This window comes from Streptococcus infantis (assembly GCF_047463655.1).
Lineage (GTDB): Bacteria > Bacillota > Bacilli > Lactobacillales > Streptococcaceae > Streptococcus > Streptococcus infantis_Z.
Genome location: NZ_JASHDM010000001.1, coordinates 171,124 through 286,466, shown reverse-complemented (window position 1 = coordinate 286,466; position 115,343 = coordinate 171,124). Strand labels below are relative to the sequence as shown.

Genomic DNA, 115,343 nt, shown 5'->3' with positions numbered 1-115,343 from the left:
AAGCTTCTATTTTAACATCATCCTTTGCAAGCAAGTCACGTAGAGCTTTTTGTTGGAAATATGGGTTGAACTCTACTTGGTTAACAGCTGGAATCGTATTGAAATGTGGAACAAATTGATTCCAAAAGTTTGGCGTGAAGTTTGATACACCGATTGATTTGATTTTACCAGCAGCTTTGGCTTCTTCTAGAGCTTTCCAAGCTTCTTCGACTTTGCCATAAGGTTGGTGAAGCAGGTAGAGGTCAAGGTAATCAAGTCCCATTTTTTCCAAGGTTGCATCAATGGTTGCTTTAGCAGTTTCGTAAGCATAATCTTGAATCCAAAGTTTACTAGTGACAAAGATTTCATCACGTGGAATGCCTGAATCTTTGATAGCTTGTCCGACTTCTTTTTCGTTAAAATAAGCTTGCGCTGTGTCAATATGACGGTAACCAACTTCTAAGGCCTCCTTAACAGCTGTATAGGTCGAACCGTCTGCAGGAATTTGGAAAACACCAAACCCAACTGTTGGAATACGATTGCCATCATTTAAAGTAATTGTTTTCATCTTTAGTTGCCTCCATTTTTTCTCTGTTCAATCAAACGCAAGAACATGTCAACTGTTGAAGCATCTTGGTGATTGAAAAACAGACTTTGTTTTGTATCAAGTTCTGCAATGGCTGTCATATCTTCATCCGTTAAGTTAAAATCAAAAACATCAATATTCTCAGCCATACGCTCTGGTTTTACTGATTTTGTCAAGCAGACGATACCACGCTCCACCTGCCAACGAATCATAATTTGAGCTGTGGACTTACCATATTTTTCCGCAATCGCCACTAGTGTCGGATGAGAAAAGATGCCATTTCTACCTTCTGCAAAAGTAGCCCATGACTCCATCTGAACATTGTTTTTGATCATATTCTCTTGTGCGAAAATCTGTTGATTAAACGGATGGGTTTCAACTTGATTGACCTGTGGTGTGATTTCATTAAAAGCCACCAGATCACTCAGACGATCGGGATAGAAATTGCTGACACCAATGGCACGCAGTTTCCCTTCTTTATACAAGTCCTCCAAGGCACGATATGAACCATAGTAATCTGAAAAGGGCTGATGAAGGAGCATCAAGTCTAGATAATCTAAGCCCATGATCTCCAATGAATGTAGAACAGCTTTTCTCGTTTTCTCATAACCGTAATGCTCTAGCCAGACTTTGCTAGTAATGAAAAATTCTTCCCTTGGCAAACCTGATTCTGCGATAGCTTCACCAACTTCTTTTTCATTGGCATAAGACTGAGCCGTATCAAAATGACGATAGCCAACCTTAATAGCATCAAGTACGGCCTGCTTGGTTTCACTGGCAGGAATTTGGAAAACACCAAAGCCAAGAATTGGCATCTTCACTCCATTGTTCAAATTAACGTTTTTCATAGAATTCATCTCACTTTCTAACCTTATTTTAGTCCTATTTTGTTTAGCTGTACAATAGCAAAGAAAAATAGCAGTATTCATTTTTTTAATACTGATATCTATACTAAACCTAATCCTCCTTCAGTTGCCTTGGAATCACAAGAACTACCAGAGTCAAAAGAACGGAAAGAAGTATGGCTGGCGGAAAAATAGTGGCTGACGAGACAAGACCGACGACTTTCCCAATCGTATCAAAGAATATCCATTTCTTCATGTCTTCAATTCGTTGTTTTAAGAGAAGATTGTTTGGATCATCTTGATAAAGCGAACGATAAAGCCCTCTGTTTGAAACGGTAATGAATAAGACAACCAAGCAATAGACAACTTGTGCTAACGAATCGGTAAAATTAGTTGAAACAATAGCCGTCACATAGTGGAATAACGAGGAGGCAAAGAGAAGAATCATCACCCACCAGATAGTTTTGCTGGATATTTTTTGAACATAGAGCCATTCATTATGAATGATGATCAGCATACTGCCTAACCAGAAAAATGAAATAGTGTCGGCAAAGAAATTATTTCGCAATGCCCAAAGCTGTGTAGGAAAATCATTGGTGCCTCTGTTTCATCCTTTGGAACTTGATAGAGAACGTTGGCATGGTCAAAGTGAGAAGTCTGACCGGCACCGATTTCCTCCCATTGATTAGCTGGGTCAAAAGTTCCTTCATAAGTTGTCACAATCCCACCAGCTGAGAAAATTCCTTGATCCGCGATGCGAAGTACAGTACTATCAGTATTCGCTGAGCTTGCAGTCGAATTGCTAGTCGAATTTGCTTAGCAAGCAGCTAGCAAAATGGTTGCAATCGCTGTTGTTGTAAACAATTTTATTTTTCTTGAGTTCATTTCTATACCTCTAAATCTTTTTTCTTGTCCTTTGGACATGATTTTGTATAAACGATAAAAACTCGTGGGTAAAATAGTGATTTTTGATAATAGTATTCAGAATGTGAATACTAGAATAGATTTAACTCTTCTCCGTCAACTATATTTATTCTGTTCCTGAGAATGTTAAAAATATTTTCAAGCCTCCTCACCGCATTTTCATATTCATTGATTTTACTATTTAACTGATTTTGAATACCTTCAATCTCAGATTCTACCTGCTCAATCGTTAGCTCCTGCGATAAGTTTAGCTTTGAACGCTCATACTTAGCTAGTCGCTTAGTGTCTTGATTCTCACTTTGTAAGTTAACAACGACTTCCGCCATCTTGTTTAGGGTAGCATTTTTTTCTTGTAAGTTTGTTAAATCAATGTCTAGCTGTGCAATTTCTTCAACTAGTTCATCTTTTAATTCAAGAAAGGATTTATTTTGAGTATGCAAGGTCATCAATAAATTGATTTCTTCTATTTTTTGTTGAAGGCTAGACAGACTTATTCGTCTCATATAAGGCAGAGACTTATTGTCAAATGTCAGTTGGCGAATCAAGTCCCTTCCTTTCATATATCGATTCTTTTTTGAGTCCTCTTTATGATAAATGAAATAAGAAGATGTTTCTCGAATAAACACCTGATACTGTTTCTTATTTTCTTGTTCTAAGATATTTAGTTGATGATTTGGAATGAAGATTAGTCCTTCTTGCCCAATCCCCATCCAAACCTTAATGAAAAGTCCATCTGAAACCACCTTTTCAACCTGCTCTTCAGAAATCTTAACTTCAAACTCATGTACAGCATCTCTCTTAGATTTATACGTTTCATAAGCTTCGGTTATTTCTTCTACAGTCAATACGTCTGAATACTGTTGCATTTCAAATTTTTCAAATTCCGTTTTTACGTCACTATTTTGAAGCACTTCAACCACATCAAGTTCCTTGAAGTAGGTCTCAAAATACGTAGTGTCATAAAGATTTTTCTTTCTTAATAACTTATTTGGTATGGAAATACAGCTTTTTCCATCAGTAAGAACAAAATCTATCGTTTTTATCTTGCTCTTCAATTCCATTCCCAGTAACTGAGCTTTCTCAACTAAATCATCAAATGAGTTGGATCTTGGCAACAAAAATTCTAGAATCTGTTCAATCTTTATCTTAGCAAAGTAATGTTGAAAATATTCTTTTGAATAGGGTTCCCTCTTATTCAGCTTATCTCCTCGGATGACTTGCTTCATATTCCTATCTGTCATAAAAAATCGGCTATGTTTCCTTGAGAAATCTACTTTAACATTTAGTTGCTCAGCTTTTTTCATAAAATCATTGAAGTCAATTGAATGTTCCATGAGAAAAGATAACCTCTGCTTCAATTCGTATTTGTGATTAGAACGTCGATAGACCTCATAATCTCTATGAGAATAACGTTTAGGTGGAATGATTTTGGCACCCGCTACTTTAGAAATTCTATCCGAAATCATTTGTAAATTTCTTTCAAGAGCGTAGTCCCACTTCAACTTTTTTTGAGATTGGCAGTCGATTGAGTTGATAATAATATGATTATGACAATGGTCTTGATCAACATGAGTGGCAACAATGAATTTATATTGACCACCTATTAACTCTTTTATCGTTTCATAGCCTATGCGGTTGATTTCCTCTGGGCTTAATTTATCATCAGGTGAGAAAGACTGGATAATATGGTGAGCATGTATTTTCTGTTGCTTTTTCTCTTGTCTATCAAACCGTGAATCGTAGAGTTGGTCATTTGAAAGGAAATTATTTTGATACATCTTTACCAGTTCCACATAATCAAGAAAATCAAGATAATTACTCATCCCAAAATCTGAAATCAACGATAAATTCTTGGTTTTCTTAGGATCAAGAATATACTTAATCAATTGACGGCGGTATTTTTCCCCATGAACAGCATAGTGCTTAGTGATGACCATAAAATTCTCTCAATCGTTGACACTTTATGTCAAAATCTTGTTGTAACTGTTTTTCTAACTCAGCTATACCGAGATGCAATTCTTTGACTTGTTGAAGACTTAGTAGGTGGCTTTGATTTACCGCACGTGCAATCTGGTTTATATTATTTCCAATCCTACGAATTTCAAAAATCAGGTCTTGAAATCCTCTTGTATCGATTGTGATAAAATTCATACCAGGATCGAGTAAGGTTTTTCTGGCATAATGCGAAAAGTTTGGACACTGACTCTGAGCAAGATTTTTGTTGAGGATAATTAATTCTTGATCACTCAAATACACTTTTTTCAAATTGGTTCGATAACGATTTTCCATATTAACTTACCCCATGTACTTGTCTTTGAAGGAATGGCTTAATGGCATACTTATCTCAATTTCCTTCATCAAGTCTTTGACACAAGTCAAAATAATTTCAAGATGTTCCATTGTAACAGATTGAGACAACTTTGCCAGAACAAGTATTTCATGTACATCCCGATAAATCTGTTCTACTTTTTGGTGTTGTAAATATTTTATCCATTCTTCAAGCTGCTGAGATGATTGGTGGTTTATTTTCAATAATTTACCTCTAGCAAAAGGGGAAAATTGTTCATATCCCTCCTGTTCCATCAAATTTTGTATCTGTTGATACTCTTCTATTGTGAAATTGACTTCCTTACGTATCTCTCTAACTAAATTTCCCATCCTGTATCCTCCTCATTCTTTAATATCGGTATATCCCCGCACTCGTATTAGACACGGTACTGCATAATATCTTCCTTTCAGGTCTTCGCGAGCTCAGACATTGTGGTCACAATACCCAAAAAATCATATCGCCAGCCGATCAAAACCTTCCAGTTTTGACAGCTAACGATAAGATAACTTGGTGGCTACGCCCCCAAACCCCAGTGAAAAATCAAGACTTCATTTTCTTAGGAATGGTATTAGGATAATAGAGATGATTTGGAAAAGGTATCACATGTTGAACTAACTAATGCTTTATAGTGAATCCATTTTTAAATGAAATGTATCCCACATTGTAAGAAAAAATATTAAAAAATAAGATAGATTAGGTCTCTATCTTATTTAAGATTTTATTTCACGTCAGAATTATCTGAGTAGATTTGATAGTGCTTCTTATGTTCATTCCAATCATTAGTTAATGAATCGTTCATTCTAGAAAATACTCTTTCTGAAAGTGTTACTTTTGTATCAATGAGTAAATTTTCATAATTATTTATAAATAAAATCATATCATATTCTAGCACTGAGATATTATTATTACACTCTTGATACCTAGAGCAAATAATATTTCCACTTTGGAAAAGTTCTTCCGTTCCTTTTTTTAATTTATAAATGTTTATAATTTTTGTGGCAATATTTCCAGATAAAAATAAATTGAGTAGCGCTGCATTTCCGGAATTTAATCCACCTATCATCAAACTTATGATAAATATATAAGCACTAAATAGCATAATTCCTATCGGTATTAATAGCATCTTTTCGGAAATCTTTGATGTAAAGAAAGTATTCTCATGTACGTTTGCAAAAGCTTTTAATAATCCAGGACTTAATTCTTCATTATCAAAATATGTTTTATTCTTACTAGGAAATCTAATTGTTCCAAACGAGTTATCCATAAAGAAGAGCATTCTCTGTTCTCGACCTATGCCCCAATAATCTTCCCTATAATAACTTATAATAAATCCAAAAAATATTAACATTGAATTAATAATCAAATCAATTTTGAATTCAACAAAGTTAAATTTAGATTGAATTAGTGAATAAGTTATGGCTATAACCGCAAGACAAATTTCTAACTTTTCAAATATTTTTGAAATAAAGAATGGTTTAGCTTGAGGTAATTCATTCTTTTGTTGATTCATTCAATATCATATATGCTTCACTAATAAATAGTGATTTTAGCCTTTCATTTTTTATTATCGGCAAAATATATTTACCGTGACAATCCCTAATTTTTTTCTTGGATGAACAGATACATTCACGATGACCTCGGTATTTATTTTTATAAACTAGAAGGACTAGTTCAATATACTGTTCTTTATTCAAATTCAATGTAGTCTGATAAAAAGAGAGCAAACCTTGACCACCATGTTGTCGTTCACCAAATGGAAAAGTCCCATAATCAACAAACCACCTTAAAGAGAATAAAAATGGATCAATAAATTTTTCAAAGTACTCAATTACTGTTGAACCATTAGCTAAAAATGATATTATTTCACCAATTGTTGCAACACAAGCAGTGCCATCGGGATTTATATGCTCAAAATCATCTGGAACTCCTTCTACAAACAATTCTGGAATTTCATTTGGAAAAACTTTAGGGATTCTAAACTCGATATTCACAATACCTTGATATGTAATATCATTCCAACTTAAGGTATAGGAGTATGGTCCTTCTAATACTATTTGATTTTCAAATTCAGTAAACTCGATTAATGTTTGTACTTCTTGAAAGGACTTTACTTGTTTCAATAGATTATTCTTCAATTGATACTCTCCAAGGCTGCACCGGAGTAACCGATTTGATTCCATCAAAAACATCTACGAATATCCGAGTATCGATAGCCTTATTCAGGGATTGTTTGAATGTTCTTTCATTGTTTTCCAGTATCAGTTCATACATCTTTATGACCCAGTTATGGAATCTTTGCAAATCTGCTGTATTGAACGATTGAATTAGATTTTCGTTTGGATCGACAGGATTGAGAATTTTACTATCTTTTTGAATAGATATTTTTTCTGATAAAAAACTTTGACAAAATACAAGTAGAATTTGCTCAATTGTTAAGTTGTGTGATTCTTTAACCGCATCTGTAATCAATGCAGTCAATAACATTGATGAAGGTTTATCTTTTGAGTATGATCTTTCGTAGTATATATCTCTATGTCGCTTGGCAATTTGAATTGCACGCTGTAAATTTGTTTTAAATTGGTAGTCTGGAATTCGTTCAACTGAACCATATATCTCTAAAAGTTCATTTCTATATCTAAATTTCCGACGTTCCTTTACCTCATTCGTTAAAAAATTTCGATTGTTATCCAAAAACCAATCACTAAATCCTAAAGAATTACTCGTTTTCCAGTCATATTGATCATTGTTTTTCTTTGTAATAGCTATCAATTTATCAGCATACTCAAATGGAACTTCCAAACTTTTATTAAGTAGTATAACTTCAGTAGATTCTTTTGCTGAAGGAACCAAATCAAGATTAAATCCAAAACCAGCTGAATCTTCTGCATATTGTAATGTCCAGCAATGTACATCTTCCTTTGCTAATTTAGAACGATATCTGTCACTAAATTTTAGGACTTGCCCTATTGATTCTTTTACCTGACGTGGAGTTGTTTCGGACTTTAATGTTTTAGTGATGGCTAGAATATCTAAATCGTAATTACCATCTTTCGATTCTTTTCTTGGTCTAATAACTGTTCCCATTTTAAAAGATCCCTGTGGATAGAAATCTAGCAAAAGCCCGTGATTTTCCAAATATTCAGATACTGCTTTATACTTCCTTCTTGCATTTTCTTCCATAGTGGGGGATAAATCAATATTTTTTAATGATTCTAACAATAATTCATCTTTATTCAAGTTAGCTTCTCCTTTGGTGTTGATAATTGGAGTATATCACTAGATTTACAAAAAATCAATACATTAACACCATCTATTGTGTCAAAACCTTTAAGTATGTACTATATATAGATGCTTTATAAACCAATCTATTCTTTCTGCTATTTCATTTGTAATACTTATTTTAAATATATTATCCGTTTTTAGGTTTCTTCGATTGCTTAAACTGCTCTATTCGCTTCTCCAACTGCTCAGTATTCAGTTTATTTTTCGCTTCCTGAATCGACTTATCAAGACTTTGTTCCTCATCGGTTATAACGCTTTGAGATACTTCAACTCTCCTATCAGGCTTGAAATCTGGATCAAAGACCACGTCTATGAGTTTCTCTACTTTAGTTAGTTCAGTATCTGACATCTCTGATAGTCGATGCATCAGTCGTTTAAATCGGTCCTGATTCTGTGTTTTCTTTTGAAAAAATTTCATTAACTTCTCCTTACATTGTAAAAAGGTAGTCCGCATAGGACTACCTGACTTATAAATCATCAATGGCAACTGAAATAGCCTGTAACTTTTTATTTTGGATTTTCTTTTCATCAATCAATTGATGAAGTTCTTCAATTTGCTTCAGACAGGCGGAAATATCCTTGTTGTTTTGTGCAATGGTATCTGCCAAATGTTGTTTATAGTCACTTGTGATATTCACTTTCTTCGGCTGATTTTGTTTAACTTTTAATTCAGGCGTCTGTACATCTTTAGAATCTGACTCCTTTTGTTGCTGTTCAAAAGCAGCCACATAATCTACTTCTTCAATTGACTTTTCATCCTGTTTATGGAAAAGTGCTGCGATTTTAGCTCGTTCCTCATTGGATGATGTCGGTTTCACATCATCTAGTGGCTGATCAAAATTCCATGTTTTACTCATTCTATATCCTCATTTCTGTAATCTGGGTGTAGTGTAGTTTCTTTACCAAAGGCTTGCTCTAGTGCTTCATGAAATGACAACTGACTAGATTGTTGCCGTTTGATAAAGGTACTGTACATAGCAGTTTGTAGTTGGTCACGATAGTTTTCCAATTTCTCAGTCTCACGTGAGACCTTTTCTTCTTGTCTAGCTACTTTTTCAGCTAGACGTTCAATCACACTCATAGGGTGTCCTCCTTGTCACATTCTAGATTATGATATCGGACTTGATTTTGTTATCACAATTCCAATGCATTCTCCCATTTAGGTGGAGGATGTTTCTTATTAACTTGTGCTTGGGCTATTTGGATAATATCACTTAAGGATATTTCCTTCCGTTGTTTCACAATATCATTCCAATCTGACTTTATTTCAATCCCCTGCAATGGTGGTAAATCTTGAGAAATCGGAAGTCCTTTATCTGACAGTTTCTGACAAAATTCTCTTCCTGCTTCATCATTATCAACAGCCATTGTTATGACGTTTGAATGAGTTTGAAAAAAGGTTGTCGTCTCTTGTATTGCCTGAAGATAATGGCTAAGTCTACTTGGTTTTACTGTATCTAGAAATGCCAATTTTCCTTGTTCTTCTGCCGCTAGTCGCAAGGTCTGATAAGCAATCACTGAAAGTTTTAAGCCTTCCATTGAAATCAGACGAACATCTGATAATTGCTTTTGGTGAATCTGATAATAACTCATCATATCGATAACAGATTCACAAAAGATGAGTCGCTTGTGATTCCCAATATCAAAACTAATACCGACATGACCATGAGAGCCTTTCATGATTTTTTTCAAATAACCACGTTTGTATCTTTCTTCATTTTTGACGAGACCTTGAAGGCTTGTTGCCTGTAAGGTCCCATTATGATTATAACTTTTAAACACTAAAACCGAATCCGCTTGATAAGTAGCTTGAGCAAGCAATCCTTGTCTGCCAAAGGTATTGATAGTCCGATCACTTAGGCCACGGATGTCTTTTAAGTAAAAACGTACTTTCTTAAAGGGTTCTTCATGCAAATAATATTGAAACGGTTGATACGTTTCTTCTATCAACTTAGCTTGTTCAAAATCCCCAGTTTTAAGATAGGATACAGCCTCTTTGAAAGTAACACCTGCTACTAATTGAACAAAGTCTATCACATCCCCTTGTATATCTCTTGAAAACCATTTGAAAGTATTGGTATCCGCAAAAATCCGAAAAGAATCATGTTCTGGGTGTTCATAAATATGTCCTGATAATCGTTTAAAAGAATAACCCAGACTTTCAGCCACATCTAAAATAGCCTTTTGTTTTGCTGCTTTAATTCGTGTCATCTTGTCTCCCTATCAAAAAAAGCAGAAGACTGTCTCCTGCTAGTTGTTCTCACTTGTTGTAGTTCCTTGGATCGTTGGTATGCTGGAATTAGCACCATTTGTGGCTTCTTTCATGTCCTCCAGTTTCCCATTCCAAATGGTCAACTGATTAACCAGGAGCTTGTCGGAAACTTTGAAGTAGGATAACATAACCGTCTTGGTTTCTGTTTGAGTGGTTCGCTGTTGCTGCTCACTCAAGTCAGATACATAGGTCACTTGATAGGTAACTTCCGCAAGTGCAACATTGCTTTCTGTATTGACATAGATACTGGCTGATTCAAATCGGTAGTCAAGCATATAATCTTTATAAACTTGGTTGATCGCTTTATTCTGATTTGCTTCCTCTTTTGAAAATGCCGAATCCGTCATGTAAGGCTTGATACGACTGTTATTTTCTCCTAGCTGAACCTTTGTATAATATTGAGTGAGAAATTCTTTGACAAGCTCATCTGATAGAACTGTCGCTCTTTCCTCCTGCTTTTCCTTTGTCACAAGTTTATTGGCCTCTGTTCGTATTTGATTCTCTGTTTGCTTTGAAATGGATTGTGAGCCAATCGTATAGCTAATCATAACCATAAAACTTGCTGCGATTAAACCTCCAACTCCAATCAGAAATCGAGCTTTCACTTTATTCAACATGGCTTACTCCTTTATTAGTGATAACCACATCATATCAAGATTAGCTTGGAGATTTTATCACAGGAAAAAGGACTACCAATTGGTAATCCAATAACTGTTATTAAGAAGCCTCTATTTTATAATGGCAACTATTCAAGATATAAATAATTTTCAAAAATTATTTTTTCTACCTCTCTTTTAATTAATTCTTTTTCACAAATACCAATCATTACGCTATCGTAATTTTTAAGTTCATTATCAATACCATCTAAATACATATCTAGTGTCAATTGATTTCTCTTAAGATGATTAAGTAAAGAAAACTTAAATTCTTTTTTAAAATCTTTATCATTAACAAGTTTTAAATATTTATTCCCTTGGCCTTCTGTCAATTTTAAGGTAAAAAATTTCAAGAGAGAACCATAGAAGCTATATGTATAACCCTTTGATTTATACTCAGCTTCTTCTTTGATGAGATTAACCATAAATTCTTGTTCATCACGCTTTTCCTCCCTTCCCCATTTCCAACGTAAAAGTTGTTCAAGTAACAAAAGTGAACTTAAAGGTAACTGGCTAAATTCATAGGAGGGCAGTAATTCTATATTTTTCATCAAGAATTCACTCATGGTAGAATTCAAAGTCTTATAATCATCGGTATAGCTAGGAAATAATTTAGGGGTTATAGAAAGCCCTCTTATGTATTGTTCAACTAAATCTTGTTTTTCCCATCCGTCTTGCAACTCCACTCTTCTAAAACCATATGTATTGGTAGACAATATACTTTGAACTACTATGAGTTTTAATTTAGGAATCCCTTTGAAATCTTTCAAAAACTCATCATCAAACAGTTCGATATCTCTTGTCTTAAATACCTTTCCAAGAACTTCCGAACCAAGACTCTTACCATATTTAATCTCATTGATTATTGAAACCATATCATTATAGATTTTTTCTCTCTCTTCTTTTCTTGGTGGTAAAACTTCTGATAGAATCTCTATGTAACTTTCAACACTCGAATCCCAATTCGAATTTTCTGGATAAAGCAATTGGTACAAAGCAAATGCTCCACGATAATCAGCAGACATGGTTTTTACCATTTCTAACAAATTCGTAAATTGTGAGTTATTGCTATCGATATATTCAAAGTGATCAGTTAGGTACTTGAAGCAAGTTTTGGAATAACCAATCTTATTATCATAGTCTCGTATGATTACTTCATTACTATCTCCAAAAGAATCTAATATAATTTCAGGTTCTCTTAAATTAGGAAGAAATACATCTGATAGATTATCCGAATCTCTATATTTATCAAAAAGAATATTCCAAACATTTTCTTCATATTCATCATAATAATCTCTAATCTCATTACGTTTAATATAATACTGTCTTCCGTCTTTAAAATGGAATTCAATTTTAAGTATATTTGGATACAAAGAAATATATATATTATTACTATCAGATTCATATTTAATCTCGGGATAGTATGATGAATAAAATACATCTATCTTTTCGATTTCCTCATAATAACTTTTAGAAATTCGGAGATTAGAAGTAGAGATTGTCTTTTCAAAAATAAATGCACCGCCTGAGTTATCCGTTTCCCAATAATTTTCCCTAATATTATTTTGAGAAATCTTTTCCTGAATTAGGTGTACCATCTGAGAAATTGATTGTTTATTTTTAGCCATTTTCGCTATTTTTTTAAACATGTAAATATGTATATTATTAATCTCACTATATTCATACGAATTAAGTGATAATCGTTTGATTTTATGGTTACACTCTACATCTAGAATAGATTTCTTATTAAAAATACCACCCATGGATTCAAAGATACAGTCACTCTCTATCCAGCGTGTATCCTTTTTAATCAATTTATCAAATATTTGAGCATCTAATTTAAATAAAGTAATAGCAAAAGAAATCAATTTGTCATCATTAAAATCAATATTAGATATTAAATCGTATTTCTCTTTTATAAAGTACTTATAATTGACGATATCTCTATCTTCAAATTTGTCAAGAAGTTCAGTATCTATAATTTTTAAGTAAATAACTTTTAAAAATATAATCTTGTCTGTGTTATTGTCAATATTAGACAAATCCATCTTGACTTGTCTAAAATAACTCTCCCTTGCTCCGTAGGAAAATTTTTGTTTGACCAATCTATTAAAATATCTGTTATATCTGTTTTTAATATCCGACTGTATAACGTCTTTCAATCCTCCATCAGTCTCTTTGTTAATAAATATAGTTATTCTAGCCACTTTTAAGCTAAATTTCAAAAGAAAAATAAACAAAATTAATAGGAATCCAACTATAGCTTGCCAAATATATTGATAACGAATATCAACTGATGTGTTAAATTTAACTATAATAGGAATAACAATTGAAAGTAATAAAGAGCCAAAAAATTCCCAACTATTTGTTACATGGTACCAAACATTGCTTTTTGTCAAAAAATCCATTTTTTGATAGCCTAAGTAGGTTCCATTCTCTTTATTATCATACCCAGCCATGAATTGTAGAAAACCTACATAAACTCCAAAACTTGCCCATATTGTCAAGACTAGAGAAAATAGTGATAATAAACCTAAATTGTTATCGCTAGTTTGAAATAATAAAATCTCATATTGATTGCATACCCAATAAATATAACTCACAATTGACCAAAATAATATATGGGAAAAAATTTTGATTTTAACACCTGAAATTAATTCATCCATAAAAATTGAAAATCTAAGCCAAAAAAACTTCATTATATAGGACAGTACAAAAATAATTATTGGGAAATATAGGATTAATTTTTCAAGCAAGCAAAACACCTCTTCTTTTTTCTAATCAATAATGATTATACCAGATATATAGAAGGCACACAATCACTATTACAAGTTCGTTTCAAAAAGAATCTATAGAAAAAGGACTACCTAACTTAGGTAATCCCATTACTCTATGCTATCCAACTTCTAACCACTTTGATCACAAGCCCTAAAACAAGTAAGATATTGAAACCAATATAGAAAGTCGTAAAACTCAACATACCATTGGTTGCTAAATCTTTGACATAGAGGTATCTTTCTGTAAAAAAGAGGTAAATCCCATAGACTTCTGTAAAGGCTAAAAATCCGATTAATCCAATGATAAATAAGCTTCCAAGCATCTTCGTAATCCGATAAAGGACAAGTAAAATCAGTCCGATCGCTGCGATAATCAAAAGACTTTGAATGATTTGTTCTAACATATCTGCACCTCTTGCTATGCTAATTGCTTGCGGTAGTAGTCAGCTTGTCCCTTGTCTAGGTCATCCAGTTGTGCAACCAGATCAAGATACTCTTCTTTGGTGACATCATCTAGGTCTGGAAAATCATTCTCACGAGTGGTAATGATAATGTCTAATTGACCAATGATTTCTCGCTTTGAAAAGCTGTAATCAAGGGTTTCATCTTCGTATTGTTCCTTTAAGGCTTGGTAGTTAGCTCTGTCTTCTGGGCTTGTAAAGCCTTGTGCTAGCCATTCTTCTAGTTGATAACGCATCGCTTCTACTGTTTGGGTCACGAGTTTGTTCTCCTTTGGTGATTTCTTGACTTCATTTTACCGCGTTCACTATTTTTTGTCAGCCTTTTTCTTATATCTCGAGTGCTATTTGTTGCTTCTTTTGGGGTGTTGTATCTTCACTAAACTTGGCCAAAGCCACATCTATCTCTTCAATCTCTGCTTCTTTTTCAACCAAGGGAGCTAAAACATTATACTTAGCCTTTACAAGCTGATAGTCCTCTTCCCTGGGAAAGACTTTCTCAACCTCTACTTTGGCTACTTGTAGCTTATCTTTTAAATCCTTTACCAGCCCTTCTGTCTTTTCTTGGTCATCCATAATATGGTCAATGGCATTACTAATCCGTTGAATGGTTCCCACGTCTGATTTCAAATCAAGAGCGACAGTATATTGGTTATCACCTACAATCATTAAAGAGACAGTCTCTGGCAAGGGCTCACTAGGACCTCGTGTAGTCATTTTTAAGTCAAATCCTCTAAAGCTGGCAAATGTTCTGACTTCCTTGGTTTCTGAGCGGTTATAGGTAATAAGTTTTCGCAGGTAGTCCCCTGCTTCTGCACGATTATCCATTACTTGATTGTCAAATCGCATGACAAAATCTTGCGACTTTGTTGTCAAAGATTGGGCAATATCCTTATCATATTGACTCAACCGTTTTTCCATAATAGGGAGGTGCTTCTCGCAATAGGAAACTGTGTGGCGGTATTCATCTTTTGAGCGATTAAAAGCTCGTTTTTGATTTTCTAAAACTGTCAGTTCATTTTCCAATTCCATTTTGAGCTTGAGGTAGGGGTTTCCAGTGGCTAAAGCCTTAAAGTCTGAGGCGGTCATGGTTTGTTCATCAATATCTTCTGCCGACCGCACAGGATCTTTTGAGGTCATAATCTGGGTGATATACTTGAGTTTATTCTCCTGCGTCTGCCAGAGATAATTGTCGAAGCTCCCTTTAGTAATATAGTGATAAATATCTACCTCCCGGTGCATATTCCCTTGTCGAATGAGCCTACCATTTCGCTGGACAATATCAGAAGGACGCCAGGGAACATCTAAGTGGTGGACAGCTTTCATGCGTGATTGTACGTTTAGACCTGTTCCACCTTTTTCCGTCGAAGCCATGAGAATCCGTACTTCTCCGCTATTGACCTTTCTAGACAGTGAGTTTTTCTTTTCATCAGTATTGGCGTAATGGACAAAGGCAATTTCTTCTTTTGGAATCCCTCGATCCACAAGCAGGTCTTTGAGTTCATTATAAACATCAAAACCTTCTTCTTTATTTCTAGGTGTTCCAATATCGGAGAAAATCATCTGAGTGGCTTTGTCTCCAGCTCCTTCACGGTAAATCCGCTCGACATTATCGACTACTTGAAGGATTTTCTGATTGTCCGATAAAGTATAAGCTGGGTCAATCAAGCGCATATCAATGGCAAGTTTTCTGGCTTCCCCGGTTATCTTTAACATATTATCAACACTAGGGTCAACGCTACCTGATTTGATAGCGTCTGAACGCTCTACCAGCTCTTCTAAATAGTATTTCTGAGCTTGCGTTAACTCGCTTTCCACCGCAATTATCTTAGCTTCTGGTACAGGTAAATCCAACATATCAGAAGTTTGAATATCGGCAGTTTCCTTGTAGATTCGCATAAGTTCAGGAAGATTGACAAATTTCTTAAACCTTTTCTTAGGTTGGTACTTATCACCGGTCGGGGCTAGTTCCATAGAGTTTTCGATATTCCCAAAAGCCCCAACCCAGGAGTCAAAATTGGATACCTGGTATCGCTCTAAAACATCAGGTTGAATGTAATTCATCATGGTGAAAAGTTCACTAATAGAGTTAGAAACTGGTGTTCCTGTCGCAAAAACGACATTTCTATCGCCATGCTCTGCCTGAACCTGTCTCACCTTCATCTCCATGTCTACGTTCTTTTTTGAAGTGGTATTGGTGATCCCCGAGACATTCCCAAGTCCAGTGATTGGACGGATATTCTTGAAGTGATGAGCCTCATCCACAAAGAGAAAATCAATGCCAAGGTTTTCAAATTCAATAAAGGTATCTCGCTCCAGTTTTTGGAGTTCTTCTAGTTGGTGCTCCAATCCCTTAATCGACCGCTCCGCTTCTTTCACGGTATAATCACTGTCACTTCCTAGCTTGATTTCTCTGAGTTGCTCGAGTTTGTCATTGATATAGGTGACCTGCTTCTCTCGACTCATCGGTATTTTCTCAAATTGTGAATCCCCAATGACAATGGCATCATAATCCCCTGTAATAATCCGAGACACAAACTGCTTGCGTTTGGCTTTGGCAAAATCCTTCTTAGTAGTCACATAGACTTTCTTAGTTGGGAAAAATTTCATAATTTCTTGACCAAACTGTGCAGTTAAACTAGAAGGAACCACATAAAGAGGCTTATGCACCATCCCTAATTCTTTCAACTTGAAGCCAGCTCCAAGCATGGTCAAGGTTTTTCCAGACCCGACTTCATGAGCTAGGAGGGCTCGTTTTTCCTCCACAATCCGTTGGATGGCATTCTTTTGGTGAGGACGTAAGGAAATATTCTGAGCAAGTCCATCAATGGTTAAATGGCTACCGTCATAGGACTTTGATACCGTACGATTGTAAAGCCTATTATAGGTGTCTTCAATCACCTGTTGGACTTCTGGATACCTTGCTACAAAAACTTGAAAGAGTTCTTGTAGGTGTGTTTCCTTGGCACGTAGGACCGTTGTTTTCTCCACATCCGTCACATTCTTTTTCTTATCCACTTTGACAACTTGTTTTGTGATGGTTGGTTGATTCGAATTCAGGAGATTTTCAAAGATTTTTCGACCACTATCATAGCGTGAAGCAGGGACACCTAAACTCCTATCCGTTGCGTTGGAGTAGGTGTAGGCAAACTTAGATTGGTAAGTGATAACCCCGTCAATGAGACTGACTTCAAGGACTGTTGCTACTTCTTGGTCTGACAGTTCATAGGCTTTCCCCATAAAGGTTTCTTGGGCAAATTTTCCGTAAACAGACAAAGGAATCCAGCGTGAACCGATTCGATAATCAATGTCTGCCAAAGTAATACGTGCTGGTTTGATAGCTTCTAGAAGTTCTGCATAATGTGACCAGTTAAAGTCCTGATTGTCTTGTTTGACGAATAGATCCACCACTTCTAACTTGGTAACGACATCACCTGACAGGAAGTCTTAGCGCGAAACATAGGACAGCTCCCCATTCAAATACTTCTCAGGATCAGGCATAATGAGGTCTCCTAACTCCTCAATCAAGGTCATCTTCGATTCAACCTGATAGATAGACATCATATAAGCGAAATCAACACCACGTCCGTCAGCCAAGCTGGAATTTAAGGCATCAAGGGCAGTATGTACCTTTTTAACCTCTTTTTCAGGACGCACTAGAGCCTTCTCAAAGGCAAGGGATTTAGTATAGATAACAGACTTTCCACTTGGATCCAGACTTTCATCTTCCAAACTAGCAAGAAGCGAATACTTATCATCACTATCAAAAAGATTGCGGTTCACTGCACTATTTAAATACCCATAGCGTTTGACAAAGCTATCATAGGTACGATTGAGTTTGCCTAACAAGTGGTTAAAGGTCTCCTTATCATAGTCATAATAGCGTTGAATGGCAATGACCTCTTGGTAGGCATTGCGAATATCGACCATTCCTTTGATTCGTGCCACTTCTTTATCAGACAATGGAGCTTCATAGAAAACTGTCTTTTTATAATATCCCTTAAACTGACCACGTTTGGCTGCATCATCGGTCACATAGACATCCAGAGCTGTGCTATCTGTAACTTCTAAGCTATTAAATCTATCAATCTGCTTTTGGGAATGCTTGGTGTCCCATGCCTTAAAGTTGCCCTCTTCATCTACATAGTAGCTGATTTCTTCTGTCTTGGTCCCGACTCGAATGCCTTTGTTGTCTCGATAGTAAACTGTAGAACCCTGATAGCCAAAACTGTACTGACCTAGATTTTCTCTCATTTCAGCTGGAATGGATGTATCAATGACTTGTTTGGTAAACACATTTGTGTTAATGATGATTTCATTTCTATCAATCTCCATGGGGGCTTTTACTTGATGTAGAGCAGTTTGAACACTTGCGATGAGGTTGTCACTAGTCCCCTTAACAGAAAGTGTTCCACCGTTAAAGTTTCTGACTTCATAGGTTCCTAGCACCTGGCTATTGTATTCTCCATCAAAGTAAGGATTGAGCCAAATACGACTATCCTTTTCATAACGAATGGAGCCTGAAAAGGCTAAGTCACCTGAAACATATCCCTTGTCTAAGTGTTTCTGGAAGAATAACATATCCGTTGTGACAGTGGTCCCTGCAATGGCCTTAAAGGCAGAATCAGGCAGTCGAACCCCACCAAGAAATTCAGTTGTCTCACGAATATCTTGTAAAATATTTTCTGTTCGCTTATCCATGGTTCCTGTAGAAGAAATAATGGCTACTTGTCCACCATCATGGACCAAATCAAGCGACTTTTTGACAAAGTAGTCATGAATCATGTAAGGCTTATCGTACCTGTTATCCGCAATCCGAAGATTGGCAAACGGCACATTTGAAATCACCAAATCAAAACTATTATCGTTAAAATCCACCGTCTCAAAACCCTTAATTTCAATATGGCTATTCGGGAGAAGGTGTTTGGCAATAGCTCCTGTAATGGTATCTAACTCTATGCCATATAGCTCACTCTTTTCTCTTAAGTGTTTGGGCATAGCCTCAAAGAAATTCCCTGTTCCCATGGAAGGATCTAGGATTTTGCCACCTGTAAAGCCATCTCTTTCCAACTTATCCCACATCTGACGGATCAGGGCTGGGTCTGTGTAATAGGCTGTCAAGGAGGACTGTTTCATATCCGAATACTCTTTATCAGTGACTAGGCTTTTCAGTTCTTCTCGTTCCTTAGAAAATTTTGGATTATAGTCATCAAAGAAATCATTGGCAAGTCCACCCCAGCCTACATATTTGGCAAGGAGTTCTTGTTCTCTTTTACTTGCCTGACGACATTCCATTTCAAGTGTTTTAACCAAACGAATTGCCGCAATGTTTGTCTCAACCTTATCTCTAGCAGTCTTAGGATAAAAGTCCGTCAAATCTTCTGGAAAATAAAAGTCCGTTACAGGGCTATCTGGAATTGACTTCTCTACCTCTTCAACAGGACCTTGGTTGTTTAATTGGTCAATAACATCATTGTTAGGTTCTTCTATGCCACTTGTTTCCAAAAGACCAACAGTCTGAATAGGGTGCTCAATAATTGATTCTTCTTCCAGAAATGAAAAAAGGTTTAATTCTTGGTCCGCTTCTTCTAACTCTGTTTGTGGTTCTGCCTTTGGCTGATGAAGTGCCTGACTGACTTCTTCCCAGGTCCTCACATAAAGAACTGGATTTTGTTCAATGATATCCGAAAAATCATTGACTAACTCAATCCGAATCAAGCCGTTCAATCGAGCATCGCTGACCGACTTAACCTCAAAATCCTGTCCCTTATAGGAAACCAATGATCCCAGAGGATAAATGTCCAAGACCGTCTGAACAAGTGGATTTTCCGCAAATTCTTCATCAACTACTCCTTTTCTATCTGCTTTCTCTAACTTGTTCTTCCAATCTCTAAATGTTAAATCTGGCTGATTGCCCTTATCTTTTTCAAATTGCTCCGCGTCTTCTCTGCTAAGTTCTTGGTGTAAAAAGGCGTAGGCAATTTGTCGTAGCTCTTCAATGGAAAGTTGACTGCCAAAGAAAAATTCAATTTTTTCATGACTCAATCCCATTTGGAGTAGTTCTGTCGCGAGTGCTAGTTGAGTTACCGAGGCTTTGGGATAGCCACCTAGTAAAGCAAGATCCGCATTTTTCAAACGAAAACGACCTGCCGCATCCAATAAAATACCGACTTGGTCTGGTTCAAACTGATATAAATCAATCCCTAGCTGAGTCAATTTTTCTTGATTTTCTGCCCTAATGGCTTGTCCAATTTTTTCTAATTCCTTTTCTTCGACTGCAGTTAGCGTTCGTTTCAGCTCATAGGGATTTCCATCAGCCTCTAGATAGGTAAGTAACTCCTCGCCATCAAAGACTGGTGTCATTTCCATTTCAGTGTCAAAATCACCTCGTCTAAAACTTGGGGCTTTGGAACGTTCATTTCGAATCTGGTCAAAATAAGTCAGTATCTCAAATTTACGTCGTAAAGATAACTCTTCATAAGCTAGCAGATGACTTGTTTTTCCAGTTCGGATATCCAGTTGAGACAAATCTACATCTAAACTAGCAATAACCAGAGAGCCCTCTTCTCGAAAAGATATTGCTTGATGAACACTTATTTTGTGCTTATCAACAGTTTCTTCTTTTTCTTGAACTGTTTCCTCAACTCTTGTTTCAAGCTCAGGCTCGTAAGTCAAGAGAAACTGTTCAATATCTCGGCTGATCCGATCCGCTAAATTATTAGCCACACGATAAACATTGACCAAATTAGCTCCCCTACTCTTTTGTAAAAGTGAATCCGGCGAGATGGTTTGGTAGTGTCCATTGGAATCCAATAATTGAAAACGAGTGGCCAGATTAAACAAGGCCACTTCTATCACCAAGTCTTTTTCAGACGGCGATAGTTTGTCGAGTTTTTGGAGGCCATTTTGGCCGAATACTTGTGTATAGGTCAATAGATCATGAGCAGTATCATAAGGACTTGCCTGAACAAAAGCTGAAACATCTGTCTCAAAGTGGAGTACCTGAACAGATTTATTAATTTCTTGCCTATTGGTTAAAAACTGACGAATAAGACTATCCCACTCCTCATCAAAATACTCTGCTTGGTAATATAAAAATGCCTCAAGCAAGGCTCTATCACGAGGAATGGTGGCTCTCATCATTTGTAGTAAGACTTCTTGATTCATTTTTCCCTCCCATTTTAAAAAAGGCTGAGAGTGTTTCTCAGCCCTTTGTGTTAATCTAGGACCAAGGCTCGTTGGTCTCTTTCTTGTGGAATACCTTCCATTACAGTTGCCACATAGTGTTGTAAGAAATGACTTTTCTGGTCTAGTAAATCATTTTGCAAGGCAAGGTGAACCAGATCTCCAAAATAATCTTGACTGGAAATGGCCAAGTCCTGTTGAATCATGGCCTGTAAGGTTTCAAGGCTAAGTGATGAATAATCGTCACTATCCAAAACCTCATACTGTTCCAAGGTTTCTGAAAGACGATTTGAGGACATTAGATCCATAATAAAACTAGAGCCTTCACCTGTTCGGTACAGCTTTTCCAGAATATCAGTCATATCAGCTTTTACTTCATCCTGATAACCATCCACTTTAACTCGTAGCTCATCACTTATCAAGGACAGGTCATCTTCATCCATATAATCTTGATAAACTTGATTGAGGATTGTTCTATCAGAAATACTTAATTCCAAAGAGAGAAAGGTCTTGATAAACTCTTGGTAATCGACCCTCTCCATTTCGGATAAAGCCTTTTTCATGGTGTCAAAGTTCCAAGCCATCACACAACTCCTTTTGTGGGACTAGTGGTGAATGTCCAGATTGTAGCTCTTCTAAATCAGCTTGACCATCACTATCTGTGTCAATAGCATATGGATAGGTTCCTAAAGCCAGTTCCTGAGCATCTGTCAAACCATCATGGTCTGAATCCTTTTCATAAATGGTTTTCGGATTCATCTACTTCTCCTCCTTTTTCTTTAGTCCATAAGCTGTACCGAGTAAAATCCCAGCCCCAATCAAGCCCAAAAGGGATTCCTGTTCCCCTGTATTTGGCAAAATGCTTGCTGGAACAGGTGGTTCAATAGTCTCAATTGGGGGTTGAGGTGGTGTGGGTTGATTTGGACTTGGTTCTTCAGGTTTAGGTGTATGTGTTAGAACTGTATTTGAGCTGATGACATAGCCATTCACTGTATGGAGATAGGTATTCTCCACCTGACCAGTCGCAATCCGTTTCATCTGAAGGTAAACATCTGCCTGAAAGGCTGAATCATCAGAGATAGTCTCTAAGAAGGATTTATCAAATGAAATTGACACGAGGTCATTTTCTGTATCTACCTGTTGCAAGGTATATTTCGTGACTTCTGTCCCCTCTTTTAAGACAGAACCGTCTTTGAGGGTAACATCCGTCATCAGATAGCTGCAATAAACACCATTGTACTCATCATGCTTTTCATCATAGTTATCTTCAAAACCATATTCAAATAAATCTGTCGCACGATTGCTTGGAATCATCGCTCCAACTAAGCGGTAGTTAAAGATTTGATGCAAGGCCACTTCTTTCCCATCAAGGCTCTCATCTTTATGAGATAAGTCAATCACCACATCTTTTTTTGGATCTAATTTGTGAACATTATTGACCACTGTGTCCGTGACATAAGCCAAGCCAAAATCAATCTGATAGGCTGTATTTTCATACTGACCACCAGTTTTAGTCAGCTCATTCTTAACCGTCATCGGAAAGGTCACAACCAAGGTTTGACCCGCCTTCACATAGGTATCATAAAAGGTTTTGGGATCATCACTACTAAGGACTTGAATGGCTCCTTTAGGTATAAACTGACGTTTAGCCATGGCATCTTGGACGACTTTCGGAGCTTCTGACAAACTAGCGTATGTGCTGACAGAAATACCAGATACACGATTGCCATCCTTATCCAAAACTTGAATGCCATCAGGATTTAGGGTAAGAGCTTCTTCTGGGTAATCGTCTACCATGTAAAATCCCTTGGCAAGAACATCTTCCGTCACTACCATGTCCTTGTATTGACTGTAGTCCAAGACAATTTTGTAATAATTAACTGTATTCGGAAGGACAGTCTTTCCATCAATTAAAATGCCTTCTTGATTGGTATTAGACTTATGTGGAGTTACTTTAGGGACAAAATTGGTCACCGTATTGGTTTCATATGCTTGTCCAAAGTCCACCTGATAGGCCACGTTTTCATAAGACTTCCCTGAATTAAGCATGGTTTCCAAAACCGTCATCGGAGTGATAATGGTAATGTTCACACCCTTGGCCACATAAGATTCATAAAAGACGTGTGGGTCTTCAGGCATGAAAACTTGGAAAGCTCCTTTAGGCTGAATATTTCGTTTAGAAAGAGCTTCTTGTAGCGTTTTGGGAGCTTCTGATAATTGAGAATAAGACTTCACAGTGATTCCTGAAACTGTTTTGCCATCGGATGTGACAAACTGAATGGCTGTTTCATCTGGCAATAAAGCTTCTTCTGGATAATCATCCACAAAGTAAAATCCTTGTGCAATCTGAGAGTTGTCTGCTTTAATCCCTCGGTATTGGTCCAAATCCCATGAGAGAGTATAGAAATTTTGAGTTCCCACTAGCATGGGCTTCCCATTGATATCCACTTTGTCTTTATTGAGGTTTTGTTTCTTGGGTTCTGGAGAAACAAGGGTGTTGGTCACTTCCTTGGTTTCATAGCCATTTCCGAAATCCACTTGGTAAGCCTTGTTTGTATAGGTCTTAGTTCGACCATAGAGACTATCTTTCACCGTCATTTTGGTCAAAAGAGCCAAGGATGTACCTGTTTTGACATACTGGTCATAAAAGGCTTGGTTGTCATCTGGCATAAAGACTTGAAAGGCACCTGTCGGTGTAATCTTGGCACGAGCTAATTTATCTTGAAGGTCTTTAGGGGCTTCATTTAACGAATCATAGGTTTTAACCGTTATACCTGATACCTTCTGACCATCAAGGGTTGTAATAGCCGTGCCATTTTCCACCACGTCAAGCACTTCCTCTGGGTAATCGTCCACAAAGAAGAAGCCTCGTGCAATTGTCTCTTTAGCAGAACGATCTCCCTTATACTGGTCCAAATCCCAAGTCAATCGGTAGTGGTTGGTTGTACCAAGAGCTACGACCGTATCGTTAATGAGAACACCATCCGCATTTTCATTGTTCTTGTCAGGTGTAATAAGTGTGGTTGTGTCTCCATCACCTGGTGTACGAACCGTCACAATATTTGAAGTGACTGTATAAGCATTGGCTGTGCCCTTGTTCAAAAGGAGTTTGTAGCTATTAGAATAGGTTGCCCCATCATTTTGAACAGTTCCATAAAGTTTGGGAGCGGTTAATTGATAAACCTTGGTTAAATCTCTATTCACCTCCTGCAACAAGTTTTCCTTTGCGATCAAGGTCACAAAATTCTTAGTCTCATCAAAGCTAAGGACATAGTTTCCATTCTCTTTTTGTGTTGTTTCCTTATCAAACAGGTAACCAGCAGGCAAGTAGTCCTCAAAAATGAGACTAGTCGTTTGAGCACGATTGGATGAAAAGGCATCAACTGTTAAGGGGTAAATCACCGTTGAATCTTTAGCAACTGTTTTCTCATGAAGATTAGCTTGGTCACTATTGACCACTTCTTTCATAATCTCTGGAGTTGTCGTCAAACGGTAAGCATGATAATGGACAGTCGGTACTTGTGGTGGTGTTGGAAGTTCTTTTGGAATAGGTTTAACAGGTAAAGTTACCTTGTCCAAAGTTAGACTAGGCTGCACCACTTCTTCCAAAGGCTTTGGCGTGAAGGTTACAGGCTTTTCTGGTGTAAAGGTTTTTGGTATATAGACATCTGGTGTTACCGTAATAGGTTCTGGAACGGGTTCAAGTTCCACCGTTACATGAGGTTTGGGACTATAAGGTGTTACTGTACGTGCAACTGGTAGGGTATTTAAGGCAAACCAGTAAGACAATCCAACATTCTGTGGCATATCGCCTTGGCCAAAGGTGACTGTATAGGTATTGCCTGATGTGACCATTGAGATAATAGCTCCTTTGTAAGCATAACGACTAGAGGTCGTATCCCATTCTTCAGGTAAATTCAAATCACTTGCACGGTTGGAACCCAAAGAACGTGCCAGACCTTCATTAGTCACTTGAACGGTTGAGCCATTAATCGGCACAAATTTCCCAGATGAATCTTTAACATATTCTAGACCAATGTCATTATGATTGAGGGAAGAATGCGTGAAGACACCTGGTTTTTCTTTGGAGAAGGTAACTTGTGAACCGTCTTCCAAAAAATACTTAGCAACTACGCGAAACTCCATCTTGTCCGTTCGCCAGTCACCGTTTCCGTCATTTCGATAGACAATAAAGCCTTCGGTAGGGTCATTTGGTACAACCAATTTCACGGCATCAGTTCCAGCTGGTGATACAAGGTTGGTAATATCGTAAGTCACACGACTAATCTTTTTCCCATTAAATCGTGCATGTTGAAGATTTTGATAGTTAAAACTAAGGGTCTCATCTGTTTTGAAGCTATCATAGACAAAGAATCCTGTTGAATCCAAAATTCTTGAGTAGCCACCCAGCATGGCATCGCCAGTTGAAATGATCTGATCAGGATTTCGGGTAATAGCCCCATGTTGTGCTTGGGGTTCACCATTATTGAGATTGAGGGCTTGAGCAAGGGCTTCAGAAATATAACCTTCTTCACCTTTTGAAATCTCGGCCAAGTCACGTTGATAGCGTTCCATTTCTTTGGCATTGTAGGCATCAATCGCTTCATTCTCTTTTCTGGCTGCGACTTCTTTTTCTTGATTACGTTTGGTAATAGCTTCAATCTCAGCTGCTCGATTTGAAACTAATTGTTGTTTCTCCTGATTAGCCTGATCCACCGCAGCTTGACCTGCACGATTTTCAGCATCTACAGCTGTTTGACCTGCCTGATTACACCTTTCAATGGCTTCGTTATCTGCTTTTGCCTTAGCAAGTCCAGCTTCATTTTCTTTTTGAATGACCTGATTTTTCGCAACAATATCATCTGCCTTGGTTTTCTTTGTTAGATAGTCCGCTAAAGCTTGTTCGTTAGTTGATTGAATGGTTTCAACAGCCTTGCCATAGTTTGTATAGTCAAGTACAGATGTCCCGTTTCCTGATGAAACTACTTGTTCTTTTACTGTCACATCAGCATCTGCATACTGAGATTTTAGGTCATTAACTTTGGTATCAACCCAAGCATTTGTCTCTTTACCAGTTTGGTTGACCCCTTGGTAAGCCTGTATCAGCTCCTTATTTTCCTGTTCGATGCGAGCTTTTTCATCCACATAAGCTGCTTTGTCAGCTTTGTAGGTTTTAGTGACTTCATTAATAGTCTCAACTTGGTTTTGGGCATCTGCTTCTGCTTTTGAAATTTGTTGGTTGGTTTCTGTAGCGGAGTTTGTATTTCCCAAATCCATTGGACTATCTTCAACCGTAGAAACACCTTCAGCCTTGGCCTGTTCTACTGCTTGTGTTACCGTATCATGTGGTACGGTGACAGCAATCGCACCGTTAGATTGACCAGTTGACGCTATACTTCCAGTTTGTTCAGAAACAGGGGTTGGCTGTGCTTCTAGTAAATTCGTGGCTGGATTTTCCGTTCGTTGAATAGTGGTGTCAACTGATGTTGTAACTTCATCAGCATGTGCAACCGTACCACCCCAAGCAACAACAGCGGTCACCATTGTTCCAAGGGCAACCGAACATAGAGTCCGGTATCTTTTACTCTTACGAAAGACGTGTTTCTCGCCTTTTTCCTGATTGACAAGAAAGTGATGATTACATATTTTGGTCATAAATAGTCCTTCTTTTCTTTTATTCTCTAGCAACAAACTGTCACTCTTTCCTCATCATAAAAAAATAGGCTTGATTTTGTTATCACAATCAGTGAGGGTAAAAGTAAAAAGCCACCCATAAAAGTGGGTGACTAAAATAATTGATGTCTAAAGTTTATGGATTTCTTTTTCTAAATTAGCGATAGTTGTTAACACCTCTTCAAATGATGGCACAGAACCATAAAACATTTCTTTCATCTGGTTGTAATCTGATTCAATTTCATTCAATCTGTAATCATCTGGAAGTAATCTGATTCTTTCAATAGTTGCGTCTTCATATTTTGCCCATTTTCGAGGATAAAATTTTTCCTTAAATGAAACAACTTTCTCCAATAACTCTTGATTCATAAAGGCTCTATTCTTATAAATCGAATGAGCAAGACAGTAAATATCGTAATAATGCCGTGCATAGCGTATAGGGATTTTACTATCTGCTGGCCTATTTGCCTCATGATGTAAAATAGTAGCTTTTTCCCAAAAGGTTCTTTCTGGTAATACAGTCCTAACTGAAATACTATCTCCCACAAATAACATCGGGTAAATCTTGAATAAATCAGGAGTAATCTCTACCATTTCAGAGGGTGTCCAGGCAGCTAGAGCACCAATTTCTAAGCGAATGACTTGCTTCACATACTCTGATTGGAAACTTGTCGGATATTCAAAAAGCACTGTTTGTGGGTCATTTACATCTATACTAATTTGAAAATCATCTTCAATCAGTTTCGCAAAATCTAACCTCATCTGTGGAATTAACGCATTCACAAGAAAGTTTTCTGCTTTTAAATTTGATTCCTTATTGAACTTATCCTGTTGCGTATTTGAACGGGATTGCCACGGTTCGTCTTTACCATATCCAATCACCTGCCAATCCAAGATTAAATCAATATCTTCTGAGAATCGCTTAATTAAATCATAGCACTTAGAAAGACTTGTACCCCCTTTAAATGTAAAAGCATCCTTCCATTCACTCTTTGTAAAGAGATAGTTGAGTACGAAACAAACCCAATAGTCTTTCTCAACGATCACTTCATTGATACCAATTCTCTCCGCAGCATTTCTAATAATGGCTTGAAGGTCTTCTTTGGATATTTTTTTAAATTCTAGCATCTTTAGGATTCTCCTATTTTTTTCAAGATTTTATAAATCCATGCACTGGTAGTCTTGCCTTCCTCAAGAAGTTTCTCTTTATCACTTTTAGTTAACCTATTTTTAAGATAAAGAATCTGTTCTTCTGAAATATTATCTTTTCCAATAGCTTTGATGGCTTGAATAACTAGTGCAGTTAATTGTGACATATTTGAAATGGTACTATTTGTTGTTCGCTTGAACACTAGTTTCGTATTTCCAATTAAAAAATTTACATACCGTCCATCAGAAATATAAGTCCATTGAGCTGGAACTTGTGTTGACAACCCTAATAAATTTAGAGCTGTGTTCCCTGAAGGTGCAATTGTCCAATTATATTTTCTAGCAATGGCAATAGCCACTTCATTTATTGAAGGAGACTCAAATTCCCCAATCAACTCAATAAACCTTGGTTTGTAATACACACCGTTTACAATACGCTGAATCGTTCCATCGTTAACAAATCGATTCAAGTTTTTTCTAATAGTCTCATAATCAGCGAGCTCTAAAAAATCATTTGAAATAAAGACTGCGCCGTCTGGTAAATTATCAATCTTACTATTAATTTTAGCCTTTATGTTACTCAATTCCTCACCACCTTGTCCCAAATATTATACAACATTTGGGACAAAATAACAACTATCTTTCTGGAGATTATTTCGTCGTATAAGCAAAACTCAAGCTACTATCCACTCCAGATAATTTTCGGAAGGTGTAGTTGGGATTGCCATTGTAGTTGGTTTCTGAGATAAGAAATGAACCATCTGGGTAGACTTTCTCCACAAAAGCCACATGTCCGTATTCTGCTGGTGTACCATGTCCTCCTCCCGCAAAGGAAAGAATAGCTCCTGCTTGCGGACTTGCCCCTGTCTCCCCACCAAGACTTGCGGCTGTACGCACCCAATCTTGGCCATTGCCCATGGTACTGATAATTGGAATCTTCTCACCATTTTTTCCTTTGAGTTTTAGACCCAGTTGGTTGATACGGGCTGCGACTCCCCAAGTACATTGGCCGTAGGCATACCCCATACCGTCACCACCTCCTGGAATAGAGTTTTCAAAAAGGTCTCCTCGTACAGCTTCTAAAGATTTTGGATCACTTTGAGCTGTTCCACCGTTGGGTTGACTAAAGCCTTTTTCAATTTGGTAATACCACTCACTTGCCCGTGTCTGACGTTCAAGTAGCTTATCACCACTATTTCCTTCCCAGTAAATAAGAAAGAGTTGGGCAAGACTAGCTGGACTACCTGAATTTTTGAAGAAGTCCTTTAACCAGTTGGTGTAATAAGGACTATCCCCATGTAACATGAAATCCAGTTGTAACCCCAAATCATACCAGTTTTGATGTTTTCCTTTGGCATATTCGAGCAATAAGGTGTGTCTGCGTGACCCATCTGCGGTATCCGTCCATTGTCCTAAGCCTAAACCACGTTTGAGAATATTTGGGTAACGTCCATTGTATATAGTTGGACCATTGAGTGAGAGCCAGCCCTCATCATCCCACGAACTGTCTGTCGCACCAACAGGTGGAGATAAATAGTCGCCTTCAGCACGTTTTGGATTAATAGAAGATTCTACCGACCAATTTCCTAAAATGGCTGCGATAGCTTGATTGGTCGCTCCTTTACTTTTGAGATAGTCATAAATCGCCTTGGCTCTCTCGAACTCATCGCCGCCAAACTGACCGATAGTTGGAAGAATGGTGGTCTGAATCTGGATTACTTTTGGAAAGTAGAAAGCTGGATTGACATAGACCAACTTATCCGTGTCACCATCAACTTTTTGATAGGTGACCTTAAGACCCGTTCCGTCCTTGGTTTGACCAATAATATCTCCTGCCAAGACTTGTTGATGTTCACTCACTCGTCCTGAATGAATGCCGAACAAGGTTAGTTTAGTCTTATTCACTCCCTTACCAGATGTCAAAACAACGTTCTCTCCATCAAGAGATACCTTGCCATCCATCGGAGCCACAATGACTTGACCTTCTTTTGCTTCTAAGATGATATGGTGATGAAGCGTTGGTTTTTCATCAATGACCTCATAACCATATCGGTAGGTCATGTTTAAGCTATCCTCATCGGTCTGTCCCTGAAAGGGATTGTCCAATTCTTGAAGAGCTAAATAGTTGCCTTCTTCGGTCAATTCCTTTAGCTCTTCTTGGTCCTCCTCAGACAGCTTGTAAGCAGGTTCTTTATACAAGTCAGACATGGATTTAATAGAGTCATCACCATTTAAATCCGTCCAGACTTGACTGAGAAATTCTTTGTAGGTCGTACCACCCGTTTCCATGAAATCGTCAAGCTTATAGTCTTGGTATTGATGATTCATGTAAACCATGACCACATCAATCTTGGTGTAGTAGGTAATCCCTTTTTCGTTGGTTCTTGTATGCTCCGCATCTTCCCACGTCATGTGGGTATAGGCCTTGGTCAACTCCATCTCATCTTGTTGAATGACACTGCTACCTGAGATACTCATGAAAAAGCTCATCATCAAAAGGAGTATCAAGAGAATGCCTGAGACAATCCAAGTCAAAGGATTTCCCGCAATTGCAGAAAAGAAGGTCAGACTTCCCTTAATGGCTTGGACAAACCCCTTAACTCCTGCTAGACTGTGCTTTCTGGTATGCTTTAAAAAGGTTTGGTAGCGTCTTCTTGGTTTAAGAGGTTTCTGACGTGTGAATCCTTTTCCCTTTTTGAAGTTTTGGAATCGTTCCTTTCCATGAACCACTTTCGTCTTTGGAAAACGCACACCAATCTGTCCACCTTTCACCATCACTTTACCTGCTTGATAGGTAAACCTGCCATAGCGTCTGGCTTTCAAGCTAGTATCCTTTAAGGTTCTTAGACCATCTAAATCATCATCCTGTGCTACCAGGTCAAGCAATTCAGAGACAGCTAAGCCAAATCCAGCTTTGACCTTGGTGGAGTTTTTCTTAGACTTTTGGACTTTCTTGAGTTGTTTGATCTCACGTTTGGCAGAACTCACTTCTTTTTCAACACTTAGTCGATCAAATGATTTTTCTTGGTGAAACTGAAAGCGAGACTTAAAGGAAGGATTTTCTTTTTGGAAAGTAAACTTAGGATTAACTGACTTTTGCTTTTCACCTAGTTTCACTTCTGACAAATGTTTTCTTGCCGTCCACAAACGTTCTTGAGCTTGCGGAAGTCGATAGTTCTTGATTTCCTTTCCCCTTAACAGTCTAGGAGATACATAGGTAATTTCCTTTAGGAACTTCTCTTCTGCTTCCTTTTGGCTACTGAGTAGATTTTCTTTTAACTCTGTTTTCTTTTCCTGAAAAAGAGAATTTTGGGCTGGTTTTCGAAATCTTCCTTTTTTAGGAAAAGTCTGTTTTAAGGCTCTAACTTCTTTCCGATAATGCATACGGGCTGATTTTAAGTTGCTTCGAAAGTTTTTTCTGACCTGTTTGACTACCTTTTTATCCTCTTTCATCTTATGTCCTCATTTTTTCAGGGTCCGTACTCATGATGTCAAAGAGCTTGGTGTGTTGTGAAATCTTATTCTTGAATGGGACAACGGTGGAACCGGCCTTGATAAGTCCAGCCCCTTTTTCAGGATTGACCAAATATTTCTCCAGTTCCTTGGAAAGTCCAAGCATGTGCACCAATTCTTCGCGATCGCTCTTAGCTTGTTTTAAAAGAATCATGAACTCGCTATTGGCAATAATGCGTCTACCATTTGCATCCAAAAGTAGTGTTTCTACATTCTGAGTAATGCCTGTCGGTATCGCCCCATACTTACGGACACGACTCCAGAGTTTAAAGAAGAAATCAGAGGCATACTTGTCCAATAAGAGTAGCTGCATTTCATCAAAGTAAATCCAGGTCTTTTTTCCTAGTTTTTGGTTTTTCACCACCCGATTCCAAATTTGGTCAAAGATAACCATGAGGGCGATTTGTTTTAATTCATCGCCTAACTTTTTGACATTGTAAATCAGGAAATGACTGTCAGTTTTGATATTGGTCCGATGTGAGAAAATATCCAGCGACCCTTCCACATAGAGTTCCATATCCAGTGCCAAGTCCTTAGCTTCCTGTTCAGGTTGTTGAGATAAGACAAAGACCCATTCGACCAAGGACGGCGTCTCAAAATGCTTATAGGTGAGTCGTGTCACACGGTCAATCAAGGACTTCTCACGACCATCCATTTTGCGGTCCAAGAGCTTTCCAATCCAAGATAAGAGAAATTCGGACTTGACCTTGACTGGATCCTCATCCATATTCTCATCTGATAGATCTAAGACATTTAAGAAGGTAGTAGAATCTGGGGCTATATCAATACTCTCTCCACCAAAGGCTTGACCGATAATACTGTACTCATTTTCTGGGTCAACAATAATAATTTCTGTATCGCTATCTACTTCCTTGAGCTTAGTAGAGATGATTTCATGTTTTGTCGCCATCCCTTTGCCCGCTCCAGAAGTCCCTAAAATCAAACCTGACGGAGTATTTAACTTGCCACGGTCAATACTAATAATATTACTTGAAATCTGATTAATGCCATAAAATTTCCCACCCTTGTCCTGAATATCTACGGAAGTCCAAGGTGCATTCACGGCAATGTTTGAAGTCAATAGAGACCGAGAAACACTTTCAAGATAGTTCTTCCCAAATGGCAAGAGACTATTAAAGGCAGCTTCTTGCATATAGGTCAAATTATCGATAATCATATCATTAGACCCCGCCAATTGCTTGATAATATCAAGAGATTGTTTAAGTTGGTCTTCAGTATCCGCCAGTACACCAATTAGAAATACGGTGTCAAACAGTTTATCTCCTGTTTGCGTCATGGTTTGAAGAAGAGCTTCTGCTTCATCGATATTGTTTTCAAGAACATGGCCGACCTTCTCCAAATAGATTCCAGTCCTAGCCATCTTTTGTTGTTCCCCAATTTTTTGTGATTCCATCAAGGTCTTCTTGGTCCGCAGCTTGGTCATGGTTTCAGACTTAGTAGAGCTTTTGGCATGAAGGCTAATCATCACTTCCAAACCTGACTGCATGAGGTCACGAATAAATTTATCCCCTAGCTCCATACCATAGTCACGAACATAAACAATCTGTAATAATCTATCGTCCAATTCAATATGATTTTTGTGTTTAAAAGAAAGGTAGGTTGGGGCAATAAAGTGTTTGGTGGATTGACCTGACAGGGTCAAATCCTTGTAAGAGAACGGTAAATGATTTTCACCTCGCAACATATCCGCAAGGACATTCACTCGCTCCTCTCCACCAAGCAGACCAAGAGATACATCAATCTCTGAAAAGCCACTCTTGAAATATTCCCCAATCTGTGACAGAGAACGAAAGGCTAGTTTTGGTGTTTGGTCGCTCTTGCCAAATGAAAGAAACTTGACAGCTGAAAAGTTGTTCTCACCAGCCTCTAAGTTGGCATCCATCATGCTATTCAATTCATCACGATAGCCATCAAATCCATCTTCCTGTAAAGGATAACGGACACTCTTACGGAATTTTTCCAGATTGACCTTTTGATTGAAAATGGTCAGTTGGAAATTGGTCTTATCATCCAGAGAATTGATTAAATCAGAATATTTCTCCACAATAGCTCCCTTATCGTCTAAGCTAACTGTTTGATAATTGACATCTCCTAAGAGATAGGTTTGTGAAAAATAGCTTGGACTGACTTGCATAAGTCCACTTTGAAAAAGTCCTTGATAGGCTAACGTATTTACGGTAGAAGGTCTGAACTCATGCTTCTGTGTTTTCGTCTTTTGCTTTTTGTCATTAGAAGAGGTCTTTGGTTTCATTGAGTGTTTTAATTTTTTCACGTTGGTCTCCTTTTCTTCCAGAAAATGTGCGGTCTGGCACTGTTAGTTCATAATGAAAACGGTACTTGAGATAGGTTTCAAATGGTAAATCATTTGGGCGATAGACCCCAAATAACATGAGTGGAATGGTAAAGCTAAAAACAAAACCATAGACAAACCAATCCCCAAATTGCCAGTAAAATAGGTTCAAGCCCAATACCAAAATGGTTATGGCGACGGCTGGAAATACAAAAATAACCTGTCTAGTTGTAAATCCCAGCCATGCCCTGTGTTGAACCTTTGAGATGTCCTTAAAGACACGTGTGTTCATAAATAATTGCTCCTTCTTTGATAAAAGGACTAAGATGAAAATCTCAGTCCAGTTTGAATTGCTTCATGACTTTGACGCAGTAGACGTCTGAACTCTCTACGCTAGTTCCTAGCTATGACAGTTCTAGTCGTCCTTGCGGAGGTAGGACGACGTAATCGACTGCAAAGCAGTACCGATTCCTGTCCTACTCTCACATGCCCAAAATACTTCGGGCGGTTCGTTGACTGCCAACTAAGGCAATGATTAACAAGATGGCCTGTACCAAGCCACCAAACATAATGGCGAGTGATTCCATAACTCCAGCTCCATTTGATACGGCAATCTTTCCAGCCGACTCAAACAAGGGAACAAGAGATACAATTAGAAAAATCAAAATACCTTGAACGGCATAGACCATGATGTTCTTAAGGTAGCCAATCCCAACACTTCTCCAGTCATCACTAAGGAAGGTCGGAATGGTAACAGGGGCAAAAGGTATCATCAGATAGAGTTGGATAAAGCGAATGGTAATCAAGATATTGACAACCATGATACTTGCCATTCGTACCAACCAAATGAGAATCGCAAAAAATCCAATAATCATTTTTCCTACAATCCCAGATCCCTTAATGCCTGAGATGGTATCGTAATTAGCACCACCATTCGTGACAAGCCCTGCCACTTGTTCAATAACATAAGAGGCAATGGCAATAATGGCTTCCACAATAACCGTCGTATTGGTAATCACGACCGCGACCATAATGTAGCTGACAATCATAGGTGCCATAGCTTCAAAGGTCATCGCACCACCTGAGTTTGCGATTTTCTTGGCCATTTTTGAAAATTCGAGTACGAGAACAACCGCAAGAATAGCTACTCCCAAGGGCTGCATAATCCCCTTGGTAATGGCTGTCATGTAAGACCACACCGTCGGATTAAAGTCCGCTAGTGACTTAACTAAGTTGGCGGTTGATTCTAAATCGACTTGGAAGCCTTCAAAAAGGCTATCGCTAGATACTTTTTCAGATGCTAGAAATACAAAAGGTGACGTAAAATTCATCATCATGTCATGTTCTGACCTCCTCTAAATGGTAATCTGTGTCACAAACGCACCTGCGGCTCCCACCATGACGCCACCAACAATTTCTAGAATGGCATTTCGGACACCTGGCCCACCATCTTTAATGTTGGTTGAAAGGTTGATAATGCCCATGACAACAAGAAAGGCTCCTACTGCAATTAAGCCTTTTTGTAATAGAGACATGGCTTGAGAGAACATGGAGCTGGCGTCCACTCCGTAAACAAAGCCTGTTAGTTTTTGATTCATATAATTCCTCATTTCTATTAATGTAGTGACGTTTCTGTGCTTAAATCCCTTATTGTATGGCCTGACAAATCTACTTCTTCCTCAGCGGTTAGGGGATCAATGTGATAATGCCACCATCGTTCATCGGTTTCCTTATCCGCAAGCCATTTCCAATTCTTATGTTTGAGTGGAAAATATTTCTTTGATCTAAATACAGGCACTCCTGCAATGCGTACTAGACACTCATCTCGTTTCATATTCCCGACTTCATCAGCCGTCATCAAGTCACGAGCAATTTTCTGGTAAGAGGTAGAACTTGAGCCAGTCTGCCCAAAAGAACGACTGGTACTTCTGACATCAATGGTTTGTTTACCTAATAGACCACTCATGAATTTGAAAGTTTCCTCGTCATTTCCACCCAAATAGAGGAGGCTATCACAGTTCCCCAGAATAGTTTTCCAAGCTTCTTTTTCCTTATAAAGTCCTTGAAGTTGGGCAATATTTTGCAAGATTGGTACTAGACTCATATTCCTAGAGCGAACTGTTGAGGTTTGTTCGGCAAAGTCTGGGATTTCCCCAATATTCGCAAATTCATCCAGATAGCTTCTAACATGAATAGGCAGTTGCCCTTTAAAGTCCACATCAGCCTGTCTGGTTAAAGTGGAGAAAACCGTAGAGAAAAATAAAGCAGATAGGAAACGAAAGGTCGTATCATTATCTGGAATAACAAGATAGACCATGGTCTTTTGAGTGCCCCACGTTTTCAAATCCATAGTGTCTCTTTGCGTCAAATCAATCACTGATTGGATATTAAAAAGGGCAAATTTAGCTGTTGTGACTGCAATCACCGAATCCAACGTCTTATCCTTATAGTTTTGGAAATCCGCCCAATTTCGCATGGTAAAGTTTTCGTGACCGAATTTTTTAGCGTAATCTTCAAACAAGACTTCAAGTACACTTTTGTCCTGATTGTCTCCCTTTGATAAGAGTTTGATGAGCTTCCCAATCTCAGAAAAGGCTGGATAACGGCCACGCTTACGTCTTGCTTCCTGCTCATACTTGGAACTTCCTGGAGGATTGTAAAAATCCACCAAATAAGAGGCAATAGCTCTCACCAATGTCATGGAAGCCTCGTCCCAAAATGGATCACTGCGAGAACCATTTCCCTTGGTATTATTAAAATAGACCGTTAACATGCGGTTCAAATCATTCTCTGTTTCTACATAACGAAAGGGGTTAAAACCATCTGAATTGGTCATATTAACCAGATCTAAAACCTTTACCTGATAACCGTTTTCCAAAAAGAGTTTACCTGTCTTCTCAGCCAAATGGTCTTTAGGATCTACGACAATATTGGAACAGTTAAGTTGGATAAGGTTGGGTTTCACAAAGCGAAAGGTCTTACCTGCACCAGAACCCCCAATGACAATCAAGTTTTTATTACGGTCAAACTGTGGCTTCTTCTTTTCCAACAAGGTCAGACGAACATCACGAGCCAAAATCGTGTCATTGAAATGATTCTTACTGTAAAAGTTACGCTTTTCCTTACTAGTTCCAAATCGTGCAGAACCGTATTCTTCCCCTTCTCGATAGACCTTCTGTCCTGTTGAAACATAAAGATAGACTAACATCATCGTTAGAACCCCTAGGATAAAGGCAAGAAGAGATTTTTGAGTAAAAGTAAAAAGCCATAAAGGATTGAAAACCTGATTTAACCCCTCTCCTAAGAAGTAGGCAAAACGTTCCATAGGTGGTGGGGCATTAGTTAAACTATCATAAAGCAGGGTTAGACGATGGCAGAAATAGCCAAAGGCAAGGCCTAAGAGTCCAAAGACAAATGCTTTTTGCCTAGAATACATTACAAGGTCACCTCCTTGGTTTTGACTTCCGAAGGTTCTGTCATTCTTATTTTCTCTTTGGCCAATTCTATCTCTTGATCTAAGGTTTTATCAAAGGTTAGACCTTCTAACTTTTCTGGGTTAGATATCAATTTCTTCACCAGTTCGTCCAAGTGATGATCGAGCAAGGCCTTGTCCTTGGCATAAAAGTAAAGATAGTCTTTTTGCCAACTAATTGCGATTGGCAGTTTTTCTGACTCCATCAACTCCTTTAATTTCTCCACATCAATTGGCTTATCTAAAATGTCTTTACTAACATCAATCGCTTCAATTGCGTAAGGGCTTTGAAGGAGTTCTTCCAGTTTTTGAACCCCAATCTTATAAGCTGAGTCTTGGGCTAAGGCTTGCCTAGCCGACCATTCTAAGAGCTTTAAGAGGATTCTAACTGTCAATAAACTACTTCTTTCCACGTATTGCATTGCTTGACGCTCTTGTTGTTCAGATGACATGGTGATCTCCTCTTCTTTGGATTCCCTATCAAACATAAGGTGCTTCCATAATACGGAATCACTCTTGATTTTGGTATCACAAGAAAGTTACGACATAAACTAACCAATTCCAAAGCAAATGTAAGGCGATTGCCGTCTTGCAATCTGTTTTCAATCGAACAACAGTCAAGGTCAGCCCAAGACAGCTATACATGAGCCAACTCCCTAACTGATTGGGTCCATGGGCTAGAACAAAGAGAAAACTGGTCACTCCTATTTGTACAAAAGGGAATGCCAATTTTCCCCACAGCAACTGCCTATAAACAATCTCTTCAAGGACACTTGCATTGGCCAGAAACAATAAAAAGATAATTTGAGGAACCTGCTTTCCAACTTCTACCAATATCGCTTGATTCCTAGTCTGAACTGGAAATAGAAAACTGATGAAGGTTGCAACAGTAACCATACACGCAAAACCAAGAAGCAACCATCTTAGGTGATTTTTCAAGGTCATAATTATTTCTTGAACAGTTTTGTGATGAGTAATTTCTAGACAAACCATACCTAGAAGAAGCAATTGTAGCAAGACTATACCCTCTATTGTCAGATACTCTTTCAGGTATAAACTCACAAGAAAACCGTTAAGCTGTATGGCTAGATAAAACAATACTATCCTTATCATTGTCACCTCTTGAATAAATCTTCATAATCAATGTCTAAGACTAGAACAATACGCTCAACCCACCTTGTCTGTGGCATTAGACGATTGGATTTGTAATGCCGTAATTTTTGATAGAGGCGATTAAACTCACTTGGATAAACATATTGACCTTTGAATACTTTGCGAGCTAGTTCTGCCCAAGTGAGATCTCTTTCTGAGAGTATTATTTCTAAATTGTCCCAAAATCGCTCATTCATCTTCACACCTACCCTGTCACTTGTTTCATCAAACTGGCCTGAAACAGTTCTTCTTTTACCTGTCTGGGAAGAAAGGTTCGTACTTCGTCTAGCCCAATAGCTGGATAGACACGATTCTGACAGACAATGAGTGGCAGCCGAAGATTCTGGTCTGGCTTTTGGAGAATAAGTTGAATCATCTCATTCAAACTTATCGTATATTGACGCTTAAAGCGAAGAAATCGTGGCGACAGCAACTCAAAACAATCCGTGGTTTTGGCAAAGAGTGACAGTAAAATTTCACGGTTTACATCACATGCTTTTGTACAACGATAAGTAACACCATAGGTCGTCAAAATGGTTAGTAAGTCCTGATTTGTATTGGTATTATTTCCTAGATATACCTCAAGCATAGGCTCCTCCTTATAGGGTTAGGCTATTTTCAACTGTTGGTTCGGGAGTTGAGAAATAGCAACTCATATCAATGGGCATCCGTCCTTCACCAAAGCACTTGACCGTCACCAGAGTCGTTAAAATGCCATCCTTTCCCCTAGCAGTATAATTTTGACCAAAGGCACGAAAGGCCAGATGATTGTCTTTCGTCAATAGTGTATCTACACCATTTTTAATATCCCTAGTTTCCAAAAAATCCGAAATCCGATGAAGATTGGATTCGTAGAATAGGGGATCATTCATCTCTTTGTGGTAATCATCTTCAAAAGTCACCTCAAAGTCACAATCAAAATTAGGGAGCGACAGTATCTTTTCCAGTAACTGATTGGTTTCAACTTGGTGAATACGTTCTTCTAATTCAGTACAATCTAGGATACTTTTCTTATGTAGTAGGTTCATGTTTTTCTTCCTCTTCTATTCTTCTAAATTCTCTCGCAATGGCTTCAATAACTGTGACAGTCACGCTATTGCCTACCTGTTTGTATAGTTGGCTCTTACTGGAAACACTTTCTGCTCTTTCATAAGCCCAATCAGGAAAGCCTTGAAGTCTGAAACACTCTCTTGGTGTCAGTCGTCTTATTCTCAGGCGATAAAGTTTCCCCTCTAAGACAATGCCTGTGACTTCATACCACTTATCCTGTCGATATTCCTGAGCTGCAACTACCACTCCCATATTGTCTGAAGTCGTCAGAGTATTGGATATTCCCTTTTCCACTCGTCCCCTACGTTTGGTTGAGTCTGGATAAGCCAGATTGACAGAGTCTCCAAGAGTTGCCTTTGCGTACCCTCTTTTTTTGGCTTCCTTGATTTTCAGAAATGGTAGCTCCTCCCTCAGTAGTATCTTTGGCACCTTATCTCCCCCCTGCATGGTGGTCAAGGTCGGTGACAAACCAGAAATGTCGAATACTCTTCCAGTCTGGTCAAAGCTAGTGGGCAGATTTCCTGCGACAAGAACCCCGTGTTTGTCTTGACTGGTCAAAGTAAACATAGGGTCTTGATTGTCCTTAAAGCGACGCCCATGTTGCCGTTTTTCAAGTCTATCTGGTGTTAAGACTGGAATGGCGATTTTGGTCCCCTCTCCTTTACCTCTCATTAGTGTAGGAGAAAGTCCACTCGTCAGATAGACTTCACCATTTAAACCACGTTTAGAGGGATTAATGTTTCCTAGCCTTTCAAGATAAGCTGGGCTGTTTTCTCCTCTGAGAGGAAATAGGAATCTGAAACGGTATCTTCTAGAATGTCCGATAATAAGGACCCGTTCTCTGTTTTGCGGGACTTGGAAGTCCTTACTGTTAAGCACCTGCCATTCGACATCATACCCCAATTCATCCAGCGTGGAGAGGATTGTGGAGAACGTCCGTCCCTTGTCGTGATTGAGTAGGCCTTTGACGTTTTCCAAAAATAGAAAACGTGGTTGGATTTGTTTGGCCGCTCGAGCAATCTCAAAAAAGAGAGTCCCTCGAGTATCTTCAAATCCCAGTCGTCTTCCTGCGAGTGAAAAAGCTTGGCAAGGAAATCCCCCGCAGATGATGTCCACTTGCCCTCTAAATTGTCTAAAGTCATGGTCTGTGACCTCTTTAATGTCATGGTATTCTATTTCCCCTTCTGTGTTAAACATGGCTTTGTAGGATGTTCTTGCAAATTTATCAATTTCACAAAAGCCCAGGCATTTATGACTCTGTGATTCCATCCCTAGCCTAAAACCACCTATCCCAGCAAATAAATCTAAAAATTTCATTTTTCCTCTCTTTCCAAATAAAAAGAGCCTTACACTTGTAAAACTCTTGCCTATATATGATCATGCATTTCTGGTGCACGGATGATTTCAACAATCAAAATGATGATAGAAATCAAATAAATTCCACCTAGTATCCACCAAATCATCTTAATCACCTCCCTTTACTTCTTGTCGTCTCAATTGCTTAGTCCACTCTGACAGCACCCCATTAAACACGTATTCAGCTATCACTTCCGCTGACCGAGCAAATCGCATATGTTCCAAAGCATACTGATAACAGTCACTAAAATAAATCATGGCATAGTCACTAGCCGACTGAGATAGACCTGTCTGTCTTAACTGGTCATGAACCAAACCCCAAATATAGTCTCGATCGTACTTAGTCACATCGTCTACTTTTGGAGTAAAGTTATCTTCTTGTTTGTCATCTACTAGCTGAATCTCCTCCTCGTCCTCAATAAGGAAATCACTCCCTTCAGTTTCACTATATTTAGTCTCACTTCCTTCAGTCTCACTAGGGGCTGAATTTAAGACCGGCCCCGTCTTTTTTTGAGCCCCCCCTAGTGTTTTTTTAACACTAGCCCCGTTTGAATCTAAGACTGGGGTAGGTTCATGTTCTAATTCCCCCAAGTAAATTTTATTTGCCATACGACCTTTTTCACTAGAGGACTGTTGGACTTCATCAATTAAGCCATATTCACGTAAGGTTTTCTTGATAGAGAGTAATTTTGACTTTGAACAACCTAAAAGTGCCATCAGATTTGAATTGGAATAAATCAAATAAATAGCCCCATCCTCATCAATCCAGCCTTTACTCAAAGACAACTCCAACCGATCTTTTAAAACCGCGTAGGCCACTTTAACCTCCAGCTTCATATCCTTATACCGTTCACTCTCAAACAAAACTTTAGGGAGTTTATAATATCGCTCTGATGTCTGGTACTGATTAGCGGTAATACGTTTCATGATTGTCCCTCCATGACTAATATTCCAACATTTCCAAATTCATCAAATCGGATTAAACCTACTTGTTCCATTTCATCAATTAGCTGCGTTGCTTTCTCAATATCAACTCCCAAAATAGTCACGAGATGACACATCACCATTTGACGTGATGATTGTTCTTTCTTTTGCATGAATTCCTCCTGAAAATAAAAAAAGCGAGAACACTTATTAAAATGTTCTCGCTGAACCATCATATTTTATGACGTATCTATTTTTTGTCTACGCAGTCGACATCCAAACAGACGTTCACATCAATGTACTTTTTTTGAACCTTTTTTATGTCAAAATCACTCTTTTCAATAAAGACAAAATGTTTGAAAAAGTGCTTAAAATAAAGGATTTTTACCCTTTGCTTCGTTGTAGCAACACCACGCACTCGACGTGATGCGTCTGTGGAAATAAATCCACCGGCTGGACTTTCTTCAATTCATAGCCCAACACTTGGTAGAGTTTGATATCACGCGCCATAGTAGCCACATTACAAGAGATATAAGCGATGCGATCAGCTCCTGTTTGGGCGCTGGCTTTGATAAAGCTTTCGGTCAACCCCTTGCGTGGTGGGTCGACTAGGATAGCAGTTGGTTGGATGCCTTCCTTGAGCCAATTCTTCATGGCATTTTCAGCTGTATCGCAGACATAGTGGGCATTGGTGATATTGTTTAAGGCAGCATTCTTCTGGCTATTCTCTACTGCTTCTGAGATAACCTCTACGCCATAAACTTCCTTGACATGTTTAGCAACAGATAGTCCAATGGTCCCAATGCCTGAGTAGGCATCAATGACCACATCCTCTGCTCTTAACTCTGCAAAGTCAATAGCCGTTTGATAAAGTTTCTCTGCCATTTCGGTATTGACCTGGTAAAATGCTGGTCCAGAGATTTGGAAATCATTGCCCAACATTTGATCAGTAATGTAATCTTGACCATAAAGCGTACGCCATTCTTTCCCGAAAATGGCATTGGTATTTTGATCATTGATATTCTGCATGACAGACACAATTTCTGGAAATTGCTTGATCAGTTGTTCAATTACCTGTTCAACTCTGAAAACTTTAGGACGAGTTGTCACCAAAATAACCATGATTTGTCCTGAATGGTGACCTCGACGAACGACAAGGTTACGAATCAATCCTGACTGTTCCTTCTCATCATAAGGCTTTAAGTCATAGCGGCGAAGCAAATCTCGTAAAGTTACAATAACCTGGTCAATGACTGGATCCTGAATGTAAAAATCTTCCAATGGCATAAGGTCATGAGAATTCTTACGGAAGAAACCAGTTTCTAGAACACCATTAACACGACGAACAGGTACCTGAGCCTTGTTACGATACTTGATAGGATTTTCCATACCAAGAGTATCAGCAACCTCTACATCTGAAATTCCAGCAATCTTATAAAGACTGTCTTTTACTTGTTTAGTTTTAAACTTAAGTTGCTCTGGATAAGCTAGATGACCTAGGTCGGCGATTCCAGAACGCAAGTAAGCCAAATCTAAGTCTTGATTACGATGTGGAGATTGCGCAAGGTATTCCTCAACCTTACCAAAGCCAATTTTCTTGTTGACTTTAAGGACACGCATAAGGATTCTTTCAGTCGGAAGAGCATTCTCTACAAAAAAGACCAAGCCATCGACCTTGGCAACACCTGCTCCTTCATGGGTCAAATCGACAATATCAACTTCTACAATATCATTTTTCTTTAACATATTTTTCACTTTCTATGTGCCGAAAAAAAGACGGCAACTGTTCTGTTACCATCTATTATACCATGAATTAACCTAAGCACCAAAACTCTTGAAAAAGTTTACAATTGCTTGCCAAATAGCACTGAGGATATTGCCACCGTCTTGAATAGCTTTATTAGCATCAAAGTTAAGGTCAATATTGCTAAAACTATCTCCTGCTTGCGCAACGATACTTTGTTTCAGATCCTTTAGAGTCTTTGTGAAATCTTCGTTATTGAGAATATCACTCTTGGAAAGATTGAAGGCAAAGTTGATGATGATATTGATCTGATTCCCTGTTATAACCTGATCCAGCTTATAATTTTTCAATGTATCTTCAACAATCTTACGAACATCATCTTCAGTAAGCTCACCCTTGGACTCTTTTGCTTTAGCGATAGCAGATTTGATATCGGCAAGGGCTACATTGAGTTTATTGGCATCATAGCCTGATTTGTCCTTGTTTTCATCGTTGATGTCTGACAAGGCTTTTAGTTCTTCCTGAGCTAGGTCTTTGTTTTCTTGAGGAAGTTGAACACCATTAGCTTCTAGTGAATAGTAAATACCTGCTAGGGCACTTTCACCTGTTACAGGGATTGGTGCAGCAACGGTGATACGAGCATGTTCCACACCCAAGGTAACTGCCGCATTACGGTACATGTCTTGGGTCACTTTAGTGATATTTTCAGGGGTTTCAATCTTCACTTCAAGTGGAGATTTTTCACCTAATTTTTGAATTTTTGCAGACGAATAGAGCTGGAGACTAGAGTCATTGGCGACGTTCATAATCTTTGAGTAGACATCTGGCGTCATAGTCTTCAGTTCTTTGGTATCTGTAGAGGCGTTATAGCCGAGTTTTTTTAATGTTTGATTTTTTTGATCTTCAGTGAGAGAAGAACCCAAGACGTACTCAGGTTGAACATAAGTTTCATCAATTACTTTTTGAACATCAGTGGCTGCTTGAGCGCTTTGCAAAGTTGCAACTGCTAAAAGAACTGCAGCACTAGTCAGAAAGAATTTCTTTCGCATGAGACGTTCCTCCTTTTCCTATCTAGGATAGTCGATTAGCCTTAAAGAAAGCTTATAAAAGCACCTAGAATTTTCTAAGTGCTTAAAATAGATTAAAAAATTTAATAATGTAGAGATTTAGTTGAACCTGTCTAGAGTAATAATAGTTTCCACCATCCACATAAAGTTCTCCACCTTGAAAGATGGAAATTGGATTGACGTAGCGATAGGTTTTTCCAGTTGTATTTCCTAAAGTTGGCGCAACGGTATCTCTTGAATATTGCTTGGCTAGTGCAAGGGTATTTTCTTTCCCATTTTGGGCGATAAAATCGATATAAGCTGGACCAAAGTTATAGGCCTGTACAGCAGTCCAAGCATCCACGCCCTTTTCTTGCGCTAAATAAAGATTTTCAGTCAAGGTTTGAATCCCCTGACGAATACTACTCCTATTGTCAGAGATCGTATTTGTAGTTCCGCTAGCAGACTCACTAGACTGCATCACGTCACTTTCTTTACCTTTGGTTTCGGTATAAATCATGGCCAGGACTAGTTCTTCATTTGCTGGCGTATCTTGCTCACTTAAAACCTCTCGTACCAAGGATTGATAGGTCATGACCTGCTTCACATCCCGATACATATGAAAAAGTTTATAACCAGTAAATAAGATAAGAACAAGTACCAAGACCCTTCTTATAAATTTAAACATTATTTGCTTTGTATATCCTCGATGTTTTTGATTAAGATAGAGTAGGTACCATTGTCATTTTGGATAAATTCGACCGACTCAGCATCTTGGTAAATATTATTGGGTACAATTAATTCAATCCCATTTGACAGAGAAAGCTTTTGGTTTTCAAATTTCTTTAATTGACGACTGGCATCGATTTCATCAAATTGAACTGGCTCTGGCACTGCTTCCTTGACTTGATCAATAAAGCTAAGACGTGCAGTGAGATTGTTGTCAAAAAGGTCATTAGCCAATTTTTCAGGAGACAATTCATTGCTTTCTTCAAGATTGTTGAAAATAGCAGACTTGACCTTAGATTGAAATTGAAAATCATCTGTATTAAATGTTTCAGCAATTCTCTGAGCCGTTTTTTCAAGTTCCTTGATTGACTTCTTAGGTGATATTTTTGGCTGAGCCTGGATCAGATTCTCAGAAAAATAGTTTAAAAAAGTCCCATTATACTTGATTCGTTTTTCAATCAGGTGATATTTTCGGCTTTGAAGATTGACCACCAAGGCCTCATCAGCCCCTGTACCAAATCCAGGAAGATTGTTTTGAGTCAGCTTGATTGGATTCTCAACCTCTCCTCCAAGGTGAGTCAAGGTCTCACGCAGGGCAATTCGCAAGAAAGCGAAATGCTCTACTCCTTCTTTAGAAAATTGCACAAAAATCAAGTCATTGGTCTTAAGATTTTCGGAAATGCTGAACTCCTCTTTCCAGAGATTTGCCAGTGTCACCGATGTCTCCAACAAATCATCTGTAATATGATTGAAGAAGGGATTTTCTTCTTCGAAAATCCCAGTCTTGGCTTCATCCGAATACACACGTTCGATTTTCTTGCGCAGATATTCTTCGATTTTTGGAGTGATATTGAGAAATTTATCCGCTAGAAACAACTCCGTGTCATCTGGGCTGAACTGATGGATAATAGCTCTCTTAATATAAATGTCCATAAAAATTTTAGTCCTCGTATAATGGGAAGGCATCTGTCAAGGCTTTGACTTCGCTTCTCACTTCTTCTAAAACAGCCTCATTTTCTGCATTTTTAAGGGTTTTAATGATAAGTTCAGCCACTTTACGGCTCTCTGCTTCACCAAAACCACGTGCAGTTGTTGCCGCCGCACCGATACGAATACCACTTGTCTTAAATGGTGACAATGTTTCGTAAGGGATTGAGTTTTTATTTAGGGTAATATTGACCTCATCTAGCAAGTTTTGAGCAACTTTTCCGTTTTCTACAACTTTTGTTACATCAACTAGGAAGAGGTGGTTTTCAGTTCCGCCAGAAATGATACGGAAATCAGGGTCTTGCAAGAAGACATCTGCCATAGCCTTGCTGTTCTTGATGACATTGGCAGCATATTCCTTGAAGGCTGGGTCCAAAACTTCTTTGAAAGACACAGCTTTAGCAGCGATAACGTGCTCTAATGGCCCACCTTGAATACCTGGGAAAATAGCAGAATTGATTTTTTTAGCAAGATCTGCGTCATTAGTCAAAATCAAACCACCACGTGGTCCACGAAGTGTTTTGTGGGTCGTTGTCGTTGTGATATGTGCGTATGGTACTGGACTTGGATGAAGACCAGCTGCAACCAAACCAGCAATATGAGCCATATCAACCATGAGTTTAGCACCAACAGCATCCGCAATTTCACGGAATTTCGAAAAGTCGATAATTTGAGAATAGGCTGAAGCACCAGCTACGATGAGTTTAGGTTTTACTTCTTGGGCTTGTTTCAAGATAGCGTCAAAGTCCAAGAGCTCTGTTTCTGGATCTACGCTATAAGAAACAAAGTTGTAGGTTTGACCAGAGAAGCTAACTGGAGCTCCGTGGGTCAAGTGTCCACCCGCTGCCAAATCCATCCCCATAACGGTATCACCTGGCTCAATCAAGGCCATGTAAGCCGCACAGTTGGCTTGGCTTCCTGAGTGGGGTTGGACATTGGCGAATTTAGCACCGAAAATTTCTTTTGCACGTTCAATAGCTAGAGTTTCTACCACGTCTACTACATCAGTACCACCGTAATAACGACGTCCTGGGTAACCTTCGGCGTATTTATTGGTCAAGATAGACCCTTGAGCTGCCATAACAGCCTTGGAAACCACGTTTTCCGAAGCAATCAACTCGATGTTATTTTGTTGGCGTTCTTCTTCTTTGGCAATGGCATTCCAAAGTTCAACATCATAAGCTTTAAAATCATCTTTGTCAAAAATCATAGGTCTTCTCCTTTATAGTCTGACAGGTCTTTTAGTTTAAGAAAATATACTAAAAGATGCGAATAAACCGTTTCTGCACTTTATCACAAGTATAACCAACTTTTTCGTAAAATGCATGGGCACCCAGACGATGGTCTGCAGAATTTAAGCGAATAAAGTTATAGCCTCGTTTTTTTGCTTCTTGTTCCAATCCTTGGAGCAAAGTTTTTCCGATACCCTGACCCTGTGTTTGAGGCAAAACAGCTAAAGCTAGGATATTAAAACCTGGTTTTGAATAAAGGGATTCATAAACCTCGGCATGAACATAACCAACTAAGTCATGGCTGGTCGAATCCTCGAAACCCAGTAGGTAATGATGTGAGTCTTGAGATAACTTAGCTAGTTGACTAGCCGTTTCCTCTAAACTAAACGAATAGCCTAAAGTTTCTTTGTTAATCTCACAAATAGCTGCAACATCTGTTGTTTTCAAATCACGTAGCATATCATACCTCCTCAAAAGGAATTGTTGGTATCTTGGCAAGGATATCTTCTCGAGTAATCGCTCCTTGGCGTAGAATCTTCACCTTGTCACCAGATAGGTCTAAAATAGTCGAATCCTGACCTGTTAAAAAAGCATCGTCTTCTAGTCCCAAGACCTCTTGGTCAAAATCTTGAAGAATCTTGTGAAAATCTACTCCACTTGATTGCCCTGAGATATTGGCAGAAGGTCCTATTAAGGGGCCAAACTCACGAATCAAGTCCAGAGTTACTGGATGACTCGGCATGCGAAATCCAACAGTCATCAAATCTGAATTGACCCAGTAAGGAACCTTGTTATTAGCTTCTAAAATAATGGTCAAAGGGCCTGGCAAAAAACTTTCAACCAGTTTATTGAGATAAGGTGGCTGATTCTTAGAAAAGTTCAAGATATCGTCTAAACTTGCGACATTGAGATTAAGTGCCTTGTCTCTTGGGCGACGTTTAAGCTGATAAACATGGTCAACTGCCTTTTTATCCAAAGCTTTTGCAAAGAGACCATAAACTGTTTCTGTCGGCAAAACTACAGCTCCACCTTTTTCCAATTCTTGCTTAATCTTCTCAATCATCAATGACAACCATCCTATCTTGGCCAAATTGGTCTTTCAGAGTTCGAACTCGCTTCTCGGGAAAATTTTCCTTAAAGAGAGCAGGTACACTTTGTCCTTGTTTGTAGCCAATTTCAAGATAAATCTTACCACCATCATTTAGGAAGTCCTTTGATTCTTCTGCAATTCTACGATAGATCGCTAGACCATCCTCATCTGCAAAGAGGGCTAAATGTGGCTCTGAATGGAGAACATTCAAACCTACTTCTGCCTCATCTACTCGAGATATGTAAGGTGGATTGGATACAATTATATCATATTTTGAAGAAATTTCGGAGAAACAGTCAGATTTAATAAAGGATAATGTTAGACCTTGATTATTAGCGTTTTCCATCGCCAAATCCAAAGCATCCTGAGAAATATCGGCAGCTGTGATTGTCCAATCTGGTCTATTTTTAGCTAAAGCAAGAGCAATAGCACCACTCCCTGTTCCGATATCCAGAACTTTGAGGTTTTCCTTTGGATTCTCAGCCAAAATGAGTTCCACCAACTCTTCTGTCTCTGGTCGAGGAATCAAGACCCGCTCATCGACCTCTAACTGCATCCCAAAAAATTCAGCATGACCGATTATATACTGGGCGGGTATATGAGCTGCCAGTTTCGTGTAAATATCCTCTACAAACTGTCTTTCTTCCTCTGAAATTTCTTGCTGAAGAGCAAAGACGAAGTCTGTAAAAGATAGATTTTTCAGGCTACGATAGACAAAGGAGAGGCTTTCTGCTTCCTCTCCCTGTGCTATCAACTTTTCCTCAAAATCATTAAAAATTTGAGCTAGTTTCATTATTTGTTCAATTCTTCCAATTTTTGAGTTTGGTCGTAAAGAACCAAGGCATCCACAACTTCATCAAGTTTACCAGACAAAATAGTATCTAGTTTTTGGAGGGTCAAGCCGATACGGTGGTCAGTCACACGGTTTTGTGGGAAGTTATAAGTACGGATACGTTCTGAACGGTCACCAGTACCGATAGTAGACTTACGCTCTGCGTCCTGCTCGTCTTGAGCAATCTGTGCAAAGTGGTCAGCAACACGCGCACGGATGATCTTCATAGCTTTTTCGCGGTTTTTCTGCTGGGTGCGTTCTTCCTGCATTTCAACCTTGATATTGGTTGGCAAGTGAACGATACGAACGGCAGTCGCAACCTTGTTGACGTTCTGTCCACCAGCTCCAGATGCGTGATATATATCCACACGAAGGTCTTTTGGATCAATATCGTACTCTACTTCTTCGACTTCAGGCATGACAAGAACTGTCGCTGTCGAAGTATGTACGCGACCTTGGCTTTCTGTCACAGGGACACGTTGCACACGGTGGGCACCAGACTCATACTTAAGCTTAGAGTATACAGACTGACCTGATACCATAGCAACCACTTCCTTGAAACCACCGACACCGTTCATAGAAGCCTCCATGACTTCAAAGCGCCAGCCTTGGGCTTCAGCGTACTTTTGGTACATGGTTAGCAAATCGCCAGCAAAGAGGGCGGCTTCATCACCACCAGCTGCTCCACGGATTTCAAGGATGATGTTCTTGTCATCGTTTGGATCTTTAGGAAGGAGCAAGATCTTCAGTTTTTCTTCGTACTCTTCTTTTTCAGCCTTGGCATCTTTCAATTCTTGTTTGGCCATTTCTTCCAAGTCAGCATCTCCGCCTGATTCTTTAATCATCTCTTCGGCATCGATAATGTTTTGAAGGACTTGTTTGTATTCGCGGTAGGCTGTTACAGTATCACGAGTAGAAGCCTCTTCTTTCGAAAGCTCCATGAAGCGCTTGGTATCAGAGACCACATCAGGGTCGCTCAGCAATTCTCCCAACTCTTCATAACGGTCTTCTACAGCTTGTAGTTGATCATAGATGTTCATTTTTTCTCCTTATTTTTCAATTGTTAAATCGTATATGGCTACTACTTCGTTCTCAAATATTTCCCCAGTTTCTTTAAATCCATAACTGAGGTAACAAGATCTTGCATGTTCATTTTCTGGTTCATAAGACAACCAAAGTTTATTGGATAAACCTGCTGGCGCTGTCCGAACATAGTCTAGCACCTTATCCATAATTGGTTTAAAATATCCTTGATCTTGAAAATGCTTATCAAGCATAAAACGAAATAGTAAATAATTTCCACTACTAATTCCGATCTTTTTATCATAAGCTAACATCACAAAACCTATGATTGCATCATTATCGTAAACTGCCAATGGAGCTACAAAATCTCCATTTTTTGTGTAGACATATGCTTCAGCTAAACTAATTGCGTTGGTAGCAATAAATTGTTTTTGATATTCCTTAACTTCCAAATGCAGAACATCAAAATAATTTTCCATTGTAACATCTCTTAGTTCAATTGTCATAGTCTTGTTCCTTTTTAGATGTTATCAGTGGGGCAAAATAATGTTTACGGCAAACCGAAATATAGGTTTCATTCCCACCTATCTGGATCTGCTCACCATCATAGACTGGCAGACCATTCTGCGTACGCAACACCATGGTTGCTTTTTTCTTGCAATACTGACAAATGGTCTTGATTTCGTCAATCTTATCTGCTAAGAGCAGAAGATATTTTGAACCTTCGAACAATTCATTACGAAAGTCATTTTTCAAACCAAATGCCATAACGGGTATGTCTAACTCATCGACAACACGCGCTAGGTCGTAAACATGGTGACGCTTTAAAAACTGGGCTTCATCGACAAGTACACAGTAAGGCATTTCAGGTAAATCTCGGATAAATCCAAAGATATCCGTTGTTTCCTCAATAGCAACTGCTGGTCTTTTCATCCCAATTCGACTTGAAACATAGCCAACACCGTCACGCGTATCCAGAGCCGAAGTCATAATCACAACTCCCTTTCCTTGCTCCTCATAGTTATAGGCTACCTTGAGAATCTCAATCGTTTTTCCTGAGTTCATAGTCCCATAACGATAATACAACTGTGCCATGCTTCTATTTCACGTCCATTTCTAAATTTTTGCTACTTTCTAGTATACCATATTTTCTCAAAGCTTTAAACGGCAAATTGTGGTAAAATAGAAGAAATCAAATAACTAGTGGAGGACGCAATTATGCCATTTGTACGCATCGATTTATTTGAAGGACGCACGCTAGAGCAAAAGAAATCCCTAGCCAAGGAAGTTACAGAAGCTGTTGTTCGCAACACTGGTGCACCTCAATCTGCTGTTCATGTCATTATCAACGATATGCCTGAAGGAACCTACTTTCCGCAAGGTGAAATGCGCACTAAGTAAAGCTTAAGCAATCTGCTTAGGCTTTTCTTTAGCTTTTCTTTATAAGTAACATTCATTGAAGAAAATACTAAAATTTGTTACAATTTGAAGAGATATTAGTCTATACAAACAAATAAACTATAAAGGAATTGAAATGATTACACGGGAATTTGATACCATTGCAGCAATCTCGACACCGCTTGGTGAAGGTGCTATTGGGATAGTCCGCCTAAGCGGAACGGATAGTTTTGCCATTGCGCAGAAAATCTTTAAAGGCAAGGACTTGAGCAAGGTTGCTAGCCACACTCTTAACTACGGTCACATTGTTGATCCTGTGACAGGGAAAGTCATGGATGAGGTCATGGTTGGAGCTATGAAGTCTCCTAAGACCTTCACTCGTGAAGACATTATCGAGATCAATACCCATGGTGGGATTGCAGTGACTAATGAAATTCTCCAACTGGCTATCCGTGAAGGGGCTCGCATGGCAGAACCTGGAGAATTTACCAAACGTGCCTTCCTCAATGGTCGTGTTGACTTGACTCAAGCCGAGGCTGTGATGGATATTATACGTGCCAAGACAGACAAGGCCATGAATATTGCAGTCAAACAATTAGACGGTTCTCTATCTGACTTGATTAATAATACTCGTCAGGAAATCCTCAATACACTAGCACAAGTTGAGGTTAATATCGACTATCCTGAATACGACGATGTTGAAGAAGCCACTACTGCTGTTGTCCGTGAAAAAACTATGGAGTTTGAACAACTCTTAACCAATCTCTTAAAAACGGCACGTCGTGGGAAGATTCTCCGTGAAGGGATTTCAACGGCTATCATTGGTCGTCCCAACGTTGGGAAATCCAGCCTCCTCAACAACCTATTGCGTGAAGATAAGGCCATCGTAACTGACATTGCTGGTACTACTCGAGATGTCATCGAAGAATACGTCAACATCAATGGTGTACCACTTAAGTTGATTGATACTGCGGGTATCCGTGAAACAGATGACATCGTCGAACAAATCGGTGTCGAGCGCTCCAAAAAAGCTCTCAAGGAAGCTGATTTGGTTTTACTTGTCTTAAACGCCAGCGAACCTCTAACTGCCCAAGACCGACAACTTCTTGAAATCAGCCAAGATACCAACCGTATCATCCTACTTAACAAAACTGACCTGCCTGAGGCTATTGAAACTCCGGAACTTCCTGAAGATGTCATTCGTATTTCAGTCCTCAAAAATCAAAACATTGATAAGATTGAAGAACGTATCAATAACCTCTTCTTTGAAAATGCTGGCTTGGTCGAACAAGATGCTACTTACTTGTCTAATGCCCGTCACATTTCCTTAATTGAGAAGGCAGTTGAAAGCCTGCAAGCTGTTAACGAAGGCCTCGAACTAGGTATGCCAGTTGATTTGCTTCAAGTTGATTTAACTCGTACTTGGGAAATCCTCGGAGAAATCACTGGAGATGCTGCTCCAGATGAACTCATTACACAGTTGTTCAGCCAATTTTGTCTGGGTAAATAAGAAAAAACTAGGTCAAAAAAAATGCTAGTCACCTAAAAAGAGGTTGGGACAAAAAGATCCCGACCTCACTTTTTATTATCAATCATAATTTGACGCGGTAGCTGATTGAACTTTTTGTTCGTCTTTTAGACTCCAAAAAGCTCCTAATCATCCTCGCGGGGCTGGGACTACGAAATCAAGACTTTGTCTATCGATCTCTGTCCCACCGCCTTTTCTTTCACCTTCTAAGTTATTTCCTGCCTTAGCAGATATTTGAAACAAAATTTACCAGTTCTTTTCTATTTTCACTTAGTCTTTGGGTAATTTCCCAGCTTTTTCAAGCATTTTTTTGATTAAATAAGGCATCTTGACATTTTCACGACCTTTTTTCTCAATCAATTTTTTAACAAATTCTGGCATTTGTAAATCTTGTGATTCATCTAAAATATTTTTTGTTTCATCCGAAGGGACTAATTCATCAAAGGTCTCTTCTTCTGGGAAGAATTCTCTAAATTCTTTATGTTCGTTAGCTCGGACAGTATTGACCAGGGCATCAATCAAACGAGAATCTGTATTTGGCATTGGTGGTCGATGGTAGTTCACCCCCAATTCCTGACACAATTCATAACATTCCACATCGTTGTCAAACAAGACTTCAATGTGCTCACTGATAAAACTAATAGGTACAAAAATATAATGATTTTGATGTTCTTTCTGTTCTCTGAGATACTCCAAAACATCTGGCTTAATCCAAGGAATGCCAATATCACTTTCGCTCTGCCAAGTGTTGGTATATTGCTCTAGATTCAAGTCTAATTTCTTAGCAATTAACTTGCTATTTTCGAAAATCTGGTCGATATAGGGATCACCAAAATCCAAGGCAAAAATGGGCACACTGTGGGCAGAAAAGATGACTTTAAAGCTATCCTGCTTTACTTCTTCTTTTAAAATTTTACCAATTTCATCTGCCCAATAGTTTAAGAGCACTTCTTCCTGATACCAGTCCTTAATGACCAAAAATTGAATTTGCTTGCTTTCTAAAAATTTCTCATAACCCATGACAGAGTAAAAGGAATAGTGTGGCTCCAAAATCAAGCAAATACACTTTTCAATTCCATCTGCTTCCATTTGCCGAATTATATCTGGAATAAAAGGGGTTGAAAATTTATTGGCAAAATAGACACTGTATTCTTTTCCTAACCTAGCTTCTACCAAGGCAACTTCTTCACGGGTAATTTTTTGAAGTGGAGTTCCTCCAATTCGAACATAATTATCATAAAGTGTTTGAATCTCGTGGTCTTGAGGTCGAACTCCACGACGAATGTTGGTAAAAAAGTCGGCTACTCCTTCAAAGGTAATCTCTTCTGGGGAACCAAATGTCATCATTAAAATCGCTTTTTTCATCTCTGCATCCTTGTGATATTTTTATCTTTTTTATTGTATCACTAAAGTTGCCATAAGTAAACGCTAACATAAGGATTTTATCCCCCTTCTGACTTTTGTTTTTCTCTTCTTTCTATGATACAATGGTTTTAAAAGAAGGAAAAAAGGAGTTACGATGAAATATCCAACATTGTTGGAGCGTTTTTTGACTTATGTCAAAGTCAATACACGTTCTGACGAACATTCAACCACTACACCAAGTACCCAAAGTCAAGTAGACTTCGCAACTAATGTCCTCATCCCTGAGATGAAACGTGTTGGTTTGCAAAATGTCTACTATCTACCAAACGGTTTTGCTATCGGAACCTTACCAGCCAACGACCCAAGTTTGACTCGTAAGATCGGTTTTATCTCCCACATGGATACAGCGGATTTTAATGCTGAAGGTGTTAACCCGCAAGTTATTGAAAACTACGACGGTGGTGTTATCGAGCTTGGTAATTCTGGTTTCAAACTAGATCCAGCGGATTTCAAGAGCTTAGAGAAATATCTAGGGCAAACCTTGGTTACAACTGATGGAACTACTCTTCTCGGTGCCGATGATAAATCAGGTATCGCCGAAATCATGACAGCTATCGAATACTTGACTGCTCATCCTGAAATTAAGCACTGCGAAATCCGAGTTGGCTTTGGACCTGATGAAGAAATCGGTGTTGGTGCCAATAAATTTGATGCAGAAGATTTCGATGTCGACTTTGCTTATACAGTTGACGGTGGACCTCTTGGTGAACTTCAGTATGAAACCTTCTCTGCTGCGGGTGCTGAACTCCATTTCCAAGGTCGTAATGTTCACCCAGGAACGGCTAAAGGACAAATGGTTAACGCCCTTCAGTTGGCGATTGATTTCCACAACCAACTTCCAGCTGGTGACCGACCTGAATTGACTGAGGGGTACCAAGGTTTCTACCATCTCATGGATGTAACAGGTACTGTTGAGGAAGCGCGTGCCAGCTACATCATTCGTGACTTCGAAAAAGAAAGCTTCGAAGCGCGTAAAGATGCCATGCAAGCTATTGCTGATAAGATGAACCAAGAACTTGGTAGTGATCGTGTTACTTTAACATTGACAGACCAATATTACAACATGAAGGAAGTCATCGAAAAGGATATGACTCCAATTACCATTGCTAAGGCCGTTATGGAAGATTTAGGTATCACGCCTATTATTGAACCAATTCGCGGCGGGACAGACGGCTCTAAAATTTCCTTTATGGGAATTCCTACGCCAAATATCTTCGCTGGTGGTGAAAACATGCATGGCCGTTTTGAATACGTTAGCCTACAAACCATGGAACGTGCAGTCGACACCATTATTGGAATTGTAGCTTATAAAGACTAAAAAAGACGAGGTAGCGTTGCTACTTCGTCTTTTGCTTATTCTGCTACTTTTTCTGTTGATTCAGGAGTTGCCGCTATAGGTTTTGAGCTTGAATCATCTTGTTTATCACTTGCTGATTCTTTGTTTGTTTCAGCTAGGGCAGCTTTTGTTCTAATTTCTTGATTCAATACTAAGATTTCTTGAGCAACTGATAGAAGAGCTTGCTTGTCTTTGCTAGCTGCTGCTAGTTTATCAAACAGAGCATCTACTTTTTCAAAGTCAGCATCTGAACCATGATTCATCTCTAGATAGCTATGGAGGGCAATAATACCGTTATAAAGCTGTTGATAAAGAGCCATGACCTCTGGGTCTTGGTTTGCATTTTCACGTTCATTCTGAATAGTCTGTGAAATACGCTTCAGAAGATCTTGGACTTGCGTATTTAATTCATCTAGGTCAGCACCCTCTTTGTCAAAGGCAACTTTCAGATTCTTCACTTCGTCAACAAGTGAAGCTTTAACTCCCTCTTCTTTGACTTGAGCTACTAATTCTTCAGCTTTTGTTAAGAGTTCTTCTACTTGACCTTTTCGAACATGATTACTTTGTTCCTCAGGTTGAATATCATCAAACAAACCTTTCAAAAATTCATAGACTGCCGTTTTGGCACTATGACCATCCACTTTTTCAGTGTCTAGGATCGTTTCAGAAGGTTTATGAGCAACTGATTCATTCTTCACTGCTTCTTCTACCTCTAATTTTGTTTGATAGATTTCAGGGAAGAGTTTGTTCAAGTCAGTTGCCTTAAGGAAAGATTGTGACTGATAAAGAGTCCAAGTTAAGTTAGCAACTTTATTTCTAAGAGTGTCATTTAAACGACCATCTGACAGATGTTGATAGAAATACTTAATGTATTCGACTGTCGTAACACCAGTACGATCATTAAAATCTTGCAGAGCTTGTAGTTTAGCTTCAACTGCATCTAAACCAGCCTCATCTTGAGCCAATTTATTTTCTTGGAGTTGAGCCAAGAGATCCTTTTTAGGAAGTCCATAAGCATCCGTATCCAAGGTATTAATCTTATCTACTAAAGCTTGATATTTCTTGTCTAAAGGACTGATTTCTGTTGGTTTTACACTAGAGTCAACGTGGATATACTGCTTGTCAAAGAGATCTAAAGCAGCCAGATAACCAGCTGTTGAGTTGGTTGAGAGCTTCTTCATATTTTCAGAGAATTGTCCCAAGGCAAGCTCAATTTGTCTTTGTAAAATTGGTTTATCTTTATAGACTTCACGACTTTCTGCTAGAAGTTGATCAACCTTATTTTGAACAGTAGCTTCATCAAAGGCTCCTGGTTGGTAGTTAGATTGCAAGGCAGGAATCTTATGTTTCAAAGCCACTTCATAGCCTTTAGTTTGTACTTTGATGTAGTGATTATGATCACCGTGAGGAATGACGAAGCTACCATTTTCAACCTGCAAACTATAAGGAGAAACGCCATCACGTAAAGCAGTTGTATAGAGTTCGTTTAGGAAATCAAGCTCTGCATCACCTGTTTGGAGAGGAATGCGAACGTGTTCCTTTCGAACTGCATAAGGGTGAATGTGAGTTGGGTCATAAGCCTGGTCTGGATTTCCAAATACAAAGAATCCATTTGAAATTCGGATTGCTTCAAGCGGAACACCATAGGTTTTAGAGATATAAGCTATCTTTTCTTCATCGCTGGCATCTCGAGAGAAAGCTTCTACATCTTTTGCAAGTGGTTTAACAGGTTCTACCTGATGATGTTCCTTCAAGTGCTCCTGAGCAGCCTTAATCTGCTCTGTTGATAAATCCTTTTTAAAGAAATAGTGATTGTGATCTCCATGAGAAACGACAAAACCTTCCTCATCTTCACTTATCACTCGGTCAGCATCGAATCCGTGATCGTGGTCTTCACCATGGTGGTGATCATGCCCGTCTTCATCATGGTGCTCATCTGATGGATTAGGTTTAACTTCGGTTTTACCTTTCAAGTGTTCCTGAGCTTCTTTAATCTGTTGAGCCGTCAAATCTTTCTTGTAAAAATAATGATTGTGGTCCCCATGGGAAACGATAAAACCTTGCTCATCTTCACTTATAACACGATTAGTATCGAATCCATGATCGTGGTCTTCACCATGGTGGTTATCATGCCCGCCTTCATCATGGTGCTCATCTGATGGATTAGGTTTAACTTCGGTTTTACCTTTCAAGTGTTCCTGAGCTTCTTTAATCTGTTGAGCCGTCAAATCTTTCTTGTAAAAATAATGATTGTGGTCTCCATGTGAAACTACGAAACCTTGCTCATCTTCACTTATAACACGATTAGTATCGAATCCGTGATCGTGGGGATTGTCATGATTGTGGTCATGGTCATGACCTTGTCCTTCGCCTTCCTGACCATGATGCCCCGGCTCTTCTTGGTCGTGTCCATGGTGGTTATGATCATGATTCTCTCCATCTTCATGGTCATGGTTGTGCTCATGATCTCCACTAGGTTTGCTTGGAGTTTCTACAGGATTTGATGGTGTTACAAGACCTGAAAGTGGCATCAAACGAGCAATCTTTTGTTCCAAAGCAGACATACTACTATAGGGAATGAAATGGTAGTGATTACCGTGTGGAATGGCCACCCCTGATGGTGTACGACTGGTAATTTTAGCTGGGGCAAATACCAAACCATCAGATTCTCGATAGCGTTGACTAACTGGTAAAGCATATAACTGAGCAAGAAGACTTTGAAGGTCGTCCGCTTGAGCTACTGGTTTGTTTGTAGCTGAGTTATCTGCTTGAGGACTTGGTTCGACACTTGGATTCGGTTTATAGTCCGTCACACTCGGTTGACTTCTCCTGCCAGCCAGATAGGCTTGTGCAGCAGCCAACTCGCTTGAGGAAAGTGCACTCTTTGGAACGTAGTGATAATGTCCACCGTGAGGAACGATATAGGCATCACCTGTATCTTCAATGATATCTGCAACATTAAAGACATAACCATCATCCGTTGTATATCGGCCTTGAGCTCGTGCAGCAAGGACTTCCTTAGTTTCATTTCCTCTATCTGATGTGCCTTCCCGTTTCTGACGCTCAATTTGGTCTTTGGTACGAACATTATCTGCATGGCTAGCATCTTTTAGATAGACATAGTATTTGCCATCAACTTTGATGATATAGCCACCTTTAATCTCATTGACAATATCTTCATCCTTCAGCTGATAGTTTGGATCTTTCATGACCAGTTCTTCACTAAAGATAGCATCATAAGGCACCTTACCATTATAGTAATGGAAATGGTCGCCGTGTGAAGTCACATAACCTTGATCAGTGATTTTGGTAACAATCTGTTCAGCTTCTATGCCTTCCTTCTTGCTAACTTGGTCTGGTGTCAGAGTTTCATTCTTTTTAGCTTCAGACTCTTTACCATCAACGTAGGATACACGGTTGTCATTTTTTTTCTCAGGTGCTTGATGTTGATTTAAAGCATAAGCACAGACACTTAAGGCAAGGGCCACTGCAGATCCCGCTAGATATTTTTTATTAATCTTCATAATCTCCTCATTTCAATTCTTCAGCTAAGATAGCCATATTTTCTTCTAAATTTTCCAAGTAGGACTTGTCATTTTGTGGGTCTGCCTCTAAAGGATTGAGGGTTTTAAGACTCACACCTGTTGATTTGACAAGAGTGTCCGCTACCTTAGATGAAGCATTGCTTTCTGTAAAAATCGTTTTAATCTTATAAGTTTTAACAAATTCCTGAATTTCTGTTAGTTGTCTTGGACTTGGTTCTTGTTCAGGAGAAATCCCTGCAATACCAAGCTGATTAAGTCCAAATCGTTTTGCCAAATATGAAAAGGCTGTGTGTTGGGTCACAAATGTCTTTTGATTAGCCTTTTCAAAGATGGGTTGGTATTTCTTAGTTAGGTCATGAGCTTTAGCACTAAAACTTTGTGCGTTTTTCTGATAGGTATCCTTGTTAGCACTGTCTAATTCTGATAACTTATCAGCAATTATCTGTGCTTCTTCAGCTACTTTTTCAGGATCTAACCAAGTATGAGGATCATACAAGGTTTTCTCATCAATCCCATCTCCTGCCTGCATATCTTCTAAGCCAGGTACGCGCTCCAAGGTCATACCTTCAGATGCTTCTAAGACCTTTACCTTGGATTTTTGCAGGCTTGGATCTAAACTTCCTGCCCATGACTCTAGTGTATGAGAATGATAGACAAAAACATCGGCATCATAGATGGCTGCAATATCATTTGCCGAAGGTTCAAAGGAGTGAATTCCGCTACTTGACTGAATCATTCGAACATCATTCAAGTCACCAGATACTTCCTTGACCATGGCATAGATAGGATAAAAACTGGTCACAATTTTCATCCCTTTAGTTTCATCACTCTTGTCTTGACTGGTCTTTTGTCCACATGCTCCTATGGTAAGAGCAAAGAAGGCAATCATGAGCCATAGGATACTTCTTTTTTTCATAACAACTCCTTAACTAGTATTTAACCATTTAATTAACTAGTAAATAGTTTATCTTTATTTAGAAAATATGTCAAGAATTTTTACACAATTTCATAAAAAAGAGAACAGAATCCATATTCTGCTCCCTTTTTATCTTCTATAATAGTTGTATAGTTACTTACTCTCCTTTAGCAAGACTAATAGCTTTTCAGCTTCTACCATAATAGTATTGTTGTCCTGAGAACCAAATAACAGGTTATTTTTTAATCCTGTGAGAGTTTCGTTGGCATTGGACTTAAGAATTGGATCCTGAATCTTTTTAAGTAACTCTTCCGCCTCTCTCAGTTTTTCTTCAACCTTTTCAGTTTCAACCTGAGGTTCCTCTGGTTCCGATGGTGATTCTTCTTCTGATTCCTCTGGTTCTTTTAGTTTTGGAGATTCTGCTTTCTCATTTTTCGGTTTTTCTTCGCGAGGTTTTTCCTCCTCAATTTTTTCTGTCTGAGGTTTCTCCTCTGTTGGTTTCTCTGTTTGATTGTTAGCAGCTTGACTATTGTGGTTTCTTTGAACATGGTCGCTCGCATTACCCCAACCACTATCTGAATGCGGACGTTCGTGTGGATGTTCGACATAATACTTCACAGTTTCAAATAGCTCTTCTAAAGTATACCCCTTAGGTGCCTCATAAAGTCCTTCGTCAAACCACTCAAATTTGATGTTATGATAATGGTCATAATGAGGTATAATCAAACTTCCATTTTTAACTTCCACAGTATGTTGGAGATTGTAAGGCATACGATCAAGTGGTACCTTCTTAGCTGCTTTTACTCGATTGTAAATCGCTTCTGCTCCCTTAGCTTCAGTATTTCCTGAACTTTGATGATTTGTTGAAGGAGGCGTCAAACCTTTCTCTTTAGCATAAGCTTGACCTGCTGCTCTTTCAGCTTCAGATAAACTTTCTTTCTTAATCCAATGACTGTGGCTCATATGCGGAGTTACATAGGCATCCCCCTCATCACTTGTGATATCACGGGGGTCAAAGATATAGCCATCTTCTGTTGTATACTTGCCTGCCAACTTGGCTACTTGAATCTCATCATCTGTGTAAGCTATTTGTGCATTTGGTTTTCCTAAACGTTCTGGATGACGAATCGGCGCTAGAAAAGCAAGGATATCATCAACTAACTTGACCTTATCACTTGACTCATCGTTGAGACGTTCCAATAGTCTATCCAAAGCGTCAAAATCAGCCTGGCGCCCTTTATTGGAAATCAAATCTTGATGAACTGTTGCTAGTAAATCATAAACTTTGTTGTAAAATTTTTGTTCACCAGATACAAGATTGGTTTTCTTAGCTCCTAACTCATGAGACAAACTTTCTTGTTTAGCAAGTTTATCATCAATGGCTGCAACAGTTTCTGCTGAAAGTTCCTTGGTAAAAATATAACGCGAAATTCCATTCTCTTCGAAGACATAACCATCAACCACCTTTCGAATCGCCTGTTTTACAAATTTTCCATCAATTGGATTGCTTGGAGCTGGTTGAGGATTTGGTACAGGTTGTGGACTTGGTACAGGTTGTGGACTTGGTATTGGGGTAGGCTCTGGAGCAGGGATTGGATTTGGAAGACTTGGAGTCGGAATTGGTTTTAATTCTTTACCACCTGCAGTAGTATGATTTCCTTGATAATTTTCAGAAATCATTCTCGCAATCTTCTGCTCTAAATCAGACATTTGAGAATAAGGGATAAAGTGGTAATGATCTCCGTGTGGCACTGCAACACCGTTCGCAGTTTTTCTTGTAATTTGCGCTGGATCAAAGACAAGCCCATCTGATTCCACATGTCGTTGGCTGAGTGGCAAGGCATAAAGTTGTTTCAAAAGACTAGATACGTCTTCACTTGGACTTGCTTGATAACTATTATCCACTTGTGGGCTAACAGTTGGAGCCCATCTTCTAGTATTTGCCTCAACATTGCTTTGATTCGTTTGTCTATATGTACTACTATTCGAAGCATATGATGAGCTATTGCTAGAAGAATTTGTTGACGGTCGATACCCAACTGAGCTTGTTTGACCACCTTTACCAGATAGGAAGGCTTGGGCCGCAGCAAGTTCGCTAGCTGATAAGTCACTTTTAGGAATATAATGGAAATGATTGCCATGTGGAACGATGTAAGCATCGCCAGTATCCTCAATAATATCACTTGCATTAAAAACATAGCCGTCATCCGTTGTATAACGACCTTGAGCTCTTGCAACAACTACCGCATTATCATTAGAACCACCTCCGTGATTACTACTGTGTTCTTGCTTCTGACGAGTGATTTCTTCTTTTGATCGAACATTATCAGCATGTGATTCATCCTTTAGATAGACATAATACTTACCATCTACCTTAATCACATAGCCACCCTTAATTTCATTGACAATATCTGAATCCTTCAACTGATAATTCGGATCTTTCATTAGCAATTCTTCACTGATGATAGCATCATAAGGAACCTTGCCATTATAGTAATGATAATGGTCTCCATGAGAAGTCACATAACCTTGGTCCGTAATCTTGATGACAATCTGTTCAGCATTAATCCCCTCTCGCTGACTAACTTCATCTGGTGTCAAGTTCTCTGCCTTTTGACTCGGTTGTTTACCATCAATGTATGAAACACGGTTATTTTCTTTTACAGTTTGGGCTTGATGCAAACCTAGTTCATAAGCACAGACACTTAAAACAAGTGCAGCTGCTGACCCAGCTAGATATTTTTTATTGATTTTCATTCTTTCCTCACTTTAATTCTTCTACTAAAATACTCATATTTTCTTCTAGATTTTCTAGATAAGTCTTGTCATTTTGTGGGTCTGCCTCTAAAGGATTCAGAGTTTTAAGACCCACACCTGTTGATTTGACAAGAGTTTCAGCTACTTTTGAAGAAGCATTACTTTCTGTAAAAATCGTTTTAACCTTATAGGTTTTAACAAATTCCTGAATTTCTGTTAGTTGTCGTGGACTTGGTTCTTGTTCAGGAGAGATGCCTGCAATACCAAGTTGATTAAGTCCAAATCTCTTCGCTAGATAAGAAAAGGCTGTATGTTGTGTTACAAATGTTTTCTGAGTCGCTTTTTCAAATTTAGGCTGGAATTTCTTAGTCAATTCTTGAGCTTTTTTGATAAAGGCTTGCGCATTTTTCTGGTAAGTTTCTTTATGCTCACTATCCACCTCTGAAAGTTTATCAGCGATAATCTGAGCTTCTTCGCCAGCTTTTTCAGGATCTAGCCAAGTGTGAGGGTCATAGAGCGTTTTTTCATCAACTCCATCCCCTGCTTCCACATCTTCTAGCCCTGGGACGCGGTCTAAAGTCATTCCCTCAGAAGCCTCTAAAACCTTAACTTTAGATTTTTTAAGATTGGGATCTAAACTTCCTGCCCAAGATTCGAGCGTATGAGAATGGTAAACAAAGACATCTGCATCATAGATGGCAGCAATGTCATTTGCTGAAGGTTCAAAGGAGTGAATTCCGCTACTTGACTGAATCATCCGAACATCATTCAAGTCACCAGATACTTCCTTGACCATAGCATAGATAGGATAAAAACTGGTCACAATTTTCATCCCTTTAGTTTCATCACTCTTATCTTGACTGATCTTCTGTCCACAAGCTCCTAAAACGAGAGCAAGGAAGGCAAGCATGAGCCATAGGATACTTCTTTTTTTCATAACAACTCCTTAACTAGTATTTAACCATTTAATTAACTGGTAAACATTTTACTCCTAAAAATTTAAAATGTCAATATTTTTTATGCATTTTCATGAAAAAAGTGAGAACTAGATTTCATTATCAGTTCTCACTAGTCATTTTTATCATTTGACTTTTAATTGTTTTAGAACTCCTTGATTCGTTTTTTAAGACAGCAAATTTCAGTTTTTTAACAAAGAAAAGGACATTATTCAATCAAAAATTGAATAATATCCTTTCGAGTAGATTATAATGAATAAAAATATTTTAAGGTTTTATTTGTTTTAGTGTCTTAATGTCATACATCACTAATTCACCATTTTTATTGTAAAACTGAACACCTTCTGGCTGAAAAATTAGAAACTTAGGATTGATTTGTGCAATTTTTGCTAACTTTTCTATATGTTCATTTAAAGTTACTTTATCCAATCCGTAGTCTGGTAAATCATCGTCACTTTCTTCTTTGGAGTTTTCTTTATCTTCAACCTTGTTTTCTGAAGGAATTTCGTTGGTTGTACCAGTCTCATTTACACCTATATTATTCTTCGGTTGCTCCTCTGTTTTATCTACATCAGTCTTATTTTTATCAATATTTTTAAGATTGTTTGAATCAGGTTTTAATTCTTTATTAGGATGTGTAGACGTTTCAGTTTTGGATTCTTTTTCTTTTATTCTTTTTGCTATTAAGTCTTGTGCTTGTTTCCATTCTACTTCTGACAAGTCGGATTTAGTGATACTTCTCAATGAACCACCTCCCGCTCTTGGAATGCTAAATGATTTGTCTTCCCATACAAAAGTTTCTTTTGCCAATACATCTTTCGGATCAAAAATATAACCATCTGGAGTTGCAAAACGACCTTCTGCAAGAGCTTTCTGAACTTCTTCAGCAGAATGGATAATTTGCCAATTCTGCATTCCAGCGCGTTTTTCAAGAGGAGTCACATTAGCAATAACGGAACCTGAGTCCTCGTGACCCGGCTTAGACCAAACTTCAGGACGAACCTCAGGGTGTTGCATGACATATTTAATAGTCGCAATTTGATCAGGCTCTAACCATGAGTAAGGCACAACGTGAATATGATCAATATGTGGAATAATGAATGAACTTCCAGTATCATAGGTAGTATTTGCTGCATGCATCGGCAAACTTGAGACATCTACAGCTAATCTTGCTTTAATCCCTGTGTCTACTATATCATAACGATAATGGTCTCGATCCTTAAGCATTAGTTCTTGTTCAGAAAAAGCAATTTGAGTCAGATCAAGTTCGTCTCGAGAATAGAAATATTCTTTTCCGTTTTCTTTAAGAACATAACCAACTTTACCATCTTTGGTAACTTTCCTAGTCACTTTTTTTGAATCAAATTTTGGTTTTTCTTCGTTATTCATTTTCTCTGAAGGAATAACACTATCATTAGCTTGACCTTTTTCCTTCATCCACTTGCTAACTTCATCTAATTCAAATTGTTCTAACTCTCCAAATCCCACATAATGGAAATGATTTCCATGCCTCGCTATAATGCCTGATTTATCAACTGAATAGATAGAATCTTTACTGAATACATATCCATCACTAGTATCGTATGGTTTGCCATCCAGACCTTTTCCATAAGCTTTAATTGAATTTCCTAAAAATTTATGTTCAACTGTACTGTTTGTTGGCTTTTGGGTATTTACTGGCTTGTTGTTTCCATTATTTTGTCCTTTTACTGAAATCATTCTCGCAATCCTCTGCTCTAAATCAGACATTTGAGAATAAGGGATAAAGTGGTAATGATCTCCGTGTGGCACTGCAACACCATTCGCAGTTTTTCTTGTAATTTGCGCTGGATCAAAGACAAGCCCATCTGATTCCACATGTCGTTGGCTGAGTGGCAAGGCATAAAGTTGTTTCAAGAGACTAGATACATCTTCACTTGGACTTGCTTGATAACTATTATCCACTTGTGGGCTAACAGTTGGAGCCCATCTACTAATATTTGTCTCAACATTACTTTGATTTGTTTGTCCATATGAACTACTATTCGATGCCTCTGATGAGCTACTGCTAGAAGAATTTATTGACGGACGATACCCAACTGAGCTTGTTTGACTACCTTTACCAGATAAGAAGGCTCGAGCTGCAGCTAATTCACTGGCAGACAAGTCACTCTTTGGAATATAATGAAAGTGATTGCCATGTGGAACGATGTAAGCATCGCCAGTATCCTCGATAATATCACTTGCATTAAAAACATAGCCGTCATCCGTTGTATAACGTCCCTGAGCCCTTGCTAGGGTAACTTCATTGCTAACTTTTGTTCCACTACCATGTCCGTGTTCTTGCTTCTGACGATTGATCTCATCCTTACTACGAATATTTTCTGCATGGGATGCATCTTTGAGGTATACATAATAGCGACCATCAACCTTGATGACATAACCACCCTTGACTTCGTTGACAATATCCTCATTTCGAAGTTGATAATTCGAATCCTTCATCAAAAGTTCTTCGCTGATAATAGCATCATAAGGAACCTTGCCATTAAAGTAATGATAATGGTCCCCATGTGAAGTTACGTAGCCTTGATCGGTAATCTTAACGACAATCTGTTCAGCATTAATACCTTCTCGCTGACTAACCTCATCTGGCGTCAGATTTTCAGTCTTAGCACTAGCCTGATTCCCTTCTATATAAGACACACGATTAGACTCTTTGCTAGTCTGTACCGCTTGGTAACGCCCCAATTCATAACTTGAAAGGCTTAAGGCTAAAAGAGCTACGGAACCAAGAACATATTTTTTATTGATTTTCATCTAAACACACTTTCTATTTCATTTATTCGTTAAATAAAGAACTACACTTTTTCCTAAAGAACTTCCTTAACTGGTTAAGCATACAACTGAAAAACGAAATCACTTTTAAAACTCCTCCTTCTATTTTCTATTTATCTAACAAGATTTGAGCGAGTGAGTTACCTCTTTATGTACTTAACCAGTTATTTAACTAGTTAATAGTTTACTCCTATCACATAAATCTGTCAAGAATTTTTTTGTCTTTCAGGTAAAATCTAGATAAAAAAGAGGAATATCCCCTAGTATGAGATAGATTCCTCTTTATAATATTTTAGTGTTGAAATGGCATAAAATCCGAAACAAAGGAAATGTTATCCTTATCTTCTGCGTTGACAAAATTTAAAAATAGCTTTTGAAATTCTTCAAATTCATAGTCTGAATGACAAATCCACTCCTTACCCGTCGAGACATACCATTTTCCAAGACTTGCAAGTTGCTCCTTGGTCAAGGATGGTACATGAGAGCAATGTTCAAAGTTAATAATATAAACTTTTTCATAGATTGATTTGATAAAATCTTTTAGCATAAACTTTCCTCGCTTAAATTCTATACCTAATAACTAGTTGTACTATTCAATCACTTGGGTCTCAGCTAGTTTTTTGTACCAGTGAGCTGATTTCTTCGGATAGCGTTCTTGCGTTTCAAAGTCCACATAGAAGAGGCCATAGCGTTTTTCATAACCATTTGACCAAGAGAAGACGTCCATGAGTGACCAGATGAAGTAGCCTTTGACTACTGCTCCATCAGTAATGGCATCTGAAATAACTTCCAAGTGTTGTTTCACATAATCAATACGTCCATCATCGTAAACAGTGTTATCGACAAATTCATCTTTGTATCCAAGTCCGTTTTCTGTGATGTAGATTTTCTTGTAGTTTGGATAATCCTTTTTCACGCGCATGATTTGGTCGTATAATCCTTGAGGATAGATAATCCAGTCCCAGTCAGTACGAGGTACATAGTCAGGAGCTACACGACGACCAACACCCTTGATCTGGTATTTAGAGCTTCCTTTTTCCCCTTTACCGTTGTGGATGATCTCAGTTTCACCATCAAAGGCTTCCATCCAATCGCTCATATAGTAGTTAATTCCGAGGAAGTCATTCAAATCTTTAGCTGCTTCAAGCGCTGCAAAGTCTTCGTCACGAAGATCCAAGCTACCACCATTTACTGATAAAATGTGGTTTACACCTTCCATTGTTGCATCTGAATAGTGTCCAAGGTATGTAGCATCCAAGATAAATTTATTGTGAATGATATCTTCTAACTCAGCTGCACGAACGTCTGCAGGGTTTTTAGGATCTAATGGATACTTAGTTGGAAGGGCGTGAACAACACCGATTTCACCTTTATAGCCTTTATCCTTGTAGAGTTTGACAGCACGAGCATGTGAAACCATCATATTGTGGTGAGATTGGAATACTTTGGCAAGGTCGTATTGAATACCTGGTGGAAATTTACCGACCAAGTATTGACCGTCACCGATTGGACCAATTTCATTAAAGGTTGTCCAGTAGTTTACTTCTGGAAATTCTTCGAAACAGAAGGCAGCATAATCTACAAAGTGTTCGATATTCTCACGATTCAAGAAGTCTCCATTTGAGTGAAGAGCTTCAGGTGTATCAAAGTGGTGAAGAGTTACGAACGGTTCCACATGACGTTTATGACATTCAGCAAATAACTTATGATAGAATTCTACCCCTTTTGGATTTACTTCACCATAACCTGTTGGAAAAATACGTGACCAAGCAATAGAAATACGGATACCGTTTACCCCATATTCCTCAGCCAACTGCAAATCTACTGGATATTTATGATAGAAGTCACTCGCTGGTTCAGCTGTATACCAATAGTTATCAGCTAAATATTTATCCCATGCAACTGGTCCTTTACCATCTGTATGTGTAGCACCTTCTGCTTGATAAGCCGCTGTTGCGCCACCAAAAATAAAATCTTTAGGAAGTGTTTTTGTCATTTTTTCACCTATTTCTTGATTGGATAAAATGAAAAGCGAGCGGAGAGGAGCTAGTGAGCTATCCATCTCCGTCTCACTTCTTGTACAAAGTCACCAAATAGTGACATAAAGGGGGAAAACAAATATATAATCCGGAGACTCTTTTACAGTCCTCAAGGTCAGTAGAATTGTGACATGAGGAGGTAAAAACGATATTTTTTTACCGACGAATTAACAAGGCGATTAGGAAATTCGCCATAGCGATTTCCGTGATGATAGGAGACTGTTTTACAGTCCCTATCATCAATCGAATTGAGCCTGAACAAATGTTAGAGCACCTTGTCCATCGCGTGTCAATTTAATGTACTGTGCACCTTCTGTCTTAGCCAGTTTGATACCTAATTTATCAGTTTCAGCCTTCATGTCCTCATAGTTTGAAGCTACTTGAGGAGCAAGGATAACAAGGTCAAATTCTGGCAACATTTCACGGTGAGCACCATAGCCACCAGCGGCTGCCTTAACAGGAACATTGTATTCTGCTGCTGCTTTGTTCAAGGCGTTGGCAAGAAGACCACTTGTTCCTCCACCTGCACAGAGAACGAGTACGTTGGTTTCTTCAGTGATTGTATTTTGTGCTGATTCTACTCCAGCTTTTTCAAGGATAGCATCCGCTTTAGCAGTATTGAAGTTTGCGGCAACTTTTTCTTTTAATTCATCGTTGACTTTACCAGAACGTTCTTCTTCAAGAATTTGTTCGTCATAAACTTTAAGGAATGGATAGTAGATTGCAATATCCACTACGATTAACAAGGCTGCAAGAGCAAATGACAAGAACTGGAAGTTTGTACCAAGAACAATACCTAGAGGTCCTGGTGTAGTCCATGGAAGGTTGGCAGTAAATGAGTTCATGCCAAGTGTTTCAATAAAGAACTTAAAGATCCATACGTTTGCAATAGGTGCGAAGATAAATGGAATAAAAAAGATTGGGTTCAAAACAAGTGGTGCACCAAACAAGATTGGTTCATTTACACCGAAGAATGTAGGAACTACTGAAGCACGTCCAATAGCACGATTTCGTTTCGACTTACACAACCACATAAACATGAATGGAACTACAAGAGTTGCTCCTGTACCACCCATAGTGACGATAAACATTTGTGTACCAGATGTAAGGATCTTATCAGCATGCATACCTTGTTGAAGAAGGTTCAAGTTGACTTCGGCATTTGCATATGTAATCGCTGCAATGGCAGGTTCAACGATAGATGGGCCGTGAATACCGACAAACCAGAAGAAGGCAAAAGCACCAAAGATAATTGTAATACCAAGATAACCGTCTGCTGCTGAGAAAAGAGGTGCAAAGAACTTACCGATTGATTCTGCAACGCTTGTACCAACAAATTGACGAGCGAGCAAGTCAAGAGCATAAAGAGAAACAACTGAAAGCGTAAACGGAATAACGTCTTTAAAGACTTGTGAGATATTCGGTGGAACTTCGTCAGGCATGCGAATAGTAACGTTGTTCTTAACACAAACCTTATAGATAGCTACAGTTACAAAAGCTGCCAGGAAGGCTGAAAGCAACCCTTTTGTTCCAAGGAATCCTGTCGCAAAGCCACCCTCGATTGGGTCAGCTGCTAACATCAGCAAACCAACAATAGCCGCCAGTAGCGTTGACATATAGTTGATTTGGTTGGTTTTCTCCATACTACGATTGACGGAGTCCGTTAAAGATTTAGCAGTGGTACCAGCTACCAAGACTGCTAGAATCCCCATAGAGTAGCTGTAAGGTTTCATCAAAAGTGCTACTACTTCATCAGACCATTTAAAGCCCCAAGAGTTTGGAACAAAAGCAATCAAGATAAAAATACTTGAGAAGAGAATGACTGGCATTCCTGCGATAAATCCATCCCGAATAGCACGAAGATAGATATTTCGAGATAGTTTTTCAAAGAAAGGCTTCCCTTTCTCGATATAGGCAATTAACTTATTCATTATTTAGCTCCTCTTTTATAAAGTTCAATTAAATGATGCACCAAATCTTTTAGCAAAATTGTTGTCATCAGGTGATCTTGTCCGTGCATCATTGTGATGCTGTATGGAATTTCTTCCCCTGCAGCTTCTTGAGCAAGCATAGATGTTTGCGCTTTGTGAGCTTCCGCAATGCAACCTGCTGCTTCTTCAACAAGAGCTTCTGCTTTCGCAAAATCACCAGCTTCAGCAGCCTTCAAAGCTTCCAATAATTTTGAACGAGCATCACCTGCATAGGCAACGATTTCAAAACCTAACAATGTTACTTCTTCTCTATTCATGATAGAATTCTCCTTATATATTTTTTAGTAAAGCGTTATGACAATAAACGTTGGATGTGTAGAACAAGATAAACTCGTTCACTCTTGTAGAGGTCAAGACTAGTTTCCTGAGCAATGACCTCATAAATTTTACTACCAATCTCGAATGCTTCTGGATAGGTATTCTTTATATGTTCTTCCATATCGAGCAAGGATTGATTATCATTGCGACTACGATCCAGATAATCCAAAAAATAATTTAGATGAATCATAAAGCGGTCGTAGAAATTATTATTTTCAGGTGTTCGCTGGATTTTATAACTCTTCAAAACGCTTTCGACTCTCTTTAAAATTTCCTTTCTCTTATCAATTGACTCAACAACTTCGACTTCATTCTCACCTTCGGCGTTTATGAAATGATAAGCGATACGAATGATTTCGTCTTCAGGAAAATTTTCTGTCAGTTTTTGACGATAAATTTCAAAAGCTTCTTGTGCAATTTGAAACGCGATAGGATATTTTGCAGAAATATCAGGCAAATTACTATCCTTATAGCGTCCTTGGCTAATAGCCTGATAAGAACAATAGATATGGTCTGTCAGAGTGACGTATAGATACTCTTGGACAGGATATTGATATTTTTTAGAAAGATTATCAATAATCTCATAAGTGACCGTAATAAAATCAAGCGGTACATCCTTGAGAAGAGCCATAAAGTTTTCTCGCGACTCTTCTGTTTTCATCCGAAAAACTTTTTCAACCTGATCCTCAGAAATCAAATCTCCCTTCTTCTTACCGAACGAAATACCCTTACCAATTACGATCAACTCCTCTCCCTTGCTATTCCGCACGAGAGAAACATTGTTATTCATTGGATTTAATATCCGATACATGGCAACCTCCTTGCCCTATTATTTAAGTTTTGTGAGCATAAAAAATGACCACAAATGAACTCAAAAAATATACATCTGAGTCATCTGTGATCATGCCTAATATTACTTAGTAACACTCACTTTGTATTAACTTGTGACTTAAGTATAGCACAAGATTTTTATTTTGTAAACCTTTACATACAACTTTTTTTAAAAGTTTTTTTGCTAGGGTTTTAGGACATAAAAGGGGGAAAATTTAGACACGTTCAGTCCATGAAGTAGCTGTTGTTTGAAGTACTTTATTGAGTTCATCAATGTTTTCAAATCCAGTTGTACGAAGCCATTCGCGAGCTGCTGCTTCACCGTCTTTGATGTAAGCTTCAACTGAGCCAGCCCATGTTGCACGTCCACAAAGAACACCATTGAAGTTTGCACCTGATTCGTGGGCAAAGACAAGAGTTTCTTGGAAGAGTTTAGCGGATACACCTGCACTCAAGTAGATGTAAGGAAGGTTAGTCGCTTCGTCTTGAGCTTTGAAGAAAGCAGCTGCTTCTTCACGGCTGTAAACGACTTCTCCATCACCAAATCCTTCAACATATTTCACGTTTACTGGAACTTCAACCTTCAATACGTCGATGTTGAAACGTGGATCAGAGAATACTTTCATAGCTTCGATAACTTTACGAGGTTTTACTTTCGCATATTCTACAGAACCTGCATCAGCAATCTTTTCATCATAAGCCAAGATTTCCAAGAAGAAAGGAATATCTTCGGCAACACATTCAGAACCAACACGTTCGATGTAAGCTTGTTTTTGTTGGTTCAATTCATCTGAACTATCTACATCGTAGTAAAGCAAGAATTTAACTGCATCTGCACCTTGTTCTTTGATACGTTTTGCAGACCAAACATCCAAACAGTCAGGCAAACGTTTTGTACTTGAAGTATCATATCCTGTTTTTTCATATGCAAGAAGAAGACCAGCTTCTTTATCCAAAGCTTTTGTTGCAGGAAGTCCGTATTCAGGGTCAAGAAGCATAGATGAAGCGTATTTTGTCAATTCATCCGCTACCAAGACTTTAAGTTCTTCCATTTGAGCTACTGTTGGCTCTTCTGTTTGGTATTGAGCCATAAGGCGTTTCAAAGCACCACGTTGGTCAAAAGCAAGAGCTGAGATGATACCATTCTCATTAGAGAGTTTTTGCATACAAGCGCGTTTATTTTCTGTTAAAACCATTTTATACCTCTTTTACAATTAATTGGTCATATAGACCTTGATAGTTAGCCATATTGACATGACCAGTCATTTTTTCTTGAGCATTAAGCATACCAAGGACATTTGCCTTGATCAACAGTTCTTGATCAGATTCTTTATGGAACAATCCTGAAGCAATACCTGCTACTGTAGAATCACCAGATCCAACTGGGTTTACAACTTGGATTCTTGGAATATCTACTTTATAGAAAGTATCTCCGTGCTTAGCAAAGGCACCATTAGCACCTAAAGAAACGATGATCCACTCAATTCCTTCAAATAGGGGCTCTTCAAGAACCTCTTTTAATTCATCCAAATCTTTAGAAATTTCTCTTCCTAAAAGTTGAGACAATTCTTCATTATTTGGTTTGATAACTGTTGGCTTATGTGGAGATTCAAGAACCGCCTGAAGTGAAGCTCCTGAACAGTCCAAGACAACAGGTTTACCAGCTTGGTTAGCAAGTTCAACCAGACTAGCATAATAATCCACTGGAAGTCCTGCTGGTAGACTACCTGAAATGGCCACTACCTCTACAGTCTCTAAAAGTTCTTTGAAATGAGCCAAGAAATCTTGACCTTCTTTTTCTTGAACTTCAGGACCTTTTTCTAGGATTTCTGTTTGGTTTTCTCCATGTAGAATTGCGATACAGTTACGGGTTTCACCTTGAATAGAGAAGAAACGTTTGCTTACTTTATCATCAATATTTTCTACTAAAAAATCGCCAAGTTTACCACCGACAAGTCCTGTTGCGACTACGGAGTCACCAAATTCTGATAGGACCCGAGTAACGTTAAGACCTTTACCACCAGCCGTTTTCGTAACATCTACAACACGGTTGACAGTGTCAATTTTTAATTCATCCAAAGGATAGGAAATATCAATGGATGGGTTCATTGTGACTGTTAAAATCATAGGTCACCTCTTAGTCGTGGTATTCACCGCGATCCCATTTTTCAAGGAATTCTGTAAAGAAGTTGGCATCCGTTTGATGGTCGTTATGAGTTTCAACGTGTTGGATTTTAGCGATCAATTTTTTGTTTTCTTCAGATGGTTTGTATTCAGCATTGATGAAAGCTTCAATGATATCACACATGAGCAACTCACCAGTGATTTTACCACCAAATCCGATAACGTTGGCATTCAATTGTTCTTTTGCATAAAGAGCTGTTGTCATATCACGAACCAAAGCAGAACGAACACCTGGAACCTTGTTAACAGCGTTATTGATACCTACACCAGTACCACAGATACATACACCAAGATCAGCTTGGCCACTAACTACTGCTTCACCAACTTTTTTACCAAAGATTGGGTAGTGTGTACGAGCGTGGTCATAAGTACCAAAGTCGATGACTTCATGTCCTTTTGATTTCAAAAATTCTGAAACCGCCATTTTTTCATTTGTTACGATGTGGTCACATCCAATTGCAATTCTCATTAGTTATTCCCTCCGATTAATTATATAAATCTAATATCATTTATCCTTACTCAAGAAAAATCAAGATTAGCTTAGGAAGCGAGCTGCGAGCATAACTGAGGTTAGCTAAAGTGAGCTGACGACAGATTATCTTGATTTTTGAAGAGTATTAGCACATTTTGTTCAACATGTCGACCCTGATTTGGTGACGACCACCGTCATACTTACCATTTACAAAGCCTTTAGCGATGTTCTTAGCCAATTCATCACCAACAAGTTGTGCCCCCATAGTGATCATACGTGAGTTGTTGTGGCCACGAGTCATATAAGCTGAACGTTCGTCAGATACTTCTGCAGCAACCATTCCTTTGATTTTAGTTGCAACCATAAATGGACCTGCACCATAAGCATCAATGACAATACCAAGGTTTTGTTCTTCTTTGTTTACTTCTGCAGCAACTGCAAGAGTTACATCAACGAAGTCTTGACCTTCAGCTGTAACATCCACAACGTGGAAGTTTTCTTTTTCCAAGAAATCTTTAACGACTTCTTTCAATCTCAAACCTGCAGCATCTGCACCAATAACAATAGACATATTGTATACTCCTTTTTTATAATAGACCAGTAAAAATTTTTTGGTTCTGGAAAGAAAATGACCATCACCAAATAGTTACTAGTAGTTTTGTTGACTATTTTAGATTAAGAATGAATCATCTATTCACTCTTAGTAACTTCTCCTTGGAGAAATTGGAAGAATAACTTGTCAAAACAAACACAAATTGTTCTTTCTAAACATAATATACTACTATTGTTTAAAAGAGTCAACAGTTTGTGTTTGTTTTTGTTTATTTTTTTAGAAAATTTCTATATCAAAACCAATTTGATCACTTTGAGCTGGATTTAAGATTCGAACATTTTTCTTATCTTCTAGATGATCGCCCTCTTCGAGTGAAGTTGACAAACCTGACCAAGGTTCCAGAGCAAGGAAAGGACCTTTATTAAGCGTTGACCAAACGATGAGGTTTGGAAACTCTTTAAAGTCTAGTTTCAATCCCTTTTCATGCTTGCGTGACATTAAAGAAACAGAGCGAGAGGCTAATTCATCTAATGTCACAGCATCATAGCTAAAGAAATCATAATTTAGATCTAATTCTTTTTGGTCTTTTAAGAAGGCACTTCTATCTTGAAAATCTAACATTCCAGTTTCTGGGAATGGTTTCGGAACTGTACATGTTTCAGCTTTTTCAAATTGAAGATAATAATCTTCATAGGTTTCATCATCAAATAAAGGACAGTTAAAGCCTGGATGTCCACCAATAAAGTAAGGCATCTTTTTATCTGTTTCCTTATTAGTAACTTGATACTGTGTACGAATAGTCTTTCCAGTAACTGTATAAGTTATTTCTAAGCGAAAATGATATGGATAATTCTCATACATTTCTTGATCATCTTCAATAGCAAAAGTAACCGAGTTATCCGTTTGATCCACTAATTCAAAATCTTTTTTCCGTACAAGACCATGACGTGGGATTTTACCTTTTACTTGACTACCATCTTCTTGATCATACAATACAGTATCATTTCTAACAGATCCACAAATTGGAAATAGAACAGGTGCTTGTCCACTCCAGTAAGTTGGATCTCCTTGCCACAAATACTCAATTCCATCTTTGTCTTTTATCGAAGAAAGTGCACCACCAAAAGTTTGAAACTGTACACTTAACTGTTCTGTTTTTAATTCAATCATTAGAATTACCTCCATTTATTTAAGCCCTAAAAAAACTAGGCTGTCGACTCCAGATTTGGAAACTGACAACCTAGTTTTTACAATTTACATTTTTAGGAGCGAATTATTTTGCGTTTGCTGCGTATTCTTCATTACGTTTAATCATTTGTTTTCTGTACCATGCAAAGATACCAACGTAGAATACTAGGAATACTAATGCGCCAAGGATAGCTTTGATATCACCAGTTGTAGCATTACCAATTGCCCAACCAAATAGTTTTTCGATTGGTCCTTCAAGAGTTGAGTGAGTAATCAATTGAGTTTGGCTTACACCTTCTGGGAAGGCACCTACACCTTTAGCAAGTTCAGTTGCGAATGGTGCGATAAGTGTACCTGAAAGAAGGAAGAGTGGCAACAAGAGTGTTCCGAAGATAATCATACGGAGCAATTTACCACGAGTAACTACCAAGAGAGCTGGAGTTACACCCATTGCGATGATACCAGCAAGTGGCAAGATACCATTTCCGACATTTGAAAGAAGCACAGCTTCAACCAACATGATTGGTGCAAGTACGTTGGCACAAGCCCAGATTTCAGCACGACCAGCGATAAATGGCCAGTCAAGACCGATGTTGAATTTACGTCCTTGAAGACGTTTAGTAGCAACGTTTGTAATACCTTGTGAAAGTGGTTCTACGGCTGCGATGAACCATGAACCGATCAATGAGAAGAGCTCCAAGCAGACACCGGCAGTCAAACCAAGTGACAACCAACCTTTAATAACAAGTTCCCATGAAGATGCATCTTCTACTCCAGCAACTGGATGTGGAGTTCCCATCAAACCAATAACGATACCAAGGATGAAACCGATGAAGAATTTAGATCCCCAGAAACCGATTCTCTTATTCAATTTAGCAGCGTCAAAGTCAAATTTATCAAGACCTGGGAAGAGTTTATCAAAAATCTTATCCAAAACCATGATAACTGGGTTCATCATGTAGTTCATGTGAGTTGAAGTCATTGGTGATGAACTTGGTGCGTTAAGAAGGTCGTCAAATGTTGGTTTCATCAAGTCAGAGTTGATGATTTTAAGAACCCCAACAAGGACAACTGCTGCAGTCGCGATGAAGAGTGAAACTCCTTGGCTAACTCCATTGTTGTCAGCGTACCATTTAATCAAAAGACCAGTGATAGACAAGTGCCAGATATCAAAGATATCGACGTCAAGTGTATCAGTTTTCTTCATTGCAAGCATGACAATGTTGACAATCAACATCACAAGCAAGAAGTAAAGTGTCCAGGCAGAACCCCAAGTGATTGTAGCAAGTGGTGCCCAACCAACGTCGGTGATGTTCAATTGAATACCAGTATTTTCAACGAATTTTGCAAGAGAAGCTGAGAAAGCTCCGTTAAGCATTCCGATGATCGCACCGATACCTGTAAGCGCGATGGCAAGTTTAATACCACCTTCAAGTGCTTTGGAGAATTTCACTCCGAAAAGCAAGGCCAATACTGTCAAAATGATCAGCATGATGATTGGGCCACCCATAGCCAAGATAGGTTTAAAGAAATCGTTGGCCAGATTGATAATGATATCCATAATTTTCCTCCCTTTATTTTTATGGAATATTTACAAAGTAATAATTAGCTTAGACCATGTTCTTTGATAGCTGCTTCAATATTGTCATAGACTGGAGCGCTCATAGCTGGAATACGGAACAAGATTGGTCCTGCTTCAACAACTGGAATACCTGGTTCAAAACCTAAATCAGTAGCAGCGATTGGTGTGAAGATATCATAACCTTTAATCAAGTCTTCATTGACATCTTTTACCATAACGGCATCACATTGAACATCGTACCCACGGTTAGAAAGTTCTTCTTCAAGAGCACTTTTAATTTGGTGGCTTGAGTTAACACCTGCACCACAAGCAGCAAGAATTTTAATCATTTGGATTTCCTCCGTTTTTATATAAAAATTATTAACAAATTAAGCAGTCGCTTCTGAGATATATTGGAACAAGGCTTCAGGTTCCGTAATCTTAGATAGTGCTTCAAGATGACCATTGCCTGTAAAGAAGTCCATCAACTGTGCAAGAATATTTGTTTGACTTGAACTTGAATTGTTGATGATAAAGAACAATAATGACACTTCTACTTCCTTATCAGGAGCAATCATATTGTGAAATGTAACTGGCTTCTCTAAACGTACTACAACTACATTTTCAGTAAGGTTATGAATGGTATCAGTGTGAGGAATCGCTACGTTTGGCAAGTCCTTCCCTAAAAATTCCATATCTAAACCTGTTGGAAATGACTTTTCACGTTCAATCAAAGCCAATCGATAAGTATCCGTAACAATTTTACGTTCTTCTAATAAAGTTGCAACCTGATCAAAGAGTTGTTCTTGATTATCCGCTTCTAAGCAAAACACTAAGTCTTTGTCAAAGAAATGATCTAATCCCATGACCTTCTCCCTTCATATTTAACTTTTATGGTATAAGTATAACACTATATGAAACCGTTGTCAATCTTTTTTGTTGTATTTTGTTTGATTTTTATTTTTTTTGTTTACGTTTTAAACATTTTCTAATTTCAAACATATTTTTTATAAATTTCTTGATAAGTGAAACAAAAAACAGGAATGCCTCCTGTTTTCACGATTTTAACTCTTTTTATTTGTCCAACTTTCTTCCACCATAGGAAGGATATTTTTCAATACTTCTGGAACACCTTCAAGAGAAACATATCTAAACTTACCATCATCGGATTTAAAAACCCAGATAATTAAATATTTACCATTCTTAGCAATATAGTTTACTACGTAGGCCTCATAGCCACCGATAGTTGATTTTGACCCCCATACCTTGGAAAAGTCTTGACTTTTCTGTTTAGATTCATAAATGCTCGTTGAAATTTGAACAGTTTCTAGCGCTGCGTACTCACTTTCACTAATACCAAACTGCTAAGGTTTAAAGGTATTGAGAGTTACAATATTGACATCCGTCCCATCACAGTACTAAATGTCACCTCCACCTTCAATTTCTTTGAAATGAACCCATGATTTAGGAATTTTTACATAACCATAATCATCAGATCCAACTATTTGAGTTTCTTCTGTCTGGCTAGATAAGAAAGGCGATGATTAAGTGCCACTGGTCCGGACGTGATTCGCAACCACGCAAATAAAGCCCCAGCACTTGCACTGCTGGGGCTTTTCCATTTCTCATGGCTTAGAAAACTATCACTTTTTCGCAGAATCCGTATAACACATTTACGGAGCAGATGCAAGAAAATGCGTTTTTTGAGAGGTTCTGACTAAAAATACGTCTATTTATTTTTTATGGTTTTTTATTGTAAAGTAGACCCAACCGAATGAACATAGGTTGTAGAAAGCAAATGAAAAAACTGCAAGGATGATAGCTCCTGTATCTAAATAACCTCTTTCAAGACCGTTTTTCAACAACAACAAGCCTGTAGTTTCGACAACGATCAAACATAAAAATATATAAAAAATTTTCGCATTAAGCATATTGTTACCGCTTTCTTTTTATTTGGTTTTATTGTATAATAAAAGTTGAAAAAAATCAAAAAAACATAACCACCTGTCTAACGGGTGGTTTTTACTAGGGCTATAAGCCCAAATTACCAGCCAGCGCCTAAAGACGCTGGCTTCATTCTTGACTCGTCACTTGCCTCTTAAAGACGCTTGAGTATTACTTACCACTTTCCCTAAAGGGATCCTCATATTCTTTTACACTTAATTTATCTAGTGCTATATCATCTTTACTCGTTCTCAAATTTTCATACTCGTGAAGAAATCATCCACTGTATAATTGCTTTAATCTTGAATATATTTCTTAATTGTGGCTTCATTAAGTACATAATAACCTTCCGACCAGAAATGTCTATTCCCAAACTTATATAGTTGATTGAAATAAGATATGAACAAAGAGATTAGGAAAGTCAAATCAATTTCTAAAAATGTTTTAGAATTTGTAGTGTACTATTCTAAGTTCAATCTGCTATACTTGAGGTTGGCGCGTTTGTCAAACATTAAGAAAAGAGGCTGGGCAAAAAGTCTTTAAAATCAGAAAAACGCATAATATCAGGTGTTGAAAACCTTGATACTATGCGTTATATTTTTTTCATTTTCGGAGAAAATTGACTTTTTACCCAGCCACTTAAAAAATCATTATTTTATATTTATCTTATTTTTTCTTGAAATCTCAACTATTCTTCATCCATACTCAAGACGCTGAGGAAGGCCTCTTGAGGAACTTCTACTGATCCGATGGCTTTCATGCGTTTCTTACCAGCTTTTTGTTTTTCGAGGAGTTTGCGTTTACGAGAAACGTCACCACCATAACACTTGGCAAGAACGTTCTTACGAAGGGCCTTGATATCTGTACGAGCCACAATCTTATGTCCAATTGCTGCTTGGATTGGCACCTCAAATTGTTGACGAGGAATGATTTTCTTGAGCTTATCAACGATGAGTTTTCCGCGTTCATAAGCAAAGTCCTTGTGAACGATGAAGCTGAGGGCATCTACCTTATCTCCATTGAGGAGGATGTCCATTTTAACCAACTTAGATGGACGATACTCTGATAATTCGTAGTCAAAACTTGCATAACCACGTGTTGAAGACTTAAGCTTATCAAAGAAGTCGAAGACGATTTCAGCCAGTGGAATTTGATAGATAACATTGACACGATTGTCATCAATATAGTCCATAGTCACAAAGTCCCCACGCTTACGCTGAGCCAATTCCATTACTGCTCCGACGAACTCCTGTGGTACCATGATTTGCGCTTTAACATAAGGCTCTTCAATGGTCGCAATCTTAGTTGGGTCTGGGAACTCAGATGGGTTAGACACATCCATAGACTCGCCGTCTGTCAGATTGACCTTATATATAACGGATGGTGCAGTCATGATCAAATCAATGTTGAACTCACGCTCTAAACGTTCTTGGATTACATCCATATGGAGAAGTCCAAGGAAACCACAACGGAAACCAAATCCAAGTGCCTGAGATGTTTCTGGTTCAAACTGAAGACTAGCATCATTCAGTTGCAATTTTTCAAGGGCTTCACGTAGGTCATTGTACTTGTTTGACTCAATTGGATAGAGACCCGCAAAGACCATAGGATTCATCTGCTTGTAGCCATGTAAGGGCTCTGCCGCAGGATTGGTTGCCAAGGTAACTGTATCACCCACACGAGTATCCTGAACCGTCTTGATAGAAGCCGCAATATAACCAACGTCCCCAGTCGCAAGAAAATCACGACCAACTGCTTTCGGAGTAAAAATACCAACTTCTGTCACATCAAAGGTCTTACCATTGCTCATAAGCTGAATCTTATCGCCAGGTTTGACCACTCCATCCATGACACGCACTTGGAGGATAACACCACGGTAGGCATCGTAAACAGAGTCGAAAATCAAGGCCTTAAGTGGCGCCGTCACATCACCTGTTGGCGCTGGCACTTTTTCTACGATTTGCTCGAGGATTTCTTCAATCCCAATACCAGCCTTGGCTGAAGCTAAGACCGCTTCACTAGCATCCAGTCCAATGACATCCTCAATCTCCGTACGCACGCGCTCAGGGTCTGCTGCTGGCAGGTCAATTTTATTAATGACTGGCATGATTTCCAAATCATTGTCCAAGGCCAGATAAACGTTGGCAAGGGTTTGGGCCTCAATCCCTTGGGCAGCATCGACTACCAAAATCGCTCCCTCACAGGCAGCTAGCGAACGTGAAACTTCATAGGTAAAGTCCACGTGCCCCGGCGTGTCAATCAAATGGAAAATATAAGTTTCGCCATCTTTTGCAGTATAATTCAGCTCGATGGCATTAAGTTTAATAGTAATCCCACGTTCTCTCTCTAGGTCCATACTATCAAGAAGCTGAGCCTGCATTTCGCGACTAGAAACTGTCTCAGTCGCTTCTAAAATACGGTCTGCTAGTGTTGACTTCCCATGGTCAATATGGGCGATAATAGAGAAGTTACGGATCTTCTCCTGTCGTTTTTTCAATTCTTCTAAGTTCATGATTCTCTTCCTTTCAGGGTATTTATTTATTATAAATTGTTTTTGACATTTTGACAAGACCATACCCTGCTAGGAGTACTAATCTTCAGCGACAAAGCCGTCATTTTCGATAAAGTGGTGTTCTGTCATCCCTTGGTCTGTAAAGACAATCCCGTGAAGGACTCCACCATAAACAGCTCCTCCATCCATTCCAATCTTGCCATCTTCTGTAGTCCAAAGCTCAGCAGTACCACGCTCTTGCTTTAACAAACCATAGACCGGTGTATGGCCAAAGACAATGATTTTTCCAGTATGATTTTCTGCTTCGTGGAATGGTTTTCTAAGCCAGACTTTTTTATAATCTGTAGTTTCATGCCAGTCATCCAAGGTCAAATCAATACCTGCGTGAACAAAGATATACTTGTCTGTCTCTACCACAAATGGCATTTGACGAATAAATTCGACTAAGTTTGCTGCTTCAGTCTCGACACGCTTAGCATCTGCTACTCCATCTACTGGTGCATCTAGAGGACGACCTAAAATGGAATTAATGGTTGTATCCCCACCATTTCGACGATAGTGGTCATAACTTTCTTCAGGATTATCTAACCAAGTTAAAAACATATACTCGTGGTTCCCAGATAAGCAGATAGCTCCTTGATTGTCCACTAAATCCTTAACTATTTCAAGAACACGGCGGCTATCTTCTCCTCTATCAATCAAATCTCCAAGAAAGAGTAATTGAGTCTTGCCATCCCATGTTTTAAGTAAGTCTTCCAGCATTCCAGCTTTTCCGTGGACATCACCAATTACATAATAGTCTGTCATTTATTTCTCCTTACTTTGTAATAATTCTCTCGCTTGATTCAATGCTGCTTCCGTCACATTCTCCCCAGCCAACATCTTAGCGACTTCTTCAATTCTTTCTTCAACTGTCAGCAAGCGAACTGTTGAAACGGTCGAATATTCATTGCTAATCTTTTCGATGAAGAACTGATAATCTGCAATCGCAATAACTTGAGGAAGGTGAGAAATAGCTAATACTTGACCGTGCTGTCCAATTTTGTGAATTTTTTGTGCGATGGCTTGAGCTACACGACCTGAAACTCCCGTATCTACTTCATCAAAGACAATGCTAGTCTTGCCTTCTTTTCGAGAAAAGGCAGACTTAATGGCTAGCATGAGACGAGACAACTCTCCACCAGAAGCTACTTTTACTAAAGGTTTAAAATCTTCTCCAGGATTGGTTGAAATGTAAAACTCAACACTCTCATTACCTTCACGACTGAATTTTCCTTGACTAAAACGAACTTGAAATTGTGCTTTCTCCATGTAAAGGTCTTGCAATTCTTGCTTGATTTCAGCTTCTAAGTCCTGCGCTATTTTATGGCGAGCCTGAGCAACTTGACCTGCTAGGTCCACAAGATTTTTTTCAAGTTTCTTGAGTTCGATTTCCATATCTTCAGAAGATAGATTATTTCCTGTTAGAAGATTGTATTCGTCTGTAATCTTGGCAAAGTATTCAAGGACATCATCTACACTACTACCATACTTACGGGTAATGGTATGAATCAAATCTAGTCGACTTTCAACCTGCATCAGACGATTACCATCAAAATCTAAATCATCGATAATGGATTCCAATCGCTTGGTTATATCTTCTAGAACATAATAGGATTCAGAAAGGGAGCTTGAAATCTCACGATACTCTGGATCGAACTCTTCAAGACTTTCCATATCATTCATGGCCGAACGAACATTTGCAAGGCTTGAAAATTCTTCATTATCAAGCATACTATAAGCATTTGTTAAAGTATCGGCAATATGTTTATGGTTCAGTAGTTTGTCTCTTTCTTGATTGAGAGTAACATCTTCACCAGCTTTCAAATTAGCTGCTTCAATCTCAGCCATCTGAAATTCCAACATCTCAATTCGCGCCTTGTGTTCTTGCTGATTTTTTTTGATGTCAAGCACTTGCTTGCGCATACGACGATAGTTGTCAAAGCTAGCCTGATATGCTTCTTTTAATTCAAAGAAAGAAGTATCTCCAAACTCATCCAACATCTGGATATGTCGATGTGGACGCATTAACTCCTCTTGGTCATGTTGACCATGGATATCAACTAGCTGTTGACCAATTGTCCTTAATACTGAAAGATTAACCATCTGTCCATTGACACGACTGATGCTACGGCCGTTTTGTAAAATTTCGCGACGAATAATGATTTCATCACTCAATTCTAATCCTTGTTCATCAAAAATTTCTTCTAGCGCGCGATTACTTTCAATTGAAAAAAGACCTTCAATTTCTGCTTTTGGAGCCCCATGACGAATAACTTCTGTTGTAGCTCGAGCTCCTAACATCATATTCATAGCATCAATAATGATTGATTTACCCGCACCTGTTTCACCAGTTAAAACTGTCATCCCTTGTTCAAAGTTCAAAGAAATTGATTCGATGATAGCAAAATTTTTAATCGAAATTTCCAGTAACATATAATCCTACCAATTTTTAACTTGCTCAAAAATATCTTTGGCTGTTTCTTCACTTCTCAATACCATCAAGATGGAATTATCATCAGCAATACAGCTAAAAATTTGGTCAGAAAAAACAGCCATCAACTGACTCTTAACGAAAACAGTATTTCCTGGAATGACTTGCAAATTGATCATATATCCCATTCGTTCAGCATGAACAATATTGTTTTCTGTCAATTGCAAGCTTCTAACGATTGATTTTGGTAATTCATAAATGTAAGTATTGTCTTTCAATGGAATTTTTACAATACCTAATTCTTTAATATCTCGGGAGACTGTTGCTTGAGTAGCAGAGATACCAGCTTCTCTCAAGTGTTCAACGATTTCTTCCTGTGTGCCGATTTGATAATCTGTAACAAATCTTCTAATCTTCTCAAGTCGCTCTTTTTTATTCATCTTTAAATTCTCTATGTGCTTTCTCCACTATTTTTTCTATTTCAGAAGTAACCTGATTGATTGCGTGATCTTCTTTTCGCAAATAGGCTAAAAACTCGATATTCCCATGACCACCTTGAATAGGAGAATAGTCCAATCCTAAGACTGAAAATCCTTCATCAACTGCCATTTTAGTAACTGATTCTAAAACATTTTGGTGAACCTTGGCATCTCTGATAATTCCATTTTTACCAATCTGTTCTCGACCAGCCTCAAATTGAGGCTTAACTAGAGCCACAACCTGACCTTGATCGGCTAAAACACGGTGTAAGGCTGGCAAAATAAGGCCTAGGGAAATAAAACTGACATCGATACTTGCGAAACTTGGTTCCTGATTAAAGTCGGTCTTTTCAGCATAACGGAAATTAAACTGCTCCATACTGACAACACGAGGGTCTTGGCGTAATTTCCATGCCAGTTGGTTAGTACCAACATCAACTGCAAAAACTTGTTTAGCACCATTTTGCAACATGACATCCGTAAAACCTCCAGTTGAAGCTCCGATATCAATGGTCGTTTGTCCCTCAACTGATAGATCAAAAATATCTAGCGCCTTCTCAAGTTTCAAGCCACCACGACTGACATACTTAAGTTTCTCGCCCTTGAGTTTCAACTCTGTATCGTCAGGAATTTTTTCTCCTGGTTTATCAAATCGTTCGCCATTTATAACAGCGACTACCAAACCAGCCATAACACCTCGTTTGGCTTGTTCTCTCGTTTCAAATAAACCTTGTTTGTAAGCTAATACATCTACTCTTTCCTTAGCCATTGATTCTCAAACTTTCTACTATTTTCACAATTGGTTCTTTGTCAAAGATCACAACCTGGCTAATCTCTTCAAGTTTCGCATTAGCTTGATCCAAGGTTTGATTGCAAAACGCTATCGCCTGGTCTAATCCCAACAATGCAGGATAGGTTGACTTCTCGGCTTGCAAATCTTTCTGGGGTGTTTTGCCGATTTCCTCAAAGCTAGCGGTAACATCAAGCACATCATCTCTCACTTGGAAAGCAAGCCCAATCAACTCGCCAACTTTTTTAAGCTGCTTCTGAAGTTTTTCATCCAATCCAGCAATGATACCAGCCGCTTGGAAAGGAAAGGCTAAAAGTTTACCAGTCTTATTAGCATGGATAGTCTGAAGTTCCTCTAAATTCAAGTGTTTTCCTTCGCCTTCCATATCCAAAACTTGACCAGCCACCATTCCCATACTTCCAGAAGCAATTGATAAATTAGCTATTAAATCAACCTTTGTTTGACTCGGCAAATCAGCTTTAGCAATTAAAGCATAGGGATCCAAAAAAAGTGCATCCCCTGCTAAAATAGCTAGAGCTTCACCATACACCTTATGGTTGGTCAAACGCCCCCGACGAAAATCATCATTATCCATAGCAGGAAGATCATCATGGATCAAACTTCCTGTATGAATCATTTCTAGTGCCGCTGCAACTTGAGCATGTTCCTGAGTGATAGGCACTTGTAAGGAGTCCAAAACTTCTAAAAGTAAATATGGACGAATCCGTTTACCACCAGCATGGACGGAATAGAGAATAGATTCTCTTAAACTGGACGCAAATTGTTGGTCCCCATAAAAGTCTTCAAGAGCTGACTCGACCAAAGCTAGTTTTTCCTGCTTGTTCATACCAGTTCACTTTCTGTTCCATCTTCTTGCATAACCTTGACCAAGGTCTTTTCGGCTTTGTCAAGAGTAGCTTGCAATTCTTTTGACAAGAGCATTCCCTTTTGAAAAGCCGAAATAGCATCTTCCAAAGCAATTTCACCATTCTCTAAGCTTTGAACAATCGTTTCAAGTTCTGCTAGATTTTCCTCAAATTTCTTTTGTTTTGACATCTCTTACCTCTAATTCTACTTGACCGTCCCGCATCAACAGTGATACTTGGTCATTTTCTTTCAAATCTTTCGCAGAAGCGACTACGACTTCTCCTTTTTTGACAATTGCATAACCTCTGGCTACAATTCGACTAGTATCTAGCATAAGGAGAGCTTCTGATAGGCGTTTTACTTCTGCTACTTTTGCATCATAGGTCACAGCCATCTGGCTACGCAGCAGTTTCTTTAATTGCTGGATACGATCCTGATAACGCTGAATCTTGATGGTTGGTGATAATTGTTCCAAACGGTGGACTTGTTCTTGCACCTTTTGTTGATTTCGAACCAATTCAGCATTCAGTCCTTGCTTCAGTCGCAGCTGTAACTGATCTAAGCGTTGTAGATAGCCGTCATATAAACGCTCTGGTTGTCTGAAGATGACCGATTGACTGAGGATTCTCAAAGTTTCTTGTTTCTTTGACAAGGTATGCTTAACCGCTGTAGTCATGCGTTTTTCTTGATTCTGAAGATAGGTCAAAAGATCTAACTTAGTTACTGGTGTAGCGAGTTCAGCAGCAGCTGTCGGCGTTGCCGCTCTCTTGTCAGCAACAAAATCAGCCAAGGTGACATCTGTTTCATGACCTACACTCGAAATAATCGGTAAACGAGATTCAAAAATTGCTCGAACTACAATTTCTTCGTTAAAGGCCCAAAGATCTTCAATGGAGCCTCCCCCACGGCCGATAATCAGAACATCTAAGTCATCGCGTTCATTGGCTCGAGTTATATTACGAGCAATTTCCTCTGCAGCACCCTCACCTTGAACTTTAGTAGGATATAAGACAATTTCCACACCAGGGAAGCGTCTGCTAACTGTCGTAATAATATCCTGAATAACAGCTCCGCTACGGCTAGTCACCACACCTATTTTTTTTGAAAATTGTGGTAAAGATTGTTTAAATCGCTCTTGAAATAAACCTTCTTCCGCCAGTTTCTTCTTAAGCTGTTCAAATTGGATAGCCAAGGCACCAACACCATCTGGTTCAGCTTTTTCAATAATAATCGAATAGCTTCCACTTGGCTCATAGACTTGAACACGACCAACTACATTGATCTTCATCCCTTCTTTCAAATCAAAACCTAGTTTCTGATAAATACCTGACCAAATGGTTGCCTGAATAACTGCACGATCATCCTTAAGAGAAAAATACTGATGGGTTGGACGCTTACGGAAGTTAGAGACTTGACCAGTTAAATATACCCGTTCCAAGTAGGGGTCTTTATCGAATTTCATTTTTAAATACTTGGTCAAAGTCGTAACCGATAAATACTTTTCCATCTCTACCTCCTTCTTTTCTCTAGTTTTTCCTGGGTATTATTATACCAAAAAAACGTTTAAAAATCTTGTATTTCCACCTAGAATAGTGAAAATACAGGGAATTTATGTGTGAATTAATTTCTTAATATTTTTGCCCCTTTTTTGCCCCCTGAACAGAAAAAAAGCCCTTCGGATAAAATCCGAGGGGCTTAAATCTTGTTTAATCAAGAGCCGAACTTTTGAGTTTCAAGGTTCGGGATAAAATAGTTCACTGAACTATTTTATTTTTTAAGGTTGTAGAATGATTTCAATCCACGGTATTCAGCTACTTCACCAAGTTGATCTTCGATACGAAGCAATTGGTTGTATTTAGCGATACGGTCAGTACGTGAAAGTGAACCAGTCTTGATTTGTCCTGCGTTAGTTGCAACTGCGATGTCAGCGATTGTTGAATCTTCAGTTTCACCTGAACGGTGTGATACAACGGCAGTGTAACCAGCTTCTTTAGCCATTTCGATAGCGTCGAATGTTTCAGTAAGAGTACCGATTTGGTTAACTTTGATAAGGATTGAGTTAGCAGCGCCTTCAGCGATACCTCTTTCAAGGTAAGCAGTGTTTGTTACGAAGAAGTCGTCACCAACCAATTGAACTTTACCACCAAGACGTTCAGTAAGAGCTTTCCATCCATCCCAGTCGTTTTCGTCCATACCATCTTCGATAGTGATGATTGGGTATTTGTTTACCAATTCTTCAAGGTAGTCGATTTGTTCTGCAGAAGTACGAACAGCTGCTCCTTCACCTTCGAATTTAGTGTAGTCGTAAACTTTACGTTCTTTATCGTAGAATTCTGATGATGCACAGTCAAATCCGATAAATACGTCTTTACCTGGAACATAACCAGCAGCTTCGATAGCAGCAAGGATAGTTTCAACACCGTCTTCAGTTCCTTCGAAACGAGGAGCGAATCCACCTTCGTCACCTACGGCTGTTTCAAGACCACGAGATTTAAGGATTTTCTTAAGAGCGTGGAAGATTTCAGCACCCCAACGAAGAGCTTCTTTGAATGTTGGTGCACCAGCAGGTACGATCATGAATTCTTGGAAAGCGATTGGAGCATCTGAGTGAGATCCACCGTTGATGATGTTCATCATAGGAGTTGGAAGAACTTTAGTGTTGAATCCACCAAGGTAGCTGTAAAGTGGGATTTCAAGGTAGTCAGCAGCAGCACGAGCTACAGCGATAGACACACCAAGGATTGCGTTAGCACCCAATTTACCTTTGTTAGGAGTTCCGTCAAGTGCGATCATAGCACGGTCGATAGCTTGTTGGTCACGTACATCGTAGCCGATGATTGCTTCAGCGATGATGTTGTTTACGTTGTCAACAGCTTTTTGTGTACCAAGACCACCGTAACGAGATTTGTCACCATCACGAAGTTCAACTGCTTCGTGTTCACCAGTAGAAGCTCCAGATGGAACCATACCACGTCCGAAAGCACCTGATTCAGTGTAAACTTCTACTTCAAGTGTTGGGTTACCGCGTGAGTCTAGGACTTCGCGAGCGTAAACATCAGTAATAATTGACATTTTTTACTCTCCTTATTGAGTTAAATTTTTTACACCTCTATGATACCTTAAAAAGACACCTTTTTCAAGGAAAAACGTTATCTTTGTGCAAATTTTCCTTAAGTTTATAAAGTAATCGCTTTCTTTCATCTGTTTTCTCCTTTATTTTATGATATACTATTTTTATGACTGATCTATCTAAACAAATCCTAGAAAAGGCCAATGGTGGTCTTAAACTAAATCCTGATGAACAAAGACGTTTTCTCGGAACATTTGAGGAACGTGTCCTTGGCTACGCGGACCTTGAAACAGCTGATGATGATAAATTTAAAAATGGATTTTTAACAATTATAGAAACCTTTAAAAAAGAGACTCAACCTCTATTTGTCAAAATTTCTCCTCAGGTAGAGTTTGATAAACAAGTTTTTTATCTAAAACAATCCAAAGATGCTGACTGCCAAGCGACCATCGTTTCTGAAGATCATAACTCTTCTCCTTTTGGCCTAGTTATCCATAGCGATGCCCCTGTTCAAACAAGTGAAAAAGACCTCAGAAAGGCCTTTTCAGACTTATGGCAGGAAAAAGAGATGAAAAAAGCTCCTACTTCTCTTTGGAAAAAGTGGTTTGGTTAATTTTTCTTCAAAGCTAAAATTTGACCAATGTTTGCAGCTGTATCTTCTAAATAGATAGCTGCATTTTTTAGACTATCCTCAAGCGGTTCGCTTTTTTCTAGTATTGAAAAGGCAGCAACGAGATTTTCATATGGCAAGGGCGGTAAATCCTCTGACAGACTCCCACAAATAGCAATAACTGGAACACCATTTGGTGTTCTTTTTGCTACTCCGATTGGAGCCTTACCAGATAAACTTTGAGAATCTAACCTACCTTCACCGACAATAACTAGATCTGCATCTGCAACCTGTTCATCGAAGTTTATTAAATCTAAACAGGTTTGAATACCAGATACAATCTCTGCTCCTGCAAAGGCACACAAACCAGCCGCAATGCCACCACCTGCTCCAGCACCATCCAATTTTAACATTTCAGGTGCAACTTTGCGGTAAAAGTTTTCAATAGCAATATCAACGTCTTGGAATTTAGCTGGTTCCAACCCTTTTTGCTTTCCAAATGTATAGGTAGCACCGTGAGTTCCACAGAGTAGATTGGTCACATCTGCTAAGATTTTGATACGCACATCAGCAGGCATGGTAACGACACTTTTGTCCAAAATCTTACTAATTTCAAATATGGACTGGCCACAAGCCTCAAGTTCCATCCCGCTTTCATCATAAAGCTGATACCCGAGTCCTGAGGCAATTCCAATACCACCATCGTTACTGGATGTCCCACCAACTCCTATATAGATCTCTTTCATTCCTTGTTCGATTAAATATAGGATCAGTTGACCAATCCCCTTTGTTTGAATCTTCAGTGGATTTCGTTTTTCAATAGGAATTTTAGCAAGCCCAACTAAATCAGCCACCTCGAAAAGAGCAAGTTCTCCTTTTTGAACATAAGTCATTTGAACCTCATCTCCAAAGGGACCTGTCACTAAAGCAGTTTTTTCTACAAGACCAAGTGAATTTTTAATGGCATCCACTGTTCCTTCCCCTCCATCGCCAACAGGTAAGAGCAAACATTTCGATTCAGGTAGAGCTTTTTTAAAGCCGCGTTTTATAGCTTCAGCCACTTGGTTAGCAGAGAGACTCTCCTTAAAAGAGTCAGGCGCGATAACAATTTTCATACACTCATCTTTCTAATCAAAGGAAATCTATCAGATTCAATACTTTTGTTAAATCTCTATCTTCAATTTGAAGGGGAATTTCCTCTTTCACGATTTCTTTGGCACAGAAGCCAATGCCGATTCCAGCTCTCTTCAACATTGCTAAATCATTAGCTCCATCTCCAATAGCAATCGTCCTTTCGATAGGTACTTTTAATTCATCAGCCCATCTTACTAGGGTTTCTTTTTTAACTTCTCTGCTTATAATAGGACCAACAAGACTTCCAGTTAAATGACCATCTCTGATTTCCAGTTGATTAGCAGAAAATAATGAAATCCCTAAATCTTTTGCTATTCTTTCAACCACAGGTGTAAATCCACCCGAAACTAAACCCACTTCTATCTGATTTTTTTGCAGAGTGTTAATAAATTGCGCAGCATTTTTACTAAGGTGTAATTCATGATAAATCTTATCAAAAGTATCTACAGATAGTCCTTGTAATAAAGAAACACGTTTTCTCAGGCTTTCTTCAAAATCTAGTTCTCCCCTCATAGCTTGGGCAGTCAGTAGGGCTACTTCATTTTCACATTCTGCTTCTTTCCCCAACAAATCAATAACTTCCTCTTCTATCAGTGTCCCATCTACATCCAGTACACAGAGTCCTTTAATTTTTTTCATATAATTGCCTTACTTTCATAATCTCAAAAAATCGTATGAAGGTATCATACGATTTTAACTATTTAGTTTGCTAAGCTATGATACAAATCAAGATAGGACTTGCAGGCTGTATCCCAAGAGAAATCACATTCCATAGCTTGAACTTGCATATTTTTCCAAACATCAGGATGGTTGTGATAAACATCTAAAGCTGTTTGCAATGCCCAGTTGAGCCAGTATGGAGTTAGGTTGTTAAAGCTAAAGCCTGTACCTGTTCCTTCAATTGGATTAAAGGCTTGAACAGTATCTCTAAGTCCACCCACCTCGTTTACTAAAGGAAGCGTACCATATCTCATGGCCATCATTTGTGAAAGTCCACACGGTTCAAAACGACTTGGCATAAGGAACAAATCACAAGCAGCGTAGATTTCTTGTGCCAATTTCACATCGAAAGTAATATTGGCAGAAAGTTTTTCTGGGAATACTTGACTAAACCAAGAGAAGGCTTGTTCAAATCCTGGATCTCCAGTACCCAAGAGAACAATTTGAATATCCTCTTGAAGCATACGATGCAGGCTTTCAACCACCACATCAAAGCCCTTCTGACGAGTCAAACGTGACACGATACCAATCATTGGCACATCTTGACGTACTGGAAGACCAACTCTTTCTTGAAGTTTCGCTTTATTTTGAGCTTTTCCTGACAAATCAGTTTTATTAAAATGATACTCAAGTAAAGCATCCGTCTCTGGATTGTATAAATCAGTATCAATACCATTAACAATACCAGAAACCTTACCAGATTCCATACGAAGAATCTGATCAATACCGCAACCAAACTCTGTAGTCATGATCTCATAAGCATAGCTCGGTGACACGGTTGATACACGGTCTGCATAGAGAATACCAGCCTTCATCCAGTTAAGACAATCATTCCAACGAACTGTTCCATCAGCGTAGCGCTCAAATCCAACCCTGAACAAGTCCCAAAGCATACTTTCAGAGAATTGACCCTGAAATTCCAAGTTATGAATGGTCAAAACAGTTTTGATTCCTTGGTAAGCTTGTATCCATCTGTATTTTTCTTTCAGCAAGAAAGGAATCATTGCTGTATGGTAGTCATGAGCGTGGAGGACATCAGGGATAAATCCGATACGCTCCATAGCTTCAAGGGCAGCAAGTTGGAAGAAGGCAAAGCGTTCACCATCATCGAAATCTCCATAAACATGCCCACGGAAGAAATAATATTGATTGTCGATAAAGTAGAAGGTAACACCATTTAAAACTGTTTTCTTAATTCCACAAAATTGTCTGCGCCAACCAACATAGACTTCGAATTGAAGGACATCTTCAATCTGATTACCAAACTTAGCTTCAACCATGTCATAATAGGGTAAGATAACAGCAACTTCATGCCCAGCTTTTACTAATGATTTTGGAAGTGCTCCGATAACGTCTCCCAATCCACCTGTTTTTGAAAAGGGAGCTCCCTCTGCTGCTACAAATAAAATTTTCATGAAAGGACATCCTCTGTTACTTTTTCGCCTTTTTTGATGATAACAGGTTTTTCTGCTGTACCTCGAATAACAACTCCCTCAGCTATTTCAGCACCCTTATCAACAATTGCATACTCAACTTGTGCACCTTTTCCAACGACAACGCGAGGGAAGATAAGAGATTCTTTAACCAAGCTGTCTTTATTGATACGAACATTACGCGAAATAACAGATTTAATCACTTCGCCTTCAACGATACTACCAGAAGCAAATTGAGATGTGTTTACTTTTGAACCAGATGCGTAGTAGGTAGGTTCTTCGTTTTTAACTTTAGTATGAATCTTTTGATTTGGTGAGAACAAAGAGTAGAATTTATGCTGATCAAGCATATCTAAATTAGCTTGGTAATATGTTTCTATTGAATGAATATTGGCTAGGTAACCTGTATATTCATATGCAAAAGCACCTTCTTTGGCTGCCAAATCACGAAGAACATAACGTAGTTTTTCTGGGTGTTCTTTCTGAGCTTCTTCTTCCAAACGCTTAATCAACCATTGAGTGTCTACTACAAAGATATCTGTCGACATGTTGTAGTATTCTTGGTTTGATTTTTTATCAAAGAGTTTGTGAGAAAGCACATGGTCAGTTTCATCAATATCAAGGATTGCATTTACTTCTGAAATATCTTTCTTAGGTAATTTCTTATAAACTACTGTAATCGGTGATTTTGTTGTATTATGCAAATGGAAAACTTGATTGAGATCGATATTCACTAAAACATCACAGTTCAAGGAAACGGTTTGGTCTGACCCTGAACGTTTTAAGTAAGTCAAAAGTTGTTGATAGTATTCTTTACCGACTGTGCTACTTTCTACACGTGTATTGTAAATACCTAAATAGTAGTGACTAAGTAGTGTATTCAAGCCCCACTCACGGCCTGAACGAATATGGTCGAAAACTGAGCTAATATTATCTTGTTGGAAGATTCCAAAGATACTACGAACCCCAGCATTTGCTAAACTTGAAAGTGGGAAGTCAATCAAACGATACTTTCCTCCAAATGGCAAACTTGCCACTGGACGGTTACTTGTCAAGGTTGACATATCATGGAAACCAACGGTATTTCCTAAAATCGCTGAATATTTATCAATCTTCATCTGTTGCTACCCCCACTACTTCGTTATATCCGACTACTTGTACTTCTTCTGTACCATCAATTTCAACACCATCGGCAATAATTGCACCTTCACCGATGATTGCACGTGTAATTTTAGCACCTCTACCGATAACTGCTCCACTCATGATGACAGAATCAACAACTTCTGCTCCCTTACGAACTTGAGCAGTTGTAGAAAGAATAGAGTGTTTCACTGTACCATTTACGTAACAGCCGTCCACTACAAGAGAGTCTTCTACTTGAGCGAATTCTCCAAGGAAGTTTGGTGGAGCGATAAGGTTACGAGAATAAATTTTCCATTGACGGTTACGGCTATCTAGAGCATTTTCTGGAGAGATGTATTCCATATTTGCTTCCCAGAGTGATTCGATAGTACCAACGTCCTTCCAGTATCCATTGAACTCGTAAGCATAGACACTTTCACCTGTCTCAAGATAATTAGGAATAACATTCTTTCCGAAATCAGACATATCTAGGTTAGCCTTTTCAGCAGCAACTAGCATGTTACGAAGTCGTTTCCAGTCAAAGATATAAATCCCCATTGATGCCTTGGTTGATTTTGGTTGGGCAGGTTTTTCTTCGAATTCAACAATGCGATTATTAGCATCTGTATTCATGATACCGAAACGACTAGCTTCTTTTAGTGGTACATCCAAGACAGCTACTGTCAAGCTGGCATTGTTATCCTTGTGTGATTGGAGCATATCATCATAGTCCATCTTGTAAATATGGTCTCCTGAAAGAATCAAAACATACTCAGGATTAATGCTATCGATATAGTCAATATTTTGGTAAATGGCATGACTTGTACCTTCAAACCAACGGTTCCCCTCACTTGCAGAGTAAGGTTGAAGGATAGAAACACCTGAATCAATTACATCAAGACCCCAACTAGAACCGTTTCCGATGTGATTGTTAAGAGCAAGAGGTTGATACTGTGTGATTACCCCAACATTGTGGATACCAGAGTTGGCACAGTTAGAAAGAGCAAAGTCAATGATACGATAGCGCCCACCAAATTGCACAGCAGGTTTTGCAATGCTTTGAGTGAGTTTACCGAGACGAGTTCCTTGCCCACCGGCAAGGATTAAAGCTAGCATTTCATTCTTCATTTTCTACTCCTTTTTGAGATTTATTTGATTCTTTTTTAGCGGGTTTCAAGCGACGTTTGAGTTTCCAAATACTTGCTCCCATTGCTGGTAGAGTAAAGGTCAATGTCTGTTCATAATCCTTCCACAATCCTTCTTGAGTTTGAACTGTTTGGTTATGCTCTTTCCAAACACCACCCCATTGCTCCAACTCAGTATTCCAAATTTCTTCATAGATACCTGCAACAGGAAGCCCAATTGTGAATTTATGACGTTCAACTGGCGCCATATTGAAGACACAGACTAACATTTCGTCTTTCTTACCTTTACGAATAAAGGAAAGAACGCTTTGGTCTCTATTATCTGCATCAATGATTTCAATTCCATCATAGCTCAAATCAACTTCCCATAGACAGCGATGGTCTTTGTAGAATTGATTCAGTTGAGAAGTGAAGTATTTCATCTTAGCATTCATTGGATCTTCTAAGTTAGACCATTCCAATTGCTCTTCAGATTTCCATTCTAAGAATTGTCCAAACTCACTACCCATGAAGAGCAATTTTTTACCAGGGTGACAAATTTGATAGGTGTAGAGATTTCTCAAACCAGCGAACTGATTGTAACGATCCCCCCACATCTTATGCATCATACTCTTCTTACCATGTACAACCTCATCATGTGAAAATGGTAGGAGATAATTTTCATTAAAGACATACATGAAGCTGAAAGTTACAAGGTTAAAGTCATACTTGCGGTAAATTGGATCTTCTTCGTAGAAACGTAGGATATCATTCATCCACCCCATGTTCCACTTGTAATCAAATCCTAGTCCACCCATTTCCTTCATGCCAGTAATCTTGGTACCTGAAGAAGACTCCTCTGCAATCATCATAACATCCGGATGAGCTAGCTTAATAACATCGTTCAAACGTTGAAGGAAATAATAGCCTTCATAGTTGAGATTGCCACCGTCTTTATTTGGGGTCCATGGAGCATTATCATAATCTAGATAGAGAATATTACTTACGGCATCAACACGAATACCATCTAGGTGATAGAAATCAATCCAAAACTTAATGCTAGAAATCAAGAAAGATTGGACTTCATTTTTACCAAGGTCAAAGTTGAGTGCTCCCCAACCGTAGTTGTTAGCCTTATTATGATCTTGGTATTCAAAAGTCGGGGTGCCGTCGTAGTATGCCAAAGCGTCGTCATTGATTGTAAAGTGTCCAGGTACCCAGTCCACAATAACTCCGATATTGTTGATATGACATTCCTCAACAAAGTCTTGAAACTCTTCAGGACAACCATAGGCATGCTCTAAAGCGAAGTAGCCCATGAGCTGATAACCCCAGCTCAAACCGAGAGGGTGAGCCATCAAAGGCATAAACTCGATATGAGTATAGTTCATCTCAACAAGATAGGGGATGAGCTCTTCTTTGAGTTGGGCAAAGCTATAAGGTGTCCCATCAGGGTTTCTCTTCCAAGATCCTGCATGCGCCTCATAGATATTGACTGGTCGTTCGAAAAATCCCCAACGTTTTCTGCGAGCTAACCAGAGACCGTCCTTCCATTTTTTCTCAGGAATTTCTGTTAAAACTGCCCCTGTGCCTGGACGAGCTTCAAAACGAACTGCCAAGGGATCAATTTTCATGAGTTGATGCCCATTAGCACGAGTAATATGATATTTATAAATATGTCCCTCTTGAGCTAAAGTGGTAAAAACTTCCCAAACTCCAGATTCATTACGAACCATGGGGATTTGATTTTCAACCCAGTTAGTAAAATCACCAACTAGATGGACAGCCTGCGCATTTGGCGCCCAGACACGGAATGTATAACCATACTCACCGTCTCTTTCTTCACGATGCGCTCCTAAATAGTGTTGAAGATGGAAATTTTCGCCACTAGTAAAAGTTCTTAAAGCCTCAAATTTATCCATTGAATCCCCCTTTTATTGTAAGCGTTTTCTATGTCTTTATTATACTATCTTTTAAGAAAACTTTCAACTAATTTCCGAATTCTACTAAAATTTTTTTCGAAAATCTTCATATAGTTATCTTAACATTTCTAAAATTTTCATAAATGATAATAAGCAATGGAATTTTCTATTAGCTACTGTTACAAAAATAACTCTCATTATCTATATATAAAACAACTCGCTTAAAAACTGAACATTTTTAGATTTTGATAACATAATATTCGTAGATAACTCTTTTTATATAATTTTACCAAATTTTCTGAAATTTTCAACTATTTTTAGTAATTGTTCCATTTTTATGTCTAGAAATATAAAAAACTCAAGCATAAATCTTGAGTTTTGGTTCATTTTTTAGGATAAAACATTCATAACTGCCACACTAACATCGTCAATGGCATTTTCTTGGTTAGAACGGCTATTAGTTACTAACATTTCTAGGTTTCCTGCATTTTCATAGTAATATGAAGCCCCTTTGGCATTGAAAACAACTAAGAAGTGCTCTTCACCACCATGAATCTCGTAGACAATCCAACCACTATTTTCAATGGCTGTGTGAACAAACACATGACGGTAAACTTCTTCATAGGTAGGGTATGAAAAGGCATTGGTTTGTGTTTTGAGTCGTATAATTTGACGGACAAACTCGATGCTATCTTGACGGTTATTGATCAAATCCCAGTTGACTTGGTTGACGCTATCTGGAGCATTGTAACTATTCATTGCTCGCTCACGATCTGCGTGAGTCAACTCGCCATTTTCTCCTGTAGCTACAAGCTTGGTACGGCCAAACTCTTGCCCCAACTCCATGAAGGCCATCCCTTGCATGAGAAGGTTCATGGCTGTCGCTGTTTCTACTTTCTTCATGATACGTTTTTCACTCTCCGCTGGATGAAGTGTTTTAAGCAAATCATGCAAATTGTAGTTATCGTGGGCTTCTACATAGTTAAGAACCTGATTGGGACTGAGGTAAGAACCCAGCTCTCGGCTTCCAAGGATAGCCTTTGCGACGATCGGCTCAGTACCTGCACCACTGACAAAACCAGATTTGATAGAACCATAGACTTCACAACCTTTGACCGCATCACGTTGATTATCATTAAAGAATCCAATGTTTGGCAATTGATAGGCATTATCTTTCTTAGCCTTATCATAAGGAGCAAGACCAGTTCCCATATCCCATCCTTCTCCATAAAGGATGATTTTAGGATCGACTTCGTCCATAGCCCAACGAATCATCTGCATGGTTTTAACATCGTGAATTCCCATCAAGTCAAAGCGGAAACCGTCAATATTGTACTCTTTTACCCAGTAGAGAAGGGAATCAATCATATACTTACGGAACATTTCGTGCTCACTGGCAGTTTCGTTACCGACTCCTGTTCCATTTTGGTAGGTTCCATCATGGTTCATTCGATAATAATAATCAGGAACCGTTGTTTGGAATGGCGCATCCACCGTTGAGAAGGTATGATTGTAAACAACATCCATAATAACACCGATACCAGCATCGTGATAAGCTTGGACCATAGCCTTCAAATCACGGATAGCTTGACCTGGATCATTTGGATTGGTAGACATGCTAGTTTCTGGAGCATTGTAGTTTTGTGGATCATATCCCCAGTTATAAGTTACATTTCCATTAGCTTCGTATTCTTTATGACGGTCAGCAATTGGTTGCAACTGAACATAATTGACACCAAGTTCTTTGATGTAATCAAACGCTGTCGATTGACCATATTGGTTAACTGTTCCAGTTTGCGCTGCACCTAAGAAGGTTCCTCTTAATTCTGGCGCAACACCAGATGTTTCAGACTTAGTCAAATCACGGATATGCATTTCATACACAACTGCCTGGCAAGGATTTTCCAAACGCCAAGTTGCTTCTGTACCATGCTTAACCTCAAAACCTTCGACCTGACGATCTTGATTTGAGACAATGGCTGAACGTTTTCCATCAGGACTTGTCGCTATTGTATATGGATCACGAGTTAATGACTGGTGATGAGGAAAGTCAATTTGGTAGTGGTAAGCACGACCTGCTAAGCTTTCTGGGACTGTTAAACTCCAAACTCCAATTGTATTATACTTGTGGCTATAGGAATAACTATTTCCTCGCTCCATTTCAAATGTTTTAAGGATAGGAGAATCGTTGCTCGCTGATTCATAGACTACTACTTGGACAGAAGTAGCTGTTGGTGCCCATAAGCTAAAACTTGTTTCATTTTCAGAAACCTGACATCCCAACTCTCCTTGATAACCCCAGTGGTGGTCGAAACTGGCACTATTGATAGCCTTGTCAAAGGCAAAAGGATTTTGGTCTTTATAGTGGGGACTGGCAATAGCTGGATTTTCAGAGTAATAAACGGTATCATCTCCATCCAAAATCCAAACCTCTGTCAAAAGTGGATAGTAATTGAAGCGAATAGGATATTCTTTGCTGACACCATCTTTTTCAACGCTAAAAGTCATGGTCTCAAGAGCCACTTCACTCGATTGAGTCAGTGAAAATTTGGCACCAAAATATTCTTCTTCTTTGATAAGCTCTACTGAATCTAGAGGCTTTTTGCTGAAACTGCAAGCCTCGTAGGCTTCATCCTTGCGATGGTAATGAATAAGTACAGGATAATTGTACATGGTTCTTCCTAATTTCTAAATTAATTTGATTTTATATGTTACTAATAATTTCTTGATCAAGTGCCTCACGATTCACAAAAAACTCAATGTGATTATGACATACTTCCAAATCTACTGGTGTGTCGCCACCGTATTCTCCATCAAGATTGAGCATAAATGGCTCTTCCTGATCCAAAGTTTCAATTCGGAGTTTACTCGTTTTCAGATATTCAACATTGATATCTGAAACGTGTTGGCCTCCGTTCATGGCCTGAACTAGCAGACTCAACATATCTAGGATTTTATCCGTCTTTATCAGAATAAGCGTGAAATTGCCATCATCCAGTTTGGTATCAGGTGCGAATTGCTCAAATCCACCAATAGAATTGGTCAAGGCAACAAAGACAAGAGAAACTTCTCCTGTAAAAATTCCCCAATCATGGTAAATACGAACAGGACGGGCTTTGGATTTTGGAAACATCTCGAAGCCTTTAGCAACGTAGGCCAGATAACCCAAACGCGTCTTTAGTTCACTCGGAACACTAAAAGTTAACTCCGTAAGAGTTCCTGCCGCAGCAATATTGATGAAATACTTATCACCAAAGGCACGACCAATATCAATTTGCTTGGTTTCATTTTTAGCAATGATCTTCGCTGCAGCAACTGGATCGCCCATGGGGATTTTCAATGCTCTTGCATAGTCATTGGTAGTTCCAGTAGGAATGATGGCTATCTTTGGACGATGTTCCAGAGGTGCAATTCCATTAACCACTTCATTGATAGTACCATCGCCACCAGCTACCAAAACCAAATCAAAGCCAGCTTTTGCAGCTCTTTCTGCTTCTTTCTGGGCTGATAAGTGTTCAGATTTGGTCTGAAAAGCACTGGTTTCATAGCCTATGCTCTCTAACACTTCTAGAACTTCTGCGATATTTTGCTTGATAATTTCCTGGCCTGAGGTCGGATTATAAATGAGACGTGCGCGTTTTTTTACTTCTTTCATAGCTTACAAACTCTCAAGCCAAGCTTCATCACGAATCTCTATTCCCAGTTCTTGTGCTTTTTGGAGCTTGCTTCCTGCATCTGCTCCTGCTACAACAAGGTCTGTTTTTTTAGACACACTACCAGTAACCTTGGCTCCTAGACTTTCTAATTTATTTTTAGCTTCTGAGCGATTAAGACGCTCTAGCTTTCCTGTCAATACGACAGTTAAACCAGACAAGGCTGCATTTGCTGCAACTGTCTGTCCTTTGTAGTCTAGATTAACACCTGATTCTTTCAATTCCCTTAAAAGGATTTCAGAACCCTCTGTAGCAAAATAGGTCTGTAGGCTTTGAGCAATGACACTACCCAAACTTTCAATATTTGCAATTTCTTCAGGATTGGCTTGTGCTAGCGATTCGATTGAGTGGAAGTTTTGTAAAAGCAACTGACTTGCCTTACTTCCTACATGACGAATCCCCAAACCAAACAAGAGTTTTTCAGCAGAATTTTCTTTGGATGCTTGAATAGCCTGATAGAGCTTTTGAGCAGATTTTTCCTTGATACCATCTAGCAAAAGCAAATCTTCCACAGTCAAATGATAAATATCTGCAACATCCTTAACCAAATCGGCAGCAAATAGTTTCTCCACGATCGATGGACCAAGGCCAGAAATATTCATAGCATCACGCGATGCGAAGTGCGTCAAGCCTTCCTTGATTTGAGCAGGGCATCGCGGATTGATACAACGAAGGGCAACCTCATCTTCAAAATGCAAAAGCTTACTGTCACAACTTGGACAGTTTGTTGGAATGTCGAGTTTTTCTTCAGATATACGTTTTGATTCTACTACACGTAAAACAGCTGGAATGATGTCACCTGCCTTATAGACAATGACTGTGTCATCCTTACGGATATCCTTTTCAGCGATATAGTCAACATTATGAAGAGTTGCACGACTTACAGTTGTACCTGCAAGTTGCACTGGAGTAAGATTAGCAGTCGGAGTCACAACTCCTGTACGTCCTACTGTCCAGTCAACAGAAAGAAGTTTCGCTTCTTTTTCTTCTGCTGGGAATTTATAAGCGACTGCCCACTTAGGTGCTTTGACTGTAAATCCTAGCTGCTCCTGACCAGCTAGATCATTGACCTTAATCACAACTCCATCGATATCATAAGGCAACTGATCTCTTTCTCGACCAATTTCTTGAATAAACGCCCAAACCTCATCCATACTATGAGCTAATAGACGTCTTTGATTAACCACAAAGCCTAACTGCTCTAAATGATTCAAAACCTTCTCTTGACTATCTCTGGTGGAAGGACTAGCTTCTTGGTAAAGGAAGGTTGCAAGATTACGTTTGGATACTACTGCTGTATCTAACTGACGAAGGGTTCCTGCAGCAGCATTTCGCGGATTGGCAAATTCTGGCTCCCCATTTTCTTGACGAGATTGATTGACCTGGTCAAAAGAAGCTCTCGGCATATAACATTCACCACGAACAGTGATATCTAATTTCTCTGGTAAGGATAAAGGAATGTCCTTGACACGTTTGAGATTTTCTGTGATGTTTTCCCCGATGGAACCATCACCACGAGTTGCCCCAGTAACAAAAATTCCCTGCTCATAAGTCAAGGAAATCGATAAACCATCAATCTTCAACTCACAAATATAAGTGACATTATCCAATTCTTTACGAACACGCGCATCAAAGGCGTCGAGTTCTTCACGTGAAAAAGCATCCTGCAAACTATAAAGAGGATACTGATGACTATATTTCTCAAACCCATCAAGAATCTTTTCACCAACACGATGTGTCGGACTTTCTGGCAAGACTTGGTCAGGATGAGCTTTTTCTAACTCTACCAATTCACGATAAAGACGGTCATACTCACTATCAGATACAGATGGATTATCACTTGTATAATACTCTGTCGCATAGCGATTGAGCAGTTCAACGAGCTCTTTCATTCTTTCATTCATAAAACCATTTTACCATAAAAAGGACTATGGAAACAATACAGAAGCTCTAAAAAAGAAAATGAGAAGGATATTTCTATCACTTCTCATTTATTTTTATTTTTTACGATTCAAAATAGCATTCAAGATAATGGCTACAGCACTCGCAATGACAATACCATTTGAGAAGAACATTTGTAATTCAGTTGGTAAAGTATTGAAGAGATTGCTTCCGTTTAATCCCACCCCAGCAGCAATAGAAACTGCTGCAATGAGGAAGTTGTGTTCATTGTGCTCAAAGTCTACACGCGCCAAGATTTGCATCCCTTGTAGAGAAACAAAACCGAACATGACCAGCATTGCTCCACCAAGAACAGGGCTAGGAATAATCTGAGCCAAGGCACCAAACTTAGGCAAGAGACCAAGTAAGATGAGGAAACCAGCTGCGTAGTAGATTGGCAAACGAGTACGAATACCTGAAAGTTTCACCAAACCAACGTTTTGTGAAAATCCTGTATATGGGAAGGTGTTGAAAAGTCCACCAAGCAGAACAGCGAGACCTTCTGCACGATAACCATTGCGAAGACGAGTGCTATCGATTGGATCTTTAGTAATATCAGAAAGGGCAAGATAAACACCAGTTGATTCTACCATAGATACAGTAGCGATAATACACATCATGACAATAGAAGAAATCTCAAATTGCGGAGCACCGAAGTAAAATGGAGTTGGGATATGAACGAGTGGAGCTTCTGCTACCGGAGAGAAATCAACCAAGCCCATAGTCGCAGCGATGATAGTACCTGCAATCAAACCAATCAAAATAGAAATTGACTTAATAAATCCTTTTGTAAAGATATTAACCAAGAGAATGATAAGAATAGTGATTGTTGCTAACGCTAGACTTTGTCCCGTTGGTTTTTCGACGTTATTTCCCATATTCCCAATAGCTACTGGAATCAAGGTCAATCCGATTGTTGTAATGACAGAACCCGTTACGATTGCAGGGAAAAGATTGGCAACCTTAGAGAAGATACCTGAAATCAGTATAACATAAATCCCTGAAGCAATCAAAGCTCCGAACATAGCACCGCTACCATGACTCTGACCGATCATGATAAGAGGAGCAACAGACTGGAAGGCTACCCCAAGAACAATAGGTAAACCAACACCAAAATGTTTATTGAGTTGCAATTGTAAGAGAGTTGCAACCCCACACATAAAGATATCTGTTGAAATAAGGTAGGTCAACTGTTGAGCTGAATACCCTAAAGCACTTGCAATCATGATTGGTACCAGGATTGAACCTGAGTACATGGCTAGCAAGTGTTGCAAACCAAGAACGGCTGCCTGTGAGTGGTTTTCCTGTTGTTTCATTAGATATCTGCCTCCTTAAAGATAACTTTTCCATTTTCAAAACGCTCTAATCGCGCAAGTGATACTACTTGATGACCTGATTTTTCTAGCAGTTCACGACCATCTTGGAAGGATTTTTCAATCACAATTCCGATAGCTTCAACTGTAGCTCCAGCTTGCTCGATAATCTGAATCAGCCCTTTAGCTGCTTGGCCATTTGCCAAGAAATCATCGATAATCAATACTTTATCTTGAGGAGATAAGAACTTACCTGCAATGGATACGGTACTTGTTACTTGTTTCGTGAAAGAATAAACCTCAGCAGTTAAAATTCCTTCATTCATCGTGATATTTTTTGCCTTCTTAGCAAAAATCATGGGAACATCTAACTGTTCAGCCACATAAAGGGCTGGGGCAATTCCTGACGCTTCAATGGTCACGACTTTGGTAATACCAGCATTTTTAAAATGCTCTGCAAAAGTACGACCAACCTCGCGCATTAAGGAAAAATCCACTTGGTGGGTCAAGAAGGAATCCACCTTAAGAATATTCTCACCAAGGACGTTTCCGTCCTTTAAAATTCGTTCTTCTAATAATTTCACAATAACCTCCGAAATAAAAAGAGACTTACCAAGTAAGCCTCTGGGAAACAAAGAAATAGATTTAACACCTATCCTTATATCTCTGCAGCTTACTCATTGTTAGGTATTTACGGTACCTTGTAGAAACGCCACGCCAATTCGTGGCATAAATAAGTAATAGTAATATTAGTGAGCGTCACCATTCCAGATAGAGTTCTTCACAATGACATAGTCAACGTGACGAAGATCAGCAACCTTACGACCTCCAGCATAAGAAATCGAACTTTGCAAATCCTGTTCCATCTCAGTCAAGGTATCTTGCAAATGTCCTTTAGCAGGAAGAAGGATTTTCTTACCTTCGACATTCTTATAAGCACCTTTTTGGTATTCTGAAGCTGAACCATAGTATTCTTTAAATTGTTTACCATCAACTTCAACTGTTTTACCAGGACTTTCGATATGCCCTGCAAACAGTGAACCAATCATGACCATGCTCGCACCGAAACGAATTGATTTGGCGATATCACCATGTGTACGGATACCTCCATCGGCAATAATCGGTTTACGCGCAGCTTTAGCACACCAGCGAAGGGCTGCTAACTGCCAACCTCCAGTACCAAAACCAGTTTTGACCTTAGTAATACAAACCTTACCTGGACCGATTCCGACCTTAGTAGCATCTGCACCAGCATTTTCAAGTTCACGCACAGCTTCTGGAGTTCCAACATTACCAGCGATGACAAAAGTATCAGGTAATTCTTTCTTGATGTGCTGAATCATTGAAATAACGCTATCAGCATGACCATGAGCAATATCAATGGTGATGTACTCTGGAGCATCTTCCTTTAATTGACTCACAAAATCATACTCGTAGTCTTTAACACCTACTGAGATTGAAGCAATCAAGCCCTGATCGTGCATACGTTTGACAAAAGGAATGCGTCCTTCTTCATCAAAACGATGCATAATATAGAAATATCCACCCTTAGCAAGTTGTTCAGCAACATTTTCATCTAGGATTGTTTGCATATTGGAAGGAACAACTGGTAATTTAAAGGTATGCTTCCCTAAAGTTACCTGCGTGTCAGCCTCTGCTCGACTTTGAAGGACACACTTATTTGGGATTAGCTGAATATCTTCATAGTCAAAGATCGGAAATTCGTTTAACATATTTCTCTCATTTCTCTTGTTTAGACCTTCCTAAAGTTAGGAATAGCCTCGTCTTTTCCAGACAATTACTCTAACAAGTTTACAATATTGTCCGTTTTTTGTCAATTGTAATGACCGAAAACAAATAATGTTCGTGTTTTTTGTTTCCAATCAAGGATATAACTAGACATCTACCCTGTATTTGTCTTACCTTTCAAATCTTTACCAAGATTTTCGATAAAGACTTTTTCAAAGGATTCAAGCCTCTTGACAAAATCTTGATAACTTTCATTTGGATAGACCATTTCTTCAACAGGGCTCCATAGCCTGCTAACTTGCCTATCTCATTATCAACTACCTTTTCCTTGCTTGGAAAAACAAGCCCAGCCTGATCAGCTTTTAAAATATAAGAATAAGAAATCAGCTGGAACAAGTCCTCACGTTTAATTCCTTTTTCAGTAAATTCTAGTTTTTTATATTTAGCATCTAAAACTGTTCTTAGTTCTCTATTATAAAAATCTGGGAAAACTTTTCGTTTACGATCAGAAAATACCGAAACACCGTCCGTCTTATCCTTATTTCATGGATGGATGAAATCTTTTGGCAACAAGGTATAAACATACTCTTCCCAAAGCCAGGCAACATCAAAAAGAATACCATGGATTTTTTGCTCTTGGTATCCTAAACCATGCTTTTCTCTATTTAGAATCATCAGGCAAAGTTCTTGCAATTTTCTATACTCTCGAAAATATGCATGACGAAGAGGTTTGGTTTGATTTAGTCGGATAATCTTAGCACGATCAGCTAGTTTATAAGATGGGGTTACACGAATTATTTCTGTCATATTCTCGCGATTGCTGTCAATAATACCGCTTCCTAAATGTTTCTGATTATTTATGTACTCAATCGTATGACGAATCAGCTGCATGAGGGAATTATCATAAGTGAACTCTCAAGTAAAGAAAAATTACACTAAAAAGCTAAAATCTTCGAAATTAAATTAAACATATATAAAGATATGTCTAATTTTTACAGAAAACGATTGCATAAGATTTTTATTTCTGCTAGAATATCTTTATCCCTAGAAAGCGCATTCAAGAGATGATAAAATGAAATAATAAACTAGGAGCTTTATATGATTCAAAATAATCTTGACAAAGGTTTTCGTTATTCTATCCGAAAACGTAGCATTGGTGTCTGTGGTGTAGTTATTGCAACTTTTTTATTAAGTACAGCTTCGATTATTCAAAATAATACTGTAAAAGCTACTGAAACCCCAATTTCAAGTAGTTCTAATCCAAAAACAGAACCTACAGTAAACGAACAAGAAAATACTCCAAACCTTAATTCAAAACCTGAAGAAAAAGACGCCACTACTGTAACTGAAGCACCAAAAGCAGATGTTATGGGAAACCTCATGAAATCTACTAATCAGGCAGATAAGGACTTGAATAAATATCTTTTCGGATTAAACTACAATAAAATTGATATTTTAACTCGTAGAGGTGAAGCAATCGAAAATTATTCAAATACATCTTCAAAACAACAAGGGAATGAGTTTGTTGTAATTGAAAAAGTGAAAAAGAGTATTTCTAATAATTCAGCTGATGTTTCAATTAACGGTAATAGCGACATCTTCTTAGGCGCTTTGTTCCGAGCAGATCAAGGGTTATTAGAAAATAAACCTCAACTTGTTAGTATTGATAGAAAACAGGGTAGAATCAGCGTGGACCTTCCAGGAATGGCTGGATCAGATAGCTATACTGATGCAAACACAACAGTCAGTGGTATGCAGGAAGGAATTAACACTCTGGTAAATAGATGGAATGCAAATTATGCATCAAGTAATCCTGCACCTGCTCGTATGCAATACGATTCTACTTCAGCATATAGTATGAATCAACTAAAAGCAAAATTTGGTAGCAACTTTGAAAAAATTGGGGTTGATTTAAAAATTGACTTTGAAGCTGCACAAAAAGGTGAAAAACAAATTGAAGTTGTCGACTTTAAACAAATTTACTTTACCGCTAACTTTGATGCACCAAAAAATCCTGGAGATGTCTTTGGTGATAATGTAACAGTCAACGATTTACAAGATCGTGGCTTGGATGAACAAACACCTCCTGTTTATGTTTCTAGTATGTCTTATGGCCGTCAAATGTATGTTAAATTTGAAACAACAAGTACAAGTACAGAACTTAAAGCAGCTATAAATGCTGTCATTAAAGGTGTGCCTATTAACCCTGAATCTGAATGGGCTCGTGTTTTGAAAAATACTTCTGTAACAGCTGTTATTGTTGGCGGTAACGCTGATGGCGCTGCTCGAGTAGTTACTGGAACACCTGAAGATCTCAAGAAATTAATTCAAGAAGGAGCTAATTTTAGTACACAAAATCCTGCAGTCCCTATTTCTTATAAAACTGCCTTTTTAAGAGATAATCAAGTTGCAACAATCCAAAACAGTACTGATTATATTGAAACTAAAATTACCTCTTACAAGAATGGCTATCTCAATTTGCAACATAAGGGTGGATATATCGCTCGTTACTACGTTTACTGGGACGAAGTTACATATGACGAAAATGGAATTGAAAGCATCCGCTCTCGTGAATGGGAAGATAATGGAAAAAATAGAACTGCTGGTTTCCAAACTGAACTACAATTTAGAGGAAATGTTCGCAATCTTCGCGTAAAAATTCAAGAAAAAACAGGTCTTGCTTGGGAACCTTGGAGAACAGTTTATAATCGTACAGAATTGCCTTTAGTTCAAAAACGCACTATTATCAATTCAGGAACCACACTAAGACCAAAATATAGTGAACAAGTTGAAAATAACTAATAAAATAGTTAAAATATAGAGTATCATTATTCATCAAATATCATTTTGAACCTTTCTGAATTTAGGATAACTCTATTCGATAACTTATACAATAAAAGGAAAACATCTTTTCATGAGATGCTTTCCTTTTTGTTTTTTTGAGGTTCTTAATCCAATTAACTCAACTTATCTCAATTCAATACTCATTTAAAATCAAAAAGAGGAGAAATGTTACTGTATAAACAAACATATTAAAGTTATAGTAGATTGAAATAGGGTATGAACAAATCAATTAGCAAAGTTAAACTAATTTCTAGAAATATTTCTAGCAATCAGAGTGTACTGTTCTAGATTCAGTCTATTATATTGTTAGAAACTCATTACTTGCTTTCCCTGAATAGAGTATGGTTCATTGATTAGCTGGTAAATTTCAAAGTTTATACTTGTATTACGATATTTCTTAAGCCACCTATCAACAAAAAATGAACTTTGATTTTAATTGTGTATGAATACTTTTAAAAATTCTGTTTTTATCGATTCAGAAGTTCTCTGTTATTTTTAGTTACGATTGATAAAAGAAATAAATTTAAAAACTTTATCGTCTTAGTCAGTTTAACCAAAGTCATTCTCTAAAATTGAGACTTAAACTAAAACGTCTTTCTTACTAACTTATTCAGTAATTTAAAGATGTCACACTCTTATTACAATAATGACTAATACTCAATGAAAATCAAAGAGCAAACTAGGAAGCTAGCCGCAGGCTGCTCAAATCACTGCTTTGAGGTTGTAGATAAGACTGACGAAGTCAGTTACATATATCTACGGTAAGGCGACGCTAACGTGGTTTGAAGAGATTTTCGAAGAGTATAAACCTCACTTCTTCTACATCCTAATAATACTCACCCTGACGGTAGTCCCATGAATTAAAGGTATCTGATAGATGCATCATGATTTTATCAATGTCAAGTCCTTTACGGATCACAACTGGTGCTGGTGAAGTTGAACGTGCTCCGCCTTGTTCTGGAATGAGTTTGCCGTCCTTATCGACCATAGACACCATCACACCTTGCTCGTAGCGAGTTTCAATCGTTTTGTCAGGTTGGATGGAAGCCACATAGTCGTCTGCTTCGATGACAAGGTCCACTGCTCCTTCGATACGTTCTCCAATACCTTCTACCTTACCACGGTTTCCTTTTCCAGATGGGTTTGCAGATGAGGCGTAGACCATCTTGCCTTCTTCCCAAAGTTTAGCAGCTAATTGTTCACCAGCTTTCCCAAATTTGATAACGAAACAGCTAGTACCACGCACGTCCGTCATAAGTTCTTCACGGCCATCCCCATACGCTTTGAGTTTTTCAAAGGCTTCTGGTTTCCATGGAAGGATACAACCAAGAAGAATATCTTCATCCCAATGTTTTTGGTAAAAGGCTTCAATTTCTGGGTTAAGTTGTGCTAAAGCACGAAGCTCATCCATGCTACCACAGAGAACCACACCTGGTTTGTTACGGTTACGCTCTTTGGCTGCGAACTTGCGCTCAAGTCCTGCCTTGTCACTAGTCATGATAATGTAACCAACTTTAGTAGGGCAAACGATACATCCGCCCTCACCTTTTAAAATGTCATAGCCTTCTTGTGAAAGTGTTCCGTTCCATTGAATGTGTTTTGTCATAGTTCTATATTTCCTTTTCTATATTTATTCTAATCCTTCCAGTAGGCTGGTCGTTGTTTTTCATAAGCAGCAATCAAATCTTCATACTGCAAGGTAATGCCGATATCATCCAAACCATTTAAGAGCTTGTGTTTCCACTCGCTATCGATTTCAAAGGAGAATTCTCCGACTGGTGTGATGATTGTTTGTTGTTCCAAGTCCACAGTTACCTGGTCGGTCGGTTTGAGTTGGGCTAGCTTTTCTCTAACCTCCCTAGGCTGAACAATAGGCAACATGCCATTATTGAGTTCATTATTGTAATGAATGTCCCCAAAAGATCCTGCAATCACAACCTTAAAACCATAGTCGGCTAGTGCCCAAGCTGCGTGCTCTCTAGAAGATCCAGCCCCAAAGTTATCCCCTGAGATGAGGATAGTCGCCTTGCGATATTCAGGTCGGTTAAAGACAAAGTCTGGGTCCTCAGTATACCTATCATCTAGATAACGCCAAGCATACATGAGGTACTTACCAAATCCTTTCTTATCAATTAACTTGAGAAACTGCTTGGGTAGGATTTGGTCAGTGTCAATATTATCATTCATAAGAGGAACCGTTGTTCCTGTATAAACTGTAAATTTTTCCATATCCTCTCCTTACTGGGCCTCTGGCATTTGCCGAACATCTACAAAGCGCCCTGCGATAGCTGCAGCTGCTGCCATGGCTGGACTGCAGAGATGGGTCTTAGCACCAAATCCCTGTCTGTCTTCAAAGTTACGGTTACTGGTCGAGGCGCAGTGGACACCATCAGGAACCTTGTCCGGATTCATCCCTAGGCACATTGAGCAACCTGGATCTCTCCACTCAAAGCCAGCATCTAGGAAAACTTTATCCAATCCCAATTTCTCCGCAGCTCGTTTAACAGGGCGAGAGCCTGGAACCACGATAGCCGTTAAGTTAGGAGCTATTTTCTTCCCTTTGACAAATCGCGCAGCCAGTTGTAAGTCGCTGAGACGAGCATTGGTACAAGACCCGATAAAGATATAACCTAGTTCAATATCTGCTGGCTTTTGACCAGGCTCCAAATCCATGTAATTATAAGCGCGCTCATCATTCATATCCTTAATTTCTGGGAATCTACTGTCAAAGTCAACCCCCATAGCAGGATTTGTTCCCCAAGTAACCATAGGAGCTAGGTCTGAGACATCCATCCGGATAACTTTATCGTAAACAGCATCATCATCGCTGACAATTGTTTTCCAATCAGCCACAGCCTCTTCGAAATTCTCTGGAACACATTCCCGTCCCTTGAGATAATCGTAGGTTTTCTGATCCGGATTCATGATTCCCATCTTAGAGCCAAACTCTATGGACATATTGCAGATGGTCATTCGCTCTTCCATGCTCAGTGCATCAATAGCTTGTCCACGATATTCCACCACATAGCCAACACCACAGGCAACGCCGTACTTGGCAATCAAAGCTAAAATGTAGTCCTTGGAATAAACTCCCTTTTGAGGAACTCCTGTGAATTCTACCAGCATTTTCTTGGGTTTGACCTGCCAGAGGGTCTGAGTAGCAAAAACATGCTCGACCTCACTGGTCCCAATTCCAAAAGCAATCGCTCCGAAAGCTCCGTGGGTTGCCGTATGGCTATCCCCACAGACGATGAATTTCCCTGGTTGGGTTCGTCCTGTTTCTGGACCAACCATGTGAACGATCCCCTGCTTTTCAGAACCATGGGCCGCATGTTCAATCCCAAATTCCTCAACATTTTCTGCAAGCTTATCAATTTGAGCCTTAGAAATCACATCTCGAATATCATAGATATTGACTGTTGGGACATTGTGGTCAAAGGTTCCAAATGTCAAGTCTGGTCGTCTCAATCTACGGCCTGCGTCTCGTAATCCTTGAAAAGCCTGTGGACTGGTCACTTCGTGGATATAGTGCTGGTCCACATACATGAGTTGCGGTTGCCCCTCCTCTCCTGTGATGACATGACGGTCCCATAATTTATCAAAAATCGATTTTCCTGCCATCCATTACCTCCAAATAAAATATAAGGCTCCTAGTGTGGTCACCATCCCAAGAAACCAAACCGTTTTAAAGTACCATTTTCTAGTCTTGTGATGAAAGGTGATTCCTGCTAACCAGGCTCCAAAACCACCACAAGTAAAGGCTAAAATAAGTAAGATTTTCTCAGGGATGCGCCAAACTCTTCTCCTTGCCTTGGATTTGTCAATACCATAAATCAAGAAAATCATGACATTCCAAATCAAAAGGACTAGAGTAATTTTTTCGTCTAACTTCATAACCTTGCAATGATAGCTTCCGTCATTTCCTTGGTCGAAGCCTGTCCACCTATATCTCTTGTTAAAATGCCAGCCGCTAAACTTGCCTCAACAGCACGCTCGATACGTTCCGCATACTCATAACGTCCAAAACTGTCTCTCAACATCATGGCAACTGATAAAATCATAGAAATAGGATTGGCAATTCCTTGACCTGCAATATCAGGAGCTGAACCGTGAATGGGCTCATAGAGACTTGGACCCTTTTCAGAATGACTGGCTGATGGCATAACTCCAAGGGTGCCTGATAAAACGCTTGATTCATCAGATAAGATATCTCCGAAAAGATTCTCCGTCACGATGACATCAAACTTGGCAGGATTGGTAATCATGAGCATGGCAGCTGAGTCTACCAGCTGGTGTTCCAAGGTGACATCTGGGAAATCCTGCGCGACTTCCTCCGCCACTTTCCGCCAGAGTTTTGAGGTCGCTAGAACATTTTGCTTATCGATACTAGTAACGATTTTTCTGCGATTTCTTGCGATTTCAAAGGCTTTGCGAATAATCCGTTCTACTTCCTCATAGCTATAGTCGTTGATATCACGCGCTTTTCGCTCTTCAAGAATATGATCTCCAAAGTAAATCCCGCCTGTCAACTCACGCACCACGACAAAGTCTACACCAGCAATTCGTTCTGGTTTGAGTGGTGACAAATGCTTGAGACTGTCAAAGATTTTTACAGGACGAATATTGGCATAGAGATTGAGTTCCTTTCGAAGGGCCAGAAGCCCTTGTTCTGGTCGAACTGGAGCATCGTCATACTGAGGACTACCGATTGCAGCGAGTAGAATAGCATCCGCTTCTCTAGAAGCCTTGAGCGTTTCGTCTGGCAAGGGATGTCCTGCAGCATCAATACCCGCCCCTCCAAAAGGTCGTCTGTCAATCTCATAGTCAAAACCTGTTTTTTCAGCTAGAGCCTCCAAAACTTCTAAACCAGCTTCCATGATTTCTGGGCCTATACCATCACCTGCTAGGGCAACTATTTTTCTTGTCATAGCTTTCTCCTTTATACGGTAGGCATGTCGCGATAGGAAACTGTTGTTCCCATCTCACCAGCATTCTCTTTTTGAACAAAGGTATTGGCATTAATGTAGGCAATAGCCGAAGCCTTCAACACATCGAAATCAAGTCCAGCTGCGTTAAAGATAGTCTCTGTATCTCTGTTTTCAACAGTTACCAATACACGTGCCTGGGCATCAATCCCATCAGTTACCGCATCAATCGTATAGGATACCAAGCGAACAGATTGATTAAAGAATTTA

General features: G+C 38.8%; 100 protein-coding genes, 4 pseudogenes and 1 riboswitch (2 of these 105 only partly in view). Of the genes and pseudogenes, 5 read left to right on the top strand and 99 right to left on the bottom strand.

Annotation, left to right across the window (positions count from 1 at the left end; translation table 11 throughout):
- From QM877_RS01375 to QM877_RS01135, 49 genes and pseudogenes are all read right to left on the bottom strand, one after another.
- Positions 1 to 547, bottom strand: the 5' portion of a protein-coding gene (locus tag QM877_RS01375) for an aldo/keto reductase (RefSeq protein WP_414317336.1). The gene continues 311 nt to the left of window position 1, outside the view; only the first 547 of its 858 coding nucleotides appear in the window; it begins with the start codon at positions 545 to 547; its stop codon lies off the left edge, out of view.
- A 2-nt stretch (positions 548 to 549) separates the two neighbouring features.
- On the bottom strand, positions 550 to 1,413 hold the full coding sequence (locus QM877_RS01370; RefSeq protein ID WP_414317335.1) for an aldo/keto reductase: 864 nt from the start codon (positions 1,411 to 1,413) through the stop codon (positions 550 to 552).
- Positions 1,414 to 1,522: 109 nt separating this feature from the next.
- Complete coding sequence (locus QM877_RS01365; protein WP_414317334.1) at positions 1,523 to 1,927, bottom strand: hypothetical protein; 405 nt, start codon at positions 1,925 to 1,927, stop codon at positions 1,523 to 1,525.
- A 5-nt stretch (positions 1,928 to 1,932) separates the two neighbouring features.
- Positions 1,933 to 2,130 (bottom strand): hypothetical protein, encoded by a 198-nt coding sequence (locus QM877_RS01360; protein ID WP_414317333.1) that lies wholly within the window; start codon positions 2,128 to 2,130, stop codon positions 1,933 to 1,935.
- A 275-nt stretch (positions 2,131 to 2,405) separates the two neighbouring features.
- Positions 2,406 to 4,271 carry an SAG1250 family conjugative relaxase gene (locus QM877_RS01355; RefSeq protein WP_414317332.1) on the bottom strand — a complete coding sequence of 622 codons (1,866 nt, stop codon included), beginning with the start codon at positions 4,269 to 4,271 and terminating at the stop codon, positions 2,406 to 2,408.
- Positions 4,258 to 4,623: a plasmid mobilization relaxosome protein MobC gene (mobC, locus tag QM877_RS01350; protein WP_414317331.1), complete on the bottom strand. Its 366-nt coding sequence runs from the start codon at positions 4,621 to 4,623 to the stop codon at positions 4,258 to 4,260. Before mobC ends, QM877_RS01355 begins: the two co-directional genes overlap by 14 nt.
- A gap of 6 nt (positions 4,624 to 4,629) precedes the next feature.
- Positions 4,630 to 4,992, bottom strand: a complete 363-nt coding sequence (locus QM877_RS01345) for an SAG1252 family conjugative relaxosome accessory protein (RefSeq protein WP_414317330.1) — start codon at positions 4,990 to 4,992, stop codon at positions 4,630 to 4,632.
- Positions 4,993 to 5,381: 389 nt separating this feature from the next.
- Positions 5,382 to 6,173, bottom strand: coding sequence for a hypothetical protein (locus QM877_RS01340; RefSeq protein WP_414317329.1), 792 nt, complete (start codon positions 6,171 to 6,173; stop codon positions 5,382 to 5,384).
- Positions 6,154 to 6,798: a hypothetical protein gene (locus QM877_RS01335; protein WP_221739088.1), complete on the bottom strand. Its 645-nt coding sequence runs from the start codon at positions 6,796 to 6,798 to the stop codon at positions 6,154 to 6,156. The genes QM877_RS01340 and QM877_RS01335 overlap by 20 nt, the downstream gene beginning before the upstream one ends.
- Positions 6,788 to 7,900 (bottom strand): nucleotidyltransferase, encoded by a 1,113-nt coding sequence (locus tag QM877_RS01330; protein ID WP_414317328.1) that lies wholly within the window; start codon positions 7,898 to 7,900, stop codon positions 6,788 to 6,790. Before QM877_RS01330 ends, QM877_RS01335 begins: the two co-directional genes overlap by 11 nt.
- A 172-nt stretch (positions 7,901 to 8,072) precedes the next feature.
- A complete protein-coding gene (locus QM877_RS01325; RefSeq protein WP_414317327.1) occupies positions 8,073 to 8,363 on the bottom strand; it encodes a hypothetical protein in 291 nt (96 codons plus the stop codon).
- Positions 8,364 to 8,412: 49 nt separating this feature from the next.
- On the bottom strand, positions 8,413 to 8,802 hold the full coding sequence (locus QM877_RS01320) for a DUF5945 family protein (RefSeq protein WP_414317326.1): 390 nt from the start codon (positions 8,800 to 8,802) through the stop codon (positions 8,413 to 8,415).
- Positions 8,799 to 9,026 (bottom strand): DUF5965 family protein, encoded by a 228-nt coding sequence (locus tag QM877_RS01315; protein ID WP_024388338.1) that lies wholly within the window; start codon positions 9,024 to 9,026, stop codon positions 8,799 to 8,801. Before QM877_RS01315 ends, QM877_RS01320 begins: the two co-directional genes overlap by 4 nt.
- Before the next feature lie 53 nt (positions 9,027 to 9,079).
- The gene (locus QM877_RS01310) at positions 9,080 to 10,156 is read right to left on the bottom strand and encodes a DNA primase (RefSeq protein ID WP_414317325.1); all 1,077 of its coding nucleotides are present in this window, start codon (positions 10,154 to 10,156) and stop codon (positions 9,080 to 9,082) included.
- 39 nt (positions 10,157 to 10,195) lie between these two features.
- The gene (locus QM877_RS01305) at positions 10,196 to 10,834 is read right to left on the bottom strand and encodes a peptidylprolyl isomerase (RefSeq protein WP_414317324.1); all 639 of its coding nucleotides are present in this window, start codon (positions 10,832 to 10,834) and stop codon (positions 10,196 to 10,198) included.
- Positions 10,835 to 10,962: 128 nt separating this feature from the next.
- Complete coding sequence (locus QM877_RS01300; protein WP_414317323.1) at positions 10,963 to 13,539, bottom strand: hypothetical protein; 2,577 nt, start codon at positions 13,537 to 13,539, stop codon at positions 10,963 to 10,965.
- A gap of 224 nt (positions 13,540 to 13,763) precedes the next feature.
- On the bottom strand, positions 13,764 to 14,054 hold the full coding sequence (locus QM877_RS01295; RefSeq protein ID WP_414317322.1) for a DUF5966 family protein: 291 nt from the start codon (positions 14,052 to 14,054) through the stop codon (positions 13,764 to 13,766).
- 14 nt (positions 14,055 to 14,068) lie between these two features.
- A complete protein-coding gene (locus tag QM877_RS01290) occupies positions 14,069 to 14,368 on the bottom strand; it encodes a DUF5962 family protein (RefSeq protein ID WP_221739096.1) in 300 nt (99 codons plus the stop codon).
- A 70-nt stretch (positions 14,369 to 14,438) separates the two neighbouring features.
- Positions 14,439 to 21,275, bottom strand: a pseudogene (locus tag QM877_RS01285) (SNF2-related protein).
- Between the two features lie 50 nt (positions 21,276 to 21,325).
- The gene (locus QM877_RS01280) at positions 21,326 to 21,877 is read right to left on the bottom strand and encodes a hypothetical protein (RefSeq protein WP_414317321.1); all 552 of its coding nucleotides are present in this window, start codon (positions 21,875 to 21,877) and stop codon (positions 21,326 to 21,328) included.
- On the bottom strand, positions 21,861 to 22,052 hold the full coding sequence (locus tag QM877_RS01275; protein ID WP_221739099.1) for a calcium-binding protein: 192 nt from the start codon (positions 22,050 to 22,052) through the stop codon (positions 21,861 to 21,863). Before QM877_RS01275 ends, QM877_RS01280 begins: the two co-directional genes overlap by 17 nt.
- Complete coding sequence (locus QM877_RS01270; RefSeq protein WP_414317320.1) at positions 22,053 to 26,948, bottom strand: SspB-related isopeptide-forming adhesin; 4,896 nt, start codon at positions 26,946 to 26,948, stop codon at positions 22,053 to 22,055.
- A gap of 147 nt (positions 26,949 to 27,095) precedes the next feature.
- Positions 27,096 to 28,094, bottom strand: a complete 999-nt coding sequence (locus tag QM877_RS01265; RefSeq protein WP_221739100.1) for a nucleotidyl transferase AbiEii/AbiGii toxin family protein — start codon at positions 28,092 to 28,094, stop codon at positions 27,096 to 27,098.
- Positions 28,095 to 28,096: 2 nt separating this feature from the next.
- Complete coding sequence (locus tag QM877_RS01260; protein WP_221739101.1) at positions 28,097 to 28,699, bottom strand: DUF6088 family protein; 603 nt, start codon at positions 28,697 to 28,699, stop codon at positions 28,097 to 28,099.
- 67 nt (positions 28,700 to 28,766) lie between these two features.
- A complete protein-coding gene (locus tag QM877_RS01255; protein ID WP_414317319.1) occupies positions 28,767 to 31,568 on the bottom strand; it encodes a phage tail tip lysozyme in 2,802 nt (933 codons plus the stop codon).
- Position 31,569: 1 nt separating this feature from the next.
- Positions 31,570 to 33,921, bottom strand: coding sequence for a VirB4-like conjugal transfer ATPase, CD1110 family (locus QM877_RS01250; protein ID WP_414317318.1), 2,352 nt, complete (start codon positions 33,919 to 33,921; stop codon positions 31,570 to 31,572).
- Positions 33,878 to 34,231, bottom strand: a complete 354-nt coding sequence (locus QM877_RS01245; protein WP_221739104.1) for a PrgI family protein — start codon at positions 34,229 to 34,231, stop codon at positions 33,878 to 33,880. The genes QM877_RS01250 and QM877_RS01245 overlap by 44 nt, the downstream gene beginning before the upstream one ends.
- 190 nt (positions 34,232 to 34,421) lie before the next feature.
- Positions 34,422 to 35,276, bottom strand: a complete 855-nt coding sequence (locus QM877_RS01240) for a conjugal transfer protein TrbL (protein WP_172076484.1) — start codon at positions 35,274 to 35,276, stop codon at positions 34,422 to 34,424.
- Between the two features lie 18 nt (positions 35,277 to 35,294).
- Complete coding sequence (locus tag QM877_RS01235) at positions 35,295 to 35,537, bottom strand: hypothetical protein (protein ID WP_001072182.1); 243 nt, start codon at positions 35,535 to 35,537, stop codon at positions 35,295 to 35,297.
- Positions 35,538 to 35,554: 17 nt separating this feature from the next.
- Complete coding sequence (locus tag QM877_RS01230; RefSeq protein ID WP_414317317.1) at positions 35,555 to 37,375, bottom strand: VirD4-like conjugal transfer protein, CD1115 family; 1,821 nt, start codon at positions 37,373 to 37,375, stop codon at positions 35,555 to 35,557.
- A complete protein-coding gene (locus QM877_RS01225; RefSeq protein ID WP_414317316.1) occupies positions 37,375 to 37,863 on the bottom strand; it encodes a hypothetical protein in 489 nt (162 codons plus the stop codon). The genes QM877_RS01230 and QM877_RS01225 overlap by 1 nt, the downstream gene beginning before the upstream one ends.
- A gap of 76 nt (positions 37,864 to 37,939) precedes the next feature.
- Positions 37,940 to 38,524: a CPBP family intramembrane glutamic endopeptidase gene (locus tag QM877_RS01220; RefSeq protein WP_414317315.1), complete on the bottom strand. Its 585-nt coding sequence runs from the start codon at positions 38,522 to 38,524 to the stop codon at positions 37,940 to 37,942.
- A gap of 2 nt (positions 38,525 to 38,526) precedes the next feature.
- Positions 38,527 to 38,760, bottom strand: coding sequence for a transcriptional regulator (locus QM877_RS01215; protein ID WP_136647412.1), 234 nt, complete (start codon positions 38,758 to 38,760; stop codon positions 38,527 to 38,529).
- A gap of 8 nt (positions 38,761 to 38,768) precedes the next feature.
- The gene (locus tag QM877_RS01210) at positions 38,769 to 39,152 is read right to left on the bottom strand and encodes a hypothetical protein (RefSeq protein WP_414317314.1); all 384 of its coding nucleotides are present in this window, start codon (positions 39,150 to 39,152) and stop codon (positions 38,769 to 38,771) included.
- 10 nt (positions 39,153 to 39,162) lie between these two features.
- Complete coding sequence (locus QM877_RS01205; RefSeq protein ID WP_414317313.1) at positions 39,163 to 39,591, bottom strand: hypothetical protein; 429 nt, start codon at positions 39,589 to 39,591, stop codon at positions 39,163 to 39,165.
- A complete protein-coding gene (gene dcm / locus QM877_RS01200) occupies positions 39,575 to 40,930 on the bottom strand; it encodes a DNA (cytosine-5-)-methyltransferase (protein WP_414317312.1) in 1,356 nt (451 codons plus the stop codon). Before dcm ends, QM877_RS01205 begins: the two co-directional genes overlap by 17 nt.
- Positions 40,931 to 41,077: 147 nt before the next feature.
- Positions 41,078 to 41,896, bottom strand: coding sequence for a replication initiator protein A (locus QM877_RS01195; RefSeq protein WP_414317311.1), 819 nt, complete (start codon positions 41,894 to 41,896; stop codon positions 41,078 to 41,080).
- Positions 41,893 to 42,066 carry a hypothetical protein gene (locus QM877_RS01190; RefSeq protein ID WP_221739112.1) on the bottom strand — a complete coding sequence of 58 codons (174 nt, stop codon included), beginning with the start codon at positions 42,064 to 42,066 and terminating at the stop codon, positions 41,893 to 41,895. The genes QM877_RS01195 and QM877_RS01190 overlap by 4 nt, the downstream gene beginning before the upstream one ends.
- A 211-nt stretch (positions 42,067 to 42,277) precedes the next feature.
- Positions 42,278 to 43,639, bottom strand: coding sequence for a 23S rRNA (uracil(1939)-C(5))-methyltransferase RlmD (rlmD, locus tag QM877_RS01185; protein ID WP_414317310.1), 1,362 nt, complete (start codon positions 43,637 to 43,639; stop codon positions 42,278 to 42,280).
- A gap of 72 nt (positions 43,640 to 43,711) precedes the next feature.
- The gene (locus QM877_RS01180; RefSeq protein ID WP_049509015.1) at positions 43,712 to 44,686 is read right to left on the bottom strand and encodes a DUF1002 domain-containing protein; all 975 of its coding nucleotides are present in this window, start codon (positions 44,684 to 44,686) and stop codon (positions 43,712 to 43,714) included.
- Positions 44,687 to 44,768: 82 nt separating this feature from the next.
- Positions 44,769 to 45,371, bottom strand: coding sequence for a lysozyme family protein (locus QM877_RS01175; RefSeq protein WP_414317309.1), 603 nt, complete (start codon positions 45,369 to 45,371; stop codon positions 44,769 to 44,771).
- Positions 45,371 to 46,345, bottom strand: coding sequence for a nucleoid-associated protein (locus QM877_RS01170; protein WP_414317308.1), 975 nt, complete (start codon positions 46,343 to 46,345; stop codon positions 45,371 to 45,373). Before QM877_RS01170 ends, QM877_RS01175 begins: the two co-directional genes overlap by 1 nt.
- Before the next feature lie 7 nt (positions 46,346 to 46,352).
- Positions 46,353 to 47,609, bottom strand: a complete 1,257-nt coding sequence (gene glyA / locus QM877_RS01165) for a serine hydroxymethyltransferase (RefSeq protein ID WP_414317307.1) — start codon at positions 47,607 to 47,609, stop codon at positions 46,353 to 46,355.
- A gap of 49 nt (positions 47,610 to 47,658) precedes the next feature.
- Positions 47,659 to 48,090, bottom strand: coding sequence for an N-acetyltransferase family protein (locus QM877_RS01160; protein ID WP_414317306.1), 432 nt, complete (start codon positions 48,088 to 48,090; stop codon positions 47,659 to 47,661).
- Position 48,091: 1 nt separating this feature from the next.
- Positions 48,092 to 48,694, bottom strand: coding sequence for an L-threonylcarbamoyladenylate synthase (locus QM877_RS01155; RefSeq protein ID WP_414317305.1), 603 nt, complete (start codon positions 48,692 to 48,694; stop codon positions 48,092 to 48,094).
- A complete protein-coding gene (gene prmC, locus QM877_RS01150; RefSeq protein WP_414317304.1) occupies positions 48,687 to 49,514 on the bottom strand; it encodes a peptide chain release factor N(5)-glutamine methyltransferase in 828 nt (275 codons plus the stop codon). Before prmC ends, QM877_RS01155 begins: the two co-directional genes overlap by 8 nt.
- Positions 49,514 to 50,593: a peptide chain release factor 1 gene (gene prfA / locus QM877_RS01145; protein WP_001028810.1), complete on the bottom strand. Its 1,080-nt coding sequence runs from the start codon at positions 50,591 to 50,593 to the stop codon at positions 49,514 to 49,516. Before prfA ends, prmC begins: the two co-directional genes overlap by 1 nt.
- A 9-nt stretch (positions 50,594 to 50,602) precedes the next feature.
- Positions 50,603 to 51,082 (bottom strand): GNAT family N-acetyltransferase, encoded by a 480-nt coding sequence (locus QM877_RS01140; RefSeq protein WP_414317303.1) that lies wholly within the window; start codon positions 51,080 to 51,082, stop codon positions 50,603 to 50,605.
- A complete protein-coding gene (locus QM877_RS01135) occupies positions 51,072 to 51,671 on the bottom strand; it encodes a thymidine kinase (protein ID WP_049504679.1) in 600 nt (199 codons plus the stop codon). Before QM877_RS01135 ends, QM877_RS01140 begins: the two co-directional genes overlap by 11 nt.
- Before the next feature lie 123 nt (positions 51,672 to 51,794).
- Between QM877_RS01135 and QM877_RS01130 the strand changes: the two genes are divergently transcribed.
- Positions 51,795 to 51,977, top strand: coding sequence for a 4-oxalocrotonate tautomerase (locus QM877_RS01130; protein WP_033677268.1), 183 nt, complete (start codon positions 51,795 to 51,797; stop codon positions 51,975 to 51,977).
- A 133-nt stretch (positions 51,978 to 52,110) separates the two neighbouring features.
- Positions 52,111 to 53,484, top strand: a complete 1,374-nt coding sequence (gene mnmE, locus QM877_RS01125; RefSeq protein WP_414317302.1) for a tRNA uridine-5-carboxymethylaminomethyl(34) synthesis GTPase MnmE — start codon at positions 52,111 to 52,113, stop codon at positions 53,482 to 53,484.
- A 288-nt stretch (positions 53,485 to 53,772) separates the two neighbouring features.
- On the opposite strand, the gene hemH is transcribed toward mnmE, so the two are convergent.
- A complete protein-coding gene (gene hemH, locus QM877_RS01120) occupies positions 53,773 to 54,867 on the bottom strand; it encodes a ferrochelatase (protein ID WP_414317301.1) in 1,095 nt (364 codons plus the stop codon).
- Between the two features lie 154 nt (positions 54,868 to 55,021).
- Between hemH and pepT the strand changes: the two genes are divergently transcribed.
- On the top strand, positions 55,022 to 56,245 hold the full coding sequence (gene pepT / locus QM877_RS01115; RefSeq protein WP_414317300.1) for a peptidase T: 1,224 nt from the start codon (positions 55,022 to 55,024) through the stop codon (positions 56,243 to 56,245).
- A gap of 35 nt (positions 56,246 to 56,280) precedes the next feature.
- On the opposite strand, the gene QM877_RS01110 is transcribed toward pepT, so the two are convergent.
- From QM877_RS01110 to eno, 30 genes and pseudogenes are all read right to left on the bottom strand, one after another.
- Positions 56,281 to 59,787, bottom strand: a complete 3,507-nt coding sequence (locus tag QM877_RS01110; protein ID WP_414317299.1) for a pneumococcal-type histidine triad protein — start codon at positions 59,785 to 59,787, stop codon at positions 56,281 to 56,283.
- 7 nt (positions 59,788 to 59,794) lie between these two features.
- Positions 59,795 to 60,724 (bottom strand): metal ABC transporter solute-binding protein, Zn/Mn family, encoded by a 930-nt coding sequence (locus QM877_RS01105; protein WP_414317298.1) that lies wholly within the window; start codon positions 60,722 to 60,724, stop codon positions 59,795 to 59,797.
- A gap of 153 nt (positions 60,725 to 60,877) precedes the next feature.
- Positions 60,878 to 63,481 carry a pneumococcal-type histidine triad protein gene (locus QM877_RS01100; protein ID WP_414317297.1) on the bottom strand — a complete coding sequence of 868 codons (2,604 nt, stop codon included), beginning with the start codon at positions 63,479 to 63,481 and terminating at the stop codon, positions 60,878 to 60,880.
- A gap of 7 nt (positions 63,482 to 63,488) precedes the next feature.
- The gene (locus QM877_RS01095) at positions 63,489 to 64,418 is read right to left on the bottom strand and encodes a metal ABC transporter substrate-binding protein (protein ID WP_315639053.1); all 930 of its coding nucleotides are present in this window, start codon (positions 64,416 to 64,418) and stop codon (positions 63,489 to 63,491) included.
- A gap of 286 nt (positions 64,419 to 64,704) precedes the next feature.
- Positions 64,705 to 67,227: a pneumococcal-type histidine triad protein gene (locus tag QM877_RS01090; protein ID WP_414317454.1), complete on the bottom strand. Its 2,523-nt coding sequence runs from the start codon at positions 67,225 to 67,227 to the stop codon at positions 64,705 to 64,707.
- A gap of 316 nt (positions 67,228 to 67,543) precedes the next feature.
- Entirely contained in the window at positions 67,544 to 67,798 is a 255-nt protein-coding gene (locus QM877_RS01085) for a DUF3884 family protein (protein ID WP_075231579.1), read from the bottom strand.
- 42 nt (positions 67,799 to 67,840) lie between these two features.
- Positions 67,841 to 69,247 carry a 6-phospho-beta-galactosidase gene (gene lacG / locus QM877_RS01080; protein ID WP_414317296.1) on the bottom strand — a complete coding sequence of 469 codons (1,407 nt, stop codon included), beginning with the start codon at positions 69,245 to 69,247 and terminating at the stop codon, positions 67,841 to 67,843.
- 282 nt (positions 69,248 to 69,529) lie between these two features.
- On the bottom strand, positions 69,530 to 71,221 hold the full coding sequence (locus QM877_RS01075; protein WP_414317295.1) for a lactose-specific PTS transporter subunit EIIC: 1,692 nt from the start codon (positions 71,219 to 71,221) through the stop codon (positions 69,530 to 69,532).
- A complete protein-coding gene (locus tag QM877_RS01070) occupies positions 71,221 to 71,538 on the bottom strand; it encodes a PTS lactose/cellobiose transporter subunit IIA (RefSeq protein ID WP_060955786.1) in 318 nt (105 codons plus the stop codon). The genes QM877_RS01075 and QM877_RS01070 overlap by 1 nt, the downstream gene beginning before the upstream one ends.
- 35 nt (positions 71,539 to 71,573) lie before the next feature.
- Positions 71,574 to 72,410, bottom strand: a complete 837-nt coding sequence (locus tag QM877_RS01065) for a PRD domain-containing protein (protein ID WP_414317294.1) — start codon at positions 72,408 to 72,410, stop codon at positions 71,574 to 71,576.
- A 235-nt stretch (positions 72,411 to 72,645) separates the two neighbouring features.
- Positions 72,646 to 73,626 carry a tagatose-bisphosphate aldolase gene (lacD, locus tag QM877_RS01060; protein ID WP_414317293.1) on the bottom strand — a complete coding sequence of 327 codons (981 nt, stop codon included), beginning with the start codon at positions 73,624 to 73,626 and terminating at the stop codon, positions 72,646 to 72,648.
- A gap of 1 nt (position 73,627) precedes the next feature.
- Entirely contained in the window at positions 73,628 to 74,557 is a 930-nt protein-coding gene (locus QM877_RS01055; protein WP_414317292.1) for a tagatose-6-phosphate kinase, read from the bottom strand.
- Positions 74,558 to 74,567: 10 nt separating this feature from the next.
- The gene (lacB, locus tag QM877_RS01050; RefSeq protein ID WP_001216925.1) at positions 74,568 to 75,083 is read right to left on the bottom strand and encodes a galactose-6-phosphate isomerase subunit LacB; all 516 of its coding nucleotides are present in this window, start codon (positions 75,081 to 75,083) and stop codon (positions 74,568 to 74,570) included.
- A gap of 148 nt (positions 75,084 to 75,231) precedes the next feature.
- Positions 75,232 to 75,657: a galactose-6-phosphate isomerase subunit LacA gene (lacA, locus tag QM877_RS01045; RefSeq protein ID WP_000029277.1), complete on the bottom strand. Its 426-nt coding sequence runs from the start codon at positions 75,655 to 75,657 to the stop codon at positions 75,232 to 75,234.
- Between the two features lie 258 nt (positions 75,658 to 75,915).
- On the bottom strand, positions 75,916 to 76,809 hold the full coding sequence (locus tag QM877_RS01040) for an aldose 1-epimerase family protein (RefSeq protein ID WP_414317291.1): 894 nt from the start codon (positions 76,807 to 76,809) through the stop codon (positions 75,916 to 75,918).
- A gap of 103 nt (positions 76,810 to 76,912) precedes the next feature.
- A complete protein-coding gene (locus QM877_RS01035; protein ID WP_414317290.1) occupies positions 76,913 to 78,388 on the bottom strand; it encodes a PTS galactitol transporter subunit IIC in 1,476 nt (491 codons plus the stop codon).
- A gap of 44 nt (positions 78,389 to 78,432) precedes the next feature.
- Positions 78,433 to 78,738, bottom strand: coding sequence for a PTS sugar transporter subunit IIB (locus tag QM877_RS01030; RefSeq protein WP_000590576.1), 306 nt, complete (start codon positions 78,736 to 78,738; stop codon positions 78,433 to 78,435).
- A gap of 39 nt (positions 78,739 to 78,777) precedes the next feature.
- Positions 78,778 to 79,254, bottom strand: a complete 477-nt coding sequence (locus QM877_RS01025) for a PTS sugar transporter subunit IIA (protein ID WP_414317289.1) — start codon at positions 79,252 to 79,254, stop codon at positions 78,778 to 78,780.
- Positions 79,255 to 79,452: 198 nt separating this feature from the next.
- Positions 79,453 to 79,908, bottom strand: a pseudogene (locus QM877_RS01020) (hypothetical protein); the annotation flags it as partial.
- Positions 79,909 to 80,121: 213 nt separating this feature from the next.
- Positions 80,122 to 80,319 carry a hypothetical protein gene (locus tag QM877_RS01015; protein WP_414317288.1) on the bottom strand — a complete coding sequence of 66 codons (198 nt, stop codon included), beginning with the start codon at positions 80,317 to 80,319 and terminating at the stop codon, positions 80,122 to 80,124.
- A 184-nt stretch (positions 80,320 to 80,503) separates the two neighbouring features.
- Positions 80,504 to 80,721: pseudogene (locus QM877_RS01010) on the bottom strand (hypothetical protein); the annotation flags it as partial.
- A gap of 299 nt (positions 80,722 to 81,020) precedes the next feature.
- On the bottom strand, positions 81,021 to 82,844 hold the full coding sequence (lepA, locus tag QM877_RS01005; RefSeq protein WP_414317287.1) for a translation elongation factor 4: 1,824 nt from the start codon (positions 82,842 to 82,844) through the stop codon (positions 81,021 to 81,023).
- 78 nt (positions 82,845 to 82,922) lie between these two features.
- On the bottom strand, positions 82,923 to 83,651 hold the full coding sequence (locus QM877_RS01000) for a metallophosphoesterase family protein (protein WP_414317286.1): 729 nt from the start codon (positions 83,649 to 83,651) through the stop codon (positions 82,923 to 82,925).
- On the bottom strand, positions 83,652 to 85,319 hold the full coding sequence (gene recN, locus QM877_RS00995) for a DNA repair protein RecN (RefSeq protein ID WP_414317285.1): 1,668 nt from the start codon (positions 85,317 to 85,319) through the stop codon (positions 83,652 to 83,654).
- Between the two features lie 6 nt (positions 85,320 to 85,325).
- Positions 85,326 to 85,757, bottom strand: a complete 432-nt coding sequence (locus QM877_RS00990; RefSeq protein WP_414273604.1) for an arginine repressor — start codon at positions 85,755 to 85,757, stop codon at positions 85,326 to 85,328.
- Positions 85,750 to 86,565 carry a TlyA family RNA methyltransferase gene (locus QM877_RS00985; RefSeq protein ID WP_414317284.1) on the bottom strand — a complete coding sequence of 272 codons (816 nt, stop codon included), beginning with the start codon at positions 86,563 to 86,565 and terminating at the stop codon, positions 85,750 to 85,752. Before QM877_RS00985 ends, QM877_RS00990 begins: the two co-directional genes overlap by 8 nt.
- Positions 86,558 to 87,433 (bottom strand): polyprenyl synthetase family protein, encoded by an 876-nt coding sequence (locus QM877_RS00980; RefSeq protein WP_414317283.1) that lies wholly within the window; start codon positions 87,431 to 87,433, stop codon positions 86,558 to 86,560. The genes QM877_RS00985 and QM877_RS00980 overlap by 8 nt, the downstream gene beginning before the upstream one ends.
- Positions 87,430 to 87,642 (bottom strand): exodeoxyribonuclease VII small subunit, encoded by a 213-nt coding sequence (locus QM877_RS00975; RefSeq protein ID WP_000043228.1) that lies wholly within the window; start codon positions 87,640 to 87,642, stop codon positions 87,430 to 87,432. Before QM877_RS00975 ends, QM877_RS00980 begins: the two co-directional genes overlap by 4 nt.
- Complete coding sequence (gene xseA, locus QM877_RS00970) at positions 87,620 to 88,960, bottom strand: exodeoxyribonuclease VII large subunit (protein WP_414317282.1); 1,341 nt, start codon at positions 88,958 to 88,960, stop codon at positions 87,620 to 87,622. Before xseA ends, QM877_RS00975 begins: the two co-directional genes overlap by 23 nt.
- Before the next feature lie 260 nt (positions 88,961 to 89,220).
- Positions 89,221 to 90,525 (bottom strand): surface-displayed alpha-enolase, encoded by a 1,305-nt coding sequence (eno, locus tag QM877_RS00965; protein ID WP_000022825.1) that lies wholly within the window; start codon positions 90,523 to 90,525, stop codon positions 89,221 to 89,223.
- A gap of 164 nt (positions 90,526 to 90,689) precedes the next feature.
- Between eno and QM877_RS00960 the strand changes: the two genes are divergently transcribed.
- Positions 90,690 to 91,136 carry a DUF1694 domain-containing protein gene (locus tag QM877_RS00960; protein WP_248034364.1) on the top strand — a complete coding sequence of 149 codons (447 nt, stop codon included), beginning with the start codon at positions 90,690 to 90,692 and terminating at the stop codon, positions 91,134 to 91,136.
- Here the strand turns inward: QM877_RS00960 and QM877_RS00955 are convergent.
- The 13 genes and pseudogenes from QM877_RS00955 to QM877_RS00895 all read right to left on the bottom strand — a co-directional run.
- The gene (locus QM877_RS00955) at positions 91,133 to 92,248 is read right to left on the bottom strand and encodes a glycerate kinase (protein ID WP_414317281.1); all 1,116 of its coding nucleotides are present in this window, start codon (positions 92,246 to 92,248) and stop codon (positions 91,133 to 91,135) included. The two genes, QM877_RS00960 and QM877_RS00955, sit on opposite strands and share 4 nt — an antisense overlap.
- Positions 92,249 to 92,264: 16 nt before the next feature.
- Complete coding sequence (gene serB / locus QM877_RS00950; RefSeq protein ID WP_414317280.1) at positions 92,265 to 92,906, bottom strand: phosphoserine phosphatase SerB; 642 nt, start codon at positions 92,904 to 92,906, stop codon at positions 92,265 to 92,267.
- Between the two features lie 62 nt (positions 92,907 to 92,968).
- Positions 92,969 to 94,402: a glycogen synthase GlgA gene (gene glgA, locus QM877_RS00945; protein ID WP_414317279.1), complete on the bottom strand. Its 1,434-nt coding sequence runs from the start codon at positions 94,400 to 94,402 to the stop codon at positions 92,969 to 92,971.
- Positions 94,399 to 95,538: a glucose-1-phosphate adenylyltransferase subunit GlgD gene (gene glgD, locus QM877_RS00940; protein WP_414317278.1), complete on the bottom strand. Its 1,140-nt coding sequence runs from the start codon at positions 95,536 to 95,538 to the stop codon at positions 94,399 to 94,401. Before glgD ends, glgA begins: the two co-directional genes overlap by 4 nt.
- Positions 95,528 to 96,670 carry a glucose-1-phosphate adenylyltransferase gene (locus QM877_RS00935; RefSeq protein WP_414317277.1) on the bottom strand — a complete coding sequence of 381 codons (1,143 nt, stop codon included), beginning with the start codon at positions 96,668 to 96,670 and terminating at the stop codon, positions 95,528 to 95,530. The genes glgD and QM877_RS00935 overlap by 11 nt, the downstream gene beginning before the upstream one ends.
- Positions 96,660 to 98,588, bottom strand: a complete 1,929-nt coding sequence (gene glgB, locus QM877_RS00930; protein WP_414317276.1) for a 1,4-alpha-glucan branching protein GlgB — start codon at positions 98,586 to 98,588, stop codon at positions 96,660 to 96,662. The genes QM877_RS00935 and glgB overlap by 11 nt, the downstream gene beginning before the upstream one ends.
- A 390-nt stretch (positions 98,589 to 98,978) precedes the next feature.
- Positions 98,979 to 101,261, bottom strand: coding sequence for a type I pullulanase (gene pulA / locus QM877_RS00925; RefSeq protein ID WP_414317275.1), 2,283 nt, complete (start codon positions 101,259 to 101,261; stop codon positions 98,979 to 98,981).
- 31 nt (positions 101,262 to 101,292) lie between these two features.
- The gene (locus QM877_RS00920; RefSeq protein WP_414317274.1) at positions 101,293 to 102,243 is read right to left on the bottom strand and encodes a diacylglycerol kinase family lipid kinase; all 951 of its coding nucleotides are present in this window, start codon (positions 102,241 to 102,243) and stop codon (positions 101,293 to 101,295) included.
- A 3-nt stretch (positions 102,244 to 102,246) separates the two neighbouring features.
- The gene (gene ligA / locus QM877_RS00915) at positions 102,247 to 104,205 is read right to left on the bottom strand and encodes an NAD-dependent DNA ligase LigA (protein WP_414317273.1); all 1,959 of its coding nucleotides are present in this window, start codon (positions 104,203 to 104,205) and stop codon (positions 102,247 to 102,249) included.
- Positions 104,206 to 104,298: 93 nt separating this feature from the next.
- Complete coding sequence (locus QM877_RS00910) at positions 104,299 to 105,558, bottom strand: nucleobase:cation symporter-2 family protein (RefSeq protein WP_414317272.1); 1,260 nt, start codon at positions 105,556 to 105,558, stop codon at positions 104,299 to 104,301.
- Positions 105,558 to 106,139: a xanthine phosphoribosyltransferase gene (locus QM877_RS00905; protein WP_414317271.1), complete on the bottom strand. Its 582-nt coding sequence runs from the start codon at positions 106,137 to 106,139 to the stop codon at positions 105,558 to 105,560. Before QM877_RS00905 ends, QM877_RS00910 begins: the two co-directional genes overlap by 1 nt.
- 76 nt (positions 106,140 to 106,215) lie before the next feature.
- Positions 106,216 to 106,312: riboswitch (purine riboswitch) on the bottom strand.
- The gene (gene guaC, locus QM877_RS00900; RefSeq protein ID WP_414284904.1) at positions 106,305 to 107,288 is read right to left on the bottom strand and encodes a GMP reductase; all 984 of its coding nucleotides are present in this window, start codon (positions 107,286 to 107,288) and stop codon (positions 106,305 to 106,307) included. Its footprint overlaps the riboswitch before it by 8 nt.
- Positions 107,289 to 107,458: 170 nt before the next feature.
- A pseudogene (locus QM877_RS00895) lies at positions 107,459 to 108,219 on the bottom strand (5-methylcytosine restriction system specificity protein McrC); the annotation flags it as partial.
- A gap of 183 nt (positions 108,220 to 108,402) precedes the next feature.
- On the opposite strand from QM877_RS00895, the gene QM877_RS00890 reads away from it, so the two are divergent.
- Complete coding sequence (locus QM877_RS00890; RefSeq protein WP_414317270.1) at positions 108,403 to 110,106, top strand: thiol-activated cytolysin family protein; 1,704 nt, start codon at positions 108,403 to 108,405, stop codon at positions 110,104 to 110,106.
- Positions 110,107 to 110,974: 868 nt separating this feature from the next.
- Here QM877_RS00890 and QM877_RS00885 read toward each other — a convergent pair.
- The 6 genes in view from QM877_RS00885 to QM877_RS00860 are tightly spaced (at most 29 nt apart) and all read right to left on the bottom strand, a layout consistent with a single transcriptional unit that may run on beyond the window.
- Positions 110,975 to 111,754, bottom strand: a complete 780-nt coding sequence (locus QM877_RS00885; protein ID WP_000160498.1) for an L-threonylcarbamoyladenylate synthase — start codon at positions 111,752 to 111,754, stop codon at positions 110,975 to 110,977.
- Positions 111,755 to 111,783: 29 nt separating this feature from the next.
- Entirely contained in the window at positions 111,784 to 112,377 is a 594-nt protein-coding gene (leuD, locus tag QM877_RS00880) for a 3-isopropylmalate dehydratase small subunit (RefSeq protein ID WP_414317269.1), read from the bottom strand.
- Between the two features lie 9 nt (positions 112,378 to 112,386).
- Positions 112,387 to 113,769, bottom strand: coding sequence for a 3-isopropylmalate dehydratase large subunit (gene leuC, locus QM877_RS00875; RefSeq protein WP_414317268.1), 1,383 nt, complete (start codon positions 113,767 to 113,769; stop codon positions 112,387 to 112,389).
- A gap of 3 nt (positions 113,770 to 113,772) precedes the next feature.
- Positions 113,773 to 114,042 (bottom strand): DUF1294 domain-containing protein, encoded by a 270-nt coding sequence (locus QM877_RS00870; protein WP_414317267.1) that lies wholly within the window; start codon positions 114,040 to 114,042, stop codon positions 113,773 to 113,775.
- Positions 114,039 to 115,076, bottom strand: a complete 1,038-nt coding sequence (gene leuB / locus QM877_RS00865) for a 3-isopropylmalate dehydrogenase (protein ID WP_414317266.1) — start codon at positions 115,074 to 115,076, stop codon at positions 114,039 to 114,041. Before leuB ends, QM877_RS00870 begins: the two co-directional genes overlap by 4 nt.
- Positions 115,077 to 115,087: 11 nt before the next feature.
- Positions 115,088 to 115,343, bottom strand: the 3' portion of a protein-coding gene (locus QM877_RS00860; protein ID WP_414317265.1) for a 2-isopropylmalate synthase. It continues 1,307 nt past the right edge of the window; only the last 256 of its 1,563 coding nucleotides appear in the window; the start codon falls outside the window, past its right edge — the gene reads right to left on this strand; its stop codon occupies positions 115,088 to 115,090.

Excerpts from the sequence above, each read along its gene's own strand:
- QM877_RS01370 (WP_414317335.1), bottom strand. The coding sequence starts at position 1,413 with ATGAAAAACGTTAATTTGAACAATGGAGTGAAGATGCCAATTCTTGGC.
- QM877_RS01365 (WP_414317334.1), bottom strand. The coding sequence starts at position 1,927 with ATGCTGATCATCATTCATAATGAATGGCTCTATGTTCAAAAAATATCC.
- QM877_RS01355 (WP_414317332.1), bottom strand. The coding sequence starts at position 4,271 with ATGGTCATCACTAAGCACTATGCTGTTCATGGGGAAAAATACCGCCGT.
- mobC (WP_414317331.1), bottom strand. The coding sequence starts at position 4,623 with ATGGAAAATCGTTATCGAACCAATTTGAAAAAAGTGTATTTGAGTGAT.
- QM877_RS01345 (WP_414317330.1), bottom strand. The coding sequence starts at position 4,992 with ATGGGAAATTTAGTTAGAGAGATACGTAAGGAAGTCAATTTCACAATA.
- QM877_RS01340 (WP_414317329.1), bottom strand. The coding sequence starts at position 6,173 with ATGAATCAACAAAAGAATGAATTACCTCAAGCTAAACCATTCTTTATT.
- QM877_RS01325 (WP_414317327.1), bottom strand. The coding sequence starts at position 8,363 with ATGAAATTTTTTCAAAAGAAAACACAGAATCAGGACCGATTTAAACGA.
- QM877_RS01320 (WP_414317326.1), bottom strand. The coding sequence starts at position 8,802 with ATGAGTAAAACATGGAATTTTGATCAGCCACTAGATGATGTGAAACCG.
- QM877_RS01315 (WP_024388338.1), bottom strand. The coding sequence starts at position 9,026 with ATGAGTGTGATTGAACGTCTAGCTGAAAAAGTAGCTAGACAAGAAGAA.
- QM877_RS01310 (WP_414317325.1), bottom strand. The coding sequence starts at position 10,156 with ATGACACGAATTAAAGCAGCAAAACAAAAGGCTATTTTAGATGTGGCT.
- QM877_RS01305 (WP_414317324.1), bottom strand. The coding sequence starts at position 10,834 with ATGTTGAATAAAGTGAAAGCTCGATTTCTGATTGGAGTTGGAGGTTTA.
- QM877_RS01300 (WP_414317323.1), bottom strand. The coding sequence starts at position 13,539 with ATGGATGAATTAATTTCAGGTGTTAAAATCAAAATTTTTTCCCATATA.
- QM877_RS01295 (WP_414317322.1), bottom strand. The coding sequence starts at position 14,054 with ATGTTAGAACAAATCATTCAAAGTCTTTTGATTATCGCAGCGATCGGA.
- QM877_RS01280 (WP_414317321.1), bottom strand. The coding sequence starts at position 21,877 with ATGGCTTGGAACTTTGACACCATGAAAAAGGCTTTATCCGAAATGGAG.
- QM877_RS01275 (WP_221739099.1), bottom strand. The coding sequence starts at position 22,052 with ATGAATCCGAAAACCATTTATGAAAAGGATTCAGACCATGATGGTTTG.
- QM877_RS01270 (WP_414317320.1), bottom strand. The coding sequence starts at position 26,948 with ATGACCAAAATATGTAATCATCACTTTCTTGTCAATCAGGAAAAAGGC.
- QM877_RS01265 (WP_221739100.1), bottom strand. The coding sequence starts at position 28,094 with ATGCTAGAATTTAAAAAAATATCCAAAGAAGACCTTCAAGCCATTATT.
- QM877_RS01255 (WP_414317319.1), bottom strand. The coding sequence starts at position 31,568 with ATGAAAGAGGATAAAAAGGTAGTCAAACAGGTCAGAAAAAACTTTCGA.
- QM877_RS01245 (WP_221739104.1), bottom strand. The coding sequence starts at position 34,231 with ATGAACACACGTGTCTTTAAGGACATCTCAAAGGTTCAACACAGGGCA.
- QM877_RS01240 (WP_172076484.1), bottom strand. The coding sequence starts at position 35,276 with ATGATGATGAATTTTACGTCACCTTTTGTATTTCTAGCATCTGAAAAA.
- QM877_RS01235 (WP_001072182.1), bottom strand. The coding sequence starts at position 35,537 with ATGAATCAAAAACTAACAGGCTTTGTTTACGGAGTGGACGCCAGCTCC.
- QM877_RS01230 (WP_414317317.1), bottom strand. The coding sequence starts at position 37,375 with ATGTATTCTAGGCAAAAAGCATTTGTCTTTGGACTCTTAGGCCTTGCC.
- QM877_RS01225 (WP_414317316.1), bottom strand. The coding sequence starts at position 37,863 with ATGTCATCTGAACAACAAGAGCGTCAAGCAATGCAATACGTGGAAAGA.
- QM877_RS01220 (WP_414317315.1), bottom strand. The coding sequence starts at position 38,524 with ATGATAAGGATAGTATTGTTTTATCTAGCCATACAGCTTAACGGTTTT.
- QM877_RS01215 (WP_136647412.1), bottom strand. The coding sequence starts at position 38,760 with ATGAATGAGCGATTTTGGGACAATTTAGAAATAATACTCTCAGAAAGA.
- QM877_RS01210 (WP_414317314.1), bottom strand. The coding sequence starts at position 39,152 with ATGCTTGAGGTATATCTAGGAAATAATACCAATACAAATCAGGACTTA.
- QM877_RS01205 (WP_414317313.1), bottom strand. The coding sequence starts at position 39,591 with ATGAACCTACTACATAAGAAAAGTATCCTAGATTGTACTGAATTAGAA.
- dcm (WP_414317312.1), bottom strand. The coding sequence starts at position 40,930 with ATGAAATTTTTAGATTTATTTGCTGGGATAGGTGGTTTTAGGCTAGGG.
- QM877_RS01195 (WP_414317311.1), bottom strand. The coding sequence starts at position 41,896 with ATGAAACGTATTACCGCTAATCAGTACCAGACATCAGAGCGATATTAT.
- QM877_RS01190 (WP_221739112.1), bottom strand. The coding sequence starts at position 42,066 with ATGCAAAAGAAAGAACAATCATCACGTCAAATGGTGATGTGTCATCTC.
- rlmD (WP_414317310.1), bottom strand. The coding sequence starts at position 43,639 with ATGTTAAAGAAAAATGATATTGTAGAAGTTGATATTGTCGATTTGACC.
- QM877_RS01180 (WP_049509015.1), bottom strand. The coding sequence starts at position 44,686 with ATGCGAAAGAAATTCTTTCTGACTAGTGCTGCAGTTCTTTTAGCAGTT.
- QM877_RS01175 (WP_414317309.1), bottom strand. The coding sequence starts at position 45,371 with ATGTTTAAATTTATAAGAAGGGTCTTGGTACTTGTTCTTATCTTATTT.
- QM877_RS01170 (WP_414317308.1), bottom strand. The coding sequence starts at position 46,345 with ATGGACATTTATATTAAGAGAGCTATTATCCATCAGTTCAGCCCAGAT.
- glyA (WP_414317307.1), bottom strand. The coding sequence starts at position 47,609 with ATGATTTTTGACAAAGATGATTTTAAAGCTTATGATGTTGAACTTTGG.
- QM877_RS01160 (WP_414317306.1), bottom strand. The coding sequence starts at position 48,090 with ATGCTACGTGATTTGAAAACAACAGATGTTGCAGCTATTTGTGAGATT.
- QM877_RS01155 (WP_414317305.1), bottom strand. The coding sequence starts at position 48,694 with ATGATTGAGAAGATTAAGCAAGAATTGGAAAAAGGTGGAGCTGTAGTT.
- prmC (WP_414317304.1), bottom strand. The coding sequence starts at position 49,514 with ATGAAACTAGCTCAAATTTTTAATGATTTTGAGGAAAAGTTGATAGCA.
- prfA (WP_001028810.1), bottom strand. The coding sequence starts at position 50,593 with ATGAACATCTATGATCAACTACAAGCTGTAGAAGACCGTTATGAAGAG.
- QM877_RS01140 (WP_414317303.1), bottom strand. The coding sequence starts at position 51,082 with ATGACAATTGAACTAAGAGATGTTACAATGGAAAATTATTTTGATGTT.
- QM877_RS01135 (WP_049504679.1), bottom strand. The coding sequence starts at position 51,671 with ATGGCACAGTTGTATTATCGTTATGGGACTATGAACTCAGGAAAAACG.
- QM877_RS01130 (WP_033677268.1), top strand. The coding sequence starts at position 51,795 with ATGCCATTTGTACGCATCGATTTATTTGAAGGACGCACGCTAGAGCAA.
- mnmE (WP_414317302.1), top strand. The coding sequence starts at position 52,111 with ATGATTACACGGGAATTTGATACCATTGCAGCAATCTCGACACCGCTT.
- hemH (WP_414317301.1), bottom strand. The coding sequence starts at position 54,867 with ATGAAAAAAGCGATTTTAATGATGACATTTGGTTCCCCAGAAGAGATT.
- pepT (WP_414317300.1), top strand. The coding sequence starts at position 55,022 with ATGAAATATCCAACATTGTTGGAGCGTTTTTTGACTTATGTCAAAGTC.
- QM877_RS01110 (WP_414317299.1), bottom strand. The coding sequence starts at position 59,787 with ATGAAGATTAATAAAAAATATCTAGCGGGATCTGCAGTGGCCCTTGCC.
- QM877_RS01105 (WP_414317298.1), bottom strand. The coding sequence starts at position 60,724 with ATGAAAAAAAGAAGTATCCTATGGCTCATGATTGCCTTCTTTGCTCTT.
- QM877_RS01100 (WP_414317297.1), bottom strand. The coding sequence starts at position 63,481 with ATGAAAATCAATAAAAAATATCTAGCTGGGTCAGCAGCTGCACTTGTT.
- QM877_RS01095 (WP_315639053.1), bottom strand. The coding sequence starts at position 64,418 with ATGAAAAAAAGAAGTATCCTATGGCTCATGCTTGCCTTCCTTGCTCTC.
- QM877_RS01085 (WP_075231579.1), bottom strand. The coding sequence starts at position 67,798 with ATGCTAAAAGATTTTATCAAATCAATCTATGAAAAAGTTTATATTATT.
- lacG (WP_414317296.1), bottom strand. The coding sequence starts at position 69,247 with ATGACAAAAACACTTCCTAAAGATTTTATTTTTGGTGGCGCAACAGCG.
- QM877_RS01075 (WP_414317295.1), bottom strand. The coding sequence starts at position 71,221 with ATGAATAAGTTAATTGCCTATATCGAGAAAGGGAAGCCTTTCTTTGAA.
- QM877_RS01070 (WP_060955786.1), bottom strand. The coding sequence starts at position 71,538 with ATGAATAGAGAAGAAGTAACATTGTTAGGTTTTGAAATCGTTGCCTAT.
- QM877_RS01065 (WP_414317294.1), bottom strand. The coding sequence starts at position 72,410 with ATGTATCGGATATTAAATCCAATGAATAACAATGTTTCTCTCGTGCGG.
- lacD (WP_414317293.1), bottom strand. The coding sequence starts at position 73,626 with ATGGTTTTAACAGAAAATAAACGCGCTTGTATGCAAAAACTCTCTAAT.
- QM877_RS01055 (WP_414317292.1), bottom strand. The coding sequence starts at position 74,557 with ATGATTTTAACAGTCACAATGAACCCATCCATTGATATTTCCTATCCT.
- lacB (WP_001216925.1), bottom strand. The coding sequence starts at position 75,083 with ATGAGAATTGCAATTGGATGTGACCACATCGTAACAAATGAAAAAATG.
- lacA (WP_000029277.1), bottom strand. The coding sequence starts at position 75,657 with ATGTCTATTGTTATTGGTGCAGATGCTGCAGGTTTGAGATTGAAAGAA.
- QM877_RS01040 (WP_414317291.1), bottom strand. The coding sequence starts at position 76,809 with ATGATTGAATTAAAAACAGAACAGTTAAGTGTACAGTTTCAAACTTTT.
- QM877_RS01035 (WP_414317290.1), bottom strand. The coding sequence starts at position 78,388 with ATGGATATCATTATCAATCTGGCCAACGATTTCTTTAAACCTATCTTG.
- QM877_RS01030 (WP_000590576.1), bottom strand. The coding sequence starts at position 78,738 with ATGATTAAAATTCTTGCTGCTTGTGGTGCAGGTGTTAACTCAAGCCAC.
- QM877_RS01025 (WP_414317289.1), bottom strand. The coding sequence starts at position 79,254 with ATGGGATTAGATCATTTCTTTGACAAAGACTTAGTGTTTTGCTTAGAA.
- QM877_RS01015 (WP_414317288.1), bottom strand. The coding sequence starts at position 80,319 with ATGCTTAATGCGAAAATTTTTTATATATTTTTATGTTTGATCGTTGTC.
- lepA (WP_414317287.1), bottom strand. The coding sequence starts at position 82,844 with ATGAACTTAGAAGAATTGAAAAAACGACAGGAGAAGATCCGTAACTTC.
- QM877_RS01000 (WP_414317286.1), bottom strand. The coding sequence starts at position 83,651 with ATGACAGACTATTATGTAATTGGTGATGTCCACGGAAAAGCTGGAATG.
- recN (WP_414317285.1), bottom strand. The coding sequence starts at position 85,319 with ATGTTACTGGAAATTTCGATTAAAAATTTTGCTATCATCGAATCAATT.
- QM877_RS00990 (WP_414273604.1), bottom strand. The coding sequence starts at position 85,757 with ATGAATAAAAAAGAGCGACTTGAGAAGATTAGAAGATTTGTTACAGAT.
- QM877_RS00985 (WP_414317284.1), bottom strand. The coding sequence starts at position 86,565 with ATGGCTAAGGAAAGAGTAGATGTATTAGCTTACAAACAAGGTTTATTT.
- QM877_RS00980 (WP_414317283.1), bottom strand. The coding sequence starts at position 87,433 with ATGAACAAGCAGGAAAAACTAGCTTTGGTCGAGTCAGCTCTTGAAGAC.
- QM877_RS00975 (WP_000043228.1), bottom strand. The coding sequence starts at position 87,642 with ATGTCAAAACAAAAGAAATTTGAGGAAAATCTAGCAGAACTTGAAACG.
- xseA (WP_414317282.1), bottom strand. The coding sequence starts at position 88,960 with ATGGAAAAGTATTTATCGGTTACGACTTTGACCAAGTATTTAAAAATG.
- eno (WP_000022825.1), bottom strand. The coding sequence starts at position 90,525 with ATGTCAATTATTACTGATGTTTACGCTCGCGAAGTCCTAGACTCACGC.
- QM877_RS00960 (WP_248034364.1), top strand. The coding sequence starts at position 90,690 with ATGACTGATCTATCTAAACAAATCCTAGAAAAGGCCAATGGTGGTCTT.
- QM877_RS00955 (WP_414317281.1), bottom strand. The coding sequence starts at position 92,248 with ATGAAAATTGTTATCGCGCCTGACTCTTTTAAGGAGAGTCTCTCTGCT.
- serB (WP_414317280.1), bottom strand. The coding sequence starts at position 92,906 with ATGAAAAAAATTAAAGGACTCTGTGTACTGGATGTAGATGGGACACTG.
- glgA (WP_414317279.1), bottom strand. The coding sequence starts at position 94,402 with ATGAAAATTTTATTTGTAGCAGCAGAGGGAGCTCCCTTTTCAAAAACA.
- glgD (WP_414317278.1), bottom strand. The coding sequence starts at position 95,538 with ATGAAGATTGATAAATATTCAGCGATTTTAGGAAATACCGTTGGTTTC.
- QM877_RS00935 (WP_414317277.1), bottom strand. The coding sequence starts at position 96,670 with ATGAAGAATGAAATGCTAGCTTTAATCCTTGCCGGTGGGCAAGGAACT.
- glgB (WP_414317276.1), bottom strand. The coding sequence starts at position 98,588 with ATGGATAAATTTGAGGCTTTAAGAACTTTTACTAGTGGCGAAAATTTC.
- pulA (WP_414317275.1), bottom strand. The coding sequence starts at position 101,261 with ATGTACAATTATCCTGTACTTATTCATTACCATCGCAAGGATGAAGCC.
- QM877_RS00920 (WP_414317274.1), bottom strand. The coding sequence starts at position 102,243 with ATGAAAGAAGTAAAAAAACGCGCACGTCTCATTTATAATCCGACCTCA.
- ligA (WP_414317273.1), bottom strand. The coding sequence starts at position 104,205 with ATGAATGAAAGAATGAAAGAGCTCGTTGAACTGCTCAATCGCTATGCG.
- QM877_RS00910 (WP_414317272.1), bottom strand. The coding sequence starts at position 105,558 with ATGAAACAACAGGAAAACCACTCACAGGCAGCCGTTCTTGGTTTGCAA.
- guaC (WP_414284904.1), bottom strand. The coding sequence starts at position 107,288 with ATGTTAAACGAATTTCCGATCTTTGACTATGAAGATATTCAGCTAATC.
- QM877_RS00890 (WP_414317270.1), top strand. The coding sequence starts at position 108,403 with ATGATTCAAAATAATCTTGACAAAGGTTTTCGTTATTCTATCCGAAAA.
- QM877_RS00885 (WP_000160498.1), bottom strand. The coding sequence starts at position 111,754 with ATGACAAAACACATTCAATGGAACGGAACACTTTCACAAGAAGGCTAT.
- leuD (WP_414317269.1), bottom strand. The coding sequence starts at position 112,377 with ATGGAAAAATTTACAGTTTATACAGGAACAACGGTTCCTCTTATGAAT.
- leuC (WP_414317268.1), bottom strand. The coding sequence starts at position 113,769 with ATGGCAGGAAAATCGATTTTTGATAAATTATGGGACCGTCATGTCATC.
- QM877_RS00870 (WP_414317267.1), bottom strand. The coding sequence starts at position 114,042 with ATGAAGTTAGACGAAAAAATTACTCTAGTCCTTTTGATTTGGAATGTC.
- leuB (WP_414317266.1), bottom strand. The coding sequence starts at position 115,076 with ATGACAAGAAAAATAGTTGCCCTAGCAGGTGATGGTATAGGCCCAGAA.